The 107,499-nt window shown below is 64.4% G+C and carries 126 protein-coding genes and 1 tRNA gene (2 of these 127 only partly in view); 79 read left to right on the top strand and 48 right to left on the bottom strand.

Features of this window, described 5'->3' with window-relative positions; all coding sequences use genetic code 11:
- The 5 genes from QM470_RS16025 to QM470_RS16005 form a co-directional block, all read right to left on the bottom strand.
- Window positions 1–241 carry the 5' end (the start) of an SLC13 family permease gene (locus QM470_RS16025; protein ID WP_066538804.1) on the bottom strand. It extends 1,268 nt beyond the left edge of the window, so 241 of the gene's 1,509 nt are visible here — the first part of the coding sequence; its start codon is at window positions 239–241; the stop codon falls past the left edge of the window.
- Window positions 242–584: 343 nt separating this feature from the next.
- On the bottom strand, window positions 585–818 hold the full coding sequence (locus QM470_RS16020) for a hypothetical protein (protein WP_283339933.1): 234 nt from the start codon (window positions 816–818) through the stop codon (window positions 585–587).
- Complete coding sequence (locus QM470_RS16015; RefSeq protein WP_066538808.1) at window positions 818–1,456, bottom strand: MBL fold metallo-hydrolase; 639 nt, start codon at window positions 1,454–1,456, stop codon at window positions 818–820. The genes QM470_RS16020 and QM470_RS16015 overlap by 1 nt, the downstream gene beginning before the upstream one ends.
- A 308-nt stretch (window positions 1,457–1,764) precedes the next feature.
- A complete protein-coding gene (gene azu / locus QM470_RS16010) occupies window positions 1,765–2,217 on the bottom strand; it encodes an azurin (protein ID WP_066538922.1) in 453 nt (150 codons plus the stop codon).
- Between the two features lie 402 nt (window positions 2,218–2,619).
- Window positions 2,620–3,438, bottom strand: a complete 819-nt coding sequence (locus QM470_RS16005) for an exodeoxyribonuclease III (protein WP_283339931.1) — start codon at window positions 3,436–3,438, stop codon at window positions 2,620–2,622.
- Between QM470_RS16005 and pyrE the strand changes: the two genes are divergently transcribed.
- Window positions 3,437–4,141, top strand: a complete 705-nt coding sequence (gene pyrE / locus QM470_RS16000) for an orotate phosphoribosyltransferase (RefSeq protein ID WP_066538817.1) — start codon at window positions 3,437–3,439, stop codon at window positions 4,139–4,141. The genes QM470_RS16005 and pyrE overlap by 2 nt on opposite strands.
- Window positions 4,142–4,279: 138 nt before the next feature.
- Here pyrE and QM470_RS15995 read toward each other — a convergent pair whose 3' ends face one another.
- From QM470_RS15995 to QM470_RS15985, 3 genes are all read right to left on the bottom strand, one after another.
- Window positions 4,280–4,657 carry a hypothetical protein gene (locus QM470_RS15995; protein WP_283339930.1) on the bottom strand — a complete coding sequence of 126 codons (378 nt, stop codon included), beginning with the start codon at window positions 4,655–4,657 and terminating at the stop codon, window positions 4,280–4,282.
- 206 nt (window positions 4,658–4,863) lie between these two features.
- Window positions 4,864–5,811, bottom strand: coding sequence for a lyase family protein (locus QM470_RS15990; RefSeq protein WP_280012167.1), 948 nt, complete (start codon window positions 5,809–5,811; stop codon window positions 4,864–4,866).
- A gap of 265 nt (window positions 5,812–6,076) precedes the next feature.
- On the bottom strand, window positions 6,077–6,307 hold the full coding sequence (locus QM470_RS15985) for a hypothetical protein (protein ID WP_066538924.1): 231 nt from the start codon (window positions 6,305–6,307) through the stop codon (window positions 6,077–6,079).
- A 522-nt stretch (window positions 6,308–6,829) separates the two neighbouring features.
- Here QM470_RS15985 and QM470_RS15980 point away from each other — a divergent pair.
- Window positions 6,830–8,218 carry an APC family permease gene (locus QM470_RS15980; RefSeq protein ID WP_283339928.1) on the top strand — a complete coding sequence of 463 codons (1,389 nt, stop codon included), beginning with the start codon at window positions 6,830–6,832 and terminating at the stop codon, window positions 8,216–8,218.
- Window positions 8,219–8,382: 164 nt separating this feature from the next.
- Here QM470_RS15980 and QM470_RS15975 read toward each other — a convergent pair whose 3' ends face one another.
- Both QM470_RS15975 and QM470_RS15970 read right to left on the bottom strand, forming a co-directional pair.
- Window positions 8,383–8,835 carry an IrmA family protein gene (locus QM470_RS15975; RefSeq protein ID WP_283339926.1) on the bottom strand — a complete coding sequence of 151 codons (453 nt, stop codon included), beginning with the start codon at window positions 8,833–8,835 and terminating at the stop codon, window positions 8,383–8,385.
- A 19-nt stretch (window positions 8,836–8,854) separates the two neighbouring features.
- Entirely contained in the window at window positions 8,855–9,418 is a 564-nt protein-coding gene (locus tag QM470_RS15970; RefSeq protein ID WP_283339925.1) for a nitroreductase family protein, read from the bottom strand.
- Between QM470_RS15970 and QM470_RS15965 the strand changes: the two genes are divergently transcribed.
- Together QM470_RS15965 and serA are read left to right on the top strand one after the other, a co-directional pair.
- The gene (locus QM470_RS15965; protein ID WP_283339924.1) at window positions 9,417–9,623 is read left to right on the top strand and encodes a hypothetical protein; all 207 of its coding nucleotides are present in this window, start codon (window positions 9,417–9,419) and stop codon (window positions 9,621–9,623) included. The two genes, QM470_RS15970 and QM470_RS15965, sit on opposite strands and share 2 nt — an antisense overlap.
- A 148-nt stretch (window positions 9,624–9,771) precedes the next feature.
- A complete protein-coding gene (gene serA, locus QM470_RS15960) occupies window positions 9,772–11,001 on the top strand; it encodes a phosphoglycerate dehydrogenase (protein WP_280012162.1) in 1,230 nt (409 codons plus the stop codon).
- A gap of 177 nt (window positions 11,002–11,178) precedes the next feature.
- Here the strand turns inward: serA and QM470_RS15955 are convergent.
- The 3 genes from QM470_RS15955 to QM470_RS15945 all read right to left on the bottom strand — a co-directional run bounded on the left by QM470_RS15955 (window position 11,179) and on the right by QM470_RS15945 (window position 13,765).
- Window positions 11,179–11,253 (bottom strand) — tRNA-Thr (locus tag QM470_RS15955).
- Between the two features lie 269 nt (window positions 11,254–11,522).
- A complete protein-coding gene (locus QM470_RS15950; protein WP_283339923.1) occupies window positions 11,523–12,788 on the bottom strand; it encodes a serine hydrolase domain-containing protein in 1,266 nt (421 codons plus the stop codon).
- Window positions 12,789–12,949: 161 nt separating this feature from the next.
- Complete coding sequence (locus QM470_RS15945) at window positions 12,950–13,765, bottom strand: DUF817 domain-containing protein (RefSeq protein WP_280012207.1); 816 nt, start codon at window positions 13,763–13,765, stop codon at window positions 12,950–12,952.
- A gap of 259 nt (window positions 13,766–14,024) precedes the next feature.
- Here QM470_RS15945 and QM470_RS15940 point away from each other — a divergent pair, with 259 nt between their 5' ends.
- Entirely contained in the window at window positions 14,025–14,726 is a 702-nt protein-coding gene (locus tag QM470_RS15940) for a GNAT family N-acetyltransferase (RefSeq protein WP_283339922.1), read from the top strand.
- A 180-nt stretch (window positions 14,727–14,906) separates the two neighbouring features.
- Here QM470_RS15940 and pdxY read toward each other — a convergent pair whose 3' ends face one another.
- The 8 genes from pdxY to gatC all read right to left on the bottom strand — a co-directional run bounded on the left by pdxY (window position 14,907) and on the right by gatC (window position 22,302).
- The gene (gene pdxY, locus QM470_RS15935) at window positions 14,907–15,770 is read right to left on the bottom strand and encodes a pyridoxal kinase PdxY (RefSeq protein WP_283339921.1); all 864 of its coding nucleotides are present in this window, start codon (window positions 15,768–15,770) and stop codon (window positions 14,907–14,909) included.
- Between the two features lie 160 nt (window positions 15,771–15,930).
- Window positions 15,931–16,617 (bottom strand): hypothetical protein, encoded by a 687-nt coding sequence (locus QM470_RS15930; RefSeq protein WP_283339920.1) that lies wholly within the window; start codon window positions 16,615–16,617, stop codon window positions 15,931–15,933.
- Window positions 16,618–16,642: 25 nt separating this feature from the next.
- Window positions 16,643–16,774: a hypothetical protein gene (locus tag QM470_RS15925; protein WP_283339919.1), complete on the bottom strand. Its 132-nt coding sequence runs from the start codon at window positions 16,772–16,774 to the stop codon at window positions 16,643–16,645.
- A gap of 36 nt (window positions 16,775–16,810) precedes the next feature.
- Window positions 16,811–17,167 (bottom strand): hypothetical protein, encoded by a 357-nt coding sequence (locus QM470_RS15920; protein WP_283339918.1) that lies wholly within the window; start codon window positions 17,165–17,167, stop codon window positions 16,811–16,813.
- A gap of 799 nt (window positions 17,168–17,966) precedes the next feature.
- Window positions 17,967–18,947 (bottom strand): DUF2971 domain-containing protein, encoded by a 981-nt coding sequence (locus tag QM470_RS15915; protein WP_283339916.1) that lies wholly within the window; start codon window positions 18,945–18,947, stop codon window positions 17,967–17,969.
- 61 nt (window positions 18,948–19,008) lie between these two features.
- Window positions 19,009–20,466 carry an Asp-tRNA(Asn)/Glu-tRNA(Gln) amidotransferase subunit GatB gene (gatB, locus tag QM470_RS15910; RefSeq protein ID WP_283339914.1) on the bottom strand — a complete coding sequence of 486 codons (1,458 nt, stop codon included), beginning with the start codon at window positions 20,464–20,466 and terminating at the stop codon, window positions 19,009–19,011.
- 25 nt (window positions 20,467–20,491) lie between these two features.
- Window positions 20,492–21,982: an Asp-tRNA(Asn)/Glu-tRNA(Gln) amidotransferase subunit GatA gene (gene gatA, locus QM470_RS15905; protein WP_280012148.1), complete on the bottom strand. Its 1,491-nt coding sequence runs from the start codon at window positions 21,980–21,982 to the stop codon at window positions 20,492–20,494.
- A 20-nt stretch (window positions 21,983–22,002) separates the two neighbouring features.
- Window positions 22,003–22,302: an Asp-tRNA(Asn)/Glu-tRNA(Gln) amidotransferase subunit GatC gene (gatC, locus tag QM470_RS15900; RefSeq protein WP_283339913.1), complete on the bottom strand. Its 300-nt coding sequence runs from the start codon at window positions 22,300–22,302 to the stop codon at window positions 22,003–22,005.
- A gap of 216 nt (window positions 22,303–22,518) precedes the next feature.
- Here gatC and QM470_RS15895 point away from each other — a divergent pair, with 216 nt between their 5' ends.
- From QM470_RS15895 to mrdA, 4 genes are all read left to right on the top strand, one after another.
- Entirely contained in the window at window positions 22,519–23,562 is a 1,044-nt protein-coding gene (locus QM470_RS15895; RefSeq protein WP_066538840.1) for a rod shape-determining protein, read from the top strand.
- Window positions 23,563–23,699: 137 nt separating this feature from the next.
- Window positions 23,700–24,674, top strand: coding sequence for a rod shape-determining protein MreC (gene mreC, locus QM470_RS15890; protein ID WP_283339912.1), 975 nt, complete (start codon window positions 23,700–23,702; stop codon window positions 24,672–24,674).
- The gene (gene mreD / locus QM470_RS15885; RefSeq protein ID WP_218333365.1) at window positions 24,671–25,189 is read left to right on the top strand and encodes a rod shape-determining protein MreD; all 519 of its coding nucleotides are present in this window, start codon (window positions 24,671–24,673) and stop codon (window positions 25,187–25,189) included. The genes mreC and mreD overlap by 4 nt, the downstream gene beginning before the upstream one ends.
- A 58-nt stretch (window positions 25,190–25,247) precedes the next feature.
- A complete protein-coding gene (gene mrdA, locus QM470_RS15880; RefSeq protein ID WP_283339911.1) occupies window positions 25,248–27,296 on the top strand; it encodes a penicillin-binding protein 2 in 2,049 nt (682 codons plus the stop codon).
- Window positions 27,297–27,398: 102 nt separating this feature from the next.
- On the opposite strand, the gene QM470_RS15875 is transcribed toward mrdA, so the two are convergent.
- From QM470_RS15875 to QM470_RS15845, 7 genes are all read right to left on the bottom strand, one after another.
- Complete coding sequence (locus QM470_RS15875) at window positions 27,399–28,322, bottom strand: DMT family transporter (protein ID WP_283339910.1); 924 nt, start codon at window positions 28,320–28,322, stop codon at window positions 27,399–27,401.
- A gap of 148 nt (window positions 28,323–28,470) precedes the next feature.
- Window positions 28,471–29,223 (bottom strand): amino acid ABC transporter ATP-binding protein, encoded by a 753-nt coding sequence (locus QM470_RS15870; RefSeq protein WP_280012140.1) that lies wholly within the window; start codon window positions 29,221–29,223, stop codon window positions 28,471–28,473.
- Window positions 29,220–30,002 carry an amino acid ABC transporter permease gene (locus tag QM470_RS15865; RefSeq protein ID WP_280012139.1) on the bottom strand — a complete coding sequence of 261 codons (783 nt, stop codon included), beginning with the start codon at window positions 30,000–30,002 and terminating at the stop codon, window positions 29,220–29,222. Before QM470_RS15865 ends, QM470_RS15870 begins: the two co-directional genes overlap by 4 nt.
- A 56-nt stretch (window positions 30,003–30,058) precedes the next feature.
- Complete coding sequence (locus tag QM470_RS15860; protein WP_283339909.1) at window positions 30,059–30,820, bottom strand: ABC transporter substrate-binding protein; 762 nt, start codon at window positions 30,818–30,820, stop codon at window positions 30,059–30,061.
- Between the two features lie 364 nt (window positions 30,821–31,184).
- Window positions 31,185–31,955, bottom strand: coding sequence for an ABC transporter substrate-binding protein (locus QM470_RS15855; protein WP_283339908.1), 771 nt, complete (start codon window positions 31,953–31,955; stop codon window positions 31,185–31,187).
- Window positions 31,956–32,252: 297 nt separating this feature from the next.
- Window positions 32,253–33,014: a sulfite exporter TauE/SafE family protein gene (locus tag QM470_RS15850; RefSeq protein ID WP_066538851.1), complete on the bottom strand. Its 762-nt coding sequence runs from the start codon at window positions 33,012–33,014 to the stop codon at window positions 32,253–32,255.
- Window positions 33,015–33,600: 586 nt separating this feature from the next.
- Window positions 33,601–35,337: a GMC family oxidoreductase gene (locus QM470_RS15845; RefSeq protein ID WP_283339907.1), complete on the bottom strand. Its 1,737-nt coding sequence runs from the start codon at window positions 35,335–35,337 to the stop codon at window positions 33,601–33,603.
- A 293-nt stretch (window positions 35,338–35,630) separates the two neighbouring features.
- Between QM470_RS15845 and QM470_RS15840 the strand changes: the two genes are divergently transcribed.
- The 5 genes from QM470_RS15840 to QM470_RS15820 all read left to right on the top strand — a co-directional run bounded on the left by QM470_RS15840 (window position 35,631) and on the right by QM470_RS15820 (window position 39,932).
- Window positions 35,631–36,758, top strand: coding sequence for an MlaE family ABC transporter permease (locus QM470_RS15840; protein WP_283339906.1), 1,128 nt, complete (start codon window positions 35,631–35,633; stop codon window positions 36,756–36,758).
- Window positions 36,758–37,606, top strand: coding sequence for an ABC transporter ATP-binding protein (locus QM470_RS15835; RefSeq protein WP_283339905.1), 849 nt, complete (start codon window positions 36,758–36,760; stop codon window positions 37,604–37,606). Before QM470_RS15840 ends, QM470_RS15835 begins: the two co-directional genes overlap by 1 nt.
- On the top strand, window positions 37,606–38,589 hold the full coding sequence (locus QM470_RS15830; RefSeq protein WP_283339903.1) for an MlaD family protein: 984 nt from the start codon (window positions 37,606–37,608) through the stop codon (window positions 38,587–38,589). Before QM470_RS15835 ends, QM470_RS15830 begins: the two co-directional genes overlap by 1 nt.
- Window positions 38,590–38,605: 16 nt before the next feature.
- Window positions 38,606–39,253 (top strand): ABC-type transport auxiliary lipoprotein family protein, encoded by a 648-nt coding sequence (locus QM470_RS15825; RefSeq protein WP_127446176.1) that lies wholly within the window; start codon window positions 38,606–38,608, stop codon window positions 39,251–39,253.
- Window positions 39,254–39,407: 154 nt separating this feature from the next.
- Window positions 39,408–39,932, top strand: coding sequence for a hemerythrin domain-containing protein (locus QM470_RS15820; protein ID WP_279999820.1), 525 nt, complete (start codon window positions 39,408–39,410; stop codon window positions 39,930–39,932).
- Between the two features lie 121 nt (window positions 39,933–40,053).
- On the opposite strand, the gene QM470_RS15815 is transcribed toward QM470_RS15820, so the two are convergent.
- On the bottom strand, window positions 40,054–40,692 hold the full coding sequence (locus QM470_RS15815; RefSeq protein ID WP_280012124.1) for a MarC family protein: 639 nt from the start codon (window positions 40,690–40,692) through the stop codon (window positions 40,054–40,056).
- A gap of 9 nt (window positions 40,693–40,701) precedes the next feature.
- Window positions 40,702–41,460: an SDR family oxidoreductase gene (locus QM470_RS15810; protein ID WP_283339902.1), complete on the bottom strand. Its 759-nt coding sequence runs from the start codon at window positions 41,458–41,460 to the stop codon at window positions 40,702–40,704.
- 127 nt (window positions 41,461–41,587) lie between these two features.
- Between QM470_RS15810 and QM470_RS15805 the strand changes: the two genes are divergently transcribed.
- Window positions 41,588–42,301: a dienelactone hydrolase family protein gene (locus tag QM470_RS15805; protein WP_283339901.1), complete on the top strand. Its 714-nt coding sequence runs from the start codon at window positions 41,588–41,590 to the stop codon at window positions 42,299–42,301.
- A gap of 51 nt (window positions 42,302–42,352) precedes the next feature.
- Here the strand turns inward: QM470_RS15805 and QM470_RS15800 are convergent, their stop codons facing one another.
- Together QM470_RS15800 and hemB are read right to left on the bottom strand one after the other, a co-directional pair.
- Entirely contained in the window at window positions 42,353–43,477 is a 1,125-nt protein-coding gene (locus tag QM470_RS15800) for a magnesium transporter CorA family protein (protein ID WP_283339900.1), read from the bottom strand.
- A 98-nt stretch (window positions 43,478–43,575) separates the two neighbouring features.
- Window positions 43,576–44,589 (bottom strand): porphobilinogen synthase, encoded by a 1,014-nt coding sequence (hemB, locus tag QM470_RS15795; protein WP_066538930.1) that lies wholly within the window; start codon window positions 44,587–44,589, stop codon window positions 43,576–43,578.
- A gap of 306 nt (window positions 44,590–44,895) precedes the next feature.
- On the opposite strand from hemB, the gene QM470_RS15790 reads away from it, so the two are divergent.
- The 21 genes from QM470_RS15790 (at window position 44,896) to QM470_RS15690 (ending at window position 59,714) form a co-directional block, all read left to right on the top strand.
- Window positions 44,896–45,312 (top strand): CopD family protein, encoded by a 417-nt coding sequence (locus tag QM470_RS15790; protein WP_066538875.1) that lies wholly within the window; start codon window positions 44,896–44,898, stop codon window positions 45,310–45,312.
- A 74-nt stretch (window positions 45,313–45,386) separates the two neighbouring features.
- Complete coding sequence (locus QM470_RS15785) at window positions 45,387–46,502, top strand: VanZ family protein (RefSeq protein ID WP_283339899.1); 1,116 nt, start codon at window positions 45,387–45,389, stop codon at window positions 46,500–46,502.
- Window positions 46,499–46,858 (top strand): (2Fe-2S) ferredoxin domain-containing protein, encoded by a 360-nt coding sequence (locus QM470_RS15780; protein ID WP_066538877.1) that lies wholly within the window; start codon window positions 46,499–46,501, stop codon window positions 46,856–46,858. Before QM470_RS15785 ends, QM470_RS15780 begins: the two co-directional genes overlap by 4 nt.
- A gap of 84 nt (window positions 46,859–46,942) precedes the next feature.
- Window positions 46,943–47,587 (top strand): alpha/beta hydrolase, encoded by a 645-nt coding sequence (locus tag QM470_RS15775; protein WP_218333378.1) that lies wholly within the window; start codon window positions 46,943–46,945, stop codon window positions 47,585–47,587.
- Between the two features lie 66 nt (window positions 47,588–47,653).
- Window positions 47,654–48,823 (top strand): D-alanyl-D-alanine carboxypeptidase family protein, encoded by a 1,170-nt coding sequence (locus QM470_RS15770; RefSeq protein WP_066538879.1) that lies wholly within the window; start codon window positions 47,654–47,656, stop codon window positions 48,821–48,823.
- 211 nt (window positions 48,824–49,034) lie between these two features.
- On the top strand, window positions 49,035–49,412 hold the full coding sequence (rpsL, locus tag QM470_RS15765) for a 30S ribosomal protein S12 (RefSeq protein ID WP_003059441.1): 378 nt from the start codon (window positions 49,035–49,037) through the stop codon (window positions 49,410–49,412).
- 168 nt (window positions 49,413–49,580) lie between these two features.
- Window positions 49,581–50,054 (top strand): 30S ribosomal protein S7, encoded by a 474-nt coding sequence (gene rpsG / locus QM470_RS15760; RefSeq protein ID WP_066538882.1) that lies wholly within the window; start codon window positions 49,581–49,583, stop codon window positions 50,052–50,054.
- Window positions 50,055–50,200: 146 nt separating this feature from the next.
- Window positions 50,201–52,309, top strand: a complete 2,109-nt coding sequence (gene fusA / locus QM470_RS15755; protein ID WP_066538883.1) for an elongation factor G — start codon at window positions 50,201–50,203, stop codon at window positions 52,307–52,309.
- 184 nt (window positions 52,310–52,493) lie between these two features.
- Window positions 52,494–53,684, top strand: coding sequence for an elongation factor Tu (tuf, locus tag QM470_RS15750; RefSeq protein ID WP_098066016.1), 1,191 nt, complete (start codon window positions 52,494–52,496; stop codon window positions 53,682–53,684).
- Window positions 53,685–53,709: 25 nt separating this feature from the next.
- Window positions 53,710–54,021 (top strand): 30S ribosomal protein S10, encoded by a 312-nt coding sequence (gene rpsJ, locus QM470_RS15745; RefSeq protein WP_003059431.1) that lies wholly within the window; start codon window positions 53,710–53,712, stop codon window positions 54,019–54,021.
- Window positions 54,022–54,225: 204 nt separating this feature from the next.
- A complete protein-coding gene (gene rplC, locus QM470_RS15740) occupies window positions 54,226–54,900 on the top strand; it encodes a 50S ribosomal protein L3 (protein WP_066541975.1) in 675 nt (224 codons plus the stop codon).
- Window positions 54,900–55,520 carry a 50S ribosomal protein L4 gene (rplD, locus tag QM470_RS15735; RefSeq protein WP_066541974.1) on the top strand — a complete coding sequence of 207 codons (621 nt, stop codon included), beginning with the start codon at window positions 54,900–54,902 and terminating at the stop codon, window positions 55,518–55,520. The genes rplC and rplD overlap by 1 nt, the downstream gene beginning before the upstream one ends.
- On the top strand, window positions 55,517–55,831 hold the full coding sequence (rplW, locus tag QM470_RS15730) for a 50S ribosomal protein L23 (RefSeq protein WP_066541973.1): 315 nt from the start codon (window positions 55,517–55,519) through the stop codon (window positions 55,829–55,831). The genes rplD and rplW overlap by 4 nt, the downstream gene beginning before the upstream one ends.
- Window positions 55,832–55,833: 2 nt before the next feature.
- Entirely contained in the window at window positions 55,834–56,658 is an 825-nt protein-coding gene (gene rplB / locus QM470_RS15725; RefSeq protein WP_066541971.1) for a 50S ribosomal protein L2, read from the top strand.
- Between the two features lie 10 nt (window positions 56,659–56,668).
- Window positions 56,669–56,944 carry a 30S ribosomal protein S19 gene (gene rpsS / locus QM470_RS15720; RefSeq protein WP_066541969.1) on the top strand — a complete coding sequence of 92 codons (276 nt, stop codon included), beginning with the start codon at window positions 56,669–56,671 and terminating at the stop codon, window positions 56,942–56,944.
- A 9-nt stretch (window positions 56,945–56,953) separates the two neighbouring features.
- Window positions 56,954–57,286: a 50S ribosomal protein L22 gene (gene rplV / locus QM470_RS15715; RefSeq protein ID WP_020229468.1), complete on the top strand. Its 333-nt coding sequence runs from the start codon at window positions 56,954–56,956 to the stop codon at window positions 57,284–57,286.
- Window positions 57,287–57,302: 16 nt separating this feature from the next.
- Window positions 57,303–58,175 (top strand): 30S ribosomal protein S3, encoded by an 873-nt coding sequence (gene rpsC, locus QM470_RS15710; RefSeq protein ID WP_066541967.1) that lies wholly within the window; start codon window positions 57,303–57,305, stop codon window positions 58,173–58,175.
- A 2-nt stretch (window positions 58,176–58,177) separates the two neighbouring features.
- Window positions 58,178–58,594, top strand: a complete 417-nt coding sequence (rplP, locus tag QM470_RS15705) for a 50S ribosomal protein L16 (RefSeq protein WP_066541965.1) — start codon at window positions 58,178–58,180, stop codon at window positions 58,592–58,594.
- A 10-nt stretch (window positions 58,595–58,604) separates the two neighbouring features.
- Window positions 58,605–58,802: a 50S ribosomal protein L29 gene (gene rpmC / locus QM470_RS15700; RefSeq protein WP_066541986.1), complete on the top strand. Its 198-nt coding sequence runs from the start codon at window positions 58,605–58,607 to the stop codon at window positions 58,800–58,802.
- Window positions 58,803–58,811: 9 nt separating this feature from the next.
- Entirely contained in the window at window positions 58,812–59,081 is a 270-nt protein-coding gene (gene rpsQ, locus QM470_RS15695; protein ID WP_066541964.1) for a 30S ribosomal protein S17, read from the top strand.
- 123 nt (window positions 59,082–59,204) lie between these two features.
- Window positions 59,205–59,714 carry a peroxiredoxin gene (locus QM470_RS15690; protein WP_066541963.1) on the top strand — a complete coding sequence of 170 codons (510 nt, stop codon included), beginning with the start codon at window positions 59,205–59,207 and terminating at the stop codon, window positions 59,712–59,714.
- 74 nt (window positions 59,715–59,788) lie between these two features.
- On the opposite strand, the gene QM470_RS15685 is transcribed toward QM470_RS15690, so the two are convergent.
- Window positions 59,789–60,367 (bottom strand): hypothetical protein, encoded by a 579-nt coding sequence (locus QM470_RS15685; protein ID WP_066541962.1) that lies wholly within the window; start codon window positions 60,365–60,367, stop codon window positions 59,789–59,791.
- Between the two features lie 200 nt (window positions 60,368–60,567).
- Here QM470_RS15685 and QM470_RS15680 point away from each other — a divergent pair, with 200 nt between their 5' ends.
- Window positions 60,568–61,317, top strand: coding sequence for a hypothetical protein (locus tag QM470_RS15680; RefSeq protein ID WP_283339896.1), 750 nt, complete (start codon window positions 60,568–60,570; stop codon window positions 61,315–61,317).
- A gap of 87 nt (window positions 61,318–61,404) precedes the next feature.
- Here the strand turns inward: QM470_RS15680 and QM470_RS15675 are convergent, their stop codons facing one another.
- The 7 genes from QM470_RS15675 to QM470_RS15645 all read right to left on the bottom strand — a co-directional run bounded on the left by QM470_RS15675 (window position 61,405) and on the right by QM470_RS15645 (window position 67,599).
- Window positions 61,405–63,495 (bottom strand): flagellar biosynthesis protein FlhA, encoded by a 2,091-nt coding sequence (locus tag QM470_RS15675; RefSeq protein ID WP_066541958.1) that lies wholly within the window; start codon window positions 63,493–63,495, stop codon window positions 61,405–61,407.
- Window positions 63,492–64,631, bottom strand: coding sequence for a flagellar type III secretion system protein FlhB (flhB, locus tag QM470_RS15670; protein ID WP_283339895.1), 1,140 nt, complete (start codon window positions 64,629–64,631; stop codon window positions 63,492–63,494). Before flhB ends, QM470_RS15675 begins: the two co-directional genes overlap by 4 nt.
- Before the next feature lie 4 nt (window positions 64,632–64,635).
- Window positions 64,636–65,412, bottom strand: a complete 777-nt coding sequence (locus QM470_RS15665) for a flagellar biosynthetic protein FliR (protein WP_283339894.1) — start codon at window positions 65,410–65,412, stop codon at window positions 64,636–64,638.
- A gap of 8 nt (window positions 65,413–65,420) precedes the next feature.
- Window positions 65,421–65,690, bottom strand: a complete 270-nt coding sequence (fliQ, locus tag QM470_RS15660; protein WP_066541952.1) for a flagellar biosynthesis protein FliQ — start codon at window positions 65,688–65,690, stop codon at window positions 65,421–65,423.
- 4 nt (window positions 65,691–65,694) lie between these two features.
- The gene (fliP, locus tag QM470_RS15655) at window positions 65,695–66,357 is read right to left on the bottom strand and encodes a flagellar type III secretion system pore protein FliP (protein ID WP_225608902.1); all 663 of its coding nucleotides are present in this window, start codon (window positions 66,355–66,357) and stop codon (window positions 65,695–65,697) included.
- Between the two features lie 124 nt (window positions 66,358–66,481).
- Window positions 66,482–66,844, bottom strand: coding sequence for a FliM/FliN family flagellar motor switch protein (locus QM470_RS15650; protein WP_280013873.1), 363 nt, complete (start codon window positions 66,842–66,844; stop codon window positions 66,482–66,484).
- Complete coding sequence (locus tag QM470_RS15645) at window positions 66,841–67,599, bottom strand: hypothetical protein (protein WP_283339893.1); 759 nt, start codon at window positions 67,597–67,599, stop codon at window positions 66,841–66,843. The genes QM470_RS15650 and QM470_RS15645 overlap by 4 nt, the downstream gene beginning before the upstream one ends.
- Before the next feature lie 212 nt (window positions 67,600–67,811).
- Here QM470_RS15645 and fliE point away from each other — a divergent pair, with 212 nt between their 5' ends.
- The 17 genes from fliE to QM470_RS15560 all read left to right on the top strand — a co-directional run bounded on the left by fliE (window position 67,812) and on the right by QM470_RS15560 (window position 81,355).
- Window positions 67,812–68,147 (top strand): flagellar hook-basal body complex protein FliE, encoded by a 336-nt coding sequence (fliE, locus tag QM470_RS15640; protein WP_280013853.1) that lies wholly within the window; start codon window positions 67,812–67,814, stop codon window positions 68,145–68,147.
- A gap of 94 nt (window positions 68,148–68,241) precedes the next feature.
- Window positions 68,242–69,858, top strand: a complete 1,617-nt coding sequence (gene fliF / locus QM470_RS15635) for a flagellar basal-body MS-ring/collar protein FliF (RefSeq protein ID WP_283339892.1) — start codon at window positions 68,242–68,244, stop codon at window positions 69,856–69,858.
- Window positions 69,830–70,885: a FliG C-terminal domain-containing protein gene (locus QM470_RS15630; RefSeq protein WP_279999536.1), complete on the top strand. Its 1,056-nt coding sequence runs from the start codon at window positions 69,830–69,832 to the stop codon at window positions 70,883–70,885. The genes fliF and QM470_RS15630 overlap by 29 nt, the downstream gene beginning before the upstream one ends.
- Entirely contained in the window at window positions 70,882–71,571 is a 690-nt protein-coding gene (gene fliH / locus QM470_RS15625) for a flagellar assembly protein FliH (protein ID WP_283339891.1), read from the top strand. Before QM470_RS15630 ends, fliH begins: the two co-directional genes overlap by 4 nt.
- The gene (locus tag QM470_RS15620; protein WP_280013859.1) at window positions 71,568–72,917 is read left to right on the top strand and encodes a FliI/YscN family ATPase; all 1,350 of its coding nucleotides are present in this window, start codon (window positions 71,568–71,570) and stop codon (window positions 72,915–72,917) included. The genes fliH and QM470_RS15620 overlap by 4 nt, the downstream gene beginning before the upstream one ends.
- Window positions 72,914–73,366 (top strand): flagellar FliJ family protein, encoded by a 453-nt coding sequence (locus QM470_RS15615; RefSeq protein ID WP_066541935.1) that lies wholly within the window; start codon window positions 72,914–72,916, stop codon window positions 73,364–73,366. Before QM470_RS15620 ends, QM470_RS15615 begins: the two co-directional genes overlap by 4 nt.
- A 36-nt stretch (window positions 73,367–73,402) precedes the next feature.
- Window positions 73,403–74,869, top strand: coding sequence for a flagellar filament capping protein FliD (gene fliD, locus QM470_RS15610; RefSeq protein WP_283339890.1), 1,467 nt, complete (start codon window positions 73,403–73,405; stop codon window positions 74,867–74,869).
- A gap of 23 nt (window positions 74,870–74,892) precedes the next feature.
- On the top strand, window positions 74,893–75,291 hold the full coding sequence (gene fliS, locus QM470_RS15605) for a flagellar export chaperone FliS (RefSeq protein WP_066541933.1): 399 nt from the start codon (window positions 74,893–74,895) through the stop codon (window positions 75,289–75,291).
- A complete protein-coding gene (locus QM470_RS15600; RefSeq protein ID WP_283339889.1) occupies window positions 75,278–75,583 on the top strand; it encodes a hypothetical protein in 306 nt (101 codons plus the stop codon). Before fliS ends, QM470_RS15600 begins: the two co-directional genes overlap by 14 nt.
- Complete coding sequence (locus QM470_RS15595; protein ID WP_283339888.1) at window positions 75,580–76,635, top strand: flagellar hook-length control protein FliK; 1,056 nt, start codon at window positions 75,580–75,582, stop codon at window positions 76,633–76,635. Before QM470_RS15600 ends, QM470_RS15595 begins: the two co-directional genes overlap by 4 nt.
- A gap of 38 nt (window positions 76,636–76,673) precedes the next feature.
- Complete coding sequence (locus QM470_RS15590; protein WP_218333386.1) at window positions 76,674–77,111, top strand: flagellar basal body-associated FliL family protein; 438 nt, start codon at window positions 76,674–76,676, stop codon at window positions 77,109–77,111.
- 9 nt (window positions 77,112–77,120) lie between these two features.
- Window positions 77,121–77,885, top strand: a complete 765-nt coding sequence (gene fliA / locus QM470_RS15585) for an RNA polymerase sigma factor FliA (protein ID WP_283339887.1) — start codon at window positions 77,121–77,123, stop codon at window positions 77,883–77,885.
- 32 nt (window positions 77,886–77,917) lie between these two features.
- The gene (gene motA / locus QM470_RS15580) at window positions 77,918–78,802 is read left to right on the top strand and encodes a flagellar motor stator protein MotA (protein ID WP_066541924.1); all 885 of its coding nucleotides are present in this window, start codon (window positions 77,918–77,920) and stop codon (window positions 78,800–78,802) included.
- On the top strand, window positions 78,795–79,757 hold the full coding sequence (locus QM470_RS15575; protein ID WP_066541922.1) for a flagellar motor protein MotB: 963 nt from the start codon (window positions 78,795–78,797) through the stop codon (window positions 79,755–79,757). The genes motA and QM470_RS15575 overlap by 8 nt, the downstream gene beginning before the upstream one ends.
- A gap of 41 nt (window positions 79,758–79,798) precedes the next feature.
- Window positions 79,799–80,089, top strand: a complete 291-nt coding sequence (flgM, locus tag QM470_RS15570) for a flagellar biosynthesis anti-sigma factor FlgM (RefSeq protein ID WP_283339886.1) — start codon at window positions 79,799–79,801, stop codon at window positions 80,087–80,089.
- Entirely contained in the window at window positions 80,089–80,559 is a 471-nt protein-coding gene (flgN, locus tag QM470_RS15565; RefSeq protein ID WP_283339885.1) for a flagellar export chaperone FlgN, read from the top strand. The genes flgM and flgN overlap by 1 nt, the downstream gene beginning before the upstream one ends.
- Window positions 80,546–81,355 carry a glucosaminidase domain-containing protein gene (locus QM470_RS15560; protein WP_283339884.1) on the top strand — a complete coding sequence of 270 codons (810 nt, stop codon included), beginning with the start codon at window positions 80,546–80,548 and terminating at the stop codon, window positions 81,353–81,355. The genes flgN and QM470_RS15560 overlap by 14 nt, the downstream gene beginning before the upstream one ends.
- On the opposite strand, the gene flgA is transcribed toward QM470_RS15560, so the two are convergent.
- Window positions 81,330–82,100, bottom strand: coding sequence for a flagellar basal body P-ring formation chaperone FlgA (gene flgA / locus QM470_RS15555; protein ID WP_283339883.1), 771 nt, complete (start codon window positions 82,098–82,100; stop codon window positions 81,330–81,332). The genes QM470_RS15560 and flgA overlap by 26 nt on opposite strands.
- Window positions 82,101–82,151: 51 nt before the next feature.
- On the opposite strand from flgA, the gene QM470_RS15550 reads away from it, so the two are divergent.
- The 14 genes from QM470_RS15550 (at window position 82,152) to QM470_RS15485 (ending at window position 93,162) form a co-directional block, all read left to right on the top strand.
- Window positions 82,152–82,289: a hypothetical protein gene (locus QM470_RS15550; protein WP_283339882.1), complete on the top strand. Its 138-nt coding sequence runs from the start codon at window positions 82,152–82,154 to the stop codon at window positions 82,287–82,289.
- A gap of 178 nt (window positions 82,290–82,467) precedes the next feature.
- Window positions 82,468–82,833 carry a flagellar basal body rod protein FlgB gene (gene flgB / locus QM470_RS15545; protein ID WP_066541916.1) on the top strand — a complete coding sequence of 122 codons (366 nt, stop codon included), beginning with the start codon at window positions 82,468–82,470 and terminating at the stop codon, window positions 82,831–82,833.
- Between the two features lie 2 nt (window positions 82,834–82,835).
- Window positions 82,836–83,255 carry a flagellar basal body rod protein FlgC gene (gene flgC / locus QM470_RS15540; RefSeq protein ID WP_218333492.1) on the top strand — a complete coding sequence of 140 codons (420 nt, stop codon included), beginning with the start codon at window positions 82,836–82,838 and terminating at the stop codon, window positions 83,253–83,255.
- Window positions 83,252–83,914 carry a flagellar hook capping FlgD N-terminal domain-containing protein gene (locus tag QM470_RS15535; protein WP_280013255.1) on the top strand — a complete coding sequence of 221 codons (663 nt, stop codon included), beginning with the start codon at window positions 83,252–83,254 and terminating at the stop codon, window positions 83,912–83,914. Before flgC ends, QM470_RS15535 begins: the two co-directional genes overlap by 4 nt.
- Window positions 83,915–83,956: 42 nt before the next feature.
- Window positions 83,957–85,138, top strand: a complete 1,182-nt coding sequence (locus QM470_RS15530; RefSeq protein ID WP_283339881.1) for a flagellar hook protein FlgE — start codon at window positions 83,957–83,959, stop codon at window positions 85,136–85,138.
- 16 nt (window positions 85,139–85,154) lie between these two features.
- Window positions 85,155–85,877, top strand: coding sequence for a flagellar basal body rod protein FlgF (locus tag QM470_RS15525; RefSeq protein ID WP_283339880.1), 723 nt, complete (start codon window positions 85,155–85,157; stop codon window positions 85,875–85,877).
- A gap of 54 nt (window positions 85,878–85,931) precedes the next feature.
- Entirely contained in the window at window positions 85,932–86,717 is a 786-nt protein-coding gene (gene flgG / locus QM470_RS15520) for a flagellar basal-body rod protein FlgG (RefSeq protein WP_218333390.1), read from the top strand.
- On the top strand, window positions 86,714–87,397 hold the full coding sequence (gene flgH / locus QM470_RS15515; protein ID WP_066541908.1) for a flagellar basal body L-ring protein FlgH: 684 nt from the start codon (window positions 86,714–86,716) through the stop codon (window positions 87,395–87,397). Before flgG ends, flgH begins: the two co-directional genes overlap by 4 nt.
- 8 nt (window positions 87,398–87,405) lie before the next feature.
- Complete coding sequence (locus QM470_RS15510) at window positions 87,406–88,578, top strand: flagellar basal body P-ring protein FlgI (RefSeq protein ID WP_502846849.1); 1,173 nt, start codon at window positions 87,406–87,408, stop codon at window positions 88,576–88,578.
- 11 nt (window positions 88,579–88,589) lie between these two features.
- Complete coding sequence (locus QM470_RS15505) at window positions 88,590–88,967, top strand: flagellar biosynthesis protein FlgJ (RefSeq protein ID WP_283339878.1); 378 nt, start codon at window positions 88,590–88,592, stop codon at window positions 88,965–88,967.
- Entirely contained in the window at window positions 88,964–90,349 is a 1,386-nt protein-coding gene (gene flgK / locus QM470_RS15500; RefSeq protein ID WP_283339877.1) for a flagellar hook-associated protein FlgK, read from the top strand. The genes QM470_RS15505 and flgK overlap by 4 nt, the downstream gene beginning before the upstream one ends.
- A gap of 36 nt (window positions 90,350–90,385) precedes the next feature.
- Window positions 90,386–91,300, top strand: a complete 915-nt coding sequence (flgL, locus tag QM470_RS15495) for a flagellar hook-associated protein FlgL (protein ID WP_272970613.1) — start codon at window positions 90,386–90,388, stop codon at window positions 91,298–91,300.
- Window positions 91,297–92,367, top strand: coding sequence for a hypothetical protein (locus QM470_RS15490; protein WP_283339876.1), 1,071 nt, complete (start codon window positions 91,297–91,299; stop codon window positions 92,365–92,367). The genes flgL and QM470_RS15490 overlap by 4 nt, the downstream gene beginning before the upstream one ends.
- A gap of 51 nt (window positions 92,368–92,418) precedes the next feature.
- Window positions 92,419–93,162 (top strand): PilZ domain-containing protein, encoded by a 744-nt coding sequence (locus QM470_RS15485; protein WP_283339875.1) that lies wholly within the window; start codon window positions 92,419–92,421, stop codon window positions 93,160–93,162.
- 118 nt (window positions 93,163–93,280) lie between these two features.
- On the opposite strand, the gene QM470_RS15480 is transcribed toward QM470_RS15485, so the two are convergent.
- The 3 genes from QM470_RS15480 to QM470_RS15470 form a co-directional block, all read right to left on the bottom strand.
- Window positions 93,281–94,114 (bottom strand): flagellin N-terminal helical domain-containing protein, encoded by an 834-nt coding sequence (locus QM470_RS15480; protein WP_066541889.1) that lies wholly within the window; start codon window positions 94,112–94,114, stop codon window positions 93,281–93,283.
- A 215-nt stretch (window positions 94,115–94,329) separates the two neighbouring features.
- Window positions 94,330–94,821, bottom strand: a complete 492-nt coding sequence (locus QM470_RS15475; protein ID WP_280013272.1) for a GNAT family N-acetyltransferase — start codon at window positions 94,819–94,821, stop codon at window positions 94,330–94,332.
- A 111-nt stretch (window positions 94,822–94,932) separates the two neighbouring features.
- On the bottom strand, window positions 94,933–95,610 hold the full coding sequence (locus tag QM470_RS15470; protein WP_283339874.1) for a cytochrome b/b6 domain-containing protein: 678 nt from the start codon (window positions 95,608–95,610) through the stop codon (window positions 94,933–94,935).
- Window positions 95,611–95,757: 147 nt separating this feature from the next.
- On the opposite strand from QM470_RS15470, the gene QM470_RS15465 reads away from it, so the two are divergent.
- Entirely contained in the window at window positions 95,758–96,207 is a 450-nt protein-coding gene (locus tag QM470_RS15465; RefSeq protein WP_218333394.1) for a c-type cytochrome, read from the top strand.
- 135 nt (window positions 96,208–96,342) lie between these two features.
- Here the strand turns inward: QM470_RS15465 and QM470_RS15460 are convergent, their stop codons facing one another.
- The gene (locus QM470_RS15460; RefSeq protein WP_283339873.1) at window positions 96,343–96,846 is read right to left on the bottom strand and encodes a TlpA disulfide reductase family protein; all 504 of its coding nucleotides are present in this window, start codon (window positions 96,844–96,846) and stop codon (window positions 96,343–96,345) included.
- Window positions 96,847–97,050: 204 nt separating this feature from the next.
- Between QM470_RS15460 and QM470_RS15455 the strand changes: the two genes are divergently transcribed.
- The 4 genes from QM470_RS15455 to ptsP all read left to right on the top strand — a co-directional run bounded on the left by QM470_RS15455 (window position 97,051) and on the right by ptsP (window position 100,560).
- Window positions 97,051–97,626 (top strand): hypothetical protein, encoded by a 576-nt coding sequence (locus QM470_RS15455; RefSeq protein WP_283339872.1) that lies wholly within the window; start codon window positions 97,051–97,053, stop codon window positions 97,624–97,626.
- Between the two features lie 248 nt (window positions 97,627–97,874).
- Window positions 97,875–98,333 (top strand): PTS sugar transporter subunit IIA, encoded by a 459-nt coding sequence (locus tag QM470_RS15450; RefSeq protein WP_218333396.1) that lies wholly within the window; start codon window positions 97,875–97,877, stop codon window positions 98,331–98,333.
- Window positions 98,302–98,571, top strand: coding sequence for an HPr family phosphocarrier protein (locus QM470_RS15445; RefSeq protein ID WP_066541878.1), 270 nt, complete (start codon window positions 98,302–98,304; stop codon window positions 98,569–98,571). Before QM470_RS15450 ends, QM470_RS15445 begins: the two co-directional genes overlap by 32 nt.
- Before the next feature lie 180 nt (window positions 98,572–98,751).
- A complete protein-coding gene (ptsP, locus tag QM470_RS15440) occupies window positions 98,752–100,560 on the top strand; it encodes a phosphoenolpyruvate--protein phosphotransferase (RefSeq protein WP_283339871.1) in 1,809 nt (602 codons plus the stop codon).
- 494 nt (window positions 100,561–101,054) lie between these two features.
- Here ptsP and lipA read toward each other — a convergent pair whose 3' ends face one another.
- From lipA to QM470_RS15425, 3 genes are read right to left on the bottom strand one after another with little or no spacing between them, the layout of a single operon-like run.
- Window positions 101,055–102,035: a lipoyl synthase gene (gene lipA, locus QM470_RS15435; RefSeq protein WP_066541875.1), complete on the bottom strand. Its 981-nt coding sequence runs from the start codon at window positions 102,033–102,035 to the stop codon at window positions 101,055–101,057.
- A gap of 13 nt (window positions 102,036–102,048) precedes the next feature.
- On the bottom strand, window positions 102,049–102,786 hold the full coding sequence (gene lipB, locus QM470_RS15430; RefSeq protein WP_502846847.1) for a lipoyl(octanoyl) transferase LipB: 738 nt from the start codon (window positions 102,784–102,786) through the stop codon (window positions 102,049–102,051).
- Complete coding sequence (locus tag QM470_RS15425; RefSeq protein WP_066541867.1) at window positions 102,783–103,079, bottom strand: YbeD family protein; 297 nt, start codon at window positions 103,077–103,079, stop codon at window positions 102,783–102,785. Before QM470_RS15425 ends, lipB begins: the two co-directional genes overlap by 4 nt.
- A gap of 227 nt (window positions 103,080–103,306) precedes the next feature.
- On the opposite strand from QM470_RS15425, the gene QM470_RS15420 reads away from it, so the two are divergent.
- The 6 genes in view from QM470_RS15420 to atpA are tightly spaced (at most 49 nt apart) and all read left to right on the top strand, a layout consistent with a single transcriptional unit that may run on beyond the window.
- Window positions 103,307–103,786 carry an ATP synthase subunit I gene (locus tag QM470_RS15420; RefSeq protein WP_066541865.1) on the top strand — a complete coding sequence of 160 codons (480 nt, stop codon included), beginning with the start codon at window positions 103,307–103,309 and terminating at the stop codon, window positions 103,784–103,786.
- Window positions 103,787–103,800: 14 nt separating this feature from the next.
- A complete protein-coding gene (gene atpB, locus QM470_RS15415) occupies window positions 103,801–104,664 on the top strand; it encodes a F0F1 ATP synthase subunit A (protein WP_066541863.1) in 864 nt (287 codons plus the stop codon).
- Window positions 104,665–104,713: 49 nt separating this feature from the next.
- Window positions 104,714–104,962: a F0F1 ATP synthase subunit C gene (gene atpE, locus QM470_RS15410; protein ID WP_011803767.1), complete on the top strand. Its 249-nt coding sequence runs from the start codon at window positions 104,714–104,716 to the stop codon at window positions 104,960–104,962.
- A gap of 35 nt (window positions 104,963–104,997) precedes the next feature.
- Window positions 104,998–105,468, top strand: a complete 471-nt coding sequence (locus QM470_RS15405) for a F0F1 ATP synthase subunit B (RefSeq protein ID WP_066541861.1) — start codon at window positions 104,998–105,000, stop codon at window positions 105,466–105,468.
- 10 nt (window positions 105,469–105,478) lie between these two features.
- Entirely contained in the window at window positions 105,479–106,018 is a 540-nt protein-coding gene (locus tag QM470_RS15400; protein ID WP_280013280.1) for a F0F1 ATP synthase subunit delta, read from the top strand.
- 46 nt (window positions 106,019–106,064) lie between these two features.
- A protein-coding gene (atpA, locus tag QM470_RS15395; protein WP_283339870.1) for a F0F1 ATP synthase subunit alpha crosses the window boundary here: on the top strand, window positions 106,065–107,499 show its 5' portion. 125 nt of this gene lie beyond the right edge of the window; the window shows 1,435 of its 1,560 coding nt (coding positions 1–1,435); its start codon is at window positions 106,065–106,067; the stop codon falls past the right edge of the window.

The following is a 107,499-nucleotide window of genomic DNA, read 5'->3' as shown; positions in this document are numbered from 1 at the left end:
CACCGGTCAGCACCACGGCGCTGTTGGCGGGCGAGACGCATTCGCTGATCCACAGCACCACGACCAGCACCAGCAGGCCCAGGGCCACCTGCCCCGAGTCGGTGAGGCCGGCAGGCTGCGGCAGGGCCAGCACGATGCCGTAGAGCACCAGGGCCAGCAGCAAAAAGGCCAGCTTTTTGTTGGAATCGGGCTCCGGTTTGGAGGTGATGGGGCCGGTTTCGGTTGCGGGCGTAGACGCCATAAGTGCTCCTCGCAAGAATGAATCGTTACGTAACGGACCGATACTAGTTCCTACAGTCGCGCACCGATAGTCCGGTGGCCCTGGTTGGGATGAGTACTTCGTTACGCAATGAAACCATGCTAGGGGCTGCGAAGCGGTTTGCGTAGAAACACGTAGGTGTTTTCCCTTGTGATTTGATTCGCATCAAGGGTGGTGCATTCGCCACATACCGGCCTGTCATCCTGGTCTTGTGCCGCCTGGTGCGTTGCAGCACCAGATGGTGCATTAGTTTAATGCTCTCGAAATGAGAGCGTTTGGTGCGCCCGATACCGACAGCCCTTGCGGCCCAGGCGTTGGCGCTGGCCTAGTAGCTGCGCAGCAGGGCGCGCAACAGCCAGTCGCCCGCGGCCAGCAGCAGGCGCAGGCCGCACAGCACGGCACTGGCCATGCCCCACCAGCGCAGGTACCGCAGCCAATCGGCCGTCCACGGCTGGCCTTGCCATGCTGCGGCGCTGGCGGCCAGTGCGGGCCACGTCACCAGGAACACGAGCGCCGCAGCCGCCAGCAGTACCAGGCAGTGCCGCGTGGCGGCACCCATCAGGTGTTGCCCACGTAGGGGTTGGTCTTGCGTTCACGCCCAAACGTGCTCTCCGGTCCATGGCCGGGAATGAACACCGTCTGGTCGCCCATGGGCCACAGGCGCTGGGTGATGGAGTCAATCAGTTGCTGGTGGTTGCCCTGGGGGAAATCGGTGCGGCCGATGCTGCCGGCAAACAGCACATCGCCCACAAAGCAGCGGTCGATCTGCGGTGCGTGGAACACCACATGGCCGGGTGTATGACCAGGGCAGTGGCGCACCTGCACGGTTTCATGGCCGATCTGCACGCTGTCGCCATCCGCCAGCCAGCGCGTGGGCGTGAACGGGCGCGACGGCGGAAAGCCGAACATGGCACCCTGCTGGGGCAGGCCATCGATCCAGAACTGGTCCCCGGGATGGGGGCCGATAATGGGCAGGTCCAGCTGCTCGGCCAGGTCGGCCGTGCCGCCCGCATGGTCGATGTGGGCATGGGTCAGCCAGATGGCTTTGAGCTGCAGGCCCAGCCGCTCGACCTCCCACTGGATCGCTTCCAGATCGCCACCGGGGTCGATGACGGCGGCATCCTGGGTCTGGTCGCACCACACCAGCGAGCAGTTCTGCTGGAAAGCGGTCACGGGAATGGTCTGGTAGTGCAGCATGGCAAGGCGAGAGGAAAGTGGCAGAAGGCAGGGGCCGTGCCGTGCGGCGTGGCGGCCAAATTATGGGGGCAGCGGCCCGTCCCGCTCCGCGCTGCCATGCGATGCCTGCCCGGTTGGTGCCGCCGAAGTGCAGTTCCACGGAGGCGGACCCCTGCGCATCACCGTGTGGCAGGCGGCATTCCAGCCTCCGCCGCAGGTCAGGCAATGATGGCGGCAAGGTGCGGCCCGCCCTGGGAGCACGGCGCCGCGCACAGCAAAAAGCCCCGGTTCCTGGCGGAAGCGGGGCCACAGAGGTGCGAGTCCGAGGCTTAGATCAGCTTCAGGCTGCCCTTCATGATGCTGTAGTGACCGGGGAAGGAGCAGAAGAAGGTGTAGTCGGTACCCGCCTTCAGCTTGGCCACATCGATGTCCAGGGTGGTGGATTCACCGCCGCCGATCACCTTGGAGTGGGCCAGCACGCGGGTGTCACCGGCCTTCACGTAGTCGGCAGCGGCGCCGGCCTTCATGCCGTCGGCAGCGGCAGCGGCCACGTCGGCGGTGGTGGTCACCACCATGTTGTGGCCCATCGAGGTCTTGGGCATCTTGCCCACATGCTTCAGGGTGACGCTGAACTTCTTGCAGGCCTTGGGCACGTCAATGTTCTTGACGTTGAACTGCATGGCGTCGTTGGATTCGACGGTCAGGGCGCAGTCAGCGGCCATGGCGGGAGCGGAAATGGCACCAGCAGCACACAGGGCCACGGTCATCAGAATCTTCTTCATGCGCGGAAACTCCTTCACAGGGTCAAAAACAAATCGGGGAGCATCCGAACCGGGGTCGGTGGCTGCTCTTTTCACGATTTTCTGAAAAATCAGCAGAATCAGAATAGGTACAGATGTCATTGACGCGGGCAATCCAGGCTGCTGCTTGTCAAAACACTGCATCTGTGGCCGCTTTGCCGGGGCCTGGAAACAAGCGTGCAGAGGAGGGGAAGTCCTTTGTTTTCAATGGCTTGTGTGCAGCCTGGAGGGCGGCGGCATGCCGGTGTGCGCCGCACGCAGTCCCTGGCCGGGGCCGTGCAGCGCTGTTGCGGCAGTGCAAAAACTTGTCTTGCATCAAGCTCCGCGCACTTTGCGTGCACGGACAGGGCCAGCCACGGTCGACCATGCCGGTGCCCGGCGGTTTCAGCCCAGCTTCAGGTCGTAGCCGATGGTGATGGGCGCGTGGTCGCTGAACTTCTCGCCCTTGTAGATCGACTCCTGGCGCGCCAGTGCCGCCAGTGCGGGCGTGGCCAGGTGGTAGTCCAGCCGCCACCCCACGTTGTTCGCGTAGGCCTGGCCCCGGTTGCTCCACCATGTGTAGCAGGCGTCGGTGGTGTCGGGCTGGAGCACGCGGTAGACGTCGACGATGCCCCCGGTCGGCGCCACCGGGTCCAGCAGCATGTCCATCCAGGCGCGTTCTTCGGGCGTGAAGCCGCTGTTCTTCTGGTTGCCGCGCCAGTTCTTCAGATCTTCCTTGCGGTGGGCGATGTTGATGTCGCCGCACAGGATGAATTCGCGCTCGCCCTTCATGCGCATCAGGTGGATGTGCATTTCGGCCAGGAATCGGAATTTGGCCTGCTGGCGGTCTTCGCCGGAACTGCCGCTGGGAAAGTAGGCGCTGATGATGGACAGCTTGCGGCCTGCGGTGTCGAAACGCGTTTCCACGTAGCGGCCTTCGGCGTCGAACTCGGGCGAGCCCAGGCCGACGATCACATCCGATGGCGCATGGCGGGTGTAGACGCCCACACCGGAATAGCCCTTCTTCTCGGCAAAGTGGAAATAGCCATCCAATCCGGCCAGCTGTTCGAAACGGTCTTGAATATCAGGCGCCTGTGCCTTGATTTCCTGTACGCAAATACAATCCGGACCGGTCGCAGCAACCCAGGCCTCCACCCCTTTGGACGTGGCGGAGCGGATGCCGTTGAGGTTGAGGCTGGTTAATTTGAATAAGGAAGAATCCATGGTAGTCAAAGGTGCGCAGCAACAGGATCAGGACCGTCTGGCGCAGGAGTTTGTGCAGTTTGCCGTGGATGCGGGTGTGCTGCGCTTTGGGGAGTTCAAGACCAAGGCCGGGCGCATGAGCCCGTACTTCTTCAATGCAGGTCTGTTCGACGACGGCGCCAAAATGGGACGCCTGGCGGAATTCTATGCAAAAGCCATCCTGGCCAGTGGCATGGAATTCGATATGGTCTTTGGCCCTGCCTACAAGGGGATCCCGCTGGCCGCCACCGTGGCCGTGGAGCTAGCCCGCCTGGGCCGCAACGTGCCGTTTGCCTACAACCGCAAGGAGGCCAAGGACCATGGCGAAGGCGGTACCCTGGTGGGTGCACCGCTGCAGGGCCGGGTGCTGGTCATCGACGACGTGATGTCGGCCGGCACTGCCGCCCGTGAATCCATTGCCCTGATCCGTGCGGCGGGTGCCACCCCCCATGCGGTCGCCATTGCCCTGGACCGCCAGGAAAAGGCCACCGAAAACGGACACGATGTCGACCACAGTGCGGTGCAGTACGTGCGCCACCAGCTGGGACTGCAGGTGGCCACCATCGCCACCCTGGCGGATTTGCTGCAGTACCTGCAGACCCATGGGGGCGAAGGCGAGATGCAGGCCCACCATGCACGTGTGCTGGCCTACCGCCAGCGTTACGGCGTGGACACCCAGGCGTAATCCCTTTCCCTGCGGCCCGTACGGGCCGGCATCTGGAAGCACGGTGTGTGGCGCGTGCTCCAGGCCCGGAATGGGCCGCCGTGCCGTTTCCGTTCGGTGACGCAGCCCGTCTTGGCGGCTTTCCCGTGCTGTGGCACATCAGCGCGGACGGGCGCCGTCCTCTCCTTCGCGCTGCAGCAGGCGCATCACCCAGCCCATGGCAATGCTGGCCGCCCAGACGATGGCACTGATGAACAGTGGCACCGACCACAGGGCGCTGGCATGCACGGCCAGCTGCCAGGCACGGTCGGCAGCCGGCAGAAAGCGGGCGTAGCCCGTGTACAGGCCATAGGCCAGCCACAGCACCGCCGCCAGGGCAAAGCCCTGGGCCAGAAAACGTGCGGTGCGGGCATTGGGGTGGGGTGGCGCAACACGGCGTTGCATACCCCAGACACGGCCCACGGCCCAGCCCACACCCGCCACGGCACCCGCCATGGAAAGGGCCAGGGGGCCCCATGAAGTCCAGTCGTTCAGCATAGGCCGTGACGATAGCGGGTTTGCAATGCCCTGGCGGCCGGTGACTGGCGTTGGTGGGAGTGCTGGCCTGCACTACCAGAATCGCGCAGGCGAGCCGTGCCGCCGTGTGGCGATGGCGGCCACTCTGCCATGTCTCTGTTCGCGCAGGGGTGCGGGCAAAAAAAGAGGATGCCAAGGCATCCTCTCTGCGGGGCGGGCGCTTGCGCTCAGGCCGGAACGGCCTGGCGGTGGTCGGCCGTGATGCGCGCCACCAGCTCCTGGAGCACCTGGTCGGCGCGGTCGTTGTCGATCTGGCAGGTGCCGGCAGCCAGGTGGCCGCCGCCGCCGTACTGCAGCATCAGCTCGCCCACATTGGTGGTGCAGCTGCGGTCCAGAATGGACTTGCCGGTGGCAAAGACCGAGTTCGCTTTGGCCTTGCCCCACATGGCGTGGATGGAGATATTGCACTGTGGGAACAGCGCATAGACCATGAAGCGGTTGGTGGCCCAGATGGTCTCTTCACCGCGCAGGTCCAGCACCACCAGGTTGTCGTGCACCGTGGCGCAGCGCTGGATCTGTTCGCAGGCGCGCGCGGTCTGCTCGAAATACAGTTCCACGCGCTCCTGCACATCGGGCAGCTGCAGCACCTGCTCCACCGACAGATCGCGGCAGTGCTGGATCAGCTCCATCATCAGTGCGTAATTGCTGATGCGGAATTCACGGAAGCGCCCCAGGCCGGTGCGCGCGTCCATCAGGTAGTTCATCAGCGTCCAGCCCGTGGGGTGCAGGACCTCGTCCAGGCTGTACTGGGCGGAATCGGCCTTGTCCACGGCCTCCATCAGCTCGTCGGTGATGGCCGGGAAGCGGGCCTTGCCGCCGTAGTGGTTGTAGACCACGCGGGCCGCTGAAGGAGCGTGCGGGTCGATGATGTAGTTGCCCAGGAAGGCGCGGTTGCGCACCACTTCCGAGGCATGGTGGTCGAACACCAGGTGCGCTCCAGGCACGAAGGGCAGGTTGGTGGTGATGTCGTTGCGCGTGATGCGCACCTTGCCATCCTGCATGTCCTTGGGGTGGACGAAGGTGATCTCGTCGATCATGTCCAGCTCTTTGAAGAGCATGGCGCAGACAAGACCATCGAAATCGCTGCGGGTGACGAGGCGGTATTTCTGGCTCATGGCGGTCGGCGGTAAAAAAGTCAGTGGAACACTGCTTTGCAGGGCCGGCACGCACAGGCCGGCGGGAAACATTCCGACACATGATACCTAGCTCTGTCGGATACAAACGCCGATTGGCCGAGGCGGGCCCCAGGGATTCCCGTATGTTAGCTATTGAAAATATAGCGTACTGCGGCGTACAGTTCAGCACGATCGTGCTTTTCAACCATGAAAAATGCCGCACAAGGCGGCGTGCTCACACATGCCACTGCGTGTGGGCCCAGGGTTACATGGCGCTCACCCAGACGGTGTCGCCGCCGGCGCTGGAGGGCAGTGGCCGGATGGCCAGCAGCGCCGCGTGGCGCTTGAGCAGGTCCTCGAACTGGTGGGCTTCCAGCGCACTGGCGTTGTCGCCCTGCAGGTAGTCGGTGGCCACCTGGGACGTGGTGAAGCTGTGGCTGCCGAACTTCTGGACGATATTGCGCAGCTTGTCGAGGTTGATGTGGGCAGTGTTCATGGTCGCTTCTCCGGCAAGTGGGCAAAGGGAGCCTGCGCATGCGGCAGGCCATGCAGCCAATGTGCATGAGCGCAGCAGCGGGCGCAATAGGCCCAACCGGCAATGGCTGCATGGCGCATGCGAGGGCTGTGGCAGAAGGCCCGCGCTGGCGGGCCCGGCCGGGAGTGCAGCAAATGCCATGCCCACGCATGGCTGTGGCCAAAGTGCTGCAGCGTGGCACTATTTCCACGATTGCGGGTCGTGCAAGTGCCTGTGGGGCATGCGGCAGGACCATCTGCACGTATCATCGGGCGCTTTTTTCGGCTTGCCCCAGGCTGGGGCGTTTTTCATGCCAGCTATTTCACCCATCTGCGGCCAACTGCTGGCTGCTGTCGCCATTCCCACCAGTGCTGCAGCACTGCGGCCCGCTGCGCGCCTGCGCGTGGCGGTGGGATGGTCGCGTGCGATGGTGTGACACGGCGTGGTGGATGCTGCTGCGGCAAGCCTTGGATATGGCTCTCTGTAAAAAGGACGGAAATTCAGATGCAGGCTGCTGACGCACAGAAGACGGCCCAGTTGCAAAAGACACTGGTGCTGTGGCAGGTCATCATCATCGGGCTGGCATACATCCAGCCCATGACGCTGCTGGACACCTTTGGCATGGTGTCGCGCGACAGCGTCCAGCATGTGCCCACCTCTTACCTGATCGCGCTGGTCGCGGTGCTGCTGACTTCCATCAGCTACGGCCACATGATCCGCAAGTACCCGTCTTCGGGATCGGCCTACACCTATGTGCAGAAGTCCGTGCACCCGAACGCGGGCTTCATGGTGGGCTGGTCCTCGCTGCTGGACTATCTGCTGTCACCGATGGTCAACATCCTGCTGGCCAACATCTACCTGACCGACATGTTCCCCGAGGTGAACCACTGGGTGTGGATCATTGGTCTGTCGCTGATCATGGTGGCGGTCAATCTGCGCGGTGTGCGTTTCGTGGCCAATTTCAACAGCCTGATCGTGCTGCTGCAGATTCTGGTGATCGGCTTCTTCACCTACCTGATCTTCACCAAACTGGCGGCCGGCCAGAACGCGCTGGGCGCGATTTCCGCCCAGGACGGCCATGACGGCCTGTGGAGCTTCTCTCCTTTCTGGAGCCCGGATGCCGATCTGGGCAAGCTGATCACCGGTGCCACCATCCTGTGCTTCTCGTTCACGGGCTTTGACTCGCTGAGTTCGCTGGCCGAGGAAACCAAGGACACCAAGAAGACGTTGCCCCGCGCCATCTTCCTGACCGCGCTGATCTCCGGCCTGATCTTCGTGTTCGCCACCTATTTCATGCAGCTGTACTTCCCGGGCGACCCCACACGGTACTTCCAGCTGGTGGACGAGACCCAGCCCGAAATCCTGCTGCTGGTCGGCGGCGCCTTCTTTCAGTCGGTGGTACTGAGCTTTGCCATCGTCACCGTGATGGCCTCGGGCATCTCGGCCCACGCCGGTGTCTCGCGCCTGATGTATGTCATGGGCCGCGACGGTGTGCTGCCCAAGAAGTTCTTCGGCCACATCCATCCGCGCAGCCACACCCCGTCCTACAACATCTGGCTCGCGGGCGTGATCTGCCTGACCGCGGGTTTCCTGAGTCTGGAGTTCGTCGTGGCGCTGATCAGCTTCGGCGCACTCACCGCCTTCAGCTTTGTGAACCTGTCGGTGATCTGCAGCTACGGCTTCCGTGATGGACGCCTGAAGACGCCGCGCGACATCGTGCGCTTCTTTGTGCTGCCGCTGTGCGGTTTCATCTCCATCGGTGCGCTGTGGCTGGAGGTGGAGGACACCTCGCTCAAGGCCGGTGTGGCCTGGGCGGCCGTGGGCCTGATCTACCTGGCCTGGCTGACCAAGGGATTCAGGCGTTCGGCCCCCCAGCTACACGAGGAAATCTGAACCGCCACAGGGGACACGCCTGCAGGGCGTGTCTGTGACCGGTAGCCCGCTTCCATGAAGCGGGCTTTTTTTCTGACTAGCGAAGCGGCCTCCAGCACCGGTGTCCGTGCACACCCTGAACGCTGCCGCATTGCATGAGGAATGAGGAGGCAGGAGGCAACGGCTTACGGCCGCTCGCGCGACTGGGGCAGGCGCAGCTCCAGGGGCTCGTGGCGGCGCAGGCGCAGCTGCTGGGTGGCCAGCAGGTCGGTGGCCATGCCATCCACCTGGGCGGTGGCGGTCTTGAACAGCACCACCACCTCCGGATTGCAGGCGTGGGGGCTGATCCAGGTGGCGCTGGCAAAGCGGTTGCGGCCTTCCACACCCATGTCGTCGGGGGCCAACGCAAAGCGGGCCAGGTGCTGACCCTGGCGGTCCTTGGCGATGGCCTGTACGCGCACTTCGCGGTAGGTGGCACGTCCGGCGTCGAACATGAAGGTGGCCTCGCAGCGCTGGGGACTCAGGCGCAGCGTGCCGTAGTGCCACAACTCCAGCGCCTGGGCGCTGCCGGCGCTGCACAGGCCGGCGATGGCCAGACAGCGCCAGGTGGAGGAAAGAGCGTGAAAAGACGCGCGCATGCTGCAGTCCCGGTGGGTGTCAGGCGGTCCAGGGGCCTGCCGTCAGGATCTCGGCCAGAGGCTTGCGCGGGGAAGGCACTTCGCGCTCGGCCAGATCGGGGGGCAAGGTGGAGACATCGCCACGCTGGCCAACGGCCACCAGGGCCTGGACCGTCCAGTGGTCGGGCAGCTGCAGCACGCGGCGGGCGGCTTCGGTGTCGATGCCCGCCATGGCGTGGGTGGCCAGGCCCAGGGCCTGGGCCTGCAGGGCCATGAAGCCCCAGGCGCAGCCGGTGTCGAAGGCATGCTTGCCGGCCGAAGCTTCGGGGTTGGACAGCAGCACGATCAGCGCGCCGGCGTTCAGGCACCAGCGGCGGTTGAATTCATTGGGGATGGTGCTGAATGCCTCCCAGTGCGCATCGCCATGCAGTGCATAGGCAAAGTGCCAGGGCTGCAGATTGCTGGCCGAGGGCGCCCAGCGGGCGGCTTCCACGATCTGCTCCAGCTGGGTGCGGGTCACCGCCTCCCCGGTGAAGGCGCGCGGCGAGGTGCGCGACAGAAACTGCGGTTCGATGGGGACGGTGGCGGAGCGGGCGTGGTTCATGGAAGGTACACAAACAAAATTGCAAAGGCCAGATGAAAAAACCGTGCGTGCCGGCGTGGGCATGCACGGTCTGTGCACATTGTGGCGGAATGCGACGCCCGCCACCACTGCGCAGGCGGATCGGGCGCTGCGGATGATTCACGCCACCCGGCTCGTCAAAGGAATGGGGGCATGGCGCCATGCACTGGGCAGACATGGGGTGTGAGTGAGGGCGCTTACTTCCGTGTGGTTGCTCAGTCTGTAAGGGATGTGGCTGCAATCGGCGGTCCTGGCGTTGGACAGAGAGCACACACCCGGTGTGGCACTATGGGCAATCCGCTGTAATGGGGTATTCACGGATCGAAGGATGCCCTATGGCCAAAACATCGCTGGACAAGTCGAAGATCAAGTTTCTGCTGCTGGAGGGCATTCACCCTTCCGCGCTGAAGGTGCTGCAGGACGCGGGTTACACCAACGTCGAATCCTTGGCCGGTGCGCTGGAAGGCGAGGAGCTGAAGGCCAAGATCGCCGACGCGCATTTTGTGGGCATCCGCTCGCGCACCCAGCTGACCGAGGACGTGTTTGCAGCAGCGCAAAAGCTGGTGGCCGTGGGCTGCTTTTGCATCGGTACCAACCAGGTCAATCTGAACGCAGCGCGCGAGCGCGGCATCGCCGTGTTCAACGCGCCGTTCTCCAACACCCGCTCGGTGGCCGAGCTGGTGCTGGCCGAGGCGATTTTGCTGCTGCGCGGCATCCCCGAAAAGAACGCCGTGTCCCACCGCGGCGGCTGGAAGAAGAGCGCTGACAACTCCTTCGAGATCCGTGGCAAGACCCTGGGCATTGTGGGCTATGGTTCCATCGGCACCCAGCTGTCGGTGCTGGCCGAAGGCCTGGGCATGCAGGTCATCTTCCACGACGTGGTCACCAAGCTGCCGCTGGGCAATGCGCGCCAGGCCGCCAATCTGCAGGAGCTGCTGGGCCAGGCCGATATCGTGACGCTGCATGTGCCCGAGCTGGCCTCCACCCACGGCATGCTCGGTGCCGAGCAGATTGCCGCCATGAAGCCGGGCAGCATCCTGATCAATGCCTCGCGCGGGACGGTGGTGGACATCGATGCACTGGCAGCGGCACTGCAGGCCCGCAAGCTGCTGGGGGCAGCGATTGACGTGTTCCCGGTCGAGCCCAAGAGCAACAAGGACGAATTCCAGTCGCCGCTGCGCGGTATGGACAACGTGATCCTGACCCCGCACATCGGCGGCTCCACCATGGAAGCCCAGGCCAACATCGGCCTGGAAGTGGCGGAAAAGCTGGTCAAGTACAGCGACAACGGCACCACCACCTCGGCGGTGAACTTCCCCGAAGTGGCGCTGCCCGAGCACCCGGGCAAGAACCGCATCCTGCATGTGCACGAAAACCGCCCCGGCATTCTGTCGGCCATCAACCAGGTGTTTGCCGACAACGGTATCAACATCGCCGGCCAGTACCTGCGCACCGACGAGAAGGTGGGCTATGTGGTGATCGACATCGACGCCGAGTCGTCGGCGCTGGCGCTGGCCAAGCTGTCGCAGATTCCGGGCACCATCCGCTGCCGCGTGCTGTTCTGAACGGCATCTGCTGGAATGCAAAAAGGAGACCCTGGGTCTCCTTTTTTGACGGTGGCGCAGCATTGCTGCGGTGCGTGAGTTTGTGAAGCGTGGCTCTGGGCCACGGCTGGCATCCGCAGTCAGACTGGCCGCAGAGAACAAAAAAGGCCCGCTGCATGACAGCGGGCCTTTGGTGTGTGGTGCCCATGGGCAGGATCGAACTGCCGACCTCTCCCTTACCAAGGGAGTGCTCTACCACTGAGCCACATGGGCGAAGCCTGCGATTCTAATACGTTTTTGCAGCGGAGGGCCGGTTGGCCAAAATCACTGGCGAAACGGGGACTTTGCGGCTGTGCCATCGGACGCGGACATGTGTGCCATCGATGAAGGATCCGTCGCATCGCATGCGTGTCGGAGGGGTGTGATCTGCTGCCTGCTCCGCAAGTGGTGTGAGCAATGCGTCGCCTTCGCTGCCCGAAGGGGCGGTGAGTTGCACAGGCTCTGAAGGGGTTTGGCACACGCATCCAGCGCATGCCAGCCCGCTATGCCGTGCCATCCACCAACGCCTGGTACACGCCCTGGCGCATCACCGTGCGGTAGGGGATGCGCTGGGCCATGGACTGCATCATCAGGATGGCGAACAGGTCTTCTTGCGGGTCGATCCAGAAGAACGTGCCGTAGATGCCGCTCCACGAAAAATCGCCCACGCTGCCGGGCAGCGGGTTCAGTCCGGCTGCCGTGCGTACCGCAAAGCCCAGGCCAAAGCCCTGGCCCACATCGGGCGAGGGCAGCTGGGCGCCGAAGTAGGCCATGTCCGGGCCCATGCGCACGCCGGCGGGCAGGTGGTTGGCCGTCATCAACGCCACGGTCTTGCGTGACAGCAGGCGCACGCCGCCCAGCTGTCCGCCATTGCGCCAGAACAGGCACAGGCGGGCGTAGTCGCTGATGGTGGAGACCATGCCGCCTCCGCCTGACTGGAAGGCCATGGGCTGTGTGACCGGCGGTACGGGCGGCAGCTGCAACTGCGGGCCTTCCGGCTGTGGCCAGGCTGCGCGCTCGGCTGCGCTGTCGGGCGCATGAAATGCCGTGTCGTGCAGCTGCAGCGGGGCGGTGATGTGCTGTTGCATGAATTCGGCCAGGGTCTGGCCGCTCACCACCTCCACCACGCGGCCCAGCACATCCGTGCTCATGCCGTATTCCCACACCGTGCCGGGCTGGTCCAGCACGGCCAGCTGCGACAGTTTGGTGATGAACTGCGCGTTGTTGTCGTTCTTGTGGCCCAGCTTGGCGCTGATATAGGCCTGCTTGAGGGGGTTGGGGCTGCCCGGTACGCCATAGGTGATGCCGGCGGTGTGGCGCAGCAGATCGTGCAGGGTGATGGGGCGTGCCAGGGGCTCCAGCACCACCTGGGGCGCACTGCCATCGGCGGCGGGCTGCACGCGGCCCACTCTCAGCTGGGCCAGCTCGGGCAGGTATTTAGCCACCGGGTCCAGCAGGGCCAGCTGGCCTTGCTCCAGCAGCATCATGATGGCCAGGGAGGTGAGGGGCTTGGTCATGGAGGCAATGCGAAAAATCGCATCCGGCCGCATGGCCGTGCCCTCGGCGGGATTCAGCTGCCCGAAGCTTTCCAGATAAGCCAGTTGTCCGTGCCGTGCCACCAGGGCCACGGCGCCGGGGATCTCGCCACGGTCCACGCCCTGCTGCAGGCGGGTGGACAGGCGTTGCAGCCGGTTGCTGCCCAGTCCCAGCGATTCGGGGGAGTCCGCCCAGGGCAGGCCGGGAATATGAAAGCGGGGGGTAGCGGACATGGCGGCTCCTGCGCAAACAACGGTGAACGGTGTCGCCATTGTTGCCAGTGACCGCGCCTGTCGCTGTTGTCTACGGGACAGCGATGCTGGGATAGCGGCTGGCGCTGTTGCACCGTGCTGGTTTTATTGATGTTGCTCCTGCATGGCGTGGGCCCGTGCATTCACGCCGGCACGTGGATGTGCCGTTTGATGTGCTTGAGGTTGGCAACAATGGTGAACGTCATCACCACCAGCATCGACCAGGAACTCCACTTGCCCACATGCACCGTGGACCAGGCGCCCAACTGGTTGGGGTAGGCCCATACGCCGGCGAAGGTGCTGATGTTCTCGGCCAGCCAGATGAAAAAGCCGATCAGCACAAACGCCAGCAGCAGCGGCATGCGGCGGTCCCGGTCCAGCGGGCGGTAGACCACCGTGGTGCGCGCATACAGGCCCAGGGCGCAGGCGGCCAGATACCAGCGGTAGTCACCGATGTAGTGGTGGGTGAAGAAGTTGGCGTAGATCAGCACCGCCACCAGCGCTGCCATGGGGTAGAGCGGATGGTGCTGGATACGCAGGTCAAACAGGCGCCAGGCCTGGATGATGTAGCTGCCCACGGCCGCGTACATGAAGCCGGAAAACAGCGGTACGCCCCAGAGCTTGGTATAGGCAAAGTCCGGGTAGGCCCAGGACTTGATGCCGCTGGAGGTCTTGAACACTTCCAGCGCAAAGCCCACCACGTGGAACAGGCTGATGGCCTTGAGCTCATCCCAGCTCTCCAGCCGCGTTGCCACCATGGCGATCTGAATGGCCAGTGCGGCGATCAGCAGCAGATCGTAGCGCGGCACACCCCACAGCCCCGCCCTTGGGGTGACGAACACGGCGGCAAAGAACAGACCCACAAACAGGCAGCTGCGCGCATTCTTCAGGCCAAAGAACCAGAACTCCCACACAAAACGCCGCAGCCCCGTCAGCCCGGCGGGCACGGGCCGGTGCATCAGCCAATTGTCCAGGGTGTTCAAGCGGTGCAGCGTGGTGCGGGAGGAGGCAGGAGCGGTGGAGGCAGCGGGCATGGAAGGGGGCAGAGCAGATCAATCAGCCCGGCGCCACCCCGGTAGGCGGGCGCACGGGCACCGGGCGAGTATGCCCGCAGCAACGTTCAGGCCGTGGTCAGCGGGATGTAGAAGGGCAGTCCAATTGGCATGCCAAGCGCTTGGGGGTTGTCTGGGGAGCTCTGATAGGCATAGCAAATGGTCCATGCATGCGTACCTGGGCCGCATGGGCGTTCCCGCACCGCCGCCCAGCGCTGGCGGTGACAATGGCGGTTTCCTGTTTGTGGCTTGTGTGATGACTGTTGCCCCTGCGTCCGCTCCGGTGGTGGCCCCCCGTGCCCTGCATGCCCTGGCGTTGGCCCTGGCGGGCGATCCGTTTTACCGCGCTGTCAGCGTGGCCGCCGGGGAGCATGCTGGGCAGCGCGCCCAGCTGTTGGAAGCCTACTTTCAGCTGGCGCTGGACGAAGCCGCCCAGGTGGGCGAGGTGCACAGCCACGGCGCGGATGGCGCTGCGCTGTGGCTCACCCGCGAGGCCGGCCCCCGCGCCATTGCTGTGGCCCAGGCCGTGCGCAGCCAGGCACTGCAACCTTTGCTGGGCCCCCAGGGCTACCAGACCTATACCGATATCTGCAGCGCCATGGCTGCGCAAGTGCCCGCAGCGCTGGACGGGGCCTGGTACTTGTCCATCTTGGGCGTGCACCCCGCCGCGCGCGGGCAGGGGCTGGCCCAGCGTCTGCTGGCCCCCACCCTGGCGCGGGCCGACCGCGTGGGCGCTGCCAGCTACCTGGAAACCTTCAACCCGCTGAGCTTGCCGTTTTACGAACGCCTGGGGTTTGGTGGCGCGGTGGAATGCCGGGAGCCGGTCACCGGTCGCGCCTACTGGCTGTTGGTGCGGCAGCCTGGGTGAAAAAAGCTTTTCAGCACTCTGGGTTCGCCGCCACGCAAAACCTGTCCACACGCCGAGCAGAGGGCATCGCGCAGCGCGTGCGGTGCGGGCAGTGCCCAGGGCTGCAAAAATCTTTGCAAGCGGTGCCCGCGCTAGATGCCCAGTGTCAGGGGGCAGAGGCTGGCGCGGACCCGGGCGCGCTCAGCGAATCTGCCGCGCGGCAAAGTGGGCGCGGGGGGCCACATAGCTCTCCTGCGCCTGCACCAGTTGCAGCTCGCGCTGGCCACTGTCGTGGGTGCGCTGCAGCAGCTCGAACATGCTGGCGGTGGTGCGCTCCAGTGCCTGCAGGGCCGAACCCGTCGCGCCGAACTGCTGGCTGTAGTGGGCGGCAAACAGCGCTGCCGTCACATCGCCCGAGCCATTGGCCTTGAACGGCAGGTGCGGCGTGGCCACCAGCCAGGCACCGGTGGCATCGGCCGCCAGCATCTCGATGCAGCCGGGTGCCGCATCGGGACGGTGTACGCTGGTCACCAGCACCGCGCGCGGGCCTATGGCCATCACGGTATCCACCGCCGCCAGGGTGCTGTCCAGCGTGCTGGCCTCGATGCCCGCCAGATAGCCCAGCTCGAACTGGTTGGGGGTCACCAGGTCGGCGGCCGGCACCACGCGTTCGCGCAGCAGCACCGGAATGGCCGGGTTCACAAAACAGCCCGACTTGGCATTGCCCATCACCGGGTCGCAGGTGTAGGTGGCCTGGGGATTGAGTGCCTTTACCCGGTCCACGGTGGACAGGATGGCGTCGGCAATGTCGGCACCGCCCTGGTAGCCGCTGAGCACCACATCCACCTGCGCCAGGGCGCCGCGCGCCTCCATGGCATCCACGATGGCCGTCACCTCGCTGGCGGGAATGGCCGATCCGCCCCACTGGCCGTAGCCCGTGTGGTTGGAAAAATTGACGGTGTAGACCGGCCACACCTCATGCCCCAGGCGCTGCAACGGAAACACCGCTGCCGAGTTGCCGACATGGCCGTAGGAAACGTGGGATTGGATGGAAAGGATGTTCATGGCGCGCAGTGCGATGGGGGCGCACCTGCTGCCACGGGTGGTGGCGCAGGTGCGGGGAACGAAAGGAACAAAAGGGATGGTAGCGCTGTAGGACGGGGTGTCGCACAGCCCCCGCAAAAGCTGCGCTGGGCACTGCTGCCATAAAAGGCAGCAGGCACGATTACGCTGCTGCGCGTGCCTCCGCTACGGCGCCGGCATCTGCGCGGATTTCGCGCAGCGCATCCATCAACCCATACATCAGCATGTGCGAGCGCACTCGGGCTGCGGGGTGGGCATAGTCCACCACATACTTGCCAGGGGCTGTGGCCTGCCACCACACGCCACGGCGGGTGCGCCGCCAGCGCTGGGGAAGACCAACGATGTCCACAAACAAATCACCCGTGCCGCAGCACAGCGTGATGTCTGGGTCGTACAGCGCGTACTGAGCCTGGATGTAGTGGCGGTCCAGTTTTGCGTGATGCTCCAACAGTGCCGGATCACAGGTGTGCATGCCTGGCAATTTCTTCAGATTGAACGCACAGATGGACCGCAACTGCGCTTGACGGAATTCCGCATCCACCTGCTCGTAGTACGCCCAGGGTGATTCTTCGCCCTGCTGCAGCTGACGTATGCCATGCACCCAACGCGCCACATTGGTCCAGGTGGCTGCGCGCCCGCCTTCATCGGCCAGGTAGCGGCGCAGATCCCAGCCGCCGCCTTCGGGGTCGTTCACCTCCTTGAGCACCACGCAAATGCGGGGCGTGCTGGCCAGGTAATCCGCTGGCGACACCACACCGTCCGCCACCAGGCGGGGGCAGCTGGCACGCCATTGCGCAAACAGCGCGTTCTCTTGTTCGGTGATGTGCATCGTTTTTCTCCTTGTAGTGGGTGGCTTATTGGGGCTCGGGCTTGCGAGGGCACAGCATCAGTTCGGCGGCATAGCCCTGCTCCAGGCTGCGGTGAAAGTGGCTGATGGCCGCATCAAACCCCGCCATGGCGCGCCATACCGATTGCGTCTCCTTCAAGGTAAAGCGCCCGTGCAAGCACACCAGGTAGAAAAATTACTCGCCATATTCGATGCACAGCGCCCGTAGCAGGCGCTTGAGCGTGGACATATCGCATGTCTTGAACGCCTGCAGTGTGGCGTGGTGCCCATGAATGGCATGCGGCCCCAGATCAGCAAATACGTCGGCATGCTCAAAGAAGTTCTGTAAAAACAGCTGGTGGTTCAGGGGGGTAGGTGTCGGTGTGCGACATAGGGGCCCCGGTGGTGCGCCATGCACCGATTGCATGGCAGCCAGTGGAAGCTCTTGAGGAGGCGATTGGGTTTGTTTTTTGCGGCGTTGGCGCAGGTGGTGGCTTGGTGTTCCGGAGCCGGTAGTCGACCGGCGGCGACCCCATTTCTTTTGCTTCGTCAAAAGAAATGGGGGAAAGAAAAGACGACGCCTGCGGCGGGCTTGTCCGGCAGAACTCGCTATGCGACTGCGTCGCTTCGCTCAAACAACCGCCGGAAATCAGAGTTTTGTTTTGGCGTGCGCGACGCTTGCGCGCGCACGGGTGGGGTGCTGCCGGGGTGACGGAGCGGCTGGCGTCTATGGTTTTGATAGCTGCTGATTCGCTTGCAGAGCGTGTGAGGGCGGATTTGCCTCTAAGTTTTTGTGGCATGGATGCGCGCGGTGAAAAGCGGTTTTTAGCTTTTGGGCTTGTTCACCATATTTCTAGGCAAATTGGACACCGAAGCAGGTGGCATGCGCACAAGCAGCTCACATTCTTGAAAAGGCGTTTACACAGGGCGGCGATCAGGATACTTGCAGCCAAAAGTGCTGCTCACGCAATTCCCATAAGCTGGGGCAGCTCCTGAATTTGAAGAGCAAGCGAATCTAAAGCCTCATCAGCGGCGCTAGCCCACGCACACCCGGTATCCGGTACCCGCACCCGCATTGGTTCCCCATTCCCCCTTCTGCCCGTGCTGAGGAGCGCAGAGGCCGGGGTGGCTGCTGTGTCGCAGGACACAGCAGTTTCGTCAACTGACTCGCCGCAGTTGTTTTAGCGGAGCGGCACCGCCGCGCAGCGAGTTCTGCGGCGCACCCTGTGCTCGAGCACCGCAGGTTGCCCGGAGCAGAGCGGAGGGACACGGGCAGTAGGGGTGTGCTTCTTTTGCTTACTTTGCTGGCATAAGCAAGAAAAGTAGGTCGCCCGCCGAGGCGAGGCCCGACTTCAGGAGCTAGTCGTTGGTGCAAGACTTGGAGGTGTCACTGATTTTGCAGGAGTCTTTGCAGAGGTCTTTGCAGAGGTCTTTGCAGAGGTCTTTGCAGGAGCCTTTACTACTGATTTTGAAAGATCAGCTGATATAGATTTATCTACAAAGTTTACAATATCAATTCCAAAGTCATTTTCTTTTAAAACTGCTTGTTTTAATTTAATTTCAGACTTTGTTTTTTCCAGAAGTTCAACTATAGTGTCGATAGTGCTTTGGGGAGTTTTTATACCGAAGATAATTGACGTAATTTTTGAATTTATTTTAAAAGACTTATCACCTATTTTTTGAACTACACGCCACTCTCGCTCGTAGCTCCAGTCAACAGATTTTGTATATATCAGACTTCGTTTAATTTCTTTTTTTTCTTCCTCTGTTGCTGTTAGTTGTTCGTGTAGTGTGAGAATTGGTTTTTTTATTGAGTATCTGACAGGGAGCGTCAGATTGTTATCTGAAAGATCATTAGTTTTTGTGCGTTCTAACTCAATGCAAATTCCTTTGTGTTGGTCTGCATAGTGTGACCATAGCAAAATATTATCATTGATTTCACTCAGGCTTAATATTCCAGTTTTTTTGATATTTTTTGTGTAAATCTCTAATAATATTGATCCGATTTTTTCTTTGATGGCATCGTCATTATCAGAAATAGACTCTAACTTTTTTATATATGTTTCTATTTTTTGTTTTATTTCTTCGAGTTCTTCTAGACCTGCTGAATCTGTCGATTCCGATATTCTTATATTTATTTTATCTAAATCGTTTTTGAAATCTGATATAATTGAGTATTTATCTGCATTATTCAGAAGTTGAATTCCACAATCTAGAGGGTCATTGAACTTATCAGGACTAGAGAACCAAAATTCATCTTTTATTAAAATGCCTAATGATTTGTCATTGACAGATGTGTATTTGTATAAATGTTTGATTTCGGGAAAAATCATTGAAAAAGCCTCCGATTAGGAGGCTTTTTATTCGACTAGCTAGAAACTAGCAATAACTAACTTACGCTAACTTCGCTTTCAGCAGCTCATTGACCTGACCCGGATTGGCCTTGCCCTTGGACGCCTTCATCACCTGGCCGACCAGGGCGTTGAATGCCTTGTCCTTGCCGGCGCGGTATTGCTCCACATTGCCGGGGTTGGCGGCGATCACCTCGTCGATGATGGCTTCCAGCGCGCCGGTGTCGTTGGATTGCTTCAGGTCCTTGGCTTCGATGATGGCGTCCACATCGCTGCCTTCACCGCTCCACAGCGCTTCAAACACCTGCTTGGCAGAGTTGTTGCTGATGGTGCTGTCCGAAATACGGCCGATCAGAGCGCCCAGTTGCTGGCTGCTGACCTTGACCGCATCCATACCGATTTCCTCGGTGTTCAGGCGGCGGGAGATTTCACCCATCACCCAGTTGCTGACCAGCTTGGGCTGGCCGCAGGCCTTGGCAGCGTCTTCAAAGTAGGCCGCCATGGCCTGGCTCTGGGTCAGCGTGGTGGCGTCGTACGCGGGCAGGCTGTACTGCTCGACAAAGCGGGCGGCCATGGCGCGGGGCAGCTCGGGCATGCCGGCCTTGACCTGTTCCACCCACTCGGGCGCCACCACCAGCGGGGGCAGGTCGGGGTCGGGGAAGTAGCGGTAGTCGGCCGCGTCTTCCTTGGTGCGCATGGCGCGGGTCTCGCCCGTGTCGGGGTTGAACAGCACGGTGGCCTGCTGGATCTTGTGGCCGTCTTCAATCTGCTCGATCTGCCAGAGGATTTCGTAATCGATGGCGATCTGCATATTGCGGAACGAGTTCAGGTTCTTGATCTCGCGGCGGGTGCCCAGCGGCTGGCCGGGCTTGCGCACGGACACGTTGGCGTCGCAGCGGAACGAGCCTTCCTGCATGTTGCCGTCGCAGATGCCGATCCAGGTGACGATCTTGTGCAGCTCCTTGGCGTAGGCCACGGCCTCGGCGGTGCTGCGGATGTCGGGCTCGGTCACGATTTCCAGCAGCGGCGTGCCGGCGCGGTTCAGGTCGATGCCGGACTGGCCGATGAACTCGTCGTGCACGGACTTGCCGGCGTCTTCCTCCAGGTGGGCGCGCACCAGGCGCACGGTCTTGAGGACGTTTTCCTTGCCTTCTTCCAGATAGAAGCTGACTTCACCGCCTTGCACCACGGGGATCTCGAACTGCGAGATCTGGTAGCCCTTGGGCAGATCGGGGTAGAAGTAGTTCTTGCGGGCAAAGATGCTGCGCGGCGCAATGTGCGAACCCAGCGACAGGCCGAGTTTGATGGCGCATTCCACGGCGGTGCGGTTCATGACCGGCAGGGTGCCGGGCAGGGCCAGATCGACCGGGCAGGCCTGTGTGTTGGGCTCGGCACCGAAGGCGGTGCTGGCGCGGCTGAAGATTTTGCTGTGGGTGGCCAGCTGGGTGTGGGTTTCGAAGCCGATGACGACCTCGTAGCCATTGATCAGTTTCACTGTCATATGTATCTCGTCCTTCCTGCGCTTCTCAAATACCGGCGGGCGTGCGCAGGTGGAAATCGGTGGCTTGCTGGAAGCGGTGGGCCGCGTTGAGCAGCCTGGCTTCGCTGAAGTAGTTGCCGATCAGCTGCAGGCCCACGGGCATGCCACCCTCGCCAAAACCGGCGGGCAGGCTCATGCCGGGCAGGCCGGCCAGCGAAGCGGGCAGGGTGAAGATGTCGGCCAGGTAGTTGCTGACCGGGTCGGCCTTGCCGCCAATGGCCCAGGCCGTGGTGGGCGCCGCGGCGCCGGCGATCACGTCGCAGTCCTTGAAGGCGGCCTGGAAGTCGTCGGCAATCATGCGCCGGATCTTCTGGGCTTGCAGGTAGTAGGCGTCGTAATAGCCTTCCGACAGCACATAGGCGCCGATCATGATGCGGCGCTTGACCTCATCGCCAAAGCCTTCGGCGCGGGTCTTCTTGTACATATCGTTCAGGTCGGCGTAGTCCTTGGCGCGGTGGCCGAACTTCACGCCGTCAAAACGCGACAGATTGGACGAGGCTTCGGCCGGTGCCAGGATGTAGTACACGGGCACGGACAGCTCGGTGCGCGGCAGGCTCACCGGCACCAGCTTGGCGCCCAGCTTCTCGTACTCCTTCAAGGCCGCGTCGACGGCGGTGCGCACGTCGGCGCTCAGGCCTTCGCCAAAGAACTCGGCGGGAATGCCGATGCGCAGGCCTTCGATGCTGTCGCCCAGCTTGGCGCTGAAGTCTTCGGCCGGCACATCCAGGCTGGTCGAGTCGCGGTCCAGGTCGGGGCCGCACATCTCGGACAGCAGCAGCGCGCAGTCTTCGGCGCTGCGGCCCATGGGGCCGGCCTGGTCGAGGCTGGAGGCAAACGCGATCATGCCGTAGCGGCTGGCACGGCCATAGGTGGGCTTGATGCCGGTGATGCCGCAGAACGATGCGGGCTGGCGGATGGAGCCGCCGGTGTCGGTGCCGGTCACGGCCGGCGCCAGGCGGGCGGCCACGGCTGCAGCGGAACCGCCGGACGAGCCGCCGGGCACGCGGTTCGTGTCCCAGGGGTTGCGCACGGGCTGGGCGCTGTCAAAGCCGACTGGGGCAATGGCCGAGTTCTCGTTGGCGCCGCCCATGGCGAATTCGTCGCAGTTCAGCTTGCCCAGGGTGACCACGCCGGCGTCGGCCAGCTTGCGCACCACGGTGGCGTCAAAGGGCGACTGGTAGCCTTCCAGCATCTTGCTGGCGGCCGTGGTGGGGAAGTCCTTGGTGACGAAGATGTCCTTGTGCGCAATGGGCACGCCGGCCAGCTTGCCGCCACGGCCTTCGGCAATCAGGGCGTCGGCCGCCTTGGCCTGGGCCAGGGTGGCGTCTTCATTCAGGGACACAAAGGCGCCCAGGTTCTGGTGGGCCTTGGCGCGGGCCAAAAAGTGCTGTGCGGCTTCGGTGGCGGAGACGTGCTTGGCGCGCAGCTGGGCGGCCAGCTCGGCCACGCCGAGGTGGTGCAGTTCGGTGTTGCTCATGGTTCTTTGGCTGTGCGCGTTCATTCGATGACCTTGGGCACCAGGAACATACCCTTGTCCGCCGCTGGGGCGTTTTGCATATTGGCTTCGCGGTTGTTGCACTCGCTCACCACGTCGTCGCGCAGGCGCAGCACCACGTCCTGGATGGCTGCAACGGGGTGGGCCAGGGGCTGGATGCCGGAGGTATCCACAGCCTGCATTTTCTCGACGATGCCGAAAAATCCGTTCAATTGAGTGAGCATGCGCTCACTTTCAGTGGTCGAGAGCTCGAGCCGCGCCAGATTGGCGATGCGGTCGATGTCGTGCGAGGTGAGTGCCATAGAAAAAATGCCGATCAGAAACCCGATGCAATGCAGTGGTGCACTGCGTCCGGACATAAGTTATTCACAGGGGATACGGTATTATCTCGGCTTTGCCGTAATGACACCTGCAAAGACGTCATTGTGCAAAGATCCACCCCCGTTCTTCCCTGATTGCAAGTCACATATCCCGGCGATGGCAGGCCGAAGCGCATGCTGTGCCTGAGAGGAATTTGAATGTTCGGAGCCTTCCGTCGGTACTTCTCCACCGACCTCGCCATCGATCTTGGCACTGCCAATACGTTGATTTTCGCCCGCGACAAGGGCATTGTTCTGGATGAGCCTTCCGTCGTCGCCATCCGCCATGAAGGCGGCCCGCACGGCAAGAAGGTCATCCAGGCCGTGGGTGCCGAGGCCAAGGCCATGCTGGGCAAGGTGCCCGGCAATATCGAAGCCATCCGCCCGATGAAGGACGGCGTGATTGCCGACTTCGTGATCACCGAGCAGATGATCAAGCAGTTCATCAAGATGGTGCACCCCCGCTCGGTGCTGGCGCCCAACCCGCGCATCATCATCTGCGTGCCCTGCGGTTCCACCCAGGTCGAACGCCGCGCCATCAAGGATGCGGCCGAAGCGGCCGGTGCTGCCCAGGTCTATCTGATTGAAGAGCCGATGGCTGCCGGTATCGGCGCCGGTCTGCCGGTGTCCGAAGCTTCGGGCTCCATGGTGGTGGACATCGGCGGCGGCACGACCGAAGTGGGCGTGATCTCGCTGGGCGGCATGGTCTACAAGGGCTCGGTCCGCGTGGGCGGCGACAAGTTCGACGAAGCCATCATCAACTACATCCGCCGCAACTACGGCATGTTGATCGGTGAGCCCACGGCCGAACTGATCAAAAAGCAGATCGGCTCCGCTTTCCCTGGCTCCGAAGTCAAGGAAATTGAAGTCAAGGGCCGCAATCTGTCCGAAGGCGTGCCGCGCAGCTTCACCATCTCCTCGAACGAGGTGCTGGAAGCGCTGACCGATCCGCTCAACCAGATCGTCTCCGCCGTGAAGAACGCGCTGGAGCAGACCCCTCCCGAGCTGGGTGCCGACATCGCCGAGCGCGGCATGATGCTGACCGGTGGCGGTGCGCTGCTGCGTGACCTGGATCGCCTGCTGGCCGAAGAAACCGGTCTGCCCGTGCTGGTGGCCGAAGAGCCGCTGACCTGCGTGGTGCGCGGTTGCGGCATGGCTCTGGAGTCCATGGACCGCCAGGGCAGCATCTTTACCAGCGAGTAACCTTTTCGCCATGGCCGGGGCCTCCGGTCCTGGCGTTGCCCTCACCCTGTCATGAACAGCACACGCGCCCTGGATTCCGCCGTGTGCGGCGTTGCCGACGCCGCACAGGCGGCTGCTCGCCTCTCTGGAGGCCGCGCATGAGCATGGGCACGCTGGAGCGCAGCGCTCCTTCCATGTTCAAGCAGGGCCCTTCCGCCCTGTCGCAGCTGGTGGCCTACAGCGCTTTGGCGCTGTTTTTGATGGTGGCCGACGCCCGCTTCAAAGTGGTGGAGCCGGTGCGCCAGGTGGTGTCCACCGTGCTGTATCCGGTGCAGTGGGCCATGGTGCAGCCGATCCGCTTCTTCAGCGGCGGCGTGACATATTTCGACGACCTGGAAACCGCGCAGCAAGAAGCCCAGGAGGCCCGCCAGGCCATGCTGGCCATGGCACAGCGCGCAACCCAGTCCGATCAGCTGCTGCAGGAAAACGAGCAGCTGCGCCAGCTGCTGGGGCTGCGGGACCGCGTGACCGTGCCGGCCAAGGCAGCGCAGGTGATCTACGACACCCCCGATCCGTACACCCGCCGCGTCGTCATCGACAAAGGCCAGGTGGCGGGCGTGCTGGCCGGCTCGCCGGTCATCGACGAGCGCGGCGTGCTGGGCCAGGTGACGCGGGTGCAGCCTTTCCTGAGCGAGGTGCGCCTGCTGGTGGACCGCGACCAGGCCATCCCCGTGCTGAACCAGCGCACCGGTGAACGCAGCGTGGCCTACGGCGATCCGTCGTCGCTGCGCAGCGATGGCATGGAGCTACGCTTCATGCCCAGCAATGCCGATGTGAAGGAAGGCGATCTACTGACCACCAGCGGTGTGGACGGGGTCTACCCCTCGGGCCTGCCGGTGGCCAAGGTCTCCAAGGTGGAGCGCCGCGCCGAGTCGGCCTTTGCCCGCATCTATTGCGAACCCGTGGCCCGCCTGCAGGGTGCGCGCCACGTGATGATTCTGGAACCCATGGACAAGGTGCTGCCGGACACCCCGCATGCACCCGAGCCACCCACCGCCAAGCGCGATGACAAGTCCGCCAGCCGCCGCTCCACGGACGTGCGCCTGCCGGGACAGAAGGAGGCCAAGCCATGATCATGCCCCGCGGCCAAGAGCTGATGATGCCGGTGAACCCGCTGTTCATCGCGCTGACCATCGTCGTGGCGCTGGCCCTGAACATGCTGCCCTGGGGCGGTTGGGTCTGGATGCCGGACTGGCTGCTGCTGGTGCTGGCCTTCTGGGGCGTGCACCAGTCCGGCAAGGTGGGCATGGGCATCGGTTTTTTCCTGGGCCTGAGCATGGACGTGCACCAGTCTGCGCTGCTGGGCCAGCATGCGCTGTCCTATGTGCTGCTGATGTTCGCCTGCCGCCAGGCCAGCCGCCGCGTACTGTGGTTCAACGTGCTGATCCAGGCCATGTACATGGCGCCGCTCTTTGTGATGGCCCATGCCGTGGAAGTGGTGGTGCGCATGGTGGCCGGCGGCATCTTCCCCGGCCCCTGGGTGCTGATCGCTCCGCTGATCGAAGCCCTGCTGTGGCCGGTGGCCAGCTGGATTCTGCTGGCACCGCAACGCCGTCCCCCGGACCGGGACAGCAACCGCCCGCTGTGAGGAGCTGCGCCATGCACAGCCGCAGCCCGGTGCGGGCGCATGCAAAAACGGAACGACCATGGTGAACCTGGACGTACGCAACACCGAATCCGAGCTGATGGACTTCCGCGTCCGTGTCTGGGTGATCGGCGTGGTGGTCATGCTGCTGCTGGGGGTGGTCTGGGCACGCCTGGTGGTCCTGCAGGTGGTGCGCCATGACGCCTATGCCGAGCGTGCGGAAAGCAACCGCACGGCGGTGGTGCCCATCGTGCCCAACCGGGGCCAGATCCTGGACCGCAACGGTGTGGTGCTGGCCTCCAACTATTCCGCCTACACGCTGGAAATCACCCGCTCCAAGGTCGAGAACCTGGAAGAGACCATCGACCAGCTGGCCGAGGTGGTGGAGATCAGCCAGCGCGATCGCCGCAAGTTCAAACGGCTGATGGAGGACTCCAAGAGCTTCGAGTCCATTCCCATCCGCACCCGCCTGAGCGATGTGGAAGTGGCCAAGTTCGCCGCCCAGCGCTGGCGCTTTCCGGGCGTGGACATCCAGGCCCGCCTGTTCCGCTCCTATCCGCTGGAAAACGTGGGCAGCCACATCGTGGGCTATATCGGCCGCATCAACCAGCGGGAAAAAGAAGCCATCGAGGATTGGGAAGATGCCGCCAACTACCGTGGCACCGAAGTCATCGGCAAGCTGGGCATAGAGCAAAGCTACGAAAAAGAGCTGCACGGCCAGACGGGCTGGGAGCAGCTGGAAACCTCTGCCGGTGGCTATGCCGTGCGCCGCCTCAACAGCCGCCCCGCCACGCCGGGGGATTCCATCGTGCTGTCGCTGGACATCCGCCTGCAGAAGATGGTGGAAGAGTTGTATGGCAACCGCCGCGGTGCGCTGGTGGCCATCGATCCACGCAACGGCGAGGTGCTGGCCATGGTCAGCAAGCCCACCTATGACCTGAACCTGTTCGTGGGCGGCATCGACACCGAGAACTGGGCCATGCTCAATGAGTCCATCGACCGGCCTATGCTCAACCGTGCGCTGCGCGGCACCTACCCGCCGGGCTCCACCTTCAAGCCGTTCATGGCGATTGCCGGTCTGGAAAGCGGCAAGCGCACGCCGGACACCATCATCATGGACAACGGCAGCTGGACATTCGGCGGCCACACCTTCCGTTCCGGCCACCCGAACGGCCCGACCAATCTGCGCCGCTCCATCATCAAGTCGTCCAATGTGTACTACTACATGCTGGCCAACGACATGGGCGTGGAATCCATCCACGACTGGCTGGCGCCCATGGGCTTTGGCCAGCTGACGGGGGTGGACCTGAAGGGCGAGGTGCGCGGCGTGCTGCCCAACCAGGAGTGGAAGCGCAACACCTACAAGCGCCCCGAGCAGAAGAAGTGGTTTGCCGGTGAAACCATCTCCCTGGGCATTGGCCAGGGCTATAACAACTTCACCATTTTGCAGATCGCCAACGCCATGGCCATGCTGGCCAACCATGGCGTCAAGAACAAGCCGCAGCTGGGGCTGGGGCGGGTGGACGCGGTGAGCCGTGAATACCAGCCTCTGCCGCGCGATGCTGCGCAGCCCATGGGCTACAAGTCCAGCAATGTCGAAGCGGTGCGCAGCGCGGTGGCCGCGGTGACGGTGGAGGGTACGGCACGGGGCGTGTTCATGGGCGCTTCCTACCAGTCGGCCGGCAAGACCGGTACCGCCCAGGCCGTGGGCGTGCGCCAGAACGAGAAGTACAACGCCTCCAGGCTGAGCGAATACCAGCGCGACCATTCGCTCTACATCGCCTATGCGCCGGTGGAAAATCCCACCATCGCCCTGGCCGTGATCGTGGAGAACGCCGGCTTTGGCGCCGCGGCCGCGGCCCCCATTGCCCGCCGCGTGATGGACTACTGGCTGCTGGGCCGCTACCCCAGCGAGGACGACATCGCCGCCATGCGCAAAGGCCAGGCCTCCACGCCCATCGGTCCCTCGCGCAATGCCAACGACATCCCCATGCCTGGTGAGACCCTTCCGCTGGCGGGCCTGCCGGTGCACCAGCTGCCCGACTACCGCACCGATGGGGCCGCCGCAGTGGCCGCCCCGAGCGGGCCGGTGGAAGTCGAGGAAGACTGAGCGCTGCGGGTCCGGGTCTGCAGAGGGCCCGGCAGGAGCAGGCATGAAAAAAGGCGCCTCAGGGCGCCTTTTTGATGGGGCGTGCCAAGCACCGGGTGGGGTTCAGGGCTTGGCTGCTTCGGGCAGTGCGCCGCCATCTGCCTCCGGCCGGGCCGGCGCGGCCGGGGTCCACTGGCTGAAGATCAGCGCCACCACGATCAGGGCCGCACCGGCCATAGCCACGGGGCCCATCTGCTCGCCGATCAGCACCCAGGCCGTCAGCGCGGCAAACACCGGCTCCAGCCCAAAAACGATGGCGCTGCGCATGGCATCCACGCGCTGCTGGCCCCAGGCCTGCAGCGTCACCACGATCACGCTGGCAATCAGGCCCAGGTAGACCACGGCCATCCAGGCCGTGGAGTCCAGCGCGGCAGCGCCTTCCCACAGTGCCCCGAAACCGCCTTGCAGGGCCAGCGCCGCCGTGGCGCAGCCCAGCATCACCGTGGCCTGGGCCGCGGCCATGCGCGTGGCGCGCAGCGGTGCGGCGGCCGTGCGGCGCGCTGCTTCTTCCAGTGCCAGGATGTAGATGGCATAGAACAGCGTGCTGGCCAGGGTCAGGGTGTCCCCCCAGTTCCAGGGCGCGTCTTCAAAGAACATGAAAAACATGCCGGCCAGTGCCATGGCGCAGGCGACCCACAGCTGCCAGCCGTAGCGCCGGCCCAGCACGGCCATAGCCAGCATGGGGACCACCAGCACATTCAGGCCGGTGACAAAGGCGTTGCGGTTGCTGCTGGTGTGGGCCAGGCCTTCCACCTGCAGCCAGAAGGCGATGAACATCAAGCCACCCAGCAGCAGGCCCCAGCGGCGTTCGCTGCGGCGCATGCCGCGCCACAGGGGCAGCAGCACGGCGCTGGCGATGATGAAGCGCAGCCAGATGATTTCCAGCGCCGACAGGTGGCCGGACAGCAGCTTCATGGCCGGGAAGGTCGTGCCCCAGACCACGGTGACGGTCAACAGGGCCGCCAGGCCCCAGCGTTCGGTGCGCATACGCAACCCACTTTCAGTGCCTGCGCGCAGGCAGCAGGCGGTCAAAACGACACAGCAGCAGCCTGCGCTCTTGCAGTGGCTGTCTGGAACGCATTGCTGCGCAAGATGGCCACTGCACGCACACGGCGTGCTCCTTTTTTCGATACGCTCAGGCGCTCATGCGGCCGATGAAGGCGCGGATACGGTCATTGGCAGGGTTGCTGAAGAACTCGGCGGGCGGCGCATCGTGGGCAATGCAGCCCTGGTCGAAGAACATCACGCGGTCGGCCACTTCACGGGCAAAGCCCATTTCGTGGGTCACGACGATCATGGTCATGCCGGCCTTGGCCAGCTGGCGCATCACGTCCAGCACTTCCTGCACCATCTCGGGGTCGAGTGCGCTGGTGGGCTCGTCGAACAGCATCACCTTGGGCTCCATGGCCAGCGCACGGGCAATGGCCACGCGCTGCTGCTGGCCACCGGACAGCTGCCAGGGGTATTTGTGCGCATGGGCTTCCATGCCCACGCGCTTGAGCAGGGCCATGGCCTTTTCGTTGGCCTGGGCGCGCGGCAGCTTGTGGATGCGGCGGGGCGCCAGCGTCACGTTGTCCAGCACGCTCATGTGGCCGAATAGATTGAACTGCTGGAACACCATGCCGACTTCGCTGCGCTGCTTGAGCAGCGTGGCCTCGTCGTCGGTCACTTCCGTGCCGCCGATGGTGATGGAGCCGCTGTCGTGCGGCTCCAGCCGGTTGATGGCGCGCAGCAGCGTGCTCTTGCCGGAGCCGGAGGCGCCGATGATCACGGTCACCTCGCCGGTGCGGAACACCGTGGACACGCCTTTGAGCACCTCGTGGTTGCCAAAGGATTTGCGCACATTCTGCGCAACGATATAAGGGGAGCCGGTTTGCGTGGTGCTCATTTGGCGCGTCCTTCCACGTCAAAGCGGTACTCGATGGCATGCGTCACCTGGGTCACCAGCGTGGTCAGAATCAGGTAGGTGATGGCCACCGTCACCAGCGTCTGCACCGGCTGGAAGGTGGCCGACTGGATGCGGTTGCCCACATTGGTCAGCTCCACCACACCAATCGCATAGGCCAGCGAGGAATCCTTGAGCAGGGCCACAAAGTTGCTCACCAGCGGCGGCAGCGAAATCTTGAACGCCTGGGGGAACACCACATCCAGGAACACGCGGGTCTTGGGCAGGCCCAGGGCGCGGGCGGCTTCGGTCTGGCCGCGGGGCACGGCCAGCAGACCGGCGCGGATGGCTTCGGCGTTGTAGGCGCCGGCGTTCAGGCCCAGGGCGACCACGGCCGCGGCGAAGTCCGGCAGGTTCAGGCCAGGCACCAGCACCGGCAGTGCGAAGTAGACAAACAGGATCTGCACCAGCAGCGGCGTGCCGCGGATGGCCCAGATATAGAAACTGGCAATCCAGCGCAGCCAGGCCAGGCGGGAGGTGCGGGCGAGTGCGGCACCGGTGCCCAGCACCAGGCCCACGGCGCCGGAGACCAGCGTCAGGTACAGCGTGGTGAGTGCGCCTTCGGCGAACAGTTCGGCATTGGAGCCAATGGGTTCAGGGAAATACGAGAGGAACTGACCGAGCAGGGACAGCACCAGCACCATCAGCAGCAGGGCGGCGATCAGCGTGGCATTGCTGCGCTGGGTGCGGCTCCAGTGCGCGGGCCAGAGGGCGAGAAACATGGGCGAATGGCGAAAAAAGCAAACGGCCAGGCCGGGAGGGCCTGGCCGTCAGGGGTTTACTTGCAGGTGATGTCTTCTTGGAAGTACTTCTTGGAGATGGCGCCCACGGTGCCATCGGCAATCGCTTCCTTCAGGGCCTTGTTCCAGGCATCGGCCAGGCCCTGGTTGCCCTTGGAGACGGCGGCGGCAATGTGTTCGATGAACAGCATGTCACCGGCCTTGAAGCCGGCCTTGGGGGCCTTGGCCAGCATTTCCTTGGCGACGAAACGGTCGGTCACCCAGGCGTCGACACGCTTGGAGCCCAGGGCGCTGCGTGCGGCTTCGTCGGTGGGGAAGTTTTTCACTTCCTTGACGCCGGCCACTTTCTTCACGTTGTCCATGTAGCTGGTGCCGGTCTGCACGGCCACGACCTTGCCAGCCAGATCGCCGGCCTTGGAGATGGACGGTGTCAGCGACACAATCTGGCCGCCCGAGCAGTAATGGGGCAGCGTGAAGGTCACGGCCTTGGCGCGTTCTTCGGTGACTCCGTGCGAGGCGATCACCAGATCCCAGCGGTCCTGGGCCAGGCCGGTCAGCAGGGCGTCAAAGCCCACGGTCTTCCACTCGAACTTCAGGCCCATCTTCTTGGCCACGGCTTCGCCGACTTCGATTTCGTAGCCGGTCAGCTGCTTGCCCTTGAAGAAGTTGAAGGGAGCGTACTGGCCTTCGGATGCCAGAACGATGGTGCCGCTCTTCTGGATCTCTTCCAGCGGACGGGCTTGGGCAATAACGGCACCGCACAAAGCGGCAGCCACGGCAACGGCCTTCAACACTTGCATACGCACTCCTCGTTTCCTTGTGGAATGTTGTTCTGAACAAAAACCGGCTGGCAGGGCAGCCGGTCATTGATTATGGGGAGCAGGGGCGCCAGAGCGCAAAGTGCCTAAACCCACATTAGCAAAATTATAGGGAGATATATGCTTATGCCCTATGGCCTCTATAGCGTGCGGAATATGGCTGCATGCGATTTTCATGGAGTGTGGCTGCACACTTTCTGTGTGTCGCAAGATTCCTGACAGTTTGGCAACACCCGGGCACCGGGTGTTGCGCAGGACCCCACAGGGGGGATCTGTCAGGCGACCTGGGAGGTGTGCTGGCGCGTGCCGCCAGCGCTTTTCTCAGGCAGCCGCTGCCAAGCAGGACTTATTCAGGGCAGCGGATATCTTCCTTGAACCACTTCTGCGAAATCTTGGCGTAGCTGCCGTCCTTCAGCGATTCGGTAAACGCCTTGTTCCAGGCGCCGACCAGGCTCTGGTTGCCCTTGGCCACGGCCGCGGCAATGCGTTCGACGAACAGCATTTCGCCCTGCTTGAACTGGATGCTGGGGTTCTTGGCCAGCATTTCCTTGGCCAGGAAGCGCTCGGTGACCCAGGCATCGGCGCGCTTGGACATCAGCGCATGCATGGCGGCTTCGTTGGTGGGGAAGTTCACCACGCGCTTCACACCGGGCACATGCTTTTGCACATAGTCCAGGTAGGTGGTGCCGGTCTGGGCCGAGACGGTCTTGCCGGCCAGGTCCTTGCCGCCCTTGATGCTGTCGGACAGCGAAATCACCTGGGCACCCGAGCAGTAATGGGGCAGGGTGAAGGTCACGGCCTTTTCGCGTTCGGGCGTGATGCCGTGCGAGGAGATCACCAGATCCCAGCGGTCCTGGGACAGACCGGTCAGCAGGGAGTCGAAGGGAATGGTCTTCCATTCGAACTTCACTCCCATCTTCTGGGCCATCAGTTCGGCCAGGTCCACTTCAAAGCCCACCAGCTTCTTGCCTTCAAAGTAGGCAAACGGGGCGTAATAGCCTTCGGTGGCCAGGCGCAGCGTGCCGTCCTTCTGGATGGCGTCGAACGAACGGGCTTGGGCAGCGGTCGCGCCCAGCAGGGCCAGGGTGGCCGCAGCAATCAGGGAAATGCGTTTCATGGGAATGGGTTCCAGCAGCCGTCGCGCAGGACAAGTGCCCCGGCCCCGGATGGACGGAGCGCGCCTGCATGATCAGCAGGTTCACAGTGAGGGCCCACAGCCGCCGGACCGCGGGATGCCGCAAAGGGCATCGTGCAAGGCGGTGGGCTGGGCTGTGTCGCGCGGCGGTGCGGTGGCACCGGCGTTGTGCGCGGCTTTAAGGCGAAAGCAGGCCCATTATAGAAGCGAGGCCCCGTGGCCGCAGATGGCGGGCTTCGCGGCCCGCGTGCACGGGAGGGCTTGCAGGCGCGCGCGGGCTCAGAGCAGCTTGAAAGCGTCCCAGCCGGTCTTCAGGATCAGCAGACTCACCACGCCGATGAAAATGGTGCGCACAAAGCCCGTGCCGTGGCGCAGGGCCATCCAGGTGCCCAGCATGCTGCCCAGCACATTGGCCACGGCCAGCGGGATGGCGAAATGCCACCACACATGGCCCTTGAGCGAGAACAGCAGCAGCGCTGCCGCGTTGGACGCCAGGTTCAGCAGCTTGGCGCTGGCCGAGGCGTTCAGGAAGTCATAGCCCAGCAGACGTACGAACAGAAAGACAAAGAAGCTGCCGGTGCCGGGGCCAAAGAAGCCGTCATAAAAGCCGATCAGCAGGCCGATGGCGCTGGCCGCCCACATCTCGGTGCGGCCGGTCAGGCGCGGTGCATGGTCGCGGCCCAGCTCCTTCTTGGCCAGGGTGTACAGCAGCACGCCCAGCAGGATGAAGGGCAGCAGGATGCGCAGGAAGTCGGGCTTGATCAGGGTGACCGCCCAGGCCCCCAGAAAGGCGCCGACCAGGGTGGCGCCAATGGCCGGCACCAGCGTGACCCAGGTGATGCGCACCCTGTGGCTGTACTGCCAGGCCGAAATCGCGGTGCCCCAGACGGCGGCGCTTTTGTTGGTGCCGAACAGCGTAGCGGGGGTGGTGGTGGGAAAGGCCGCAAACATGGCCGGAACCAGGATCAGACCGCCGCCCCCCACGATGGCATCCACAAAACCGGCCAGTGCCGAGGCGAGGGAGACGAGTATCCATTCCATAGTGGCGCGGATTGTCGCACCGCCATGGGCCGCCGCTGTGCTGCAGGGGCTGAATTCAGCAGGCAATAAAAAAGCGCCGGTCAATGCCGGCGCTGGGAAAGCAATCTCGATGTCGGATGCTTTTTATGAATATTGGTCTGGTTGTGTCGAGTCGTCTCCTCGGCTCCTCCGTGTCGCACCGTGGTGCGCTCAGAAGTGGGGCTACTGTAAGACTTGCACTGACGCGGTGCATCGGGGATTTCCCGCAGCGGGAAGACCGCTGGTTGTCACGACTGCAAGCAGGTGCAACCGTTTGGGCGGCCACGGCCTGCATGGCGCAGGAGGCAACGGCTTGTGCGCACTTACAAAATAGGAGCTTACAGCGTACATGCACCAGGCTTCGGCGGCTTGATGGAGATCAGGTTGGGCATGGAATAAGCCCTCGCTGCTCTGATTTTTGGATGCCCGCCGCACGCACCGTCCTGGTGCGTGTCCCGCGCTGTGTGAACCCGGGCAGACGGCAGCCCTGCATGGACCGCCAGCGACCAGGAGGGGCGCGCTGACGGTGACGCCTTCACCCCGTGCTCTGGGGGCGGGCCGGGGCGGCTCAGGCGGTTGCCGTTTCCGGCACGGGCGCCACCGCTGCATGCTGGCGGCGTACCTGCCGGTCGGCGCGGATCCATTCGGCCGCCTTCTCGGCCATCATCAGCGTGGGGCTGTTGGTGTTGCCGCTGGTGATGGTGGGCATGGCGCCGGCGTCCACCACGCGCAGCCCGGCCACCAGGCCGCCCCGCCCGTCGCGCACGCGCAGGCGGCTGTCCAGCACGGCGTTCGGGTCGCCGTCCCGGCCCATGGCGGTGGTGCCTACGGGGTGGAAGATGGTGGTGGCAATGTCGCCCGCCAGGCGGGCCAGGTCTTCATCGCTCTGGTACTGGGGGCCGGGCTTCCACTCTTCAGGCTGGTAGGGTGCCAGCGCCGGCTGGGCAGCGATGCGGCGCGTCACGCGCAGGCTGTCGGCCGCCACCTGGCGGTCTTCGGGCGTGGACAGGTAGTTGGGGGCAATCGCCGGCGCGTCCTTGAAATGGGCGCTGGTGATCTGCACCGTGCCCCGGCTGGTGGGGTTGAGGTTGCAGACGCTGGCGGTGAAGGCCGGAAACGGGTGCAGCGGCTCGCCGAACGCATCCAGCGATAAGGGCTGCACGTGGTATTCCAGATTGGGATGGGGCTGGTGGGGGTCGCTGCGCGTGAACGCCCCCAGCTGCGAGGGTGCCATGCTCATCGGGCCGCTGCGCCTGAAGGCGTATTCCATGCCGATCTTGGCCTTGCCCCACAGCGAGCTGGCCATCACGTTCAGCGTGGGTGCGCCCCGCACCTTGTAGACGGCGCGGATCTGCAGATGGTCCTGCAGATTGGCGCCCACCCCGGGCAGATCGCACAGCGTGGGAATGCCATGCTGCTGCAGCAGGCTACCCGGGCCGATGCCCGACAGCTGCAGCAGCTGGGGCGAATTGACGGCGCCCGCGCTGAGCACCACTTCCTCGCTGGCATGGGCCACCAGGCGTTCATCGCCCGTCCACACTTCCACGCCGGTGCAGCGCAGGCTGCCGTCCGCCTGGCGCTGGGTGAGCAGGCGCGTGGCCTGGGCGCAGGTCCACAGTTCGAAATTGGGCCGCCCGTAGCAGGTGGGGCGCAAAAATGCCTTGGCCGTATTCCAGCGCAGCCCGGCTTTCTGGTTGACTTCGAAGTAGCCCACGCCTTCGTTGGTGCCGCGGTTGAAATCGTCGGTGGCCGGAATGCCGGCCTGTTGCGCCGCCTGGGCAAAGGCGTCCAGGATGTCCCAGCGCAGGCGCTGCTTTTCCACCCGCCATTCGCCGGTGCTGCCGGTGGCCTTGTTGCCGTGCAGGCGCTTGAAGTTCTCGTTCACGCCTTCGGGCTGGTCCAGGCGCCAGTGGTCTTCGTGGCGGCGGAATGCGGGCAGCACGCTGTCCCAGGTCCAGGCGTCGTCGCCGGTGATCTGCGCCCAGCCGTCATAGTCGCGGGCCTGGCCCCGCATATAGATCATGCCGTTGATGCTGGAGCACCCTCCCAGCGTCTTGCCGCGCGGGTAGCGCAGGCGGCGGCCGTTCAGGCCGGCGTCGGGTTCGGTCTGGTAGAGCCAGTCGGTGCGCGGATTGCCGATGCAGTACAGGTAGCCGACGGGGATGTGGATCCAGTGGTAGTCGTCCTTGCGGCCCGCTTCGATCAGCAGCACGCGCAGGCTGCGGTCTGCGCTCAGGCGGTTGGCAAGCAGGGCGCCAGCGGTGCCACCGCCGATGATGATGTAGTCAAACTGGTTGTCGCTCATGGGGTGCACAGGCCGCAAAAAAGAGGTCCGGCTCGCTGGAAGCCGGGGTCAATGGGATGGCAACGATTGTGGGAAACGGCCTGTCACTGTCGAGAGGGAAAACGGCAGCTTGCTTGTAAAGATGTAGCTGCATAGGTACGCAGAACTTGATTTGCCGCGGGTTTTTGATAAATATTGCAGCGCCACATCCTGCGGATGCAGCGGATTGCGATGCAGGGCGGTCGTGCCAGGGCGCGGCGCTGCCGTTATCCTGTGGTCTTGTCTGTTGCCGGAGTAGCCCTATCACCTTGCCCATGACTTCCTTGCCGCCGCAGCTGCAACGCCAGAACACCCCGGAAGGGGCCTGGGCCGTGCTGCAGGGCCGATGGGGCGCCGCCGATTTCGGTGACCGCGCCCACTGGGCGCGCGTGCAGGCACAGCTCAAGGCGGTGCCGGCGCAGCCCGATCTGGGCTGGGATCTGCACGGTGTGGACTGGCTGGACCATGTGGGTGCCCAGCTGCTGTGGCAGCACTGGCAGGGCCAATGGCCTGCGCGCCTGCAGGCCACGCCGGGGCAAAAAGCCATGCTGCAGCGGGTGGAACGCTTCACCGCGCCCCCGGCGCCCACGCCCAAGCCCCATCCGGTGCGCGAGGCCGTGGAGTCTCTGGGGTGCATGGTCATCCACGGGCGCGAACATCTGCTGGCCATGGTGCAGCTGGTCGGCCAATTGCTGCTGGATGTGCTGCGCCTGCTGCGCGCACCGCTGCGCGGACCCTGGCGCGATGTCTCGGGCCACCTCTACAACATGGGGGCCATGGCCTTGCCCATCACGGCCCTGGTGGGTTTTCTGATCGGCGTGGTGCTGGCCTATCTGATGTCGCTGCAACTGCGCCAGTTCGGGGCAGAGGCCTTCATCGTCAACATCCTGGGCATTTCGCTGATCCGGGAGCTGGGGCCGCTGCTGGGTGCCATTCTGGTGGCAGGTCGCACCGGCTCGGCCATCACGGCCCAGATCGGCGTGATGCGGGTGACCGAGGAGCTTGACGCCATGCAGGTCATGGGCATTCCCCAGGGCTACCGCCTGGTGATGCCGCGTGCATTGGCGCTGGCGCTGGCCATGCCCCTGATCAGCCTGTGGACCACGCTGGCCGCGCTGGCCGGCGGCATGCTGGCGGCGGACATGACCATGGGCATCTCGGCCGCGTACTTTCTGCAGTCGCTGCCGGACGCGGTCAACGTCGGCAATCTGTGGCTGGCCATGGGCAAGTCGGTGGTGTTCGGTGTATTCATCGCACTGATCGGCTGCCACTGGGGCCTGCGGGTGGAACCCAACACCCAGAGCCTGGGCCAGGGCACCACGGCCTCGGTGGTCACGGCCATCACCATGGTGATCGTGGTGGATGCGGTCTTCGCCATTCTGTTTCGCAACGTGGGTTTCTGATGACCGATACCGCAGTCTCTCTCCCTTCCGCGGCCGCAGCCCCCTGGGCGCAGGGCGAGCGCGTGGTGCACATCGACAAGCTGTGGAGCATCTTCGGTGAAGGCGAGAGCCAGTTCGCCGTGCACCAGGACCTGGACCTGGACATCTACCGCGGCGAGATGCTGTCCATCGTCGGCGGCTCGGGGACCGGCAAGACGGTGCTGTTGCGCCAGATCCTGGGGCTGCTGCAGCCGGGCAAGGGCACGGTGCAGGTGCTGGGCCAGCCGGCGGCGGCCATGGGGGGCGACGGCGCGGCCAGCCGCGTGGGCATGCTGTTCCAGCAGGGGGCGCTGTATTCGGCCTTCAACGTGCTGGACAACGTGGCCTTTCCGCTGCGCGAGCTGGGGACGTTGCCGCGCGCGCTGGTGGATGCCGCCGCCCTGGTCAAGCTGCAGATGGTGGGCCTCAAGCCTGAGCACGCCACGCGCATGCCGGCCGACCTGTCGGGTGGCATGATCAAGCGGGTGGCGCTGGCGCGGGCGCTGATCATGGACCCGCCGCTGCTGCTGCTGGACGAACCCACGGCGGGACTGGACCCGAATGGCTCGGACGATTTCTGTGCGCTGCTGCGCGAGCTGCATGCCGAGCTGGACCTGACCGTGGTCATGGTCACCCACGATCTGGATACGCTGTTCGCACTGTCCAGCCGCGTGGCCGTGCTGGCCGAGAAAAAAGTGCTGGTCACCGGCACACCGCAGGAGGTGGCGGTCTTTCCCCACCCCTTTGTTGCGCAATTCTTTCAGGGTGAGCGTGGCCGCAGGGCCATGGCACCCGCACCATCCGGGCCGGGCCCAGAGGGAGGTCAATGATGGAAAACAAGTCCCATGCCATGGCCGCAGGCCTGTTCGTGGTGGCGGTGGTCTGCCTGCTGGCAGGGCTGGCCATGTGGCTGACACGCGACCGCCACCAGTATGTGGAATACGAAATGTCCACCAAGGACGCCATCAGCGGCCTGCAGCCCCAGGCCACGGTGCGCTACAAGGGTGTGTCGGTGGGCAAGGTCACGCGCATCGGCTTTGATCCGCAAAGCAGCGGCAATGTGCTGATCCGCATTGCGGTCGACGCGGATGCCCCGGTCAGCCCCCAGACCACCTATGCCCAGCTGGGCTACCAGGGGGTGACCGGCATCGCCCACATCCAGCTGGACGACAGCGATACACCGCAAAGCGTGCTGGCCGCCGGGCCCAGCGGACTGCCGCGTCTGCCCATGCGCTCCTCGCCGCTGACCGTGCTGGCCGACCAGGGCATGCTCATCATGGGGCGGGTGGATGAAGCCACGCGCCGCATCAACGAGTTGCTGGGCACCGAGAACCAGCAGCGCTTCTCGGCCGCATTGGGTGACATTGCCGGTGCTGCCAAGGGGGTGAACGAGTTGACCCACAGCCTGAACCGCACCATCACCGAGCGCATCGACCCGGCGGCGGCCCAGCTGCCGGAGCTGTCCGAGAACGCCCGGCGCAGCATGCTGGCGCTGGAGAAGGCAGGGCAGGAGGCCGGTCAACTGGCCACCGAGGTGCGCCAGCTGGCGCAGCGCCTGCAGAACCAGGGCGGGCCGATGGACCAGCTGGAGCGCGGCGCCGAGTCCATGGGGGCGGCGGCCGAGCAGCTGTCCCGCACCACCTTGCCGGCCGTGACCCAGGCGGCCAGCGACGTCTCGCGCGCTGCGCGCGGCATGGGCGCGGCGGCCTCGGGCATCACCAACAACCCCCAGTCCCTGATTTTTGGCGAAGGCCGTGTCCAGCCAGGACCGGGCGAGCCGGGCTTTGCCGCACCTGCTGCGGCCGGCCGCTGAGGCCAAGGAGAACACCATGCGTGCAAGCACTTTGTGGGGAGCCGCCTTGCTGGCGACGGGGCTGAGCGCCTGCAGCAACCTGCCCTCGTCGCCCAACCAGCCGGCGCGTTTCGACCTGGGGCCGCTGCCCGCGGTGGCCGCTGCGGCACCTGCCAGCGTCCACCCGGTGCTGGCGCTGGCCGATATCCAGGCGCGGGCCCAGAACGAGAACAGCACCTCCGTGCTCTACCGCCTGGCCTATGCCGATGCCAACGCCCAGCATGCCTATGCCTATGCGCGCTGGAGCCAGCCGCCGGCGGTGCTGGTGCAGCAGCGGCTGCGCGACATCCTGAGCCAGGACCGGATCGTGCTGTCCGCCGAGCGTGGGGCCCAGGCGCCGCGCGTGCAGGGCCAGACACCACCAGTGCTGCAGCTGGCGCTGGAAGAGTTTGAACAGGTGTTCACCGGCAGCACGGCCAGCGTGGGGGCACTGCGCTTGCGTGCCACCTTGATCGACTCCCGGCGCGGCGGGGATGTGCTGCTGGGACAGCGGCTGTTCGCCCTGCAGCAGCCGGCCAGTGCCGCCAATGCGGCCGCGGGCGCGCAGGCCCTGGCCCAGGCGGTGGACCAGGCCGGGCTGCAGCTGCAGCAATGGCTGACGCAGCTGCCCGCCAAAGCCCCCTGAAGCCGTTGGCACACCGCCTGTGGCGGTGTGCCAGGGGAGCGCAACCGGTCCGCTGGACGGCGGTCCCCGGACAGTGAATCCTTGATGTGGCTCAACCTGCAGGGCCACTGTGTCGCCGTAAGCTGCCCTGCATTGCAATTTGCGGAGCAGGCACATGGCCACACTGGAATGGAGCGACGAACTGGCGCTGGATATGGCGGCGATGGACGACACGCACCAGGAGTTCGTTGACCTGCTGGCCGTGGTGGAAGAAGCCCCCGATGCGGAGCTGCCCGCCGCCTGGCAGGCGCTGGTGGAACATACCGATGGCCACTTCGGCCAGGAAGACCGCTGGATGGTCAGCACCGGTTTTGCGCCGGACAACTGCCACAGCCTGCAACACCGCGTCGTGCTGCAGATCATGCGCGAGGGGGCGGAGCGCGGCGCCCAGGGCGAGCTGCATGTGATCCGCGGCATGGCGGCCGAGCTGGTGACCTGGTTCACCCACCATGCCCAGACCATGGATGCGGCGCTGGCCAAGCACCTCCAGGATGTGAATTTCGATCCCGCCTCGGGGGTGGTCTACCTGCCGCAATCGCTGCCGCAGGCCCCCATCCACGGCTGCGGTGGGGCCTGTTCCACGGGCGATGACCATGTGGAGCAGCAGACCCGCACGGAACAGGTGGCCAGCAGTCTCTAGGCTTCCGGACGGACAAGGGGGAGCGGGGAGGCAAGCAGCAAGAAGAAGCGGGCGCGGGAAGGGGAATGCTCCTTCCCGCAGCCATGCCACCACCGTACGGCCCAGGGACGGGCCGCGGGCGTCAGTGGGCGCCGGCCAGTGCCGGAAAGATTTTCACCAGGCCGCCGGCCATCACCTCGATGGCCAGGGCCGCCAGGATCAGGCCCATCAGGCGGGTCATCACATTGATACCGGTCTTGCCCAGCACGCGGCTGATGGGGTCGGCCAGCGAGAAGGCGGCCCACACGGCGGCTGCCACCACCACGCCATAGCCCAGCAGCGCCACATGCTGCCAGATGCTGCGCGCTTGATCGGCATAGATCACCACGGTGGACATGGCGGCCGGCCCGGTCAGCAGCGGAATCGTCAACGGGACCACCGCAATGCTGTTGCCCATGGCCGCTTTTTCGGCACCGGCTTCCATCGTGCCGGTGTTGGGCCGGTCTTCGGCCGGCCGGGCGTTGAGCATGTTCATCGCACTGATCAGCAGCAACAGGCCGCCGCCGACCTGAAAGCTCTGCAGCGAGATGTTGAAGAAGTCCAGCACCTGCAGGCCGATCAGCGCACAGGCACAGATCACCACACAGGTGCTGATGGCGGCGGTGCGGATGGTCTGGCGGCGCTGGGTCTCGTCAAACCCCTGGGTGTAGTGGATGAAAAAGGGGACGATCGCCAGCGGGTTGACGATGGCCACCAGCGTGATCAGGGGTTTGAGGTCCATGGGTGTATTTCAGTGCCGGCCACCGGAGACTTCGGTGAAACTGGCCGTGGTGTAGCTGGAAGCGGGAGACATCAGCCACAGGATAGCTTCTGCCACCTCTTCGGCGGAGCCGCCGCGCTGCATGGGGACCTGGTGTTGCAGTTCACGCACACGGTCGGGCAGACCGCCGCTGGCGTGGATCTCGGTCTCGATCAGCCCCGGGCGCACCGCGTTGACGCGGATCCCCTCGGCCGCCACTTCCTTGGCCAGACCGCGCGTCATCACATCCACCGCACCTTTGGCCGCTGCGTAGTCCACATACTGGTTGGCAGCGCCCAGCAAGGCAGCGGCACTGGAGACATTGACGATGCTGCCGCCCTGGCCGCCGCGGGCCGTGCTCATGCGGCGCACGGCCTCGCGCGCACAGTAGAAGCTGCCCAGCACATTGACGCGGAACATGCGCTCCAGCCGCGCAGCGGACATGTCGGCCACCTGGCTGGGGCGGTCCACCACGCCGGCGTTGTTCACCAGGGCCGACAGCGGCCGGCCCCAGTGGCGGTCCATGGCTGCATACATCGCCACCACCTGGGCCTCATCGCCCACATCGCCTTGCACGGCCATGGCCTCGCCACCCGCGCACTGGATCTCGTGCACCAGGGCGTCGGCGGCATCGCGGCGCTGCTGGTAGTTCACGGCCACGGCCCAGCCCCGGGCCGCTGCCAGGCGGGCGGTTGCGGCGCCAATACCACGGCTGGCACCGGTAATCAGCGCAATGGGTGGTAGCGACATACGGTCTCCTGTAAAAATCGTGCTGTGTCTGGCATACCGTCAGGCATTACAGCACGGCCCCTGCCCGCAGGGTGCCGTGGCCCCGTCCCCGCTTTGACCACGGCGCCCGATCCCCCGAGGAAGCTCCATGCCCCACACCGGCCAACTCCTGAATCTGCAGACCCCCGACGGTCGCCTGCTGCCTGCCTGGGCGGCCATTCCCGAAGGCCCGTTGTGCGGGGCGGTGGTGGTGCTGCAGGAGATCTTCGGCGTCAACAGCCACATCCGCGCCGTGACCGAGCGTTTTGCCGCACGGGGTTTTGCGGCCGTGGCGCCGGCGCTGTTCTACCGCCTGGCACCCTGCGACACCTTGGGCGTGGAGCTGGGCTACAGCGATGCCGACATGCAGCAGGGCCGCCAGCTCAAGGCCCAGGCCGAAGCCCTGCCGCCCCCCGGCATGGCGCAGGACGTTGGCACTGCCGTGGACTGGCTGGCCACCACCACCGGCCAGAAAGTGGGGGCTGTGGGCTTTTGCTGGGGCGGATTGCTGGCTTGGCGCGCGGCCTGCAGCCTGCAGCAGCTGTCGGCAGCCGTCTGCTACTACGGCGGCGGCATGACCGGGCCCGAGGAGCGCAGCCGCCAGCCGCTGTGCCCGGTGATGGCGCATTTCGGCCGCCAGGACCATTTCATCCCTGTCGATACGGTGCTGGTCTTTGACCAGGTCCAGCCCCAGGCCCAGGTGTTTGTCTACGATGCCGACCACGGCTTCAACTGTGACCAGCGCGCCAGCTACGACGATGCCTCGGCCCTGGTGGCGCGGGACAGGACGCTGGCATTTCTGGATACGCAGCTGCGCACCTGAGGGCGGGCGCGCCGCGCCCTTGCCTGCACCGGGCGTCTGCGCTGCGTGGTCTCAGCGCAGGCTGTTGCGGTCCAGGTAGCGCCTGCGCCAGAAGAACACCAGCAGCGCCAGGGCGATCAGCCCCATGCTGGCCATGGCCCACCAGAAGCCGTGACTTTGGTGGATCCAGGGAATGAATTCGAAGTTCATGCCGAAGATGGCCGCAATCAGGTTCAGCGGCAGGAACACGGCGGTGAGCGTGGTCAGCGTGCGCATGATGTCGTTGGCGCGGTTGCTCTGCGACGAGAAATGCATCTGCACCGCCGCTTCGGCGCTCTGCTCGATGCGGCGCACATGGTGGATCACGCGCTCGATGTGCTCCAGCACGTCGCGTGAGCGCACACGTAGCAGCTCGTGCTCGCGCCGGTCGTGGCCGGAGTCGTCGGGCCAGCTGTCCATGGCCTCGATCCAGTCCTGCACGGCACCGCGCTGGTCTTCGCAGATTTCGTCCAGCTGGTGCAGCGCCAGGCGGGCATCCAGCACCGCGCTCCAGTCGTGGAACTTGGCGCGTGGGCGCAGCAGCGACAGCTGCCAGTGGTCCAGCTGGCGTGTCATCACGCGGCGCAGGTCCAGGTAGCCGTCGACCATCTGGTTGAGCATGCGCAGCATCAGGTCGGCCGGGCTGTGCGGCAGCTTGGCGGCGCCGGGCCGGCCTTCGGGCACCTGGCGGGCCGTTTCCAGCCGCTGCTGGAACTGCTGTTGCAGCGGACAGGCGGGCGGGTGCACGGTCAGCAACAACTGGTCGTACACCGCAAAGCCGATGGGCTGGGTGCGCACGCGCTGCAGCACCGGGGTGGGTGGCGGCGCGGTGCCGCCCTTGCCGGCGGCGCGGATGGCGGCGGGGGAGTCGCTGGCGCCGGAGTCCACCAGGCGGTGGAACAGCATCACGTCGTACTGGGAGGTGTAGTCCGAGGTGGACGGGATGTGGGCGTTGAGCAGGTCGGACACATGCAGGTCCAGCAGCGGCGCACCGCAGACGGCCTGCAGCATGGCCTGGATTTCCGGCAGCCGGGCCTCGAGCTCGGTGCGCTCGCAGGCCAGCCACCAGAAGCTGCCCGGCTCCGGCGCAGCGGAGGGCAGGGCGGTGCCTCGGTCTTCCACCAGGTGGGCAGCGGGGTGGATGCGCAGCAGGTGCATGTCGTGCCTAAAAAAGGCCGCTGCCGGGGCTGCCTGCGCTGGCGGAGCCGGTCAGCGGCGGTGGCCGCAGGGGCCGGGTGGAGCGCTGTGGCCCCGGCTTACGCTTGCTGGCGCAGCTTCTTGGCCGCGTCGATGGCGAAGTAGGTCAGGATGCCATCGGCACCGGCACGCTTGAAGGCCAGCAGGGCTTCCATCATCACCGCGTCGTGGTCCAGCCAGCCGTTGGCGGCCGCGGCCTTGAGCATGGCGTACTCGCCCGACACCTGGTAGGCAAAGGTGGGCACCTTGAACTCGTCCTTGACGCGGCGCACCACGTCCAGATACGGCATGCCGGGCTTGACCATCACCATGTCCGCGCCTTCGGCCAGATCCAGCGCCACTTCGCGCAGCGCTTCGTCGGTGTTGGCGGGGTCCATCTGGTAGACGTTCTTGTCGGCCTTGCCCAGCGCGCCACGGGTGCCCACGGCGTCGCGGAAGGGGCCGTAGAAGGCGCTGGCGTACTTGGCGCTGTAGGCCATGATCCGGGTGTGGATATGGCCTTGCAGCTCCAGCGCTTCGCGGATGGCGCCGATGCGGCCATCCATCATGTCGCTGGGTGCCACCATGTCCACGCCGGCAGCGGCGTGGTTCAGTGCCTGGCCGACCAAGACTTCCACGGTTTCATCGTTCAGGATGTAGCCGGTCTCGTCCAGGATGCCGTCCTGGCCGTGGCTGGTGTAGGGGTCCAGCGCCACATCGGTCATCACGCCCAGGCCGGGGAACTCCTTTTTCAGGGCACGCACCACGCGGGGGATCAGGCCGTCGGGGTTCAGGGCCTCCTTGCCATCGGGCGTCTTGAGCGCAGCGTCGATGTTGGGGAACAGGGCCAGCACCGGGATTTCCAGCTTCACGCATTCTTCGGCCACCGGCAACAGCAGGTCCAGGCTGAGGCGGTCCACACCGGGCATGGAGGGCACGGCTTCGCGGCGGTTCGTGCCTTCGTGCACAAACACCGGGTAGATGAAGTCGTGGGCCGACAGGCGGTTCTCGCGCACCAGATTGCGGGTGAAAGCGTCGCGGCGCAGGCGACGGGGGCGGTTCTGGGGAAAGGGGGTGGGGTTGGACAAATGCATGCTGCCATTGTGCCCCTGGCTGCGGGTGCTGTCATGCAGTGCTCCGCAGGCACTGCAAGCCATGGGATGCCGCTGGTCCCGCCGCTGGCGGCGGGTTTTTCCGTTGGTGGCGACCATTGGGCGTGTAACAGCCAGCTTCTGACGAACAGTGTGCGCTGGCTGAGGGTGGAGCGCTAGATTGCATGCCGGAGCCGGTTCGCTGGATCCCCTGCTTCACCTCCCTGAGCAGGTCCTCGTTTCGAGGAATTTCCCAGCCCGGCTTCGGCCGGGCTTTTTTACGGTGCGTACGGCTCGTACACTGGACCCATGTTGTGGGTCAAAGCTTTTCACATTGTGTTCGTGGCCAGCTGGTTCGCTGGCCTCTTCTATCTGCCACGCATTTACGTCAATCTGGCCATGGTGACGCCCGGCTCCGTGGCCGAGCGCGAACGTCTGCTGTTGATGGCACGCAAACTGCTGCGCTTCACCACCATGCTGGCCGTGCCCGCCGTGGGCCTGGGTCTGTGGCTGTGGCTGGGTTACGGTTTTGCCGGCGGCTGGCTGCACGCCAAGCTGGCGGTGGTGGCGCTGGTGGTGGTCTACCACGGGGTCTGCGCCCGGCTGCTGCAGCAGCTGGCGGCCGATGACTGCCGCCACAGCCACCGGTGGTTTCGCTGGTTCAATGAAATTCCGGTGCTGCTGTTGATCGTGGCGGTGGTGCTGGTGGTGGTCAAGCCTTTCTAAGCCCCGCTTTCCACGTGGAAAGCACTGCGGCCGCGCCTGCGCTGGTGCGCCGCGAGGAGGAGAATTTTCGCCCTATGCAGCCACGCAGCTCCGCATGGACCCTGGCGGCCATCTATGCCGCGCTGATTGTGTTCGCCAGCCTGTTTCCGTTCGAAGGCTGGCGCGTGCAGGGGGTGGATCCGTGGGTGTTTCTGACGGCGAAGCTGCCGCCTCCCTACTGGACCTGGTTCGACGTCAATACCAACATCGCCGGCTATGTGCCCCTGGGCTTTCTGCTGGCGCTGGGCATGCTGCGCGATGGCCGGCGTGCCCGCTGGGCCGTGCCGCTGGCGGCGCTGCTGGGTGCGTCGCTGTCGCTGGGCATGGAGTTCCTGCAGATCTACCTGCCGCGGCGGGTGCCGTCGAATCTGGACCTGTCGCTGAACGCCGCGGGCGCGCTGCTGGGGGCCTTGCTGGCGGCGCTGCTGGAGCGCCTGGGCGCCCTGCAGCGCTGGGCGCAGTTTCGTGAGCGCTGGCTGGCGCCGGGGTCCGGCGGTGCGGTGGCTTTGCTGGCGCTGTGGCCGGCGGCGCTGCTGTTCCCCACGGCCCTGCCATTCGGGCTGGGCCAGGTACTGGAGCGGCTGGATCTGTGGCTGGACGAGCAGCTGGAAGACACGCCGTTCATGAGCTGGCTGCCGCTGTGGGATGCGCCCATGACGCCGCTGACGCCCGGAGCCGAGTTGCTGTGCGTGATGCTGGGCCTGCTGATCCCCTGTCTGCTGGGCTACTGCGTCATCACGCACAAGCTGCGGCGGGCGGTGTTTGCGATCTGCATCGTGCTGGCGGGGGTGGGGGTGACGGCCCTGTCGGCGGCGCTGACCTATGGGCCGGTCCATGCCTGGGAATGGCTGCAGGCGCCGGGGCGTGCGGCCATCTGGGGTGGGGTGCTGGTGGCGCTGGCCTTGGTGCCGGTGCCGCGGCGCATCTGCGGCGTGCTGCTGCTGGTGGCCTTGTCCATGCACCTGAGCTGGCTCAACCAGGCGTCCACCGATGTCTACTTTGCACAGACGCTGCAGGTGTGGGAGCAGGGGCGCTTCATCCGCTTCTACGGTCTGGCCCAGTGGCTGGGCTGGCTGTGGCCGTACGCCACCCTCATCTATGTGGGCTGGTATGTGGCGCAGCGCGCTGCCGCTCCTAGAATGGCGGCATGAGCGATCACTCCCGTGCGCCCGAGGCGCAAGCCGGCTACTACGCCCGCCACATCTTCTTCTGCCTGAATGAACGCCCCAATGGCGAAGACTGCTGTGCCCTGCATGGCGCCAAGGAAGGCTTCGACCATTGCAAGAAGCGGGTCAAGGAAGCCGGTCTGGCCGGCAAAGGCCAGGTGCGCGTGAACAAGGCCGGGTGCCTGGACCGCTGTGCGGCCGGCCCGGTGGCCGTGGTCTATCCCGAAGGCACCTGGTACACCTTTGTGGACGAGGCGGACATCGATGAAATCGTCGATTCCCACCTGAAGCACGGCCAGGTGGTGGAGCGTCTGCTGGTGCCGCCGGAACTTGGGCGCTGAAACGCGCTCACACGCTTCATTGGCCAAATTACCCTGCTGGACGCGCTGTGTTTGCGCGAGCAGCTCCTGATGGAATAGCAGTACGTGAATGTGCAGACTGAAAAATTCACCCTGACTGGCGCGGCAGGCGCCATCGAGGCCTTGCGTGACCAGCCCAGCCTGGACGGGGGGCTGCAGGCCCCGCGCGGCGTGGCGGTGATCACCCATCCGCACCCGCTGTTCGGCGGCACCATGGACAACAAGGTGGTGCAGACCCTGGCACGTGCCTTTGTGCAGTGCGGCTGGACCACGGTGCGTTTCAATTTCCGTGGTGTGGGCGCCAGCGCCGGCACGCACGATGCAGGCCGCGGCGAGCTGGACGACCTGCTGGCCGTGGTGCGCCAGGTGGCGCCCGAGGGGCCGCTGGCACTGGCCGGCTTTTCCTTTGGGGCCTTTGTGGCCAGCCATGCCCTGGCCACGCTGTGGCACGAAGGCCGCATCGCCAAGGCCGTGCTGGTGGGGACGGCGGCCAGCCGCTTCGAGGTGGCGCCTGTGCCACCCGAGGCCCATGAGCGCACGCTGGTGGTCCACGGCGAGCAGGACGACACCGTGCCCCTGTCCGCCGTGATGGACTGGGCACGGCCACAGATACTGCCTGTAACCGTCGTGCCCGGAGGCGGGCATTTCTTCCACGGACAATTGCCGTTGCTCAAAGGGTTGGTGGTGCGCCACCTGCAGTCGGCAACATGATGGCTGGAAGGCCGTCGCTCACCCTTTTTCTTTTGTTTTGTCTATTTGTCTGAGCATTCTGTTCCCATGAAAACTGTGAAAACGCACCTGCAAGCCCTGGTTCTGAGTGCGGCCCTGGTGCCGGTCTGGGGTCTGGCGCAGATCGCCCAACCCCAACCCCCCGAGATCGCGGCCCGCAACTACCTGCTGATCGATGTGACGGCCAACCAGATCCTGGCCTCCAAGGAGCCGGATGTGGCCATCGAGCAAGCCTCGCTGACCAAGCTGATGACGGGCTATCTGGTGTTCGACGCGCTGCGCACCAAGAAGATCACGCTGGAGCAGACGCTGCCGGTGAGCGAGCAGGCCTGGAAGATGCCGGGTTCGCGCATGTTCATCGACCCCAAGATGCAGGTGAAGGTGGATGACCTGCTGCACGGCATGATCGTGCAGTCGGGCAACGATGCGACCATGGCGCTGGCAGAAGGTGTGGGCGGCAGCAAGGAAAACTTCGTGCGCCTCATGAACGAGCAGGCCAAGGCCCTCGGCATGAAGAACACCTCGTACAAGAACCCCGAAGGTCTGACCGAGCCGGGTCACCTGACGACGGCGCGTGACCTGTCCATCCTGGCCACGCGCCTGATGCATGACTTCCCCCAGTACATGCACTACTACGCGACCAAGCAGTATCGCTACCCGGGCACGCCTGCGTCCAATAGCAATAATCGCAACGCTTTGTTGTTCCGTGATCCCACGGTAGACGGTCTGAAGACCGGCCACACCGCTGCCGCGGGCTACTGCCTGGTGGCCACGGCCAAGCGCGACATGCCCAATGTGGGCAGCCGCCGCCTGCTGTCCATCGTGCTGGGCACGGCCAGCGAGAACGCCCGTTCGGGCGAAAGCCAGAAGCTGCTGAACTGGGGTTACACCGCGTTCGACGGCGTCAAGCTGTTCGATGCCGGTCAGCCCGTGGAAGAAGCCCGTCTGTGGAAGGGCCAGAAGGACGCGCTGAAGATCGGCCAGGAAAGCGCCATTGTGGTGACCGTGCCGGCCGGCAGCGCAGGCAAGCTGACCACCCAGGTGGTGCGCAAGGATCCGCTGGTGGCGCCCATCGCCAAGGGGCAGAACGTAGGCTCCCTGAAGGTGCTGCTGGGTGCGGACACCGTGGCCGAAGTGCCTGTGGTGGCGCTGGAAGATGTGCCGGAAGCCGGCTTCTTCGGTCGCCTGTGGGATGCCATCCGCCTCTGGATCATGTAAGCAGTCCGGGCGGAGCGCCGGCGGCCCGTGCCGCTGCCGGCGCGCAAGTGCTTGATTCCACGAGGCTTGTGCAGCCGGTGGTTAGCAAGGGGTTATGCAAGGTCCCTTGCTTGCACTTGACCAAGCTGGTACATTTGAGGGCTTTTCGGAATTTCCGAAGGGTTTCACGTTTTCGCTTTGAAAAGCAAATTCACGTTTAGGGACGTTTTTAATGCCAACCATTAACCAACTCGTGCGTCAGGGCCGCACGGTCGAAGTTGTCAAATCCAAGAGCCCTGCTATGGAAAACTGCCCCCAACGCCGTGGCGTGTGCACCCGTGTGTACACCACCACGCCTAAGAAGCCTAACTCGGCTCTGCGTAAGGTGGCCAAGGTGCGTCTGACCAACGGTTTCGAAGTCATTTCGTACATCGGCGGTGAAGGCCACAACCTGCAAGAACACAGCGTGGTGCTGGTTCGCGGCGGCCGTGTGAAGGACTTGCCTGGTGTGCGTTACCACATCGTGCGCGGTTCGCTTGACCTGCAAGGCGTCAAGGACCGTAAGCAAGCCCGTTCCAAGTACGGTGCCAAGAAGCCTAAGGCCAAGTAAGCCCTGGTTTTTTGAAAAGACAAGTAGGTGCTGTATCCCGCGTGGCGCGAGATTCAGCGTAGTGACCCGAAGCGCAAATGTTTTGTGTGGGTCGAGTAAGTGGGAGTCCAGTTTTGGCTCTCGCGGTGTCTGAAAAGACGCCAACTGAAGCAAAGATAGAGGTAAAAAATGCCACGTCGTCGCGAAGTCCCCAAACGTGAAATTCTGCCGGATCCCAAGTTCGGCAATGTCGAGCTGTCCAAGTTCATGAACGTGATCATGGAAGGCGGCAAGAAGGCTGTTGCAGAACGCATCATCTACGGTGCTCTGGAACTGATCTCCAAGAAGTCGCCCGAGAAGGACGCTCTGGAAGTGTTCACCACCGCCATCAACAACGTGAAGCCCATGGTGGAAGTGAAGTCCCGCCGCGTGGGTGGCGCCAACTACCAGGTGCCCGTGGAAGTGCGCCCTGTCCGTCGTCTGGCTCTGTCCATGCGCTGGATCAAGGAAGCCGCCCGCAAGCGTGGTGAGAAGTCCATGGCCCAACGCCTGGCCAACGAACTGATGGAAGCCACCGAAGGTCGTGGCGGCGCTATGAAGCGCCGTGACGAAGTGCACCGCATGGCCGAAGCCAACAAGGCTTTCAGCCACTTCCGCTTCTAATCGGAATTTCGCTCTCGCGAACGGGGCCGCACGCAAAAACTTGCTGCGGCCTTGTCTCGATTTAGAGCGTCCCCATATTGAACTGCTGGCCCTGCACACAAGGCGGGGTCCAGCAGATCTCCCATACGATCAATCAAGGATCCATCATGGCTCGCAAGACCCCCATCGAGCGCTACCGCAATATCGGTATTTCGGCGCACATCGACGCAGGCAAAACCACCACGACCGAACGTATCCTGTTCTACACAGGCGTGACCCACAAGCTGGGCGAAGTGCACGATGGTGCTGCTACGACCGACTGGATGGAGCAGGAACAAGAGCGCGGTATCACGATCACTTCGGCTGCCGTGACCTGCTTCTGGAAGGGTATGGATCTGTCCTACCCCGAACACCGCTTCAACATCATCGACACCCCCGGCCACGTGGACTTCACCATTGAGGTGGAGCGTTCCATGCGCGTGCTGGACGGTGCTTGCATGGTGTACTGCGCTGTGGGCGGCGTGCAGCCCCAGTCCGAAACCGTGTGGCGTCAGGCCAACAAGTACAAGGTGCCTCGTCTGGCCTTTGTGAACAAGATGGACCGTACCGGTGCCAACTTCTTCAAGGTCTACGACCAGATGAAGCTGCGCCTGAAGGCCAACCCTGTGCCCGTGGTGATCCCCATCGGCGCCGAAGACAACTTCAAGGGCGTGGTCGATCTGGTCAAGATGAAGGCCATCATCTGGGACGAAGCTTCCCAGGGCATGAAGTTCGAATACCAGGACATCCCCGCTGAGCTGGTGGAATCCGCCAACAAGTGGCGTGAAAACCTGGTGGAAGCTGCTGCCGAAGCGTCGGAAGAGCTGATGAACAAGTACCTGGAAGAAGGTACTCTGACTGAAGAAGAAGTGAAGCTCGGCGTGCGTACCCGTACCCTGGCCACCGAAATTCAGCCCATGCTGTGCGGTACCGCCTTCAAGAACAAGGGTGTGCAGCGCATGCTGGACGCCGTGATCGACTACCTGCCCGCGCCTGTGGACATCCCCGACGTTACCGGTACCGATCCTGATGACGAAGAGAAGAAGCTGTCGCGCAAGGCTGACGATGCTGAGAAGTTCTCGGCTCTGGCCTTCAAGCTGATGACTGACCCGTTCGTGGGCCAGCTGACCTTCGTGCGCGTGTACTCCGGCGTTCTGACCAAGGGCGAGACCGTTCTGAATGCCGTCAAGGGCAAGAAGGAACGTATCGGCCGTATCGTGCAGATGATGGCCAACGACCGCGTGGAAGTCGAAGAAATCCGTGCTGGCGACATCGCTGCCTGCGTGGGTCTGAAGGACGTGACCACCGGTGAAACCCTGTGCGACATCGCCGCTCCCATCGTGCTGGAACGCATGGTCTTCCCCGAGCCCGTGATTGCACAGGCTGTGGAACCCAAGTCCAAGGCCGACCAGGAAAAGATGGGTATCGCTCTGTCGCGTCTGGCTGCAGAAGATCCTTCCTTCCGCGTGCGTACCGACGAAGAATCCGGTCAGACCATCATCGCCGGTATGGGCGAGCTGCACCTGGAAATCATCGTTGACCGCATGAAGCGTGAATTCAACGTGGAAGCCAACGTGGGCAAGCCCCAAGTGGCCTACCGCGAAACGATCCGCAACACGGTCAAGGACGTGGACGGCAAGTTCGTTCGCCAATCCGGTGGTAAGGGTCAGTACGGTCACGTGGTTCTGACGCTGGAGCCTCAAGAGGCCGGCAAGGGCTTCGAGTTCGTCGACGAAATCAAGGGCGGTGTGGTTCCTCGCGAATACATCCCTGCGGTGGAAAAGGGCGTGATCGAAGCCCTGACTTCCGGCGTGCTGGCTGGCTACCCCGTGGTGGACGTCAAGGTGCGTCTGACCTTCGGTTCGTACCACGACGTGGACTCGAACGAAATGGCGTTCAAGATGGCCGCCATCTTCGGTTTCAAGGAAGCTGCCCGCAAGGCCAACCCCGTCATCCTGGAACCCATGATGGCTGTGGAAGTGGAAACGCCTGAAGACTACGCCGGTACGGTGATGGGTGACCTGTCTTCCCGTCGCGGTATGGTGCAGGGCATGGACGACATGGTTGGTGGCGGCAAGGCCATCAAGGCCGAAGTGCCTCTGTCGGAAATGTTCGGCTACGCCACGTCGCTGCGTTCGATGACCCAAGGTCGCGCCAGCTACACGATGGAGTTCAAGCACTACGCTGAAGCTCCTCGTAACGTGGCCGAAGCCATCGTGGCCGCTCGCGCTAAGTAAGCATTTCGGTCATAATCCGAAATTCGCCCGAAGGCAGCTATCGCTGCTTTCGGGCGAACTCGGATTGAAACAAGTTGCCGGTCTGCGACTGCATGCCGTCCTGTCACCTGTGCGGGGCGAAACAGCAATGCGGTGCAGACCTTAAACATCACACAGGTTTGCTCTTTTCTCTGGAGAATTTGCAATGGCAAAAGAAAAATTTGAACGTACCAAGCCCCACGTGAACGTGGGCACCATCGGTCACGTTGACCACGGTAAGACCACCCTGACGGCTGCTATCGCTACCGTTCTGTCGAAGAAGTTTGGCGGCGAAGCCAAGGCCTACGACCAGATCGACGCTGCACCCGAAGAAAAGGCCCGCGGTATTACCATCAACACCGCTCACGTTGAGTACGAAACGGCTAACCGCCACTACGCTCACGTGGACTGCCCCGGTCACGCCGACTATGTGAAGAACATGATCACCGGCGCTGCCCAGATGGACGGCGCTATCCTGGTGTGCTCGGCCGCTGACGGCCCCATGCCCCAGACCCGCGAACACATCCTGCTGTCGCGTCAGGTGGGCGTGCCTTACATCATCGTCTTCCTGAACAAGGCTGACATGGTGGACGACGAAGAACTGCTGGAGCTGGTCGAAATGGAAGTGCGCGAGCTGCTGTCCAAGTACGACTTCCCCGGCGACGACACCCCCATCATCCGCGGCTCTGCCAAGCTGGCTCTGGAAGGCGACCAATCCGACAAGGGTGAACCCGCTATCCTGCGTCTGGCCGAAGCTCTGGACACCTACATCCCCACGCCTGAGCGCGCTGTGGACGGTGCCTTCCTGATGCCCGTGGAAGACGTGTTCTCGATCTCCGGTCGTGGTACCGTGGTGACCGGCCGTATCGAACGCGGCATCATCAAGGTCGGCGAAGAAATCGAAATCGTCGGTATCAAGGACACCCAGAAGACCACTGTCACGGGCGTGGAAATGTTCCGCAAGCTGCTGGACCAAGGTCAAGCTGGCGACAACGTGGGTCTGCTGCTGCGCGGCACCAAGCGTGAAGACGTGGAACGTGGCCAAGTGCTGTGCAAGCCCGCTTCGATCAAGCCCCACACCCACTTCACCGCTGAGGTGTATGTGCTGTCGAAGGACGAAGGCGGCCGCCACACTCCTTTCTTCAACAACTACCGTCCCCAGTTCTACTTCCGTACCACCGACGTGACCGGCTCCATCGAGCTGCCCGCCGACAAGGAAATGGTGATGCCTGGTGACAACGTGTCGATCACTGTGAAGCTGATCGCCCCCATCGCCATGGAAGAAGGTCTGCGTTTCGCTATCCGCGAAGGCGGCCGTACCGTGGGCGCTGGCGTGGTTGCTACCATCATTGCCTAATTCTTAGCACAACTAGGAATTAACAATGTCCAAGCAAAAGATCCGCATCCGCCTGAAGGCATTCGACTACAAGCTGATCGATCAGTCTGCAGCCGAGATCGTTGACACCGCCAAGCGCACCGGCGCGATCGTCAAGGGCCCCGTGCCCCTGCCGACCCGCATGAAGCGCTTCGACATCCTGCGTTCGCCGCACGTCAACAAGACCAGCCGTGACCAGTTCGAAATCCGTACGCACCAGCGTCTGATGGACATCGTGGACCCCACCGACAAGACTGTGGACGCCCTGATGAAGTTGGACCTGCCTGCTGGCGTGGACGTCGAAATCAAACTGCAATAAGACCTGGGTGAGGTGATTTCACCTCACATCGGTTCTTCCTTTTAACGCGAACTTGCTTGAAAAAGCAGTTCGCGTTAAAATTTGGAGCTTCGCTAATTTCTAGCGGAGTTTTATCAACCTTCTTTCGTGCGCTTCAGGGCTTTCCTGGTTGGGCGCAACGCTGGGCCAATTGCAGTTACAGCGGCGAAAGTTTTGGAGAAACAAATGAGTCTGAGCAACTCCCTGGGGTTGCTGGGCCGCAAGGTGGGCATGATGCGTCTGTTCACTGATGACGGGGACGCAGTGCCTGTCACAGTGGTGGATGTTTCTAACAACCGCGTGACCCAGATCAAAACCCAAGAGAACGATGGCTATGTGGCCCTGCAGGTCACATTCGGCGCACGCAAAGCTTCGCGTGTGACCAAGCCTCAAGCCGGCCACCTTGCCAAGGCAGGTGTGGAAGCCGGTGAAGTGACCCAAGAATTCCGAGTGACCGAAGAAACTGCTGCCAAGTACGCAGCAGGTGCAGTGCTGCCCGTGGCAGAACTGTTCGCCGTCGGTCAAAAGGTGGACGTGCAAGGCACCTCCATCGGTAAGGGCTTCCAAGGCACGATCAAGCGTCACAACTTCGGTGCACAACGCGCTTCGCACGGTAACAGCCGTTCGCACCGCGTGCCCGGTTCTATCGGTATGGCACAAGACCCCGGTCGCGTGTTCCCCGGTAAGCGCATGTCCGGCCATATGGGCGACGTGACTGTGACCACCCAAAACCTCGACGTGGTTCGTATCGACGAAGCACGCCAACTGCTCTTGATCAAGGGCGCTGTTCCTGGCTCCAAGGGTGGCTTCGTGTCCGTGCGTCCCGCCGTGAAGGCCCAAGCTTCTAAAGGAGCGAACTAATGCAGCTCGAACTCCTGAATGAGCAAGGCCAGGCCGCATCCAAGTGCGATGTGCCTGAAACCGTGTTCGGCCGTGATTTCAACGAAGACCTGGTCCACCAGATCGTGACCGCCTTCCGTGCCAACGCACGTCAAGGTACCCGCGCTCAAAAGGACCGTGAGCAAGTGCGTCACACCACTGCCAAGCCTTTCAAGCAAAAGGGCACTGGTCGTGCACGTGCCGGTATGTCCTCCTCGCCTCTGTGGCGTGGCGGCGGTCGCATCTTCCCGAATCTGCCTGAAGAAAACTTCACGCAGAAGATCAACAAGAAGATGTACCGCGCTGGCATGGCTTCCATCCTGTCGCAGCTGGCTCGCGAAGGCCGTCTGGCCGTGGTGGACTCCCTGAAGCTGGAAAGCCCCAAGACCAAGGTCCTGGCTGACAAGTTCAAGTCCATGAACCTGGAGTCGGTGATGGTGATCGCCGAGGAAGTCGACGAGAACCTGTACCTGGCTTCGCGCAATCTGAAGAACGTGTTCGTGGTGGAGCCTCGCTACGCCGATCCCGTTTCGCTGATCCATTACAAGAAAGTGCTCGTCACCAAGGGCGCAATCGACAAACTCAAGGAGATGTTCGCATGAGCACGCTCAAGTTTGACGAAGGTCGTCTGATGCAAGTGTTGGTCGCTCCCATCGTGTCCGAAAAGGCCACCATGGTTGCCGAGAAGTCCAATGCTGTGACATTCAAGGTGCTGCAGAACGCTACCAAGCCTGAAATCAAAGCCGCTGTTGAACTGCTGTTCAAGGTGGAAGTGGCTGGCGTTTCCGTGGTGAACACCAAGGGCAAGACCAAGCGCTTCGGCAAGACCGTTGGCCGCCGCGACAATGTGCGCAAGGCTTACGTGATGCTCAAGCCCGGTCAAGAGCTGAACCTGTCTGGGGAGGCTGCTTAATCATGGCTGTTATCAAACTCAAGCCCACTTCGCCTGGCCAACGCGGCACGGTGAAGGTGACCCGCGATCACCTGTACAAGGGTGCTCCTCACGCCCCCCTGCTGGAAGCACAATTCCAGAAGGCCGGTCGTAACAACAACGGTCACATCACAACCCGTCACAAGGGCGGTGGTCACAAGCACCACTACCGTGTGGTGGACTTCAAGCGCACCAAGGACGGTATCCCAGCCAAGGTCGAGCGCATTGAATACGACCCGAACCGTACGGCCCACATCGCTCTGGTGTGCTATGCCGACGGCGAACGTCGCTACATCATTGCTCCTCGCAACCTGGAAGTGGGCGCAACCATCGTCAGCGGCTCTGAAGCGCCGATCCGCGTGGGTAACACCCTGCCGATCCGCAACATCCCTGTGGGTTCGACCATCCACTGCATCGAGCTGAACATCGGTGGCGGCGCGCAAATCGCCCGTTCCGCTGGTACCTCGGCTACGCTGCTGGCCCGCGAAGGCATCTACGCCCAAGTGCGTATGCGTTCGGGCGAAGTGCGCAAGGTGCACATCGAGTGCCGTGCCACCATCGGTGAAGTTGCCAACGAAGAACACAGCCTGCGCCAACTGGGCAAGGCCGGTGTGAAGCGTTGGATGGGTATCCGTCCGACCGTTCGCGGCGTTGCCATGAACCCTGTGGATCACCCCCACGGCGGTGGTGAAGGTCGTACCGGTGAAGGCCGTCATGCAGTTGACCCATGGGGCAATCTGACGAAGGGCTACCGTACCCGTAACAACAAGCGCACACAAGTCATGATTGTGTCGCGTCGTAAAAAGTAAGGGGTAGCAAATGACTCGTTCTCTCAAAAAGGGTCCGTTTGTTGACCATCACTTGTTGGCTAAGGTCGAAAAGGCCGTCACCACCAAGGACAAGCGCCCTGTTAAGACCTGGTCGCGTCGCTCCATGGTTCTGCCCGAGTTCATCGGTCTGACCATCGCCGTGCACAACGGCAAGCAGCACGTGCCTGTCTACATCACCGACCAAATGGTAGGTCACAAGCTGGGCGAATTCGCTCTGACTCGTACCTTCAAGGGTCACCCCGCCGACAAGAAGGCCAAGAAGTAAGGAACGACCATGTCTGAAACACGTGCAGTCCTCCGTGGCGTCCGCTTGTCGGTTGACAAGGGTCGCCTGGTCGCGGATCTGATCCGCGGCAAGAAGGTGGATCAAGCTCTGAACATCCTGGCTTTCACGCAGAAAAAAGCTGCCGTGATCGTGAAGAAGGTTCTGGAGTCCGCCATCGCCAACGCTGAGCACAACGACGGCGCCGATATCGACGAACTGAAGGTCAAGACCATCTTCGTCGAACAAGGCACCACGCTCAAGCGTTTCACCGCTCGCGCCAAGGGCCGTGGCAACCGCATCAGCAAGCCTACCTGCCACATCTACGTGACCGTGGGTAACTGAGGCCTAAAGGAAGAATATGGGACAGAAAATCCATCCTACCGGCTTCCGTCTGGCGGTGAGCCGCAACTGGGCAAGCCGTTGGTACGCAAGCAACCGTGATTTCGCCGGCATGCTGGCCGAAGACATCAAGGTTCGTGAGTACCTGAAGGCCAAGCTGAAGAACGCCGCTGTGTCGCGCGTCCTGATCGAGCGTCCTGCCAAGAACGCCCGCATCACCATTTTCTCGGCTCGTCCGGGCGTGGTGATCGGCAAGAAGGGTGAAGACATCGAGAACCTGAAGAAGGAACTCGCTACTCGCCTGGGCGTGCCTGTTGCTGTGAACATCGAAGAAGTGCGCAAGCCCGAAATCGATGCCAAGCTGATCGCTGACTCGATCACCCAGCAGCTGGAAAAGCGCATCATGTTCCGTCGCGCCATGAAGCGCGCCATGCAAAGCGCCATGCGTCTGGGTGCCCAAGGCATCAAGATCATGTCGTCGGGTCGTCTGAACGGCATCGAAATCGCACGTACCGAGTGGTACCGCGAAGGTCGCGTGCCTCTTCACACCCTGCGTGCGGACATCGACTATGGCTTCTCTGAAGCCAAGACCACCTACGGCATCATCGGCGTGAAGGTCTGGGTCTACAAGGGTGACACCTTGGGCCGCAACGATCTGCCCGCCGTGGAAACGCCCCGTCCTGACGACGAGCGTCGTCCTCGCGGTCCTCGCCGCGATGGTCGCCGTGACGGCGGTCGTGACGGTGCAGGCCGCGGTGCTCGCCGCCCTGCCGGCGGTAACGCGGCTCCTGCTGACGGTAGCGACAAGGCTGCCGCCGCTGGCGCTGACTCCGTTAAGCGCGTTCGTAAGGCTGACGCGCCCGCTACAGCAGCGGACGGTAAAGGAGAATAAACATGCTGCAACCTGCACGCCGCAAGTTCCGTAAGGAACAAAAGGGCCGCAACACCGGTATCGCTACCCGTGGCAACTCCGTTGCCTTCGGCGATTTCGGTCTGAAGTCCACGGACCGTGGCCGTCTGACGGCCCGCCAGATCGAAGCCGCACGTCGTGCGATTTCCCGTCACGTGAAGCGTGGCGGCCGTATCTGGATCCGCGTGTTCCCGGACAAGCCAATCTCTACCAAGCCCGCAGAAGTGCGTATGGGTAACGGTAAGGGCAACCCCGAGTACTACGTGGCCGAAATCCAGCCCGGCAAGGTGATCTACGAAATCGTAGGTGTGCCCGAAGAGCTGGCCCGTGAAGCGTTCCGCCTGGCTGCTGCCAAGCTGCCGCTGCGCACGACCTTCGTGTCCCGTCAAATTGGTGCTTAAGGAGATCAACATGACGAAATCTGCTGAACTCCGCCAAAAAGACGTGGCTGGTCTGGAAACTGAAGTGAAGTCCCTGCAAAAGGCTCACTTCGGTCTGCGCATGCAAAAGGCCACGCAACAACTGGGCAACACTGCGACCCTCAAGGCTACCCGCCGCGACATCGCTCGTGCCAAGACCATCCTTGCTGAAAAGCAAGCCGCCAAGTAAGGAGCCGACATGACGGAAGCTAAAACATCCCTCAAGCGCACCTTGATTGGCAAGGTGGTCAGCGACAAGCGCGCCAAGACCGTGACGGTCCTGGTGGAACGCAGCGTGAAGCATCCGATCTATGACAAGATCGTGGTGAAGTCGAGCAAGTACCACGCTCACGACGAGCAAGGCCAGTACAAGATGGGTGACACCATCGAGATCACTGAAAGCCGCCCTCTGTCGAAGACCAAGAACTGGGTGGCTACCCGCTTGGTGCAAAAGGCTGCCCTGGTCTAAGCATTCACCCGCTTTGACAGCAAAGTCTTAAAAAGCGACCCACAATGTGGGTCGCTTTTTTGTTTCCGGGACCTGCGTGCATGTCGCCGCAGGCTGGATTCACTTCATGACAAAGGACGCACCATGATCAAGGTTGGAGACACACTGCCCGCATGCAAGCTGATGGAATATGTGGAAGTGGAGGGCAATGGCTGCAGCATCGGCCCCAATCCGGTGGAACTGCCCCAGGCCCTGGCTGGCAAGACGATTGCCCTGTTCGCCGTGCCCGGCGCGTTCACGCCCACCTGCTCGGCCAAGCACCTGCCCGGCTACATCGAGCAAGTGGAGGCCTTCAAGGCCGCCGGCGTGGATGAAATCTGGTGTGTGGCCGTCAACGACGCCTTTGTGATGGGTGCCTGGGGCCGCGACCAGAAGGCCGGCGGCAAGGTGCGCATGATCGCCGACGGCGATGCAGCATTCGCCAAGGCCATCGGCCTGACGCTGGACCTGAACGGCAAGGGCCTGGGTCTGCGCAGCAACCGTTACTCCATGCTGGTCAAGGACGGCAAGGTGGTGAGCCTGAACGTGGAAGGCCCTGGCAAGTTCGAAGTCAGCGACGCAGCCACCCTGCTGGGCCAGGCCAAGGCCGCCTGACGCTGCGGGACCTCGCGGTTCCCTCCCAAAGAACGCCACAGCCGTGGCGTTTTTTTATGGGCCGTTGCGTTTGCTCAGGCTTCAGTCTCCGCGGCCGGTGGTCGCTTCAGGGAAGAGGAGGGCGCGCCATTGTCCAGGATGGGGGTGGTCCAGCGTCCGGTCTTGAAGACATCGGACACGCCGCGGTTGCGGGCCTCCTGCTCCACGGTCTTGCGCCAGTCTTCCAGCAGCTGGGTGCGGCCCGCGGTGTCCTGCATCAGCAGGGCGGTTTTCAGGAAATGCATGAGCCGTGTGACGGTCGAGGAGGGGCGGGCATCCGGGCGCATCCAGCGGTAGGCGGCAGAGCTTTCCGCGCCGAAGTAAGTGGCGAAACGCTTGGGCTCCACATCGGCCACCTCGTTCATCAGCGCGAACATTTCGCCCGCCGTGGGCTGGCGCGGCACCACGGCCAGTTCGGGGTGCTGGGCCAGAAAGCGCACCAGCAGGGCCAGGGTGGGGTCCTTCACCGGCTCGTCCGGCGCCTGGCGCACCACCTGCATCCAGCGCGTGATGGACATGCTCAGCACCCAGATGATGTCATTGGTCAGCAGACCGAATTCCTGACGGACGGCATCCAGATCGCGGCCCAGGACGGGGCGGTTTGATGGAATCATTGTGAGAGAATGTGAAGAATTTACAAATTATTACCAGTTTCACTGCACTTTTGGCAGGGACGGCATCTGAGCTGACATGCTGTGCCGCCAATTGCGAGCAAGCTAGCCGAATTATTCCAAAATCGAGACAAATTTAGCATTGCAAATATACCGTGCGTCAGTACGTATATTCGCCATGCCTGTAACAAAACGTTTTCCGAATGCCCCATAACGCCACCTCCCGTGTCCAGCTCACGCTGCTCAGCCTTATCCGTGTGCATGGTCAGCAGGTACAGCCCATGGTGGGCACCAGCCGGGTGTGCGAGCGAGGGGACGATGTGCACCTGGTGGCGGGCTCCATTCCCTTCCACGACCGGGCCATGGACGCCAAGGCCCCCACACCGGGCAAGGGTCTGCTGGCCTTGTTCGGCATCCGGGACGCGCTGGACGAGCTGCAGCACTGGCGCACCGTGGCGCGCAACTCGCAGGCCCAGTTCGCCTACCTGCAGCTGCAGGTGGAAGTGGGCACGCCGGCGCCGGGCGCTGTCACGCGCCAGATGCTGCGGGAATGCGGCGCCCAGCTGCGCTTCCTGAATGTGCGCCGCAGTGCGGCCGAGTTCCAGAAGGAAGCGCTGGCCCGGTTTGCCGCCTGGGTGGCCGAGGAAGGTGGAGACCCGGGACGCGACATGGCGCATGTGCGGCAGATGGCCTTGCGCCCGGACCTGTTCGAGCGCCTGCTGTACGAGGATGCGGACCTGCAGCACATCGATGTGATGGTGCTGCCCCTGGCCGACTGGCCCGATCCGGCGCGCGTGCGCCAGGTGGCCTATGTGCGTGCCGGCACGCCGCTGATGGCCCAGGTGCAGGGCAGTGACCGGATGCAGGTCCACCTGCCCGGCTGGATGGCACAGCGCCACGGGCCGGACCAGGACATGGCCTACCTGCCTTGTTGCGAGGACAGGGCGGCCTAGCGCCGCGGCACCGCTTCCGGCGGGCGCGGAGCACTCCTGCATCCGCCGCCGTGATGCCTGCGCCTGGCGCGCAGGCCGTTGCGGCACTTATCCCACGGTGCCCAGGACTTTCAGCTCCTTGCCTTCGGGCACTTCATTGAAGGACAGCACCTGCAGGCCCTGGGCAAACAGGCGCGCATAGCGGGCCAGCAGTGGGCGCAGCTGGGGCGTGACCAGCAGGATGGGCGCGGTGGCCTGCTGCTTCATCAGGTCGCGCGCATGTGCCATGTGCTCCTGCAGCTGGCCCAGCAGGCTGGGATCCACCGGGTAGTTGTCCAGCGGCACTTTCTTGTTGGTGTGGCGGGCGCTGCTGAGGGCGCCCAGCAGCAGCTGCTCCAGTTCCGTGCCCAGGGTGAAGGCCTTGATCTCGGGGGCCGTGCTGACGAGCTGGCGGCGCAGTGCGCAGCGCACTTCGGCGGTCAGCAGGATGGGGTCCTTGGTGGTGTCGATGCTGTCCAGCAGCGCGGTGGCGATCTGCACAATGTCCTTCAGGGCCACCCCTTCGCGCAGCAGCTGCTTGAACACGGCGTGCTGCAACTGCGCCGGGCAGGCCTTTTCCAGCGCGGCGGCCAGCTTGGGCGACAGGGCATTGAGCCGTTCGTGCAAGGCATGCACATCGTCGTGGCGGATCAGCTCGTCCAGGTGCTGGCGCACCACGCGCGTTACGTGGGTGGCGACGATGCTGACGCAGTCCGCCACCTGGTAACCCATGCCCAGGGCGTGGGCCTTGTCCTTGGGGTCGATCCAGGTCACCGGCAGCTGGTAGGCCGGTTCGATGCCGGGAATGCCGTCGAGCTGGCCGTACACATGGGGCGAGGGAATGGCCATCAGCTTGTCGGCGTGCACCTCGGCCTTGGCGACGATGCTGTCGTTGATCAGGATGGTGTACTGGTTGGGAGGCAGGGTCAGGTCGTCGCGCACATGCACGGGGGGCAGGACAAAGCCCATCGCCTCGCTGACGCTCTGGCGCACGCCCTTGAGCCGTGTGGCCAGCGGCGCACCCTGCCCGGGGTCGAGCTGGCTGACTAGGCGGTAGCCCACGCGCACCGACAGCTGCTCGGTGATGGGCAGGCTCTGCCAGCCAAAATCCTGCACGGCCGCCGCGGTCACGCTCTGCAGCAGGCCCAGGTTGTCGGGCGCCGGCTGCACGCCGCCGGGCTGCTTGGCCATGGCCCAGCCACCCAGCACCAGCACCGCGGCAAACGCCAGGAAAGGCATCCAGGGCATGCCGGGGATCAGGCCCAGCACCAGCATCACGCCGGCGGCGCTGTACAGCACGGCCGGCTTGGCCAGCAACTGCTGGCGCACCTGGTCCGAGAATTCGCCGGCGTCCGCATCGCTGATGCGGGTGACGATCACCGCCGATGCGGCCGACAGCAGCAGCGCCGGGATCTGGGCGACCAGGCCGTCACCGATGGTCAGCAGCGCATACAGCCGGAACGACTCGCCCAGCGGCAGATCGTGCATCAGCGAGCCGATGGCCACGCCGCCGATCAGGTTGATGATCAGGATCAGGATGGAGGCGATCGCATCGCCCCGCACAAACTTGGAGGCGCCGTCCATGGCACCGTAGAAGTCGGCTTCGGTGGCGACTTCCTTGCGCCGCGTCTGGGCCTGCTGCTGGTTGATCAGGCCGGCGTTCAGGTCGGCGTCGATGGCCATCTGCTTGCCGGGCAGGGCATCCAGCGTGAAGCGGGCCGAGACTTCCGAGATCCGCTCCGCGCCCTTGGTCACCACCACGAAGTTGATGATCATCAGGATGATGAACACCACGAGGCCGACGACGAAGTTGCCGCCGATCACCACGTTGCCGAAGGACTCGATCACATGGCCGGCGGCATCGGGCCCGTTCTGGCCGTGCAGCAGCACCACGCGGGTTGATGCCACGTTCAGGCCCAGGCGCATCAGGGTGGTGACCAGGATGATGGTGGGGAAGACGGCAAAGTCCAGCGGCCGCTTGACGCCCACGGCCACCAGTACCACCACCAGCGACAGCACGATGTTGAAGGTGAAGAAGATGTCCAGCGCCAGCGGGGGCAGCGGCAGCATGACCATGGCCAGCAGCGCCAGCAAAAACACAGGCACAGCCCATTGGTGGCGGGACAGGGCCTGGCGCAGTTCGGTGACGTAGTGCTTCATGGTGCAGGAGACGGATCAGACAATTCGGTAGGGACGTCCAGCGCGTGCGGCATCTCCGGGCGTGCAGGGCGCTGGCCCTGGCGGAAGGCCTTGATCTGCAGCACGTAGTGCAGCACCTGGGCCACGCTGCGGTAGAGCACGGCCGGGATCTGCTGGTTGACTTGGCTGGTGTGGTAGACGGCGCGCGCCAGTGCCGGGATGCTGACGACCTCGACCTGGTGCTGCAGCGCGATCTCGCGGATGTAGAAGGCCATCTCGTCCACCCCCTTGGCGATCACATACGGCGCTTCGGCCCGCTGGGTGTCGTAGCGCACGGCCACGGCAAAGTGTTCGGGGTTGACGATCACGGCATCGGCCTTGGGGACGGTGGTTCGCACGCTGCGCCGGGCCAGCTGCCGCTGGATCTGGCGGATGCGGTTTTTCACTTCCGGGCGGCCTTCGTTGCTCTTGTGCTCTTCCTTGACTTCCTGCTTGCTCATGCGCTGGCTGCGCAGAAAGAAAAAGCGCTGCAGCGGAACGTCGATCAGCGCCAGGATGACGAAGATGACCACGATGGACATCACGCCGGACAGAAACAGGGCAATGCCTTCCCGCACCGCCAGGTCCAGGGTCATCGAAGGCAGGGCGGTGAAATTGCGCACATTGGCCTTGCAGTAGGCGTAGACCACGCCGGCCACGGTCGCAGCCTTGAGTACGGACATCAGCAGGTCGCCGTAGTGCTTGGCCTTGAAGAACTTCGACAGGTTCTGTTTGGGGCTCAGGCGGCTGAACTTGGGCTGCAGGTTCTTTGGCGACAGCAACCAGCCGCCGGGGAACAGGGACGCGACGGCCACCAGCAGCGGGGTGATGAACAGCGGCAGCAGCATCTGGGCGAACAGCATTCCGGCATCGGCCCAGACGGTCCCCACCATGGCGTCGATGGTGCCGGTACCGGAGGCATCGTCCAGGCCGCGCTGGAACAGGCCGTGGAATTTGCGCAGGTAGTCGGGCATGAACAGCGCCGTCACCTGCAGCGTGACCACCAGCCCCACCGCCGTGGCCAGGTCGCGCGAGCGCGCCACCTGGCCTTCTTCGCGCATCTTGCGCAGCTTGTGGTCGGAGGCCCGTTCGGACTTGTCGCCTGCACTGTCTGCCATGTGCTCAGGCTTTCATCATCAGGGTCAGCATGTCCAGCGCGCGCCGGGTCATCTGCAGGTAGTGGGCCGGGATGTGGCGCAGCATGAAGGCCAGCATGGCCAGGCCGAACAGCGTGACGACGGAAAAGCCCAGCGCAAAGATGTTCAGGCTGGGGGAGATGCGGGCCATGAAGCCAAAGCCCAGCTGTACCAGCATGGCGGCAAAGATGATGGGCGTGGCCAGCAGGAAGGCGGCGGCAAACACCCAGCCCATGTTGTAGGCCACGGTCTGCAGTTGCAGCCGGCTCAGGCTCTGGCCCACCGGCCAGGCGTCGAAGCTGGCCGACACGATGCCGGCCACCAGCAGGTGGATGTCCAGTACAAAGAACAGCAGCATGCCCAGCAGCAGGGCCAGCACCGACAGCGCATCGGAGGAGCTGCCGTTCACCGGGTCGTTGAGCATGGCCATGGCCAGGCTGGTCTGGGAGGCGCTCAGGAACCCGAAGATGCTCAGTGCGGTCGTTGCGAACTGCAGGCCCAGGCCCAACACGGCGCCAATGGCGATCTGCTCCAGCGTCAGGGCCACGGCCGTCAGCGAAAAGGCGTTCACGGAAATGACGGCACTGCTGACCGAGGGCAGGGCCACCACGGCCAGGGTCAGCGCGATCGTGACCCGCACCCGCACCGGGACGGTGGGGTCGCCGAAGATGGGGGCAAACGCCAGCAGGGCCATGATGCGGGCAAACGGCCACCACAGGATCTGCAGCCAGTACAGTAAAAAGGGGTAGAGGCCTTGCTCCATGGCGGTGGTCAGCCCAGCAGCGTGCTGGCGTACTGGAAGAAACGCACGCAGAAATCCATCAGCTGGGTGACCAGCCAGCGCGCGCTCACCGCCAGGGCCAGCAGCGTGACCATCAGGCGGGGCAGAAAGCTCAGCGTCTGCTCGTTGATCTGCGTGGCGGCCTGGAACAGACTGACCAGCAGGCCCACGATCAGGCCCGGCACCACCAGCACGGCCACGATCACGAGCACCAGCTGGATGGCCTGCAGCAGCAGGTCGACCGCGATATCGGGCGTCATGGCGCTACAGCCCCTGGACGCTGGTGACCAGCGTGTTGACCGTCAGGGACCAGCCGTCCACCAGCACGAACAGCAGAATCTTGAAGGGCAGCGAAATCACCAGCGGGGACAGCATCATCATGCCCATGGCCATCAGCACCGAGGAGACGACCAGGTCGATCACCAGAAACGGGATGAAGAGCACGCAGCCGATCATGAAGGCGGTTTTCAGCTCGCTCAGCACGAAGGCCGCAACCTTCACCGTGAAGGCATGGTCCTGTGGGGTGGCGACCGGGCCTTCCTTGGCCAGTGCGCTGACCTGTTTCAGTGCCGCCTCATGGGTCTGCGCCAGCAGGAAGTCCGACATCGGTTTTTCGGCGCGGCGCAGTGCATCGATCAGGCTGATCTGGTCTTTTTCGTACGGCTCGAAGGCCTCGGTCCACAGCCGCTCGCCCACCGGGCGCATGACCAGCAGGGTCAGGATCAGCGCCACGCCGGTCAGCACCCGGGTCGGCAGGCCCTGCTGCAGACCCAGTGCGGAGCGCAGCAGTGCCAGCACGATGATGAAGCGCGTGAACGTCGTCATCATCAGTGCCATCATGGGCAGAAGGCCCAGCAGCGTCATCAGGACCAGCACCTCGGTCTTGACCGAGAGCTGGGTCACGCCATGGGCTTGCTGGCTTTCCATCAAGGGAATGTTCGCGGCCTGCGCCACGGGTAGCCAGGCGCACAGGCAGGCTGCCAGCGCCCACCCAACAAGGGCGCAATGCGCCCTGTGAGGTTGCGGTTTCATGCGGGTGCGCGGCGCTGGCTCAGAGGCCCAGGGCGGGCAGCTCGGCATGCAGGTCCAGTACCTTGAGGCCATAGGACTCACCGCAGACCACCACCTCTCCCTTGCCGATGGCGGCACCGTTGACCTTGATGGTCAGCGGTTCGCCCACGATGGTGTCCAGCGGCACCACGCTGTCCGGCCCCAGATCGGCCAGTTCCTGCAAGGTGATGCGGGCGGAGCCGGCTTCCAGCGTCAGGGTCACCGGAATGCGGTGCAGAAAGGGCGACAGGCGCTCGGGTTCCGGGAGGGCTGGGGCCAGGGCGGGCGCTTCGGGGGCCGCTTCCGCGTTGCCCGCCAGCAGGTCTTGCAGGTCCATGTTGTTGTCGAGTTCCATAGTCTTTATTCCAAGGTCTCAAAGGCAGTCAGGTGCAGCTTGCCGTGGTGCTCGGCCACCGAAGCGGTGAGCAGGGCTTCGCCGTTGAGCAGCACCGTGGTGCGCCCCAGGGCGATCGGTAGCACGCTGCCCCGTCGCAGCGCCTGGATGTCGGCGGTGGAAACGGTTTTTTCCAGCAGGCGTGCGGTCAGCTCCACCTGCAGCGGGGCCGCCGGTTTGGCCGCGCCCGGCTGGGCTGTGCGCTGGGTGCGGCGCAGCTGCAGCGCGTAGTGCTCCAGCGTGCGGCTGGCATCGGCATCCAGCGTGATGTGCAGCGGCTGCCAGTTGCTGTCCCCCACCTGGATGCGTGCCTGCCATTGCCAGGCGCTCGCCGACGTGGAAGGGGGGCTGTCCAGCGCCGCACCGGCCTGGGCGCACAGCGCGGCAACGGCGCGCAGCACCGCGTCCTGCAGGGCCTGGCCAATGCGCCGTTCCGTGCTGCTGGGAGGGGTGTCGGGGGCATCCGCCTGGCCGTCGGCCGTGAAGCCATAGCGGGCCGCCATATGGGCGAGCACGGTGGCGCGCTGCAACTCGATTTGTAACGCCTGGGGTGCGACACCCGGCAGCGGCGTGAAGTGGGCGTGCGCGATCTGGATGGCAATCGGACGGTGGCCGGTGCCATGCAGCTGTGCCTGTACATGCTGTGCCAGATCGGCCGCCAACTGATCGAAGGCTTGCACCGGGCGCCCCAGCAGGACGGGGTTCAGGGTTTTGATGTTCTGCACAGTAGATATCTTTTTCACCTTTTATTTAAGGTGTGGCGTCACGCAAAATGAGGCTGTTACAGAGAACAATACAGGAGATATGGAATGTATTGCGAAATCGCTAGTATTTGTATCAGTTGTGAATAGTATACTGTTCGTGCAACAACTTATTCCCTCGAAATCAGCGACGCACCTGTGTAGATGGGGGCTGTCGGTGGCGCAGGGGCATGCCGATGAACATCGAACCCTCAAGCCTTTTGCTGCAGACCCGGGGCGCTTTTGCGCAGTTCGTGCCGCCCCAGCTGGACCAGACGCCCGTCATGCCCGCAGCCGGCCAGCAGGCCGCAGGCAGCGGCTTTCTGCACCTGATGGAAAACGCCGTGCTGTCCGTGGATGCACAGGGGCGGGCCGCTTCGGACCGGATGGCCGCGGTCGATGCGGGCCAAAGTGATGACCTGGTCGGGGCCATGCTGTCCAGCCAGGAAGCCAGTCTGTCGTTCTCCATGTTGATGCAGGTGCGCAACAAGGTGATGGGAGCGATGGACGAGGTCGTGAAGCTCCAGGTTTGAGGCAGAGGACATACCGGTGTTGGATTCCCTTAAAAAACGCTTCGCAGGCATGCCTGCCGCACAGAGCGTGCTTTCTTTCTCGTCCTCTCCCGGTATGGCGCGTGTCGCCGTGCCGCTGGTGCTGGCGGCGGCCATCGTCACGGCGCTGGTGGTGCTGGTGCTGTGGCAGAGCAGCGGCAACTACCGCCCCCTGTTCGGCGCCCGCGAGAACGTGGTGACCTCGGATGTGGTGGCGGTGCTGGAGGCCGATGGCCTGAAGTACCGCCTGCATCCGGATTCCGGCCAGGTGCTGGTGGCCGAGTCCGATCTGGGGCGCGCCCGCATGCTGCTGGCCGCCAAGGGCGTGGCGGCCAAGTTGCCTGAAGGCCTGGAGCTGATGGACCGCAACGATCCGTTGGGGGTCAGTCAGTTTGTGCAGGACGTGCGCTTTCGCCGCGGCCTGGAAGGCGAGCTGGCGCGCAGCATCACCACCCTGGATGCGGTGGCTGCGGCACGGGTGCACCTGTCGATTGCACGCTCGTCATCGTTCGTGGTGAACACCGGGGATAAGAGCTCGGCGTCGGTGGTGCTGCAGATGCAGCCGGGGCAGCAGCTCAAGCAGGAACAGATCGCCGCCATCATCCACATGGTGTCCAGCAGCGTGGCCGGACTGGATCCCCAGCGCGTGGCGCTGACCGACCAGGCGGGCAATTTCCTGTCGGCCCGCGTGGACCTGTCGGAAGGCTTCGATCCGCTGGCGCAGGAAGGCCAGGCCGGCAAGCTGAGTGCCGAGCTGCGCCAGAATGCCCAGGAGCTGTTGACCGCCGCTGTGGGAGCGGGGCATTTCCGTGTGACGGTGACGGCCGATCTGAGCCAGGACCGCACCGAAGAGTCTTACGAACAGTACAACGGCGATCCGCGCGTGCTCAGCGAAGCCACGCGGGAAGAAAACGACCGCAGCGGCGGGGTGGCCCTGGGCGTGCCCGGCTCGCTGAGCAACCGTCCGGTGAATGTGCCTTCCGAGCCGGAGGCGAAGGACGGCAAGGACGCCAACAACAGCAACTTCCGCGCCGCCGTGTCGCGCAACTACGCCTACGACCGCAGCGTGGTCCAGGTCAAGCGCGGCAAGGGCCGCATCAACAAGCTGCATGTGGCGGTGATCCTGGACGACACCGTGGCGCCCAAGGGCAGCACGGTGTGGAGCCCGGAAGCGCTGCAGCGCGTGGAAAAGCTGCTGCGCGTGGGCATGGGCGTGGACAGTGTGCGGGGCGACCAGATTGCGGTCTCCAGCATGCCGTTTACCGTGCCACCCCCGGTGCCGCAGTGGTGGGAGGAGCCTGCCAACTGGTATGGCGCGGTGGTGATGGCGCTGTGGACCATCGCTGGCGGCGTGGTGCTGGTGCTGCTGGTGCGCCTGGTGAATGCGGTGCTGCGCCATCTGCGCGAAGGCGCCAAGACGGCCGCCGCGGTGGCGCAGGCCGCTCCGGCCCTGGCGGGTGGCGGCGAGGCCGACCTTGCCCTGCTGCAGGCGCCGGACAGCGCCCGGGTGTCCACGACCGATATGTCGATGGTGCCCTTGCTGGAGAACGTGGACCTGCCGCCCCCGGGCTCGGAAGTGGATGTGATGGTGGAGCATTTGCGCACGCTGGCGGCCAAGGAGCCGGAGCGCGTGGCGGAAGTGGTCAAACAATGGGTGCAAAAACATGGCCAACCAGTCGGTAGCGAACGCTGAGGGCGCGGCGCGCCTGGCATTGCCGGGCAAGAGCGCGGAAGAGCTGAACCTCATCGAGCAGGCGGCCATCGTGCTGCTGAGCATGGGTGAAGAGCCGGCCGCTGGTGTGCTGCGCTGCCTGGAACGCGAGGACCTGCTGGCGGTGACCCAGGTGATGTCGCGCCTGAGCGGCATCCGCGTGGATTCCGTGCGCCAGTCGCTGCAGCATTTCTTCGATGACTACCGGGAGCAAAGCGGGGTGCATGGTGCATCGCGCAGCTTTCTGCAGCGCTCGCTGGGGCTGGCGCTGGGCGGTGACATTGCCGGCAGCGTGCTGGACAGCATCTACGGCGATGAAGTGCGCCCCAAGATGGCGCGGCTGCAATGGGCTTCGCCAGCGTGGCTGGCCGAGCGGCTGGCGCAGGAGCACCCGCGCATGCAGGCCGTGTTCCTGGCCTTTCTGCCCCCGAAGCTGGCGGGCGATGTGATCGAGTACCTGCCGGCATCGGGGCGCGAAGCGCTGGTGCTGAACGTGGCCAGGCTCAAGGATGTGGACCGCGATCTGCTGGTCCAGCTGGAGGTGCTGACCGACCAGTACCTGAGCGAATTCGGCACGCAAAGCGTGGCCATGGAAGGCGTGAAGCAGGCGGCAGAAATCCTGAACCGCATTCCCGGCAACAAGCAGGAGCTGGTGGAGCAGTTGCGGGCACGCGACCCGGAGATCGCCTCGGCGATCGAGACCGAGATGTACGACTTCTTCGTGCTGTCCACGCAGTCCGAAGCCACGCTGACGCAGATCATCGAGGCGGTGCCGGCCGAGCTGTGGGCACTGGCGCTCAAGGGGGCGGAGCCCGCCGTGCGCAAGGCAGTGCTGGGTGCCATGCCCCGGCGCCAGGCACAGAGCTTCGAAGACCAGATGCGCCGCAGCGGACCGGTGCCGCTCAGCCGGGTGGAGCAGGCACGGCGTGAAATCATGGACCTGGTCAAGGCCATGGTGGATGCCGGCGAGCTGGAGATCCAGCTGTTTGCCGAAGCCGTGGTGGAGTGAACGTGCTGTACCGCCCCTACCACTTCCCCCCTCTGGACCTGGTGCAGGCCGACAGCCTGCAGCAGAGCTCTGCGCCCACCGGCGAGCGCGAACGCAATGCCCAGGAACTGGCCCAGGCCTACGAGCAGGCGGTGCAGCGCGGGCATGCCCAGGGCGTTGCACAAGGGCAGGCCGATGGCGAGCGTGCCGGCTATGAAGTGGGGCAGCAGGCCGGCATGGCCGCCGGGCGGGCCCAGGCCCTGCAGGGCGCGCGCGAGGAGCTGCAGCGCCTCGGCGCCCCGGTGACGGCCGCCGCCGCGCAGCTGCAGCTGCTGCACGCCGACTGGGAAGCCAGCTTGCGCAAGGATCTGATCGATCTGGTGGAAAAAGTGGCGCGCCAGGTGGTGCGCTGCGAGCTGACGCTGCAACCGGCGCAGATTCTGGCCCTGGTGGAAGAGACGCTGGCCGGCATGCCGCAGCGTACCGGGGCCGTGCAGGTGTTCCTGAACCCGTCGGATCTGCAGCGCATCCAGGAGCTGGACCACAGCCGTGTACCGGCGTGGCAGCTGCAGGCCGACAGCGCACTGGAGGCGGGCGAATGCCGCCTGCTGGTGGGCGATGAAGAAGTGGATGCCGGCTGCAAGCAGCGCATGGCGGCCTGCATGGACCAGGTGCGCGGACAGCTGCACCCGGTGGAGCCGGTGTGAGCAGCCTGCCGCCGCCACGGTCTGCGCCGGAAGGCGGGCTGGCGCATTCGCTGCGCAGCGTGCAACTGTCCGATGTGCCGGTGGCCCAGCCCACGGCCCGCCTGCATGCCGCCACCGGGCTGCTGCTGGAGGCGACGGGCGCGGCACTGCCGCTGGGCGCGCGCTGCCAGATCGAGGGGCCGGGCGGCGTGCCACTGCCGGCCCAGGTGGTGGGGTTTCGCGGCGCGGTCTCGTACCTGATGCCGCTGAAGGCGGTCACCGGTCTGGCGACGGGCGCCCGCGTCACGCCGGATTCGGAGACGCAGACGCCGAATATTGGCGTCAGCTGGCTGGGACGCGTGATCAATGGCCTGGCGGAGCCGCTGGATGGTCTGGGGCGTTTGACGGGCGATGTGCCTTTGCCGGCCCATCCGCCCAAGGTGCATCCGCTGAAGAAGCGACCGATTGCCCAGCCGCTGGATGTGGGCGTGCGCAGCATCAACGGGCTGCTGACCCTGGGGCGCGGTCAGCGGGTCGGGCTGTTTGCGGGCAGCGGTGTGGGCAAAAGCGTGCTGCTGGGCATGATCACGCGCCAGACCGAGGCCGATGTGATTGTGGTGGGGCTGATCGGCGAGCGCGGGCGCGAGGTGCGCGAGTTCATTGAACATGCGCTGGGGGCCGAGGGCCTGCGCCGTGCCATCGTGGTGGTGGCCCCCGCCGACGAGCCGGCGCTGATGCGCATGATGGCGGCCGAGCTGTGCCACACCATTGCGGCGCATTTCCGCGACCAGGGGCGCAATGTGCTGCTGCTGCTGGATTCGCTGACCCGCTACGCCATGGCGCGGCGCGAGATTGCGCTGGCCCTGGGCGAGCCCCCGGCGACCCGGGGCTATCCGCCTTCGGTCTTCAGCATGCTGCCGCAGTTGGTGGAAAGCGCCGGCAACGGCGAGCAGGGGCAGGGCAGCATGACGGCCATCTACACCGTGCTGGCCGAAGGCGACGACCAGCAGGACCCGGTGGCCGATACGGCGCGCGCCATTCTGGATGGCCACATCGTGCTGCGGCGCGAACTGGCGGAGCGTGGGCAGTACCCCGCCATCGATGTGGCGGCCTCCATCAGCCGCTGTATGCCCCAGGTCGTGGCGGAGGGCCATTTGCAGGCCGCCCGCCAGGCCAAGGAGCTGCTGGCGCGCTACAGCCAGGTGCGGGACCTGATTCCCATGGGCGCCTATGTGCCCGGCGCCGATGTACGGACCGACCAGGCCGTGCAGCGTTGGCCGCTGCTGGAGGCCTATCTGCGCCAGGGCACCCATGAGGCGGCGATGTTGCCGGCCTGCATGGCGCAGCTGCAGGAGGTGTTGGCATGAATGTCCCGGTCCCCGCCCTGGCGCAGTACGTGCACGTGCTGGACCAGCGTGCCCAGCAATCGCTGGCGCAAACCAGCCAGGCCCGCACCCGCCTGGACCACACCCAGACGCAGCTGGAGCGGCTGCGGAACATGGCCCGCAGCGCCGGGGTAAAGAATTTGCACGGAAGTGTCGCCCTATATGCGAACGCAGCGGGTTTCCGTTCCGGGCTGATGGACATGGCCGAGCAATTTCGCGACACCCTGGGGGTGCAGCAGCTCGAATATGTCCAGGCCCAGGCGCAGATGCAGAAGGCCTTCCGCCAGCATGGCAGCATGCAGACGGTGTTGGAGCGAGTGCGCACTGACATGGCTGTGGTGCAGCAGCGCCAGGAACAAAAGCACACGGATGAGCTGGCGGGCCAGGCATGGCAGCGTCAGCTTCGGCAGCCGGATACCGGAAACCGCTAGTACGGCCCAATCGCGAACGCATACCAGGGGAATACAGTGGCAACCTACGATCCAGTCTCTACCGCCAAGGCACTTGCCGAAAGCTATGTCTACGCCCGCCAGACGCAGGTAGATACCAACACGTCCAAGACGCAGGGCAAGGTGACCGCCCTCACCAGCCTGCAGACGGCACTGTCCACCTTCACCACTGCGCTCAACACGCTCAGCGCCAAGGGCAGCGTGGTGGCACAGACGGCCACTGTGTCGCGCAGCACGGCCGCCTCGGCCTCGGTGTCGGGCACGGCGTCGGCCGGCAGCTACAGCTTCGCGGTCAGCCAGCTGGCCACGGCCCAGCAGTCGCTCTACAGCATGGAAGACCTGGGGCTGGCACTGGACACCACCTTTCCTCAGGACACCACCATGGTGGTGACCGCCGTCGGGGGCGCTGGCTACATCCAGGTGGACCTGGCGGCGGCCGATGAAAACAACGACGGCAAGCTGTCCGTCACGGAAATCGCCCGCGCGCTGAACCAGGCCAGCGATGGCAAGGTCACGGCCTCGGTGGTGACGCAGAACGGCAAGCAGCAGCTGCTGCTGAACGCCGGAGGCACCGGGCTGGAGAACGCTTTCCAGCTGCACATGGTGCCGTCGAGCGGTGCCGATGCGGCGGCCCAGCAGCTGGCGACCGACTGGGCCGCCACGGTGGCGGGGCTGCAGAACGGCACGATCACAGCCATGCCGGCCGCTGGCGGCGCGAGCATCGGCGGCAAAGGCACCCAGCTGTCGCTGGCGCAGGATGCGGTGTTCAAGCTGGGCGGCGATACGGGTGTGGAGATGCGCCAGGCGTCCAACACCTATACGGGCATTGACGGACTGTCGGTGACCTTCCAGGAAGTCACCACCAGCCCCGTGACGATCACGGTGGCCAAGGACGATGCCGCGACCAAAAGCAATATGCAGAGCTTTGTGGACGCCTACAACACGCTGGTGAAGGCCATGGACAAGCTGACGGCCGCAGGCAATGCCGAAGGCGGCGTGGCCGCAGGCGCGCTCAACGGGGATTCGGGCGTGCGCACGCTGCGCAACCAGCTCAACAGCCTGCTGCGCACCAGCGTGGGCGGTGTGAGCCTGACGGACTATGGCATCTCGGCCCAGCGCGACGGCACCATCGCCCTCGATGCGGACCGTTTTGCCAAGAAGGTGGCCGCCAACCCCGACGCCCTGACCAGTCTGCTGGGCCAGACCAATTCGCTGGAATACAAGCGCACCGGCGTGCTGGGCAGCCTGCAGACCTATATCAACACCTGGAGCAATGCCTCGACGGGGTTCCTGAAGTCGCGCCAGGACGGACTGCAAAAGCAGCTGACGCAGTACAGCAAGGACCAGGACAACATCGACCGCCTGTATGCACAGGCCTACCAACGCTATCTGACGCAATTCACGACGCTGGCCAACCTCGAAACCACGATGGGCAACACCACGAGTCTGCTGGACTCGCTGTTCTCTTCGTCGTCTTCGAGCTGAGGCGGCGTCGCGCATCCCGAGCTATGAACGACAACCTTTGGAATGATGGATACGGGGGCTACCGCTCCGCCAACATGGTGGCCCAGACTGCGCAGGCATCGCCTGTGGAGCTGGTGCTGATGCTGGTGGACGGCCTGCTGGAAGAGATGGCGCGCCTGCGCATGCACATCGCGCACGGCCGGTTCGAGGAGAAAGCCCATTCCATCGCCAAATGCGCCGACATCCTGACCGGGCTGGGCAGCGCACTGGAGGTCGAGGCGGGCAACGAAGTGGTGGAAAACCTGTCCCGCCTCTATGACTTCTGTGCCCAGCGCCTGAACCAGGCGGGCTTTGACATGGATGCCGACAAGGTGGGCGAAGTGCAGGACATCGTCCAGACGCTGCGCGCCGGGTGGCAGGGGATGGCGGATGCCCGCCTTTGATGCCAAGCGCCTGGAAGCGCTGGCCCAGCAACTGCAGGCGGCCGCGGCCGCGCAGGATTGGGTGCGCCTGGGGCAGCTGGACCAGTTGCTGAGCCAATGGCTGACCGAGGAGCAGGCCACGCCGTCGGCCGATCCTGCCCAGCAGGCGGCATGGCTGCGGGTGGCGTCCGCCCATGGGCAGGCGCGCAGCGCGTGCCAGCAGGCATTGCAAGAAGCAGGGGCGCGCTTGCGCGACCTGCACAACCACAACGAGGCGCACAAGGCCTACGCATGGCAGGAGCAGCTTTCATGAATTCAATGCCGGTCAGCACCGCGCTGGCCTCGGCGCCTGCCGGAGCCACACAGGGGCCTGCCGTGGCCCAGGCCACCGAGCCTGCGGCAGCGGGTGCTGCCGCACCCCAGGCCTTCGCACTCGGCGCGGCCGACTACGCGCGGGTGCTGGAACAGACGGCGCTGCCACAGGGCCTGTGGGCTGAATCAGGTGGGCATGACAAGGCCTCCACCGTGCAGGCCTTGCTGGCCAAGACCGAGCATGCCTGGGCCGACGAAACCGACAGCGCGCTGGATGCCAACGCCCTGCCGCTGCTGCCCAGCCTGGCCCCGGCCTGGCAGCCGGAGATGCTGAAGCCACGGCATGCACAGGGTGCAGCGGTGGAGGCGCCTGCCGCGGCGGATGCCGCTCTGGCCACGGCGGCCATGGGCGTGCAGATGCCGGCCGTGCCGGCAGAGACCGAGGTGCTGCAGCGCGTGCAAGCCCGGGCGGAAGCGGTGGCGGCCACGCCAGCCACCGTGCATGCACCGGTGGATGCCGGCGCACGCAGCGCCGCGGTATCGCCCGAATCCACGGCGGTGCTGTCGGCGGCACTGCAGCTGGCACCGACCCCGGGCGGACTGCCGCTCGAGCTGCCCGCCAAGCCCGCGGCACCGACCACGGCTGCGGCGGCGCGTACGGAGCAACCGGTGCTGCAGGCCTTGGCACAGCGCATCCAGCTGCAGCAGTCGCAGGGGGTGGAGGTGGCGACGGTGCGCCTGGATCCGCCACAGCTGGGCACCCTGGAAGTCCGCATCCAGCATGACCCGTCCGGGGTGCAGGTGACGCTCCAGGCCTCGCATGCGGAAGTGGGGCGCCAGCTGGCCGGCCTGGCAGAAGGCTTGCGCCAGGAACTGCAGGCCCGCACGCAGGGCGAAGCCTCGGTGGTGGTGGCACAGGGCCGCCCGTCCGGCCAGACGGCGGGGCAAGGCGGGCAGTCGCGCGACAACCCAGCGCCCTGGGCACAGGCTGAGGAAGAAGCAATCGGTCAGGCCCTGCAGGCCTGGCAGTCCGCGGCGCAGGCGGCGGGCTGAGGTACAGAGCGGGAGGGATGATGGCGAAGAAAATTGGAATGCTGTTGGCGTTGGTGGCGATCCTGGGAGTGGGTGTCGCTGCCGGGGGATGGTGGTGGGGGCAGCGTGCGCCGGTGGCGGTGGCCGCCCAGACCTCGCCGCAACTGGATGTGCGCCAGGCCAGCTATGTGACGCTGGACAAGATCGTGGTCATGCTCAAGACCGACCAGAGCCTGCGCACGGCCAACACCTATATGTCGCTGGATCTGGTGCTGCGCACGGACAAGCTGCACGAGAAGGCCGCGAAGGCCGAGCTGCCCATGCTCAAGGGGGTGGCGGTGCGCACGCTGTCCCAGGTGGCGATGGAGCAGGCCAAGGCCATGAGCATCGACGAATGGACCGAGCTGCTGACGGCGGACCTGGTGGCGGCCTATGCCAGCCACCCGGATCTGCGTCCGTTCGACAAGGTCATGGTGTCGCGGCTGATCATCGAATAAGCCCCGCCCATGCTGCAGCAAGACACCTCCGCTTCGTATGGCGACACTGCCGCGCTGGTGGCCGGAGGCTGGGCACCGGCCGACGGGCTCTACAGCACGGCAGCCGTGTCGCCGCAGCAGGAACAGGCGGTGCTGACCGCCTACCTGCCCATGGTCAAGCGGGTCGTGCGCCAGCTGGCCTCGCAGGCGGGTGAGGTCATGGACCAGAACGATATGACCCAGGTGGGCCTGATGGGCCTGCTGGAGGCATTGCGCCGCTACGGTGCGGTGGACGAGGCCTTTGCTGGCTATGCCCGCCAGCGGGTGCGTGGGGCCATTCTCGATGAACTGCGGCGCCAGGACTGGCGCCCGCGCACGGTGCGCCAGAGTGCCCACAAGGCGCGGGATGCGGTGCGCGCCCTGCGCCGCCAGCTGGGTGCGGAGCCCACGCAGACACAGATCCAGCAGGCCCTGGGCATGGACGACGAAGCCTACCTGGCATACGAACAGGCGGAGTCTGCGGAGGCCATGGCCAGTCTGGATGAAATGGTCGGCCAGGGCATGGACCTGCCCAGTTCGGCGGCAGATCCTCAGCACGCCGTGCTGCAGCGCCATCTGCTGGAGCAGATGCTGGCGCAGCTGAACGAGCGGGAACAGCGCGTCATCCAGCTCTATTACGAATTCGACCTCAACCTCAAGGAAATTGCAGCGGTGCTGGAGTTGTCCGAGGCGCGGGTCTGTCAGATCAACAAGGAAGCGCTGCGCAAGATGCGTGCAGCGCTGGAGGGGGCGTAAGCCCCCCGCCGTCATTTCGGGAAACACAAAGCATGTTGCAACTTCTGGGCATCTTCATTGTGCTGGGCACCGTCTTCGGAGGGTTTGTGCTCAGCGGCGGTCAACTGGGGGTGATCTGGCAGCCGATGGAGGTCTTCATCATTGCCGGTGCGGGCCTGGGCGCGCTGGTGCTGGGCAATCCCAAGCACATCCTGTCGGAGCTGTGGCTGCAGCTGCGCAATGTGATGTCGCAGACCAAGCAGACGGTGGAGTTCCAGCGCCAGCTGCTGCTGCTGATGTACGAGCTGCTGCTGACCGCATCCGGGGGCCTGAAGGCCCTGGATGCGCATGTGGAAAAGCCCAAGGACAGCCCGCTGTTCCAGCGCTATCCGCTGGTGTTGGCGGACGCCAAGCTGCTGCATTTCATCGTGGACAACTTCCGCCTGATGGCCATGGGCAAGATCAGCAGCCACGAGCTGGAAGGCGTGCTGGACCAGGAGCTGGAAACCATCCAGGAAGAGCTGCTGCAGCCGGCCAAATCGCTGGGCAAGATCGCGGAGGCCATGCCGGGCTTCGGCATCCTGGCGGCGGTGCTGGGCATTGTGATGGCCATGAGCTATGTGGCCGATGGCGCCACGGCCGGCGAGATCGCGGTCAAGGTGGGGGCTGCCATGGTGGGCACCTTCATCGGCATTTTCCTGTGCTACGGCGTGCTGGATCCGCTGTGCAACTTCATGAAGCAGCGCGTGATGGAACACATTGCCGCCATGGAGTGCGTGAAAGTGGTGCTGGTGGCCCATGTGGCGGGCAAGCCGCCGCTGCTGTCCATCGATGCGGGGCGCCGCCTGGTGCCGCTGAACATCAAGCCCAGCTTTGCCGCGCTGGAGACCTGGATCACCGACATGACGGCCCGCGAGACCGGAGGGGCCCGTGCTTAAGCGTGCCGGCCAGGAGCATGGTGAGGTCGTCGTCAAGAAAAGCGGCGGCAAGCACCAGCATGAAGAGCACAACAGCGCCTGGAAGGTGGCGTTTGCCGACTTCTGTCTGGCCCTGATGTGTCTTTTCCTGGTGTTGTGGGTGCTGGCCGCGCGGGACAAGGAAGAGATCGAGATGGCCATGGCCGCCGGCGCCGCCCCCAATATGACCTACCAGGGCCAGGGCGTGCGCATGATTGGCGAGTACCAGCCGGGTTCGCTGATCCCCAAGAATCCCGTCAGGCCGCAGGCCCAGGAAGAGACGGGCGGCCAGCCCCGGGTGCAGAAGCTGCTGGACAGCCCGGAAGAGCTGGCGCAGCTGTCGCGCCGGGTGCGGGAGGTCGGCGAACAGGTCGGTCTGGGTGACCACATCGTGACCGCGGTGACGGCCGAAGGCCTGCGCATCACCGTGCACGACACCGAGCAGAGCGGCATGTTCAAGCTGGGCAGCGCCGAGCCCACTGCCGAGTTCGTGCGGCTGCTGCGCCGCATCGGCCCGATGTTCCGCGAGATCGACAACCAGCTGGTGATTGCCGGGCACACGGATGCCTTGCCGTATTCCAGCCACAGTGCGTTTGCCGCATCCAACTGGTCGCTGTCCATGCAGCGGGCACTGGCGGCGCGCGGCCACATGATGCTGGGCGGCATGCCGGAGCGCAGCGTGCTGCAGGTGATCGGCATGGCCGAAGTGGCACCGGCCGATCCCGAACAGCCCCAGGCGGCCATCAACCGGCGTGTCGAGCTGCTGGTGACCACCAAGGCCCATGCCCAGAATGTGCACCAGACGTTTGGCCGCCTGCCGGTGAGCGAGCCCTTGACGCCCGGGCTGCAAAGCTCGCCCGCGGACACGCCCATGCTGGAGCTGCTGCGCAAGGTATTGCTGCAGCCTTTGCAGGGCGAAGCGCAGGCCAAGCCCTAAAAACTGTCATCATGCAAAGCAGCAAACTCAGAGGCTCCCGGATGAAACTCTCCCCCATTGCGCCCGCTGCGGGCAGTGTGGCTGCACAGGGCGACCGCGTGCAGGACCTGGCCGCATCCCTGCCGGTGGCTGCGGCCGTGGTGGCCCCGGACGTGCAGGTGGGTGTGCAGGCTGCCAGCGTGCAGCGCGCCCAGGTGCAGGCGGCGCAGATGCCGGACGTGGATGCGGCGCGCGTGGCGGAAATCAAGGACGCGCTGGCGCGTGGCGACATCAGCTTCAACCCCCAGAAGCTGGCACAGCTCATCCTGCGCCACCATGGAGGTGGGGCGTGATGGCCGACGCTCCCGCGGCCCCCGGCGCCGTACCGTCGCTGTCGACCCGCCAGCGCTGGGCTGCCATTGCCCAAGGCATGCAGCAGGACATGACGGCGTACGCGCATCTGTGCGAGCTGCTGCACACGCAGTTCCATGCCGCCTTGCGCCACGATGCCGAAGCCATGCAGGAAGCTGCGGTACAGATCACGGCCCAGGTGCAATGGCTGGAAGGTACCCGCAAGGAACGGGGCCAGCATGTGCGGGCGCTGCTGCCTGCGGGGGCGCCGCTGTCGATGGAGGCGGCGTTTGCCTTGCTGCAGGCGCCGCTGCAGCAGCAGCTGCTGGGTCTGTGGGGGCAGCTGGAAGCCCAGGTACAGGTCTGCAAGGCCATGAACCAGCGCAACTGCCAGCTCATCATGGAGCAGGCCGAAGTGATGCGCGCCGTGATTGTGGGCAATGCCCAGCCGGAGATCTATGCTCCGCTCTGATTTTCTGCCTTTGCCGGCCTGGCCCGGTGCCGGTGGCGCGGGACTGTCGGGTGCTGCGGTGGCGTCGGCCGCACGGCTGCCCCAGCTGCCGGCCACGACCCCGGTGGCCGCAGAGACGGCCGTGTACACCCCTTTGGGGCAGGATGTGGCGCGGGAGGTACAGCAGTTCATCAGCCAGGGCAGTGGCGGCGCCGCATTGGCGTCGCCCCAGGCGCGCTGGCTGGCGCTGCAGGCCGCACGCCAGGCCGCGCGCAGCGAGCGGAGCAAGGAGGGCCTGTCTGCCACGGGCGGCGTGCGCAGCGCGGCCGCGGCCGTGGGAGCGGCAGCCTCCCTGCAGCCATCGCAGCAGGCCTTTCTGGACCGCATTGCCCCCTGGGCGCAGCAGGCTGCGCAGCGCTTGGGGGTGTCGCCGCGGGCGGTCATGGCGCATGCCGCGCTGGAAAGCGGCTGGGGGCAGCGCCCCGTGCGGGATGCGCTGGGTCAGGACAGTCTGAACCTGTTCGGCATCAAGGCGCAAGGCGGATGGGCAGGCGCCAGCACCCCGGCGCTGACCACCGAATACGAGGCAGGGCAGGCGGTGCGGCAGACCCAGTCGTTCCGCCAGTACGCCGACCTGGATGCCACCTTTGGGGACTATGTGCGCCTGCTGGCGCACAGCCCGCGTTACCAGGCGGCCCTGCGCACCGGTGACGATGTGCAGGCCTTTGCCAGCGGCCTGGCGGCGGGCGGCTACGCCACCGATCCGGACTACGCGCAAAAGCTGGTGCGCATCAGTCGCCAGATTCCATCGCCTTGACTTTCACGCCGCCGCCCGGTGCCTGCGGGGCGGCCAGCAGCACGCCGGGGGCAATCAGCTGCCCTTTCACCGGCCGGCCGGTGCGGGCATTGCGCACCGTCACCGTGTCCCCCAGCTTGCCGGAGCCCGTGGCCAGGCCCATCACGCTGACCTGTACGCCGTCGCCCTGGGCGCGGATCTCGATCTTGTCCCCCTTGCGCATCGCCACCGGGCTGAGGAGCTGGCGCGCCTGCAAGGCCTGACCGGCCCGCCCGGCGGTCTTCAGCTGCTGGCCCACGGGGGCGGGCGTGTCCAGCAACTCGTTGCGGTGGGCGAGTGTCTGTGGGCGCAGTTCCAGATCCTCGACCTGCAGGGCCTGCCCGGCCGGCACGTCGCTGCGCAATGTCCAGACCGGGGCGCTGGCCTGCAGCTGCGCCACCACGCTGCCGCGCTGGCTGCCGCAGCGCACCGGGATGGAGGCACGGGTCAGGCTGTGCAGTTCCACGGCGGGGACGGTCCAGCCTTCGGGGCAGGGTGTGTGGGCGGCCCCGCGGGGGGCTGTGAACTGCACCTGCAGCCGGGCCTGTGCGCGCTGTGCAGCGGGAAGCAATTGGGTCCACGCGGCCTGCAACCGGGCCTGGGCGGCGGCCTGCAGCTCGGCCGGCAGCACCGGGGATGGCGCGGGTACCTGCTGTGCTGCGGCCCGTGCCGACAGCCCCAGGGCGCACAGCAGGATGGGAGTCCATCTGGTCAGGAATGAATTCATTGCAAATCAAATATCTTTTGTGCAATTATAAAAATTACTGAATCGGTGTGAGTGGCAAAAATCACCACGCCTGGCATCTCCGGAGTCATTTTGTGTGAAATATGGCTGGCAGTGTTTGTTGCGGATGGATGGGTGATTTTGCATGCCATTGGCCGTATTTTTGCGTGTGTTGGCGATCTGATTGTTTGATTGTTTTCTGTCGATGGCTTGCAGGTCGGGTTTGTAAGCGCATTAGGTAGCGCTTTGTGTGAAAAGTAGCAACGTGAAACAATCCGCATAGTATGATTTGAGAACGCGCAAGAAATATCTCATGCGCAAATGATCAACACAGGGTTGTGCACACCTGCAGGGGCGCAACGGGGGCGATATGGCACTGAATTTCGACTCGGCGTTGTCCGTGCATGCGCAAGCGCTGCGTGTGCGCTCTGACCGCACGCAATTGCTGGCTTCCAACCTGGCCAATGCCAGCACGCCGGGTTACCAGTCGCGGGACATCGACTTCGCGGAGGCCATGGCGCGCACGGGCCAGGAGGCGGGCCTGCCGTCGCTGGATTGGGGCGGCAGTGCGGATGCGCTGTTCCGCGTGCCCAACCATCCCTCGCAGGATGGCAACACCGTGGAGGTGGGCGTGGAGCAGGCGCTGTTTTCGCAGAACGCCTCGGACTTCCAGACCAGCCTGACCTTTCTGAACATGAAGCTGCGCGGCCTGCAGTCCGCCATCAAGGGTGAATGAGCATGGGTTTTCGTGAAATCGCGCAGATTGCCGGCTCCGCCATGACGGCCCAGAGCACGCGCCTGAACACCGTGGCCAGCAACTTGGCCAATGCCGGTGCGGCCGCCTCTTCCGAATCCGAGGCCTACAAGGCACGCAAGCCGGTGTTTGCTGCCGTGATGGGCGAAAGCACGCTGGACAGCTACGCCGCCCGTGTCCAGGTGCTGGATGTGTTGGAGACGACCGAGCCGGTGCGCAAGGTGCACGAGCCGGGCAACCCCGTGGCCGATGAGGCCGGCTTCGTCTACTACTCCAACGTCAATTCCGTGGCCGAGATGACCGACATGATGTCCGCATCGCGTGCCTTTGAAACCAATGTCGAGGTGCTGGGGCGCGTGCGCTCCATGCAGCAATCGCTGCTGCGCCTTGGGGAGCAATCATGAGCTTGATCAACAGCGCCTCCGGCACGGGCACCAACGCCGGCTCCAGCAGCAGCGATGCCATCTCGCAGGCCCTGGGCGGCACCGAACTGGGCCAGATGTTCACCAAGTTGCTGGTGGCCCAGGTGCAGTACCAGGACCCGCTGGAACCCACGGATTCCAGCACCTTCGTCACCCAGCTCACGCAGCTGAGCCAGACGGAATCGCTGCAGTCGCTGACGTCGCAGCTCAAGACCCAGTCCTCCATTCTGGACAGCCTGCAGACCATGCAGCTGGGCAGCCAGGTGGGCTCCACGGTCATGGTCTCCACCAACAGCGTGCAGCTGGACGACAGCACCGTACATGCCGTGGTCAATCTGCCGGCCACGGCCGATCTGACGCTGCAGCTGACGGCCCCCGACGGCAAGGTGACCACGGTCAGCCTGGGCTCCAACGCGGTGGGCGATGCCAACTTCACCATCGACCCCGCCGCGCTGGGCCTGCCTGCGGGCAAGTACGGCATCGTGGTCAAGGACGCCAGCGGCACCAGTTACCCCGTGGAAGTGGCGGGCACGCTGCAGGCCGTGCGCCTGACGTCGAGCGGCAGCGTGGCCCTGCAAGTGCAGGGGCTGGGCGATGTGCTGCCTTCCAGCGTGACGCGTTTCGTGGGTCAGAAGGCCTGAGCGCCCTGACGTTTTCTCCCTCTCTTCACCAGGCCTGAAATCATGAGCTTCCAGATTGCGCTGTCGGCGCTCCAAGCGATCAACAACCAGCTCGACAACATCTCGCAGAACATCGCCAACACCGGCACCACGGGCTACAAGTCCAGCCGCACCAACTTCGCGGCCATGTATGCCAGCTCGTCGCCCAACGGCGTGCGCGCTGCCTCCACCACCCAGACGCTGGATGTGGCGGGCGGTCTGCTGAGCACCGGCCGCAACCTGGACGTGGCCATCGCAGGCAATGGCTACTTCATGGTGAAGGACAGCACCGGCGTGATGAACTACACCCGTGTCGGCGTGTTCGATGTGGACAAGCAGGGCGTGCTCGTGGACCACATGGGCCGCCAGGTGCAGGGGTACGGTGTGACCGTCGGCAATGCGGCCCTGGGCAATCTGGGCAACCTGACGGTGCCGACCGGGCAGATCCCGGCGCAGGCCAGCACTTCGGTGGACTTCGTGGCCAATCTGTCGGCGGACTGGAGCGTGCCGGCCAATGCGTTCAACCCCACGGATTCCAGCAGCTACAACAGCTCGACCGTGTCCGTGGTGTATGACTCGCTGGGCCGCCAGCACACCGTCACCCAGTACTTCGTCAAGACGGCGAACAACACGGTGGAAGTGCACTACCAAAACGAAAACACCGCCGTGGGCACCAGCACGCTGAAGTTCACGACGGCAGGGCAGCTGGACACCGCAGCCTCCACCGTTGCGGCCGTGAACCTGACGCCGGCCGGCGCGAATGCGCTGTCGGTGACGTTCGACTATGCCGGCACCACCCAGTTTGCCGGTGACACCTCGACCACCACCAATGCCTCGGATGGCTATGCCTCGGGCACGATGGTGAATGTGCTGGTCGGCGCCGATGGCTCGGTGAACGCGCAGTACAGCAACGGCATGGTGCAGAGCGTGGGCGTGATCGCGCTGGCCACCTTCCCCAGCGACAGCGGGCTGACGGCCGTGGACGGCACCAGCTGGCAGGCTTCGGCCAAGTCCGGTGCCGCACTGATCGGCACCCCTGGCACGGGGCAGCTGGGCGAGCTGGAAAGCCAGCAGCTGGAGCAGTCGAATGTGGAAGTCGCATCCGAGCTGGTGGACCTGATGGGCGCGCAGCGCAACTACCAGGCCAACACCAAGGTGATCAGCACGCAGAACGAAATCATGCAGTCGCTGATGCAGGTGATGTAAGGCGGGAGCGGCGCTCATGGACAAGCTGATCTATACCGTCATGACGGGCGCGGAGCGTGCGTTCCATGCCCAGCAGGTGCACGCCAACAACCTGGCCAATGCCGACACCACGGGCTTTCGCGCCGACTACGAAGTGGCCGGCACGCAGGCCGTGGGCGGGTATGGCTACGACAGCCGCCACCAGAGCACGGGCGCCACGGATGTGGTGTCGCAGCGCCTGGGGGCGGTGCGCGAGACCGGGCGCGATCTGGACGTCGCCGTGCTGGGCCAGGGGCTGATCACGGTGGCGGACGGCGGCGGTGAGGCCTACACCCGTGCCGGTGCCATGCTGGTGGACAGCGAAGGCAATCTCTCCATCAATGGCCGGGCAGTGCTGGGCGATGGTGGACCGATTGTGCTGCCGCCGTTTCGCGTCCTGTCGGTGGCCGAGGATGGCACCGTGTCCATCCTGCCGGAGAACGGGACCGAGATGCAGGAAGTCGACCGGCTGAAGCTGGTGGACGGCAGCCAGCCCATGACCAAGACCACCGCAGGTCTGCTGGTGTCGCGCAGCGGCGAAGCACTGCCGGCCAGCGAGACCGTGCGCGTGCGCAGCGGCGCGCTGGAGTCGTCCAACGTGCAGGCCGTGGAGGAGATGGTGGCCGTGATGGATATCAGCCGCCAGTTTGAAATCCAGATGAAGTTGTATCAGGCCGCCGACGGCATGGCCGAGGCCGGCAACCGGCTGCTGCGTGATTGAGTTGCAGTGCGTCGCCCGCCAGGGTGACAGGGACCACGTAAAAGGAACACCACCATGAATCCCGCTTTGCTCGTGAGCAAGACCGGCCTGCAGGCCCAGGACGCCAAGTTGCAGGTGATTGCGCACAATCTGGCCAACGTGAACACCGTGGGCTTCAAGCGCAACAGTGCAGCGTTTGAAGACCAGTTCTATGAAATCACCCGCATGCCCGGCAGCAACAGCCAGGGCGACAACCGCGTGCCCGCCGGCGTGCAGCTGGGCACCGGCGTGCGGCTGGTGTCCACGCACAAGCAGTTCACCGAAGGCAGCATGCAGAACACCAGCCAGCAGCTGGATGTGGCCATCGTGGGCAATGGCTTTCTGCAGGTGCTGCAGGCGAACGGCGAGACGGCCTATACCCGTGCCGGTCAGCTGCAGGTGGACAACGAAGGCCGCCTGGTCAACGCCAACGGCTTGCCGCTGCAGCCGGAAATCACGATTCCCGAAGGTGCCAAGTCGGTGACCATCAGCGAAACCGGCCTGGTCAGCGCCATGGTGGGCACGGATGCCACCGCGCAGGAGCTGGGCACGCTGCAACTGGCCACGTTCGTGAACCCGGCCGGCCTGCAGGCCCAGGGCGACAACCTGTACCTGGTGTCGCAGGCCAGCGGCGATGCGGTGCTGGGCGAGCCCGGGGAAGCCGGCTTCGGCACGCTGCGCCAGTTCGCGCTGGAAAGCTCCAACGTGCAGGCGGTGGAAGAAATGGTGGACATGATCTCTGCCCAGCGCAGCTACGAGATGAACACCAAGGTGCTGTCCGCTGCGGACGACATGATGCGCAACCTGGCGCAAGCTGCATGATCTGCCGCGCTGCATGGGTGCTGCGCTGGCGCGCGGCGGGTGCTGCGCTGGCCTTGCTGGCGCTGGCAGGCTGCGCGGTGCGCCCGCCCGAGGTGATGCAGCCGGCCGAGTCGGTGCCGGAATTCCTGATGGCGCCGCAGGCCAGGGCCCAGGGCGGCGGGCTGTTCGTGCCCCATGCGTCCACAGGCCTGGTGGCCGACCAGCGCGCGCACCGTGCGGGCGACATCCTGACGGTGCTGCTGGAAGAGGTGACCCAGGCCAGCAAGAAAGCCAATACCCAGACCAGCAAGGGCAGCAGCGTCGGCATCTCTCCGCCCATTCTGGGCGGCAAGAGCATCAAGGCCGACATCGAGCTGGAAGGCAGCAGCAAGTTCAGCGGCGGCGGCAGCAGCACGCAACAGAATGCGCTGTCCGGTGCGATGACCGTCATCGTCCAGCAGGTGCTGCCCAACGGCCTGCTCTACATCAAGGGCGACCGCGCGCTGTCGCTCAACCAGGGCGATGAAGTGCTGCGCCTGAGCGGCTATGTGCGCGCCACCGATGTGGACCTGAACAACCGTGTGTCCTCGCTGCGCGTCGCCAATGCGCGCATCAGCTACTCGGGCCATGGCGCGCTGTCCGATGCCAGCGAAGCTGGCTGGCTGACACGCTTCTTCCAAAGCCCGCTTTTCCCTTTCTGATCGTGATGATGTTTGCACGCCTGCTGTCTCGTAGCCTCTGTCGCGGTGCCATGGCCCTGGTGCTGGCAGGTCTGGCCCTGCCTTCCGGGGCGCAGCCCGCGGGCAAAACGGTGCGCGGTGCCGAGGCGGCCGCCAAGACCAGCATGCGGCCCCTGCGCCATCTGGTGCATGTCGAGGGCGTGCGCGAAAACCAGCTGATCGGTTACGGTCTGGTGGTGGGGCTGAACGGCACGGGCGACAGCACGCAGGTCAAGTTTGCGGGCCAGTCCGTGGCCAATATGCTGACCCAGTTCGGCATCAAGCTGCCCGAGAAGACCAGCACCAAGCTGAAGAACGTGGCCACGGTGATGGTCAGTGGGGTGTTCCCGCCGGGCTACCGCAAGGGCCAGAGCATCGATGTGACCGTGTCCTCGCTGGGCGATGCGAAAAGCCTGCGCGGCGGCATGCTGCTGATGGCGCCGCTGCGCGGGGTGGACAACGAAATCTATGCCATCGCCCAGGGGCAGCTGGTGGTGGGGGGCTTGAATGCCACCGGCAACAGCGGCTCCAGCGTCACCGTCAACACGCCCACTTCCGGCCGCATTCCCAACGGCGCCACGGTGGAGCGCGAGATCCCTTCCGACTTCGAGAGCGGAGAGACCGTGCTGCTGTCGCTGCGCCAGCCGAGTTTTCGCACGGCCCGCAACATCGTCCAGGCCATCAACACGCGCTACGGCGATATCGCCAGCACGCGCGATGGCACAAGCATCGAGGTGCGCGCGCCGCTGGTGCCGACGCAGCGGGTCGGCTTTGTCGCCGACCTGCAGGATCTGCAGGTGGCCATGGGGCAGGAGCTGCCGCGCGTGGTCTTCAATTCGCGCACCGGCACGGTGGTGATTGCCGAGGGCGTCACGGTCAAGGCGGCCGCCGTCTCGCACGGTGCGCTGCGCGTGGTGATCCGCGAGCAGTCCAATGTCAGCCAGCCGGCACCGTTCAGCCAGGGCAACACCGTGGTGACGCCGGAGTCGAGCGTGCAGGTGCAGGAGGGCAACGGGCACATGTTCGAGTGGCCTGCCGGCGCCAAGCTGCAGACCATCATCGACACCATCAACCGCACCGGTGCCTCGCCGGACGACATCATGTCCATACTGCAAGCCCTGGACCAGGCCGGTGCACTGCATGGCGAGCTGGTGGTGATCTAAAGGGATACGCCATGGAAACCTCCCTCACCCACCTTGCCGCCGAACGCCCCACGGTCCCCGCCGGGGAAGCCGGCCACCCCCCCGTGGCCGCGGCCCAGGCTGCCGACGACGCGACCGTGCAGCGCCTGACGGCGGCGGCAGTGAAGTTCGAAGGCTTTTTTGTCGCCCAGATGTTGAAGCAGATGCGACAGGCCACGGCGGCGATGGCCGATTCCGGCAGTGCCATCAATGACCGGGTCAATGACAGCACGCTGGCATTGGCCGAGCAGACCGTGGCCGACGGGCTGGCGGGGCAGCGCGCATTTGGGATCGCCGATGTGCTGGTGCGGCAGATGCTGCCCCAGTCCGGCGCGGCAGTGAACGCTGCGGGAACAAGGAAACTTTCATGAGCATGCTTTTCAATGGACTGACCGGTGTGGTGGCCTCGCAGGTCGCCCTCAATACCGTCAGCCACAACCTGGCGAATGCCCTGACCCCCAACTACACCCGCCAGGGCGTGGTGCTGACGGCCAAGGCCTCGGCCAACACTGCGCTGTCCGCCGGTGACGGGGTGGCCGTCACGTCGTTGATCCGCTATGCCGACAGCTACAAGACCCAGCAGATGTGGCGCGCTGCCAGCACCAAGGGGGAATACGAGGCAGCGCAGACCTACCTGCTGCAGCTGGAACAGGTGATGGGCGATGCCGATGGCGGCATCAACGCCGCGCTGGACAAGTTCTTCAGCGCCCTGAGCGCCACCAGCGTGGAACCCACGTCCACGCCGCTGCGCCAGCAGATCATCGAAGCCGCCAAGGCGCTGGGCCAGACCATCAACAACATCGGCCAGATCGTGTCCAACCAGGCGCTGGCCGTGCGCCAGCAGCGTGCCGTGGCGGTGGACCAGGTCAATTCCTATATCCACGAAATTGCCGCGCTGAACGACAAGATCACGCAGAGTGCCGGTGCCGGGCTGAACACCTCCTCGCTGCAGGATCAGCGTGATGCCAAGGTCGACGAGCTGTCCAAGCTGGTGGGCCTGCAGACGACCACGCAGCCGGATGGCTCCATCAATCTGTCGCTGCGCGGCGGCCAGCCCCTGGTGGTGGGCAACCGTGCCTCGACGGTCAGTGTGGATGCGGGTTCGCAGTTCCTGAGTGTGAGCTTTGGCACCGAGACGTTCCAGCTGGGCGCCGAAAACTGGGGCGGAACCCTGGGCGGCCTGGCGGCGCTGGAGAGCGATGTGCTGCAGCCCTTGGATGCCTCCATCCGCGGGCTGGCGCAGGTCATTGCCAGCGAAACCAATGCGGTGCTGCAGTCCGGCTATGGCACCAATGGTGCGGCGGGGACCGACCTGTTCGTGTTCGATGCCACCTCCACCTCGGCCATGCTGACGGTCAGCGCCGGCATCACGCCGGAACAGCTGGGCCTGTCGGGCGATCCCGCCAAGATTGGCGACAGCACCAAGCTGCAGGAGCTGATTGCCTTGCAGAGCAAGGCCGTGAACATCTATGGCCCCGGAGGCACCGGTATGGTGGGCAGCTCCGTGCTGCTGGGGGATGTGTACACCCAGCTGGTGGGCAAGCTGGCCATGTACAGCCAGCAGAACAACGCTTCCTATGAAACGGCGCAGACGGTGCGCGACCAGTCGGAATCGAACTGGCGCTCCACCAGCGCGGTCAACACCGATGAAGAGGCGGTGAACCTGATGCAGTACCAGCAGATGTACCAGGCCAATATGAAGGTCATCACCGTGGCCAACGAGCTGTTCGACAGCCTGCTGGAAATGCGCTGAGGCGCACCTCCCATTCACGGACAAGGATTTCAGGCCATGCGCGTATCCAGCAACCAGTACCACATCACCGTCAACGCCTCGCTGCAGAACTCCAACAGCCAGCTGGAGAAGCTGATGGGGCAGATGTCCAGCGGCAATCGCCTGACGCGGCCCAGCGACGACCCCATCGCCCATGTGCGCATTTCGCGCCTGCAGCGCGAGGAAGCCAGCATCGCGCAGTACAAGGACAACATCGGTGCGCTCTCCAACCGCATGACGCAAAGCGAGACCGTGCTCAGCAGCATCAACAGCGACCTGCTGAGCACGCGCGATCTGCTGGTGTGGGCCCTGGATGGTGGCAACACCGGCGAGGACCTGAGCGCCATGGCCACGAACCTGGAGTCCTTGCGCGATGCCCTGTACGCCAGCACGCTGACCAAGGACCAGGAAGGCTCCTACCTGTTCTCCGGCACCCTGTCCAAGACCGCCACCGTGGGCTTCAACGCCGCGGCGGCTGCCGGTGCCCGCTACACGGTGGGTGGCAACAGCGAACAGCAGCAGGTGGTGGTGGGCAACGGCCTGACCCAGCCCGCGAACGTGACGCTGGGCGATGAGATGGCAGCCATGCTCAACACGCTGGACCAGGCCATCGAGGCCATCAAGGGTGGTGGCACCACGGCCAACAATCCGGCCACCCGCGCCAGCCTGCAGGCGGCGCTGACGGGCGTGGATACGGGCATGGACCAGGTGTCCACCAAGATCTCCAAGCTGGGCGGGGCGCAGAACATCGTCAGCACACTGGAAACCAATTGGGGCAACCTCAGCACGGCCAACCAGACGGCGGTGCTGGACTACTCCCAGTTGAACTACGCGACCGCGGCCGTGCAGCTCAATACGCTGATGTCGGCCATCAAGGCCACGCAGTCGGCCTACGGCAAGGTCAGCCAGCTCAGTCTGTTTGACGCGCTGTGAGCAGCGCGCGCATTGGTGGCAACGCCTCGGCGGGGCGCATCGGCACCGCCGGTGCAGCGCAGCCCGGTGCGGCGGCGCCGGCCATGCCCACCAGCGCGGTGGGCATGCATCCCTTGCCGGCCATCCGCTACCACAGCACCTGGCCCCGGGGATGGATGGCTGCGGCCGTGCCGCAGCGGGTGCGTGAATTCCATGTGCAGATCAGCAAGGCACAGATGGCGCTGGATTTTCTGGAGCAGCTGGAGCAGCAGCTTTCCGCATTGATCCAGGCCTGCCGCCACCAGCGCAAGCTCCCTTCCGATGCCGGTGCGGCACGCCTGCGTAGTGCGTTGCAGGCGGTGCAGGCAGGGTGGGCCAAGCGCCTGCCGCGCACGCTGGAAAGCCTGGATGAAACGCTGCACTGGTCACCAGGGCAGCGCGCCCGCAAGCAGTTCGCCCTGGCCGGCTGGAGCTGGGAGAGTCTGCAGGCCGAGCACGCGCGCGATACGGAACTGGTGGGCTTTTGCCTGCTGGGGCAGGACGGCGCGCAAGGGGCCTGGCAGGCCCGCTGGGAGCGGGCACAAGGCGGCAGCCGGCAGGCGCTGGCGCATGCGCTGGCACCGCTGGGCATGCAGCTGAGCGGGCTGGAACAGCCGCTGCTGCTGTCGGTCGAAGAGCGCTGCTGGCCGGTGGTGGTACAGCGCTTCATGGTCAAGGGCAATGGCAAGCGCTTTCCTGCCGGGCAGTGGGTGTCGCCGCGCTTGGTGTCGTCCCCCCAGGCACTGCGTGTGGACAGCTGGAGTGCTGCCGATGCAGCGGCTGTGCAGGCGCTGGCGGCCGAGCTGCCCGCCGCCCGCGAGCGCGTGTTGCAGGCACAGGCGGCGGTGCGGGCATTCCAGCATGACGCAGGACAAAGTCTGGACGATGTGGGCGCACGTACCACAGCGGTGCAGGCATTTGCACAGGCGTTTGCGCAGGCCGGCCAGATGCCTGCCTATGATTGGATTTTGGCGGTGGTGCCTGCCGTGCGGGCCGTGTCGCGCCGGCGTGTGGCGCGGCTGTTGCAAAGTCGGGGTGCGTTGGCCTAGCCGTATCGCACCGAGCTTTTGAACCAGGCCCTGCGCAGGGCGGAATCCTCCATGCAGTTGGAATCAGTTGCGGCTCCAGCCGCTGTCGATCTGTCGTATTACCGTTTGAGCACACCGGTTGCTGTGCAGCAGGTGCTGGAGTCTTTGCAACGCCAGCAGGCGGTGATGACCTTGCTGGCCGATGTGCCCGATGCCCATGCGGTGCACGATGCCGGGGGCCGGCCCTGCGGCATGGCCGTGCTGAGCCAGGTGGATGCAGAGCAGCAACGCCTGGTGATGGAAGTGTCCGGTGCCTTGCTGCCCCTGCCCGCAGCGGTGCTGGTGGTGGCCCATTTGCCTGGCAGCGTGCGCACCCAGTGGGAGCTGCAGGCGCAGTGGGCAGAGCTGTCGCCTGGCCGCTGGCAGCTGCAGGCGCCCTGGCCAACCCAGGTTTTGCAGCACCAGCGCCGGCGCCACCCGCGGCTGCAATTGCCGCTGGGCCAGCGCTACGAAGCCAGCTTCATGTTCGGGCAACGCCATTGCGTGCTGCACATGGACGATCTCAGCCAGGGCGGGGTGGCCTTGCGTGGCACGCGCAGCGAAACGTCCATGCTGTTCATGGGGCGCAAGATCAGCAAAGTGGTGCTGGACCTGGGCAGCGGCGTGCAGGTGCAGGTGGATCTGACCGTGCGCTCGCGGCGCAGCTACAAATCCTTTTTGCTGGGCGAGCAGGTCATGGTGGGCTGCAGCCTGGAAGGTATGACCGACGAGGTGCAGAACGCGCTGGCGCGCATCATGCAGGAGCGCGGGGTCTAGGGCCACCAGGCAGCGGCATGGATGCCATGGCGCTGTATGCGCATGCAAAAAAGCCAACCTTGCGGTTGGCTTTTTTTCGTGGATGGCAAGGGCGCGGGCCCTTGCCGAACTGCACAGCTTACTGCAGCAGCGAAGCCACCATCTGGCTCATGCTGGAGGATTGCTTCAGCATGGCGGTGGAGGCCTGCATCAGCATTTGCTTGCTGGTCATGTTCGAGGTTTCGGTGGCGTAGTCCACGTCCATGATGCGGCCCTTGGAGGCTTCGGTGTTCTGGATCATGTTGCCCAGGTTGTTGTACACGTGTTCCAGGCGGTTGGCGGCGGCACCGAACGAGGAGCGCAGCGTGCCCACGGCAGCCGAAGCCAGGTCGGCCAGGTTGATGGCGGCGTTGGCGGTGGTGCCGCTCACTGCGCCAGCCTTCAGGTTGGTGATGGCGGTGTTCAGGGCCGTCAGATCGGTCGAAGCGTTGAACGCATAGGTTTCGGAGTTCGAAGCGCCGATCTGGAAGGTCGAAGCGGCAGTGAAGGTCCCTGCAGCGGAGAACAGTGCCTGGCCACCGAACTTGGTGTTGGCCATGATGTTGTCGATTTCAGCGGACAGTGCCGTGAATTCAGCCTGCATGGCGGTCTTGTCGGCGTCGGTGGAGGTCGCGTTGGCTGCCTCGGTGGCCAGATCCTTCATGCGCAGGATCATGTTGTTGACTTCGGCCAGGGCGCCTTCACCGGTTTGCAGCAGGGAGATGCCGTTCTGGGTGTTCTTCTGGGCCACGGACATGCCGCGGGTTTGGGCTTCCAGGCGGGTTGCGATCTGCAGGCCGGCAGCGTCGTCCATGGCGGAGTTGACGCGGTAGCCGGTACCCAGGCGGGTCATGGAAGTGGACAGGGCCTTGTTGGTGTTGCCCAGGGAATTTTGGGTGCTCAGGGCAGCGGCGTTGGTGTGCAGGCTCAGCATGGAGGGGCTCCGTAAATCAATGTCGGTACGACGTTGCGAGCACCACCATGGCGCTCTTGCCTGTACTAAGCGACGGCGCCGTGCGGGAACTTAAATGGCCTCCGCAAAAAACTGCGGGCACTGGGCACTGGGCACTGGGCACTGGGCACTGGGCACTGGTGGGCACCGGCCAGGCGGAGGGCGGCGGCAGGTGCAGCTGCAGCTGCAGCTGCAGGCTAGGCGATGCTGGCCTTCAGATAGTGGGCCCCGGCAATGGGGTTGTGGTAGTAGGGCGGAATGCTTTCAAAGCCCAGCTCGGTGTAGAGCGCGCGGGCGGATTCCATGTCGTCCAGGGTGTCCAGCAGCACATGGTCATAGCCCATCCGGCGCGCCGCGTTGAGGGCGGCTTCGGCCAGTTCACGGCCCAGGCCAAAGCCGCGGAAGGCCTTGCGCACATACAGGCGCTTCATTTCGGCGGCGTTGGGGTAGTCGCTGGTATCGAGCGGGCGCAGTGCGCAGCAACCGGCCAGGGCGCCATCCACATGGGCCAGCAGCAAGCCCCCGCGGGGCGCAGCGTAGTCGCCGGGCAGGGTGGCGAGTTCGCGCTCGAAATCCTGGAATTCCAGGTCAATGCCCAGGCCGCCGGCATATTCCGCAAACAGCAGGCGCACAGCCTCCAGATCGTGCGGGGATTCGGCCAGCAGCAGGGCCACGGTGGGCTTGTCCACAGGCGGTAGGTGGCGCGCAGGCGCCAGGGTTGACAGAGGGCCAGTGTAAACGGCGGCGCAAAGACCGCCTATCGGGGATGGACCCAGGCCGGGGATCCACACCGCCGGCACTCAGAAACCGGGTGTGCTGCCCAGGCCGTAGACCCACCAGGCGGCCGCGGCGCAGGCCGCGATCAGCAGCAGGGCCAGCAGCCGGGCGGCCAGTCCGTCGCGGGAGGCAGAGGTGCCGGCGGGGGCCGGCTGGTCGCCGTGCAGCATGGCCTGTACCAGGGGCTTGCGGCGCACCACGGCATAGAAAGCGATGGCGCACAGGTGCAGGGCCAGCAGGCCCAGCAGCAGCCACTGGCCCCAGTCCTTGTGCCAGCCGGTGGCCCAGGCGACGGTGTCGCCGCTGACAAAGCGGGTCAGCGGGCCGGCAAAGGCAATTTCATCGTCGCTGAGCAGGCCGGTGCCCACCTGCAGCCCCAGCACCAGCAGCAGGGCCAGCACCGACAGCGCCCCCAGCGGGTTGTGGCCGACCGTGGTGTCGGCCGCCGGCTGGCGCAGGTAGCGCAGCAGGCGCGCGGGCCCGGGAATGAAGGTGGCAAAGCGTGACCAGTGGCCGCCCACCACGCCCCAGAGGATGCGAAACACCAGCAGGGCCAGCACCACGTGGCCCAGGCGCAGATGCCATTCCATGGCATTGCCGCCGACTTTGGCGGTCACCACCAGGGCGATCACGCAGGCCGCCAGCAGCCAGTGGAACAAGCGGGTGGGAAGGTCCCAGATGCGGGTGGATGCATTGCTCATGGTCTTCAATGTATGCGGATGCAGGCAGAGGCCGCAGGGAGTCCGCGCAAAAAAGTGCGGCTTTGCGTTGAGCGGAGGCACTGCCATACTGACCCGCAGGCACCTGGTGCCGCGACTGCGTTTCCCCACAACCCAAGGAAAAAAACCATGAAGAAGATCCTGCCTGCGCTGCTGGTGGCGGCCTCGGCGGCGCTGTTGGCTGCGCCTGCCTCGGCGCAGTTTGCCAAAAGCGAAGACGCCATCAAATACCGCCAGGGCGCTTTGTTCGTGATGAGCCAGCATTTCGGCCGTCTGGGCGCCATGGCGAATGGCAAAGCGCCTTTTGATGCGAAAGTGGCGCAAGAGAATGCCGCCGTGCTGGAAACCATGGCCAAGCTGCCGTGGGCGGCCTTCGGTGACGGCACGGAAGGCGGCAAGGCCAAGCCCGAGGTGTGGAAGGAGAAGGCCAAGTTCACGGAACATGCCGACAAGTTCCAGGCGGAAAGCGCCAAGCTGGTGGCGGCGGCCAAGACCGGCGATCTGGCGCAGCTGAAGAATGCCTTCGGCCCTGCCGCACAGTCCTGCAAGGCCTGCCACGACGCGTTCCGTAACCGTTGAAGCGGCGCGGCGGGTGCCCGGCGACGGGCACCAGGCCGCTGCCCTGCGCGCACAAAAAAGCCAGCACGGGTGCTGGCTTTTTGCATGGCGGAAAGGGCAGAGCGCGCGAAGGCTGCGCGCTGTGGCAGGCGGGGTTTAGGCCTCGGCCAGCAGTTTCTCGATCAGCTTGTGCAGCTCGGCAAAGTCGGGGGCGCCGACATAGGTCTTCACGATCTCGCCGCGCTTGTTGACGATGTAGGTGGTGGGCGTGATGCGGATATCGCCCCAGGCCTTGGCGGCGGCACCGGTGTTGTCCAGCGCCACCTTGAAGGGCAGCTGGCGCGACTGGACAAAGTTCACCACATAGCTGGGGGGGTCGTAGCTCATGGCCACGGCCAGGGTGTCGTAGCCTTTGTCCTTGTACTTGTCGTAGGTCTTGATGATCTCGGGCATTTCTGCCACGCAGGTGGTGCAGCTGGTGGCCCAGAAGTTCACCAGCGTCACCTTGCCCTTGAGGTCTTCGGTGGTGCGGGTGCTGCCGTCAAGCAGCACAAAGGACGACTGCGGCGCAGCCGCGCTGTGACCGCCCCAGAGCACATAGGCCCCCAGGCCTGCGAATGCGGCAAGCGCCACGCCTGCCATCCAATGTTTGATTGCCATGTTGTGATTGTGTACCAAGCGCCGGAACCGATGCCAGCGTGCAGGTTTGGAGCCTGATCCCGGACAAAAGTTCTGTCAGGGAGAAAGCGGCGAGCCGCCTTGCCGGGTGCTGTGCCCACAGCGCGTGGAAATGCCCGGCAAGCATCGGCTTTCTTGCGCGTTTGTGCGCGTACACAAAACGCGGGGGCTGCCGATAATGGGAGCATGACCACATTCGCTGTCCGTTGCGCTTCTCTTTTTGCGGTGTGCGCTGCTGTTGCTGCGCTGTCGGCCTGTGACCACAAGCCGGAACTGACTTGGCATGACGTCGTGCTGCGCGATGCGGAACTGCATGCCCGTTTCCCCTGCGAGCCCGATGTGGCCCAGCAGAAGGTGGATTTCGGCATGGAGCAGGGTCCGGTGAATGTGACCATGATGGGCTGCGATGCCGTGGACGCCACCTATGCCGTCTCGCACTGGCTGCTGGACGATGTGCGCCAGGCCGACGATGCACTGGCCTACTGGGAAGCCGCGGTGCTGACCAAGCTCAAGGCCGTGGACAGCAAGGAGGGCAAGAGCGGCGCGCCGTTTGTGCCGGTCGGGGCCATGAATCTGTCGCGCTCCATCCGCGCCACGGTGCAGGGGGAAGGTCCGTCGGGCTGGACCATCACCACGCATGGCGTGTGGTTCGCCAAGCAGGAGGGCGACAAGGCCCGCATCTTCCATGCGGTGATCTACGCGCCCAAGCCCCAGCACGAAGTGGCCAGCCAGTTCTTCCAGGCCTTGCAACTGCAGAACTGAAGGCTGGACGCCGTCGAGGACCAGAGGGCCCACGGAGGTGCCCGGAGGTACGTCGACGCCTGTGGTCCCACTCCGGCGTTGTGACGGGCGCGGCGCATGCAAGCGCTACCGTGGTGTGACCTTGCTGTGTCAGGCCTTCATTGTTGTCAGCGCACCACGGACTGTCCCTGTCACGGCCCTGGCGGGCATGCCAGCACCCGTGAGCGGGGTGACCGGGCGCGCCATAATGGACGGAACAATCGCGCTCCATGAAACCTGTTCGCATTCTCCTCATTGCCCACGCGCCCCTGGCGCACGCCTTGCGCGAAGCGGCACTGCATGTCTTCAATGACTGCGGTGGCGATGTGCTGGCGCTGGACGTGCAGGCCCATGCAGAACCCGAAGACACCCTCCAGAAAGCGCGGGCCCTGTTGCCGGCGCAGTCCGAAGAGGGCCCGCTGCTGGTGCTGACCGACGTCTTTGGCGCCACGCCCAGCAATGTCGCCCTGCGCCTGGTGGAAGGCCGCAATGCACGCGTGGTGACGGGGGTGAACCTGCCCATGCTGCTGCGTGCCTGGTGCTACCGCGCGGAGTCTTTGGAAAACCTGGCCGCCCGTGCGCAAGCCGGCGGCACGCAAGGCATCATGCTGGCCGGTGGTGGCAGCGCGCCCCAAAACCAGCGTCCCCGTTTGCACCATGATTCAGACCACAGTCACCATCAGCAATAAGTTGGGCCTGCACGCCCGCGCGTCCGCCAAGCTCACCAAACTGGCGGGCAGTTTCCCCTGCGAAGTCTGGCTCTCGCGCGGCGAGCGCCGTGTCAACGCCAAAAGCATCATGGGCGTGATGATGCTGGCCGCCGGCCTGGGGGCCGAAGTGGTGCTGGAGACCGACGGCGAGCAGGAGCAGCAGGCCTCGGACGCCTTGCTGGCCTTGATCAACGACAAGTTTGGCGAAGGCCAGTGAGTGCTTGCTCTTGATATTGCTGCGGCGCAGCAATATGGAGTGGTACAGGCCAAAGCTTGCCTTGCATCAAGAGAGGCCGACCCGGCGTCTGTGATGTAGGCCGGAATCGCTGGCGCTGGGCTGACAATAGCGGCCTGCGCAACGCGCCTTGCAAGGCGCACCAGAAGAAGGATTGACCGCATGACGTTCGCTATCCATGGCTTGGCCGTTTCCCGGGGAATTGCCATTGGACGCGCCGTTGTGGTGGCCTCCAGCCGCATGGAGGTGCGGCACTATTTCATCCAGCCCGAGCAGGTGGAGAGCGAAATCGCCCGCACCCGTGCCGCGCGCAATGCGGTGGTGACCGAGCTGTCGCGCCTGCTGGAAAGCATGCCGGTGGATGCCCCCGGCGAGGTGGCGGCCCTGCTGGAAGTGCACCTGATGCTGCTGCAGGACGAGCTGATGGTCAACGGCGTCAAGCAGTGGATCACCGAGCGCCTGTACAACGCCGAATGGGCGCTGACCACGCAGCTGGAAGTGATCTCGCGCCAGTTCGACGAGATGGAGGACGACTACCTGCGCGAGCGCAAGTCCGATATGGAGCAGGTGGTCGAGCGCATCTTGCGCCACATGCGTGGCGTGGCCAGCCCGGTCTCGCCCGAAGCCTGCGCCGCCAAACCCCGGCGTGCCCCCGATGCGCAGCAGACGCTGTCCGACGACATGACCGATGCCCCGCTGGTGCTGGTGGCCCAGGATCTGTCGCCGGCCGACATGCTGCAGTTCAAGCGCAGCGTGTTCGAAGGCTTTGTGACCGCCGTGGGTGGCAAGACCAGCCACACCGCCATCGTGGCGCGCAGCATGGACATTCCGGCCGTGGTGGGCGCACGCGCCGCCAGCCAGCTGGTACGCCAGGACGACTGGGTCATCATCGACGGTGACGCCGGCATCCTGATCGTCGATCCGTCGCCCATCGTGCTGGAGGAATACCAGTTCCGTCGCCGCCAGATGCTGCTGGAGCGCGAGCGCCTGACCCGCTTGCGGCACACCCCGGCGCAGACGCTGGATGGCCAGACGATCGAGCTGCTGGCCAACATCGAGCAGCCCGAGGACAGCCCCGCGGTGGTCAAGGCCGGCGCTGTGGGCGTGGGCCTGTTTCGCAGCGAATTCCTGTTCATGGGCCGGGGCGGAAAGCTCCCCGGTGAAGAAGAGCAGTACCAGGCTTACCGCGCTGCGCTGGAAGGGCTGGAAGGCATGCCGCTGACCATCCGCACCATCGATGTGGGGGCGGACAAGCCGCTGGAAGGCAAGATCAACGCCTCGCTCAACCCGGCGCTGGGCCTGCGCGCCATCCGCTGGAGCCTGGCCGAGCCGGTGATGTTCCGCACCCAGCTGCGTGCCATCCTGCGCGCAGCGGCCCATGGCAAGGTGAACATGCTGTTCCCCATGGTGGCGCACCGCAGCGAGATCACACAGATCCTGGCCCAGCTGCGGCTGGCGCAGTCCGAGCTGGACGCACGCGGCGTGGCCCACGGCAAGGTGGAGCTGGGCGCGATGATCGAAATCCCGGCGGCGGCGCTGATGGTGCGCACCTTTCTGCAGTACTTCGACTTTCTGTCCATCGGCACCAACGACCTGATCCAGTACACGCTGGCCATCGACCGCGCCGACGAGGCCGTGGCCGAGCTGTACGACCCGCTGCACCCGGCCGTGCTGCAGCTGGTGGCCCAGGTGATCCGCGAGGCCAATGCCGCCGGTAAAAGCGTCTGCGTGTGCGGCGAGATGGCGGGCGATGTGGCGTTCACCAAGCTGCTGCTGGGTCTGGGGCTGCGCAGTTTTTCCATGCACCCGGCGCAGGTGCTGGCGGTCAAGCAGGAAGTGCTGCGCACCGACACCCGCAAGCTGCATGACTGGGCGCAGGCGGTGCTGGATGCCGACGATCCGACGGCGGCGCTGCAGCAGACCGCAGACAGTCTGACGTCGCTGGCGGCGGTGGTGCCGGCGATGCGCTGAGGCCTGTCCCCGCCGTATGCGCAAGAGGTGCTGTGCGGGGTGTGGTGCAGGTGGTGGAAATAAAACACCCCTCAGATAAAAAAAGTGATTGAGATTAATTCGCATTCAATGTTATAGTTCAACCCATGGAAGCAGCCGACACCGTCCTGGTGGGAGCTTGAAGGTCGAGGCGGCTTCCCATGGTTTCATCGTGGGGCGACCTAAGGCCTGTAAAGCCTGAAAGTCGTTTTTTGCCAGCCAGCGGAATGCCCGGTTAGCCACGCAATTTTTTACGCTGAAACCCGTGTGATCGAGAATTTTGACTGCGCCTTGCAGGCTGTTTGCCGCAAGGCGTTTTTGTTTGTGCACGGCAATGGCGGCCGCGACAGCCGCAGTAGCCACAACGCCGGCTCGCTGCGCAAACGCCTGGTTGCGGCGCGGCCATAAAAAAAGCCATTGCCCGTGGGCAATGGCTGATCGGCAGATTGGCTGGACGCCGGCAGCGCCGCGCGGGCTTACACGCCGGCGGCGTGGGCCTGCTGGTCCGCGTGGTAGCTGGAGCGCACCATGGCACCCACAGCGGCGTGCGTGAAGCCCATCTTGTAGGCTTCTTCCTCGAACATCTTGAAGGTGTCCGGGTGCACATAGCGGCGCACCGGCAGGTGGCTGTTGGTGGGCGCCAGGTACTGGCCGATGGTCAGCATGTCGATGTTGTGGGCGCGCATGTCGCGCATCACCTGCAGGATTTCCTCGTCCGTCTCGCCCAGGCCGACCATGATGCCGCTCTTGGTGGGCACCTTGGGGTGCAGCGCCTTGAACTTCTTGAGCAGGTTCAGGCTGAACTGGTAGTCCGAACCCGGGCGTGCTTCCTTGTACAGGCGGGGCGCGGTTTCCAGGTTGTGGTTCATCACATCGGGCGGTGCCGAGGTGAGGATTTCCAGCGCGCGGTCATCGCGGCCGCGGAAGTCGGGCACCAGGATTTCGATCTGCGTGGTGGGCGACAGGGCGCGGATGTTCTGGATGCACTCCACAAAGTGGCCCGAGCCGCCGTCGCGCAGGTCGTCGCGGTCCACGCTGGTGATCACCACATAGTTCAGCTTCAGGGCGGCAATGGTGCGCGCCAGGTTCAGCGGCTCGTCCTTGTCCAGCGGGTCGGGGCGGCCGTGGCCCACGTCGCAGAAGGGGCAGCGGCGGGTGCACTTGTCGCCCATGATCATGAAGGTGGCCGTGCCCTTGCCGAAGCATTCGCCGATATTGGGGCAGCTGGCTTCCTCGCAGACCGTGTGCAGCTTGTTGCTGCGCAGAATGTCCTTGATCTCGTAGAAGCGCGTGGTCGGGCTGCCGGCCTTGACGCGGATCCACTCGGGCTTCTTCAGCACTTCGGCCTGCTCCACCTTGACGGGGATGCGCGCCAGCTTGGCGGCCGCCTTCTGCTTGGCCAGCGGGTTGTAGTTTTCGGCGGACTGCGCTTCGCGCACGACTTCGTTGCTGCTCATGGTGTGCGTTTTTTCAGGGGGCGAGGCGGGCGATCAGCTGGTGGCCGAGCACGTGGGCAACCTCGTCCCAGGTTGTCTGGATGCCTATTGTAGAAAGGTCCACCGTGGGCAGCCCTGCATAGCCGCAAGGGTTGATGCGGGAGTAGGGCTCCAGGTCCATGTCCACGTTCAGTGCCAGACCGTGGTAGCTGCAGTGGCGGCTGACCTTGATGCCCAGGGCGGCAATCTTGCCCAGGCCGGTGAAATCGGGGTCGGGCGCAGCACTGCCGGGCGCGCGGTGCTGGGGGCGCTGCTCCAGCCGGGCGTGGCTGCGCGGGTCGTCCAGGCGCACATAGATGCCGGGGGCGCCGGCCACACGGTGGCCGGTCACGCCAAAGTGGTCCAGCGTGCGGATGGCAGCCTCTTCCAGGCGGTAGACATATTCCTTGACGAAATAGCCCAGGCGCTGCAGATCCAGGAGCGGATAGGCCACGACCTGCCCCGGCCCGTGGTAGGTCACCTGGCCGCCGCGGTTGGTGGCCACCACGGGAATGTCGCCTGTATGCAACAGATGGTCGGATTTGCCGGCCAAACCCTGGGTGAAGGTGGCGGGATGCTCGCAGATCCAGAGCTGGTCAGGCGTGTGCGCAGTGCGGGTGCGCGTGAACTCCTGCATGGCCTGCACCGTGGGCGCGTAGGCCACCCGCCCGATCAGGCGGGCATCCAGCACCGGGGCGCAGGCCACGGCGGCCTGCGCCGTGGCGGAGGTCACAGCACCACCTTGACCATGGGGTGGGAGGTCAGGGCGCGGTAGAGGTTGTCCAGCTGCTCGCGGCTGGTGGCCGTGACGGTGATGGTCACGCCCAGGTACTTGCCGGTGCTGCTGGGGCGCAATTCCACGGTGGAGGCGTCGAATTGGGGGTCGAACTCTTCGGCCACCTTGGTGATGGCGTGAACGAGACCGTCCGTCTTGATGCCCATCACCTTGATGGGGAAGAGCGAGGGGTATTCGATCAGCGAATCCTTGCGCGGATCCTGTTCGTCTGGCGTGCTGTTGTCAGTCATAGTGCGTTATTCCCAGTTGTAAGCGGCGCAAGCCCAGGGCTTTGCTTGGCTATGGGCGGCATTGTGCGGTATCGTTGCGCCCGTTTTCCGGGCAGGGTTGGCTTACAGCCGGCTGGCTGCACACAAATTCCCGAGTGCAAGAGGGTTCGCCCTAACGAATCGGACGGGTTTCTACTTATAATCAGAGGCTTTGTGAAAAAGTTTAGGTCTGCTGCGGGCGCTCCACGATGAAAAAAAATGCACCCTGGCAGGACGAACTTGAGGCCGAAGAAGAGGATTTCAAGCCTCTGAGCCCGGAAGAGGCGCAGGCCTGGCGTCGGCGCAATCCGTCGCTGTCGGTCTGGCGCATTGTGCTGGGTCAGGTGGCAGTCGGTGTGCTGGTGGCTGTGCTCGCATGGTGGATCAGCGGTCAGGCCCGTGTGGGCTGGTCGGCCGCATACGGCGCCCTGTGCGTGGTGGTCCCGGCGGTGGTCTTTGCGCGTGGCGTCACGCGCGGTGGTCCGGCCGCTGGTGCAGGTTCCGCGATGACGCGCCTCTTTGGGTGGGAATTGGTCAAGCTGGTGTTGTGCGTTGCCATGATGGCCGCCGCGCCGAGCTTGGTGAAAGACCTGAGCTGGCTGGCACTGCTCGCCGGCATGGTCGTAGTGATGAAAACGTATTGGATCGCGCTGCTGGTGCGGTCCGGTGTCCGAAAAACTGAAGTTTGAGAAGAGAGTTGACGATGGCCGCTGATGCGAACGCCCCAACTGCAAGTGAATACATCGTTCACCACTTGCAACACCTGCAAAACATCAAGCAGAAGTCCGTCATCGATTTCTCGGTAGTCAACTATGACTCCGTCGCGGTCGCTGCCATCCTGGGCCTGCTGGGCATCTTCGTGATGTGGCTGGCCGTGCGCAAGGCCACCTCCGGTGTGCCGGGCCGCTTCCAGGCTGCGGTGGAAATGCTGGTCGAAATGGTGGACAACCAGGCCAAGGCCAATATCCACAACGCCCAGTCGCGCAAGTTCATCGCTCCGCTGGCACTGACCGTGTTCGTCTGGATCTTCCTGATGAACGCCATGGACATGCTGCCCGTGGACCTGCTGCCCGTGCTGTGGCAAGGCGCTACCGGTGACCACCACGCCTACCTGCGTGTCGTGCCCACTGCCGACCTTTCCACCACGCTGGGCCTGTCGTTCGCCGTGCTGGTGCTGTGCCTGTACTACAGCGTCAAGATCAAGGGCCTGGGCGGCTGGGGCCACGAGCTGGTCACCGCTCCCTTCGGCACCTCCAAGAATCCCGTCTTCGCCCTGATCCTGGGCGTGGTCAATCTGCTGATGCAGATCATTGAATACGTTGCCAAGACCGTGTCGCATGGCATGCGACTGTTTGGCAACATGTACGCTGGTGAGTTGGTGTTCATGCTGATTGCCCTGATGGGTGGCGCAGCGGCTATGTCGCTCTCTGGTGCGTTGCTCCCTGTGGGGCACATCATTGCAGGCACGATCTGGGCGATCTTCCACATCTTGGTGATCACCCTGCAGGCCTTCATTTTCATGATGCTGACGCTGATTTACCTCGGCCAGGCTCATGAAGCTCACTGACCCTTCCCCTTTCAACCTTTCAACTTTCCTTTAATCTCTAGGAGTCATCATGGAAAACATTCTCGGTCTCGTCGCTCTGGCTTGTGGTCTGATCGTTGGTCTGGGTGCTATCGGCGCTTCGATCGGTATCGCTCTGATGGGCGGCAAGTTCCTGGAATCCTCGGCTCGTCAGCCTGAGCTGATCAACGAACTGCAAACCAAGATGTTCATCTTGGCCGGTCTGATCGACGCTGCTTTCCTGATCGGTGTGGCTATCGCTCTGCTGTTCGCTTTCGCCAACCCCTTCGTCCTGGCCTAAGCTCCGATCAACGCCCTAGATAGAAAGGTGTTGCCGTGAGTATCAACGCGACCCTGTTCGTTCAGGCCATTGTTTTCCTGATCCTGGTGCTGTTCACGATGAAGTTCGTGTGGCCCCCGATCGCGAAGGCACTGGATGAGCGAGCCCAGAAAATCGCCGATGGCCTCGCTGCTGCCGACAAGGCCAAGTCCGAACTGACCGCTGTGAACAAGCGCGTCGAACAGGAACTGAGCCAGACGCGCAACGAGACAGCATCGCGGCTTGCGGACGCCGAACGCCGCGCCCAGGCCATCATTGAAGAGGCCAAGGCCCGCGCGACAGAAGAAGGCAACAAGATTGTTGCCGCTGCCCGCGCCGAAGCTGAGCAGCAAGCCGTTGCCGCCCGTGAAGCCCTGCGCGAGCAAGTGGCTGCATTGGCTGTGAAGGGTGCCGAGCAAATCCTCCGCAAGGAAGTGAACGCCGGCGTCCATGCTGATCTGCTGAACCGCCTGAAGACAGAGCTGTAAGGAAAGCAAAATGGCAGAACTCGCCACCATTGCCCGCCCTTACGCCGAAGCATTGTTCAAAGCCAGCGCCGACAAGGGCGCTGATTTGGGCAGCACTGTCGCTTGGGTGGAGGAATTGGCGGCGATTGCCGCCGATCCGCAATTGCGCCAACTGGCCGACAACCCCAACGTGTCGAAGACGCAAGTGTTCGATCTGATCGCGGGTGTGGCCAAGTCGGCATTGCCCGAGGCCGCACGCAACTTTCTGCGTGTGATCCTCGAAAACGGCCGTCTGGACGCGCTGCCCGAAGCGGCAGCACAGTTCCGCAGCCTCGTGAACAGCAAGAGCGGCTCTTCGGACGCCGTGGTGTTCAGCGCTTTCCCCATTGCGGATGCAGCGCTGGCCGAGCTGGGCGCTTCGCTGGAAAAGCGCTTTGGCCGCAAGCTGAATCTCACTGTGAAGCCGGATGACTCGCTGATCGGTGGCGTTCGCGTCGTGGTGGGCGACGAGGTGCTGGACACCTCCGTCAAAGCCCGTCTGGAACAAATGAAAGCGGCCCTCATCGCGTAATGCGCGCTTGAGGTCTCGGCTAAACACAAGAAAGAAGGAAAGAGTCATGCAACTCAATCCCGCAGAAATTTCTGAATTGATCAAGAGCCGCATCGAAGGTCTGGCTGCGAGCACCGACGTCCGTAACCAAGGCACCGTGGTGTCGGTGACCGACGGTATCGTGCGCGTGCACGGCCTGTCCGACGTGATGGCTGGCGAAATGCTGGAATTCCCCGCTGGCGCCGATGGCCAGGCTTCGTTCGGCCTGGCGCTGAACCTGGAACGCGACTCCGTGGGCGCCGTGATTCTGGGTGCTTACGAGCACATCAAGGAAGGCGACGTCGTCAAGTGCACGGGTCGTATTCTGGAAGTGCCCGTGGGCCCCGAACTGGTCGGCCGCGTGGTGAATGCCCTGGGTCAGCCTATCGACGGCAAGGGCCCCATCAACGCCAAGATGACCGACGTGATCGAAAAGGTTGCGCCTGGTGTGATCGCACGTCAATCCGTGGACCAGCCGCTGCAAACCGGTATCAAGTCCATCGACTCCATGGTGCCCGTGGGCCGTGGCCAGCGTGAACTGATCATTGGTGACCGTCAGACCGGCAAGACCGCCGTTGCCATCGACGCGATCATCAACCAAAAGGGTCAGGGCGTTACCTGCATCTACGTGGCAATTGGTCAGAAGGCTTCTTCGATCAAGAACGTGGTGCGCTCCCTGGAACAAGCTGGCGCGATGGAATACACCATCGTGGTGGCTGCGACCGCTTCCGAATCCGCTGCCATGCAGTACGTGTCGGCCTACTCCGGCTGCACGATGGGCGAATACTTCCGCGACCGCGGTGAAGACGCCCTGATCGTTTATGACGATCTGTCCAAGCAAGCTGTGGCTTACCGCCAAGTGTCGCTGCTGCTGCGCCGTCCCCCAGGACGTGAAGCTTTCCCTGGCGACGTGTTCTATCTCCACTCGCGTCTGCTGGAGCGTGCCGCTCGCGTGAACGCCGACTACGTGGAAGCTTTCACCAAGGGTGAAGTGAAGGGCAAGACCGGTTCTCTGACCGCTCTGCCTATCATCGAAACCCAAGCCGGTGACGTGTCCGCCTTCGTGCCTACCAACGTGATCTCGATCACGGACGGCCAGATCTTCCTGGAAACCAACCTGTTCAACGCTGGTATCCGTCCCGCTATCAACGCCGGTATCTCGGTGTCCCGCGTGGGTGGTTCGGCGCAGACCAAGCTGGTGAAGGGCCTGTCCGGCGGTATCCGTACCGACCTGGCACAGTACCGTGAACTGGCTGCGTTCGCGCAGTTCGCTTCCGACCTGGACGAAGCCACCCGCAAGCAGCTGGACCGCGGTGCCCGCGTGACCGAACTGCTGAAGCAAGCCCAGTACAGCCCGCTGTCCACTGCGCTGATGGGTGTGTCGCTGTTTGCCGTGAACAAGGGTTTCATGGACGACATCGAAGTCAAGCAAGTGCTGCCTTTCGAAGCTGGTCTGCACCAGT

This window comes from Comamonas sp. 17RB, assembly GCF_030056555.1.
GTDB lineage: Bacteria > Pseudomonadota > Gammaproteobacteria > Burkholderiales > Burkholderiaceae_C > Comamonas > Comamonas terrigena.
Note: the sequence above shows the minus strand (reverse complement) of the source record. Positions and strands in the feature narration are given on the sequence as shown.

Coding starts and splice junctions, on each gene's coding strand:
- QM470_RS16020 (WP_283339933.1), bottom strand. CDS start 818: ATGGGTGCCGCCACGCGGCACTGCCTGGTACTGCTGGCGGCTGCGGCG.
- QM470_RS16015 (WP_066538808.1), bottom strand. CDS start 1,456: ATGCTGCACTACCAGACCATTCCCGTGACCGCTTTCCAGCAGAACTGC.
- azu (WP_066538922.1), bottom strand. CDS start 2,217: ATGAAGAAGATTCTGATGACCGTGGCCCTGTGTGCTGCTGGTGCCATT.
- pyrE (WP_066538817.1), top strand. CDS start 3,437: ATGGTAGTCAAAGGTGCGCAGCAACAGGATCAGGACCGTCTGGCGCAG.
- QM470_RS16005 (WP_283339931.1), bottom strand. CDS start 3,438: ATGGATTCTTCCTTATTCAAATTAACCAGCCTCAACCTCAACGGCATC.
- QM470_RS15995 (WP_283339930.1), bottom strand. CDS start 4,657: ATGCTGAACGACTGGACTTCATGGGGCCCCCTGGCCCTTTCCATGGCG.
- QM470_RS15990 (WP_280012167.1), bottom strand. CDS start 5,811: ATGAGCCAGAAATACCGCCTCGTCACCCGCAGCGATTTCGATGGTCTT.
- QM470_RS15985 (WP_066538924.1), bottom strand. CDS start 6,307: ATGAACACTGCCCACATCAACCTCGACAAGCTGCGCAATATCGTCCAG.
- QM470_RS15980 (WP_283339928.1), top strand. CDS start 6,830: ATGCAGGCTGCTGACGCACAGAAGACGGCCCAGTTGCAAAAGACACTG.
- QM470_RS15975 (WP_283339926.1), bottom strand. CDS start 8,835: ATGCGCGCGTCTTTTCACGCTCTTTCCTCCACCTGGCGCTGTCTGGCC.
- QM470_RS15965 (WP_283339924.1), top strand. CDS start 9,417: ATGGAAGGTACACAAACAAAATTGCAAAGGCCAGATGAAAAAACCGTG.
- QM470_RS15970 (WP_283339925.1), bottom strand. CDS start 9,418: ATGAACCACGCCCGCTCCGCCACCGTCCCCATCGAACCGCAGTTTCTG.
- serA (WP_280012162.1), top strand. CDS start 9,772: ATGGCCAAAACATCGCTGGACAAGTCGAAGATCAAGTTTCTGCTGCTG.
- QM470_RS15950 (WP_283339923.1), bottom strand. CDS start 12,788: ATGTCCGCTACCCCCCGCTTTCATATTCCCGGCCTGCCCTGGGCGGAC.
- QM470_RS15945 (WP_280012207.1), bottom strand. CDS start 13,765: ATGCACCGGCCCGTGCCCGCCGGGCTGACGGGGCTGCGGCGTTTTGTG.
- QM470_RS15940 (WP_283339922.1), top strand. CDS start 14,025: ATGCATGCGTACCTGGGCCGCATGGGCGTTCCCGCACCGCCGCCCAGC.
- pdxY (WP_283339921.1), bottom strand. CDS start 15,770: ATGAACATCCTTTCCATCCAATCCCACGTTTCCTACGGCCATGTCGGC.
- QM470_RS15930 (WP_283339920.1), bottom strand. CDS start 16,617: ATGCACATCACCGAACAAGAGAACGCGCTGTTTGCGCAATGGCGTGCC.
- QM470_RS15915 (WP_283339916.1), bottom strand. CDS start 18,947: ATGATTTTTCCCGAAATCAAACATTTATACAAATACACATCTGTCAAT.
- gatB (WP_283339914.1), bottom strand. CDS start 20,466: ATGACAGTGAAACTGATCAATGGCTACGAGGTCGTCATCGGCTTCGAA.
- gatA (WP_280012148.1), bottom strand. CDS start 21,982: ATGAGCAACACCGAACTGCACCACCTCGGCGTGGCCGAGCTGGCCGCC.
- gatC (WP_283339913.1), bottom strand. CDS start 22,302: ATGGCACTCACCTCGCACGACATCGACCGCATCGCCAATCTGGCGCGG.
- QM470_RS15895 (WP_066538840.1), top strand. CDS start 22,519: ATGTTCGGAGCCTTCCGTCGGTACTTCTCCACCGACCTCGCCATCGAT.
- mreC (WP_283339912.1), top strand. CDS start 23,700: ATGAGCATGGGCACGCTGGAGCGCAGCGCTCCTTCCATGTTCAAGCAG.
- mreD (WP_218333365.1), top strand. CDS start 24,671: ATGATCATGCCCCGCGGCCAAGAGCTGATGATGCCGGTGAACCCGCTG.
- mrdA (WP_283339911.1), top strand. CDS start 25,248: ATGGTGAACCTGGACGTACGCAACACCGAATCCGAGCTGATGGACTTC.
- QM470_RS15875 (WP_283339910.1), bottom strand. CDS start 28,322: ATGCGCACCGAACGCTGGGGCCTGGCGGCCCTGTTGACCGTCACCGTG.
- QM470_RS15870 (WP_280012140.1), bottom strand. CDS start 29,223: ATGAGCACCACGCAAACCGGCTCCCCTTATATCGTTGCGCAGAATGTG.
- QM470_RS15865 (WP_280012139.1), bottom strand. CDS start 30,002: ATGTTTCTCGCCCTCTGGCCCGCGCACTGGAGCCGCACCCAGCGCAGC.
- QM470_RS15860 (WP_283339909.1), bottom strand. CDS start 30,820: ATGCAAGTGTTGAAGGCCGTTGCCGTGGCTGCCGCTTTGTGCGGTGCC.
- QM470_RS15855 (WP_283339908.1), bottom strand. CDS start 31,955: ATGAAACGCATTTCCCTGATTGCTGCGGCCACCCTGGCCCTGCTGGGC.
- QM470_RS15850 (WP_066538851.1), bottom strand. CDS start 33,014: ATGGAATGGATACTCGTCTCCCTCGCCTCGGCACTGGCCGGTTTTGTG.
- QM470_RS15845 (WP_283339907.1), bottom strand. CDS start 35,337: ATGAGCGACAACCAGTTTGACTACATCATCATCGGCGGTGGCACCGCT.
- QM470_RS15840 (WP_283339906.1), top strand. CDS start 35,631: ATGACTTCCTTGCCGCCGCAGCTGCAACGCCAGAACACCCCGGAAGGG.
- QM470_RS15835 (WP_283339905.1), top strand. CDS start 36,758: ATGACCGATACCGCAGTCTCTCTCCCTTCCGCGGCCGCAGCCCCCTGG.
- QM470_RS15830 (WP_283339903.1), top strand. CDS start 37,606: ATGGAAAACAAGTCCCATGCCATGGCCGCAGGCCTGTTCGTGGTGGCG.
- QM470_RS15825 (WP_127446176.1), top strand. CDS start 38,606: ATGCGTGCAAGCACTTTGTGGGGAGCCGCCTTGCTGGCGACGGGGCTG.
- QM470_RS15820 (WP_279999820.1), top strand. CDS start 39,408: ATGGCCACACTGGAATGGAGCGACGAACTGGCGCTGGATATGGCGGCG.
- QM470_RS15815 (WP_280012124.1), bottom strand. CDS start 40,692: ATGGACCTCAAACCCCTGATCACGCTGGTGGCCATCGTCAACCCGCTG.
- QM470_RS15810 (WP_283339902.1), bottom strand. CDS start 41,460: ATGTCGCTACCACCCATTGCGCTGATTACCGGTGCCAGCCGTGGTATT.
- QM470_RS15805 (WP_283339901.1), top strand. CDS start 41,588: ATGCCCCACACCGGCCAACTCCTGAATCTGCAGACCCCCGACGGTCGC.
- QM470_RS15800 (WP_283339900.1), bottom strand. CDS start 43,477: ATGCACCTGCTGCGCATCCACCCCGCTGCCCACCTGGTGGAAGACCGA.
- hemB (WP_066538930.1), bottom strand. CDS start 44,589: ATGCATTTGTCCAACCCCACCCCCTTTCCCCAGAACCGCCCCCGTCGC.
- QM470_RS15790 (WP_066538875.1), top strand. CDS start 44,896: ATGTTGTGGGTCAAAGCTTTTCACATTGTGTTCGTGGCCAGCTGGTTC.
- QM470_RS15785 (WP_283339899.1), top strand. CDS start 45,387: ATGCAGCCACGCAGCTCCGCATGGACCCTGGCGGCCATCTATGCCGCG.
- QM470_RS15780 (WP_066538877.1), top strand. CDS start 46,499: ATGAGCGATCACTCCCGTGCGCCCGAGGCGCAAGCCGGCTACTACGCC.
- QM470_RS15770 (WP_066538879.1), top strand. CDS start 47,654: ATGAAAACTGTGAAAACGCACCTGCAAGCCCTGGTTCTGAGTGCGGCC.
- rpsL (WP_003059441.1), top strand. CDS start 49,035: ATGCCAACCATTAACCAACTCGTGCGTCAGGGCCGCACGGTCGAAGTT.
- rpsG (WP_066538882.1), top strand. CDS start 49,581: ATGCCACGTCGTCGCGAAGTCCCCAAACGTGAAATTCTGCCGGATCCC.
- fusA (WP_066538883.1), top strand. CDS start 50,201: ATGGCTCGCAAGACCCCCATCGAGCGCTACCGCAATATCGGTATTTCG.
- tuf (WP_098066016.1), top strand. CDS start 52,494: ATGGCAAAAGAAAAATTTGAACGTACCAAGCCCCACGTGAACGTGGGC.
- rpsJ (WP_003059431.1), top strand. CDS start 53,710: ATGTCCAAGCAAAAGATCCGCATCCGCCTGAAGGCATTCGACTACAAG.
- rplC (WP_066541975.1), top strand. CDS start 54,226: ATGAGTCTGAGCAACTCCCTGGGGTTGCTGGGCCGCAAGGTGGGCATG.
- rplD (WP_066541974.1), top strand. CDS start 54,900: ATGCAGCTCGAACTCCTGAATGAGCAAGGCCAGGCCGCATCCAAGTGC.
- rplW (WP_066541973.1), top strand. CDS start 55,517: ATGAGCACGCTCAAGTTTGACGAAGGTCGTCTGATGCAAGTGTTGGTC.
- rplB (WP_066541971.1), top strand. CDS start 55,834: ATGGCTGTTATCAAACTCAAGCCCACTTCGCCTGGCCAACGCGGCACG.
- rpsS (WP_066541969.1), top strand. CDS start 56,669: ATGACTCGTTCTCTCAAAAAGGGTCCGTTTGTTGACCATCACTTGTTG.
- rplV (WP_020229468.1), top strand. CDS start 56,954: ATGTCTGAAACACGTGCAGTCCTCCGTGGCGTCCGCTTGTCGGTTGAC.
- rpsC (WP_066541967.1), top strand. CDS start 57,303: ATGGGACAGAAAATCCATCCTACCGGCTTCCGTCTGGCGGTGAGCCGC.
- rplP (WP_066541965.1), top strand. CDS start 58,178: ATGCTGCAACCTGCACGCCGCAAGTTCCGTAAGGAACAAAAGGGCCGC.
- rpmC (WP_066541986.1), top strand. CDS start 58,605: ATGACGAAATCTGCTGAACTCCGCCAAAAAGACGTGGCTGGTCTGGAA.
- rpsQ (WP_066541964.1), top strand. CDS start 58,812: ATGACGGAAGCTAAAACATCCCTCAAGCGCACCTTGATTGGCAAGGTG.
- QM470_RS15690 (WP_066541963.1), top strand. CDS start 59,205: ATGATCAAGGTTGGAGACACACTGCCCGCATGCAAGCTGATGGAATAT.
- QM470_RS15685 (WP_066541962.1), bottom strand. CDS start 60,367: ATGATTCCATCAAACCGCCCCGTCCTGGGCCGCGATCTGGATGCCGTC.
- QM470_RS15680 (WP_283339896.1), top strand. CDS start 60,568: ATGCCCCATAACGCCACCTCCCGTGTCCAGCTCACGCTGCTCAGCCTT.
- QM470_RS15675 (WP_066541958.1), bottom strand. CDS start 63,495: ATGAAGCACTACGTCACCGAACTGCGCCAGGCCCTGTCCCGCCACCAA.
- flhB (WP_283339895.1), bottom strand. CDS start 64,631: ATGGCAGACAGTGCAGGCGACAAGTCCGAACGGGCCTCCGACCACAAG.
- QM470_RS15665 (WP_283339894.1), bottom strand. CDS start 65,412: ATGGAGCAAGGCCTCTACCCCTTTTTACTGTACTGGCTGCAGATCCTG.
- fliQ (WP_066541952.1), bottom strand. CDS start 65,690: ATGACGCCCGATATCGCGGTCGACCTGCTGCTGCAGGCCATCCAGCTG.
- fliP (WP_225608902.1), bottom strand. CDS start 66,357: ATGGAAAGCCAGCAAGCCCATGGCGTGACCCAGCTCTCGGTCAAGACC.
- fliE (WP_280013853.1), top strand. CDS start 67,812: ATGAACATCGAACCCTCAAGCCTTTTGCTGCAGACCCGGGGCGCTTTT.
- fliF (WP_283339892.1), top strand. CDS start 68,242: ATGGCGCGTGTCGCCGTGCCGCTGGTGCTGGCGGCGGCCATCGTCACG.
- QM470_RS15630 (WP_279999536.1), top strand. CDS start 69,830: ATGGCCAACCAGTCGGTAGCGAACGCTGAGGGCGCGGCGCGCCTGGCA.
- QM470_RS15615 (WP_066541935.1), top strand. CDS start 72,914: ATGAATGTCCCGGTCCCCGCCCTGGCGCAGTACGTGCACGTGCTGGAC.
- fliS (WP_066541933.1), top strand. CDS start 74,893: ATGAACGACAACCTTTGGAATGATGGATACGGGGGCTACCGCTCCGCC.
- QM470_RS15600 (WP_283339889.1), top strand. CDS start 75,278: ATGCCCGCCTTTGATGCCAAGCGCCTGGAAGCGCTGGCCCAGCAACTG.
- QM470_RS15595 (WP_283339888.1), top strand. CDS start 75,580: ATGAATTCAATGCCGGTCAGCACCGCGCTGGCCTCGGCGCCTGCCGGA.
- QM470_RS15590 (WP_218333386.1), top strand. CDS start 76,674: ATGCTGTTGGCGTTGGTGGCGATCCTGGGAGTGGGTGTCGCTGCCGGG.
- fliA (WP_283339887.1), top strand. CDS start 77,121: ATGCTGCAGCAAGACACCTCCGCTTCGTATGGCGACACTGCCGCGCTG.
- motA (WP_066541924.1), top strand. CDS start 77,918: ATGTTGCAACTTCTGGGCATCTTCATTGTGCTGGGCACCGTCTTCGGA.
- flgM (WP_283339886.1), top strand. CDS start 79,799: ATGAAACTCTCCCCCATTGCGCCCGCTGCGGGCAGTGTGGCTGCACAG.
- flgN (WP_283339885.1), top strand. CDS start 80,089: ATGGCCGACGCTCCCGCGGCCCCCGGCGCCGTACCGTCGCTGTCGACC.
- QM470_RS15560 (WP_283339884.1), top strand. CDS start 80,546: ATGCTCCGCTCTGATTTTCTGCCTTTGCCGGCCTGGCCCGGTGCCGGT.
- flgA (WP_283339883.1), bottom strand. CDS start 82,100: ATGAATTCATTCCTGACCAGATGGACTCCCATCCTGCTGTGCGCCCTG.
- flgB (WP_066541916.1), top strand. CDS start 82,468: ATGGCACTGAATTTCGACTCGGCGTTGTCCGTGCATGCGCAAGCGCTG.
- flgC (WP_218333492.1), top strand. CDS start 82,836: ATGGGTTTTCGTGAAATCGCGCAGATTGCCGGCTCCGCCATGACGGCC.
- QM470_RS15535 (WP_280013255.1), top strand. CDS start 83,252: ATGAGCTTGATCAACAGCGCCTCCGGCACGGGCACCAACGCCGGCTCC.
- QM470_RS15530 (WP_283339881.1), top strand. CDS start 83,957: ATGAGCTTCCAGATTGCGCTGTCGGCGCTCCAAGCGATCAACAACCAG.
- QM470_RS15525 (WP_283339880.1), top strand. CDS start 85,155: ATGGACAAGCTGATCTATACCGTCATGACGGGCGCGGAGCGTGCGTTC.
- flgG (WP_218333390.1), top strand. CDS start 85,932: ATGAATCCCGCTTTGCTCGTGAGCAAGACCGGCCTGCAGGCCCAGGAC.
- flgH (WP_066541908.1), top strand. CDS start 86,714: ATGATCTGCCGCGCTGCATGGGTGCTGCGCTGGCGCGCGGCGGGTGCT.
- QM470_RS15510 (WP_502846849.1), top strand. CDS start 87,406: ATGTTTGCACGCCTGCTGTCTCGTAGCCTCTGTCGCGGTGCCATGGCC.
- QM470_RS15505 (WP_283339878.1), top strand. CDS start 88,590: ATGGAAACCTCCCTCACCCACCTTGCCGCCGAACGCCCCACGGTCCCC.
- flgK (WP_283339877.1), top strand. CDS start 88,964: ATGAGCATGCTTTTCAATGGACTGACCGGTGTGGTGGCCTCGCAGGTC.
- flgL (WP_272970613.1), top strand. CDS start 90,386: ATGCGCGTATCCAGCAACCAGTACCACATCACCGTCAACGCCTCGCTG.
- QM470_RS15485 (WP_283339875.1), top strand. CDS start 92,419: ATGCAGTTGGAATCAGTTGCGGCTCCAGCCGCTGTCGATCTGTCGTAT.
- QM470_RS15480 (WP_066541889.1), bottom strand. CDS start 94,114: ATGCTGAGCCTGCACACCAACGCCGCTGCCCTGAGCACCCAAAATTCC.
- QM470_RS15470 (WP_283339874.1), bottom strand. CDS start 95,610: ATGAGCAATGCATCCACCCGCATCTGGGACCTTCCCACCCGCTTGTTC.
- QM470_RS15465 (WP_218333394.1), top strand. CDS start 95,758: ATGAAGAAGATCCTGCCTGCGCTGCTGGTGGCGGCCTCGGCGGCGCTG.
- QM470_RS15460 (WP_283339873.1), bottom strand. CDS start 96,846: ATGGCAATCAAACATTGGATGGCAGGCGTGGCGCTTGCCGCATTCGCA.
- QM470_RS15455 (WP_283339872.1), top strand. CDS start 97,051: ATGACCACATTCGCTGTCCGTTGCGCTTCTCTTTTTGCGGTGTGCGCT.
- QM470_RS15450 (WP_218333396.1), top strand. CDS start 97,875: ATGAAACCTGTTCGCATTCTCCTCATTGCCCACGCGCCCCTGGCGCAC.
- QM470_RS15445 (WP_066541878.1), top strand. CDS start 98,302: ATGATTCAGACCACAGTCACCATCAGCAATAAGTTGGGCCTGCACGCC.
- ptsP (WP_283339871.1), top strand. CDS start 98,752: ATGACGTTCGCTATCCATGGCTTGGCCGTTTCCCGGGGAATTGCCATT.
- lipA (WP_066541875.1), bottom strand. CDS start 102,035: ATGAGCAGCAACGAAGTCGTGCGCGAAGCGCAGTCCGCCGAAAACTAC.
- QM470_RS15425 (WP_066541867.1), bottom strand. CDS start 103,079: ATGACTGACAACAGCACGCCAGACGAACAGGATCCGCGCAAGGATTCG.
- QM470_RS15420 (WP_066541865.1), top strand. CDS start 103,307: ATGAAAAAAAATGCACCCTGGCAGGACGAACTTGAGGCCGAAGAAGAG.
- atpB (WP_066541863.1), top strand. CDS start 103,801: ATGGCCGCTGATGCGAACGCCCCAACTGCAAGTGAATACATCGTTCAC.
- atpE (WP_011803767.1), top strand. CDS start 104,714: ATGGAAAACATTCTCGGTCTCGTCGCTCTGGCTTGTGGTCTGATCGTT.
- QM470_RS15400 (WP_280013280.1), top strand. CDS start 105,479: ATGGCAGAACTCGCCACCATTGCCCGCCCTTACGCCGAAGCATTGTTC.